Below are 113,123 nucleotides of genomic sequence, written 5' to 3' on the forward strand. Positions count from 1 at the left end.
CTTCCGCGGTCGAGGCTTCCGGTGGCCCGAAGGTCGACAAGCGTCGCGTGGAGCTGGGCTCCCCGATCAAGACCCTCGGTTCGTACCAGGTCTCCGTGCGTCTGCACGCCGAGGTCGTCGCGAACGTGGGCATCGAGGTCGTCGCCGCCTAAGGGCAGCGCGTGAAGGGCCGCACCCTCCGGGGTGCGGCCCTTCGTCGTTCCCGCATGCCCCGGGGGATGTTTCACGTGAAACATCCCCCGTCACCGGGTTGCTCTCCCGGCCGTGGTCACCGAGTGGCTCCCGCGACCAGCCATCGGCCGGAGCGGGCGCGGAGCTGGAGGGTGGCCATCCTGACGAGCATCATCAGCGTCATGGCCCACCAGAGCGCCGTCAGCCCGCCGCCCAGGGCGGGGACCAGGAGCGCGGCCGGGGCGAAGACGGCCAGGGTCAGCAGCATCGCCCAGGCGAGGTAGCGGCCGTCGCCGGCCCCCATCAGCACGCCGTCCAGGACGAAGACGACCCCGCAGACCGGCTGGGCCAGGGCCACGACCAGCAGGGCGGGCAGCAGTGCGTCCTCGACCACGGGGTCGCCGGTGAACAGCGGGATGAACGCCGGACGCGCCAGGACGACCAGCAGGCCCAGGACGACTCCCGAGACCACACCCCACGTCAGCATCCGCCGGCAGACGGTCCTGGCCCCCTCGGTGTCGCCGGCTCCCAGGTAGCGGCCGATGATGGCCTGCCCGGCGATGGCGATCGCGTCCAGGGCGAAGGCGAGCAGGCTCCAGAGGGACAACAGGATCTGGTGGGCCGCGATGTCGGCGTCCCCCAGCCGGGCCGCCACGGCTGTCGCGATCATCAGGATGGCGCGCAGGGACAGGGTGCGGACCAGGAGCGGCACACCGGCCTGGGCGCAGGCGCGGATGCCGGCCGCGTCGGGCCGCAGGGAGGCGCCGTGGCGCCGGGCGCCGCGGACGACCACGAAGAGGTAGGCACCGGCCATGGCGCACTGGGCGATGACCGTGCCCCAGGCCGACCCCGCGATGCCGAGGCCGGCGCCGTAGACCAGGGCCACGTTGAGGGCGCCGTTGAGGACGAAGCCGCCGATGGCCACGTAGAGCGGGGTACGGGTGTCCTGGAGGCCGCGTATGACGCCGGTGGCCGCCAGGACCACGAGCATGGCGGGGATGCCGAGCGCGGATATTCGAAGATACGTTTCTGCGTAAGGGGCGGCGGTCTCCGAGGCCCCGAAGAGGGAGACCAGGCCGGACGCGCCGAGCAGGACCCCGACGAGGACCGCGGTGCCGAGCAGGAGGGCGAGCCAGATGCCGTCCATGCCCTGCCGGATGGCGGCCTGGAGGTCGTCCGCGCCGACGCGCCGGGCCACCGCCGCAGTGGTGGCGTAGGCGAGGAAGACGAAGACGCTGACCGCGGTGGTCAGGAGCGCCGCCGCCACGCCGAGGCCGGCCAGCTGGGGGGTGCCGAGGTGTCCCACGATGGCGCTGTCGGCCATCACGAAGAGCGGCTCGGCCACGAGGGCGCCGAACGCCGGCACGGCGAGTGCGAGGATCTCGCGGTCGTGCCGTCTCGCGGGCGGCTTCGCGGTGGTGGGGGCCTGTGTCATGCGCTCAATCTAATCTTCCACAGGTAATGGATGCAAGGCTATTTGGATCCTTACCAAGCCTCTGACTTGGGCGTTCTTTCCGGCTCGTTCGGAGCGATCTTGAGACAGTGGCCAAGAATTTTCTCCACGGCCGCTCGCGGATGGGGAAACCGCAGGTCAGGTGGGGTGTGCGGAGGGGGTGGGTGATTTTGTCCACAGCGTCGTCCCCCGGTCTGTGCACAGCTTCGGGCGACTTACCCACAGCATTGGCTCCGTCGTCCACATCTCATCCACACAGCCTGTGGATAACAAGATTGGCTGACGTCGCTCGCGGGCCTACCGTTGTGCGTTGCCCGACGCGCCCAGAGCCGTTTCGGGTGTCCCAAATGTCAGAGCCGTGTCGTAGAAAGATTGCCACGGCGAGGTCCGCGTTGCGGACGGGAGGAGGTGGCCCGGTGAGCATGCCCGAGCCCATGGACGACCCCTGGGCCGACAGCGGTCCCAGTGACCGTCTGCCCGCCCGCTCGCGCCGGGGCGGCGACGGCCGCGGCCGCGGGGACGACCAGCAGGACCGGGGCCGCGAGGGCGGCTCCTGGGACGGCGGAGGGGGCGGCTTCGAGCGCGTCCCGCCGCAGGACCTGGACGCCGAGCAGTCGGTGCTCGGCGGCATGCTGCTGTCCAAGGACGCCATCGCCGACGTGGTCGAGGTCCTCAAGGGCCACGACTTCTACCGGCCCTCGCACGAGACGATCTACCAGGCCATCCTCGACCTGTACGCGAAGGGCGAGCCGGCCGACCCGATCACGGTCGGCGCCGAGCTGACCCGCCGCGGCGAGATCGGCAAGGTCGGCGGCGCCTCGTACCTGCACACCCTGGTGCAGTCCGTGCCGACCGCCGCGAACGCCGAGTACTACGCGGAGATCGTCCACGAGCGGGCCGTCCTCCGTCGCCTCGTCGCGGCCGGTACGAAGATCACACAGATGGGCTACGCGGCGGACGGCGACGTCGACGAGATCGTCAACAGCGCCCAGGCCGAGATCTACGCCGTCACCGAGCAGCGGACCTCCGAGGACTACCTGCCGCTGGGCGACATCATGGAGGGCGCGCTCGACGAGATCGAGGCGATCGGCTCGCGCTCCGGCCAGATGTCCGGCGTGCCGACCGGCTTCACCGACCTCGACTCCCTGACCAACGGCCTGCACCCGGGACAGATGATCGTCATCGCCGCCCGCCCCGCCATGGGCAAGTCGACGCTCGCGCTGGACTTCGCCCGCGCCTGCTCCATCAAGAGCAACCTGCCGAGCGTCATCTTCTCCCTCGAAATGGGCCGCAACGAGATCGCCATGCGCCTCCTCTCGGCGGAGGCCCGGGTGGCGCTGCACCACATGCGCTCGGGCACCATGACCGACGACGACTGGACCCGGCTCGCCCGCCGGATGCCGGACGTCTCGGCCGCCCCGCTGTACATCGACGACTCCCCCAACCTGTCGATGATGGAGATCCGGGCCAAGTGCCGCCGGCTCAAGCAGCGCAACGACCTCTCCCTCGTCGTCATCGACTACCTCCAGCTGATGCAGTCGGGCGGCTCGCGCCGTCCCGAGAGCCGCCAGCAGGAGGTCTCGGACATGTCCCGAAACCTCAAGCTGCTGGCCAAGGAGCTCGAGGTTCCCGTGATCGCGCTCTCCCAGCTGAACCGTGGCCCCGAGCAGCGCACCGACAAGAAGCCGATGGTCTCCGACCTGCGTGAATCCGGCTCGATCGAGCAGGACGCCGACATGGTGATCCTGCTGCACCGCGAGGACGCGTACGAGAAGGAGTCGCCCCGCGCGGGTGAGGCGGACCTGATCGTCGCCAAGCACCGAAACGGTCCGACGGCCACCATCACCGTGGCCTTCCAGGGCCACTATTCGCGGTTCGTGGACATGGCCAACACGTAGCATCCGATCATGGACGCGCTCTCTGAAGACCTGGAACTGCTTCCCGCCACCCGGCGTGCCCTGCGGCACCGGGTCGCCGTCGCCCAGCGCGAGGGCCGGTCCCCCTCGCTGGTGGCGGCCGTCGTACGCGGCGGGGAGGTGGTCTGGGAGGGCTCCCGGACCTGCGTGGAGGGTCACGGGCCGGACGGGAACGTGCAGTACCGGATCGGCTCGATCACCAAGACCTTCACCGCCGTCCTGGTGATGCGTCTGCGGGACGAGGGCCTGCTGGACCTGTCGGACCCGCTGGGCAAGCACCTGCCCGGGAGCGGTGCGGACGAGGTGACCATCGCCCAGCTGCTGGCCCACACCTCGGGTCTCGCGGCGGAGACGCCGGGCGAGTGGTGGGAACGCTCGCCGGCGGCGCTGCGGCCTGAACTGGCGGACGTGCTCGGCCAGGAGCCGTTCAAGCACGTGCCGGGAACCCGGTTCCACTACTCCAACCCCGGTTACACGCTGCTGGGTTCGCTCGTGGAGGCGCTGCGCGGCAAGCCGTGGGAGGAAGTGCTGCGCGCCGAGGTGCTGGAGCCGCTGGGGCTCGGCCGGACGAGCGGTCTGCCGCAGGCTCCGCACGCGGGCGGCTGGGCGGTACACCCGTGGGCGGACGTGATGATGCCCGAGCCGTCCGAGGACCTGGGGCTGATGGCGGCGGCCGGTCAGCTCTGGTCCACCACCGGCGACCTGGCCCGCTTCGCGCGGCTGTTGATGCGGGGCGACGACCGGGTGCTGAGTGCCGAGAGCGTACGGGAGATGCGTACGTCGGTCGCGCCCCCGGCGCCCGGCTCTGCCGACCTCGGCTACGGTCTGGGACTCCAGCTGGCGGAACAGGGCGGCCGCAGGCTCGTCGGGCACGGCGGTTCGCTGCCCGGGTTCGTCGCGGGTCTCTGGTTCAGCGAGGCGGACGACGTGGCGGCGGTCGTCCTGGCCAACTGCACCTCGGGCCTGCCCGCCTCCACGGTGGCGGCCGACCTCGTCGCGATCGTCTCGGAGGCAGAGCCGCGCATCCCCGAGCCCTGGCGTCCGTTCAAGGAGGACGACCGGGTGCCGCTGGAGCTGTGCGGTCCCTGGTACTGGGGCACTTCGGCCCAGGTCCTGCGGCTGAACCAGGACGGCTCGCTGGAGCTGAGCCCGGTCGGCGCCACCGGTCGGCCGGCCCGGTTCCGCGCCGAACCGGACGGCACCTGGACCGGTCTGACGGGCTACTACGCGGGCGAGACGCTGCGGGCGGTCCGGCGCGAGGACGGCTCCCTGAGCCACCTCGACCTCGCGTCGTTCGTCTTCACGCGCGAGCCCTACGACCCGGCGGCCCCGGTGCCCGGCGGGACGGACCCGCAGGGCTGGCGCGGCATCGGCTGACGCCCGGCGGGGATGCGCCCCGCTCAGGCGACGAGTTCGCGCTCCAGAGGGGTGCGGAAGCGGGGCGTGATGCGGGCGTCGCCCACCCACTCCGCGAGCCTCTCCGCCTCTGCGGCGACCGCCTCCTCGGCGGCCCGGCCGGGATCGCCCAGCAGCCGCCAGACGACCTGCCCGTCGGAGCGCTGGGCCCAGCCCCCGACGATCTCGCCGTTCCACCAGACGGTCGGCCCGATGTTGCCCGCGTAGTCGAACAGGGCGGGACGGTGGGCGGGGTCGAGGTGGAAGCCCCGGTCCGCCCAGCCCATGGCGCTGGGGTCGAGACCGGGCAGCAGCGCGGCCCAGGGTTCCGGGGCCGGCTCGGGCCCGGTGTCGCCGGGGCAGACGAGCCCGGTGCCGCCGTCGTCGAGGCGTACCTGCTCGGGGCCCACGGCGGCCAGGGCCTTGCGCACGTCGGTGAGGCTCCAGCCGGTCCACCACTTGAGGTCGGCCTCGGTCGCCGGGCCGTACGCGTGGAGCCAGCGGCGGGCGAGTTCGGCACGGGCCTCGGCGGCGGGTACGGCGGACCACGGCTGCGTGTGCACCCACCGGAACTGGCTGGACGTCCATGACCCGCGCGGCCGGTCCCGTCGGATGCGGCCGTCGGCGGCCAGCAGGCGGATGACACGGGTGGCCACACCGGTCTCGGCCTCGTACTTCTTGCCCCGGCCGATGGTGATCTTCTGCCGCAGGGCGGGTACCGCCGCGGAGAGCCGGCTGCCGGTCGCGCTGCCCAGGGCGTCGAGCGTCTCGAGGACGGCTGCCTCGGCCTGCTCCAGCCAGTCGGCGTCGAGCCCCTGGCCGTCGTCCGCGAGGTGCTTGAGGAGGGTCCGGCGTTCCTTGGCGGCGATGCCGCGGGCGGTGGAGGAGTCCACGTACGGGGCCAGTTTCGTGGAGACGGCGAAGAGGGTGTTGCGCATGCTGAGCATGCGGACGAGGCTGACGTCCCCGTACAGGGCCTGCTCGACCGTGGCGGGCCCGCCGTCGGACAGCCGGGCGCGGAGGGAGAGGAAGACGGTCGCGGCGTCCGTGGCGTGCAGGGCGACGACCGCGTCCGCGGCCCGGTCCGGGGTGGCGGCGCGGACGGAGGGGGCCAGGCGGTGCCGCCGGCCCAGCCGATGACGGCGCTCGGCGGTGGTGATGACGGGGAGGCCGGTGCTCATCCTCCCGATCGTAGGCCGGGCCGCCGACAGCGGCCCGGCCCTTGCCGGGACCGCTCAGAGCTGGAGCTTGAACCCCACGTGGGAGGCGGTGAAACCGAGCCGCTCGTAGAACCGGTGGGCGTCCGTGCGGGTGACGTCCGAGGTGAGCTGGACCAGGGCGCAGCCCTCCTGCCGGGACCGCTCGACGGCCCACTCGACGAAGCGGGTCCCGAGGCCGCTGCCGCGCTCGTCGGCGTGGACCCGGACGCCTTCGATGATGGACCGGGTGGTGCCCTTGCGGGACAGGCCGGGGACGATCGTGAGCTGGAGGGTGCCCACGACGCGCTCGGCGCGTACCGCGACGACGACGTGCTGGTGGGGGTCGTCGGTCAGCCGCTTCAGGGCCGCGGCGTAGGGGGCCAGGTCGTCCGGGGACTCGCGGGTGGCGCCGAGCGGGTCGTCGGCGAGCATGGCGACGATGTCGGGCAGGTCGGCCTGGGTGGCGGGCCGGATGGTGAGCTCGGGGGCTCCGGTCATGGGGATCTCCTTGTTTCAGCCGGCGGCGACGGTGAGCGGGGCCCAGCGGCGGGACCAGTCGCCGGGGAGGCCCCCGGGGACGTCCCTGGTCATGACGGCGTTGAAGGCCACGGACCCCAGCCCGCGCTCCTTGAGCCACGCGAGGAGTCCCTCGTGGCGCACGTCCACGTCGGTGCGCAGGTCCCGTCCGGTGCCGGCGGCCAGAGCGGACACCAGGGCCTTGGCGGTGGCGGTGTCCCGGGCGATCAGGGGGCCGACGACATGGGTGTCCATGTTGGGCCAGATCGAGGCGTAGCCGATGAGTGTCCCGGAGCGGTCCTCGGCGACGAGCAGCCTGTCGCTGAAGGCCGGGAGCCGGGTGATGAGGTGGGTCCGGTCGGTGCCGAACACCTCGGCGTCCAGCCGGACGATCCCCCGGAGGTCCTCGGCGGTGGCCGGGCGGACGTGGACGCCGGCGGGGACGGCGGCGAAGCCGTCCGGGTCGGGGAGGAAGGCGCCCCGGAGCATCTCGGCGCGGCCGGTGGTGTCGAAGCCGAGCTCCTCGTAGAGCGGGCGGCCGTACGGGGTGGCGTGCAGGGTGAGCGGGACACCGGCGAGCACCTCGTCGCACACGTGCTTCATGAGGTGTCGGCCCAGGCCCTGGCGGGCGTACCGGTCAGCGACGAGGACCATCCCGATGGCGGCGAGGACGGGCTTCCCCCCGGGGTCTCCGTACCGGGTGACGACGCAGGCGGCGGCGAGTCCCCGGCCGTCGGGCGCGTCGATCCCGTAGCCGTCGCCGGCGGCGAGGAGCAGCCCCCACTTGTGGTCCTCGCGCGGCCAGCCGCGGTCTTCGGACAGGTCGGCGCAGTGACGGAGGTCTTCCGTGGTCAGTGCGCGGATCGGCAGGTCGGTGAGCGGTGGTGGTGTCACCGGCCCAGAGTGGATCATCGGCTCGGGGGGAGTCCAGGGAATTGAGGGATCCGGGAAGCCGACGTTTCACGTGAAACATCGGCTGTTTCACGTGAAACATCGGCGTCGTCCGACGGAGCGGATAGCCTCGGCAGCTATGACTTCGCTGCACCTGTTCGACCTCGACGGCACCCTGATGTACGGCTCGGCGGCACCGGTGGAGATCTCCCGGCAGCTCGGGGTGGACGCTGAGATCGCCGAGCTGGAGCGGGCCTTCGGCGCCCGGGAGATCGGCCCGCACGCGTTCTCGGTCGCGGCCCGGGAGCTGTGGTCGGAGCTGACGCCCGCGCACGTCCGGGCGGCCTTCGACGGATCGCCCTGGCTGGCGGGCATCCAGGAGGTCTGGACGGAGATCCGGGAGCGCGGCGACTACTGTGCGGTGATCTCCCTGTCCCCCTCGTTCTTCGTGGAGCTGCTGCTGGAGTGGGGGGCGCACGCCGCGCACGGCTCGGTCTTCCCTGCGGTGCCCTTCACGGCGCCCGTCGACGTGGCCGGGATCCTGACGCCGGAGCGCAAGGTGGAGGTCGCGGACTCGCTGTGCGCGCGCTTCGGAGTGGGCCGGGCCGACTGTGTCGCGTACGGGGATTCGATGACGGACGCGATGCTCTTCGAGGTGGTGCCCCGCTCGGTCGCGGTGAACGCGCGCCCTTACCTGGCTGCCCGGGCCACGCACGTCTACCAGGGCCGTGACCTCCGCCAGGCATACCAGCTCCTGGGCGCGGCGCGCCCGGGAGTCGAGGCATCTTAAGGGGAAAAGGGGTTTCGAAACCCCGTTTCTTCCATTCCTCCGCCGCGCTCTCGGTCGGCTGGCACGCTGTGAAACCCGGAACCACGGATTCGGGGCCGTGGCGTGTGAGACCCGACCGAGATGCTCGAAGCGAGGCACCGCATGGACGCTCCGCCCACCAGATCGGCCAGACCGACGGGACGGATACCCTCCGGGGGCGGTGCCCTCGAGCCCTCGCCGGACGCCGTGCTCATCCGCCGGACCCTCGCGGAGATCGCACCCATCGCGGACAAGGTGACCTCCTACTTCTACGCCCTCGTCTTCACGGGGCACCCCGAGGTCCGGGAGATGTTCCCGGCGGCCATGGACGTCCAGCGCGACCGGCTGCTGAAGGCCCTGTTGACCGCCGCCGAGCACATCGACGACCCCGCCGTGCTGACCCCGTACCTGCGCCGGCTCGGCGCGGGCCACCGCAAGTACGGCACCGTCTCCGCCCACTACCCGGCCGTCGGCGAGGCGCTGATCGGCGCGCTGGCCCGTTACGCGGAGCTCACCTGGGGGCCGGAGACCGAGGCGGCGTGGGTGCGCGCGTACACCGCCATCTCGCAGACGATGATCGACGCGGCGGCGGAGGACGAGGCCAGGGCGCCGGCCTGGTGGCACGCCGAGGTGGTCTCGCACGACCTGCGCACCTCGGACATCGCCGTACTGACGGTCCGCCCCGACCAGCCGTACCCCTTCCTCGCAGGCCAGTACACGAGCCTGGAGACCCCCTGGTGGCCGCGGGTCTGGCGGCACTACTCGTTCGCGTCGGCGCCCCGCCCGGACGGGCTGCTGTCCTTCCACGTCAAGGCCGTCCCGGCGGGCTGGGTCTCCAACGCCCTGGTGCGGCACGCCCGGCCGGGCGACGTCCTGCGGCTGGGACCGCCGGCCGGTTCGATGGTGGTGGACCACAGCACCGACAACGGGATGCTGTGCCTGGGCGGCGGCACCGGCATCGCCCCGATCAAGGCGCTGATCGAGGACGTCGCCGAGCACGGCGAGCGGCGCCCGGTGGAGGTCTTCTTCGGCGCGCGCAGCGATCACGACCTGTACGACAAGGACACCCTGCTCGGGTTGCAGCGCTCCCACCCGTGGCTGTCGGTCCGCCCGGTGATCGGGGAGGGGCTGGCGGGACAGCTGCCGCAGGCGGTCGGAGAGAACGGGCCCTGGAGCTCGTACGACGCGTTCATCTCGGGGCCGCCGGCGATGGTCCGCAGCGGTGTGGACGCCCTCAAGCGGATCGGGATCCCCGGGGAGCGGATCCGCTTCGACGCCCTGGAGGAGCTGGCGGGCGTGGCCGGCTGAGCACGGCTCGGCCCGCCGGCCCTCCCGGTGCCGTCAGCCCAGGTCGGGGGCGTGCATGGCGCGCACCCCCTCGATGTTGCCGTCGAGGTAGTGGCGCAGCGAGAGCGGGACCAGGTGCACGGCGGCGATGCCCACCCGGCTGAAGGGCACGCGGACGATCTCGTACTCGCCCTCAGGCTCGTCGACCTCGGGCCCGTGGCGCAGGCCGGGGTCCATGGACACGAGCCGGCAGACGAAGAAGTGCTGCACCTTCACCCCGGTCACGCCTCCGGAGGCGATGTGCTCGACGGTGTCGACGAAACAGGGCACCACGTCGGTGATCTTGGCTCCGAGCTCTTCGTCGAGCTCGCGGTGGAGGGCGTCGACGACGGTGCTGTCAGTGGCTTCCACACCGCCGCCGGGAGTGAGCCAGTACGGATCGACGCCTGGCTTGGTGCGCTTGATGAGGATCAGGTCGTCACCGTCGAGCAGGATCGCGCGGGCGGTGCGTTTGACCACAGGACGTTCGGTCATGGGAGAAGAGTGGCCCAGCTCCGCCCTTCCGAAACGCGCCGTCGTCCGGAACCCGAGGCACTCACCAGTGCACCGCGGCACGCAGCAGGCGTTCGTGGGCCCGCGCGAGGTGGGCGAGCGCCAGGCTGCCCGCCCGTACGACGAGGAACCAGGTGCGCAGCGGAGGTACGGCGGGTTCCAGCAGGGAGACGACCTCACCGCGGTCCAGGGCCTCCTGGCACAGGTAGCGGGGCAGGACGGCCAGTCCGGCGCCGGCCCGGACGCATCCCAGTACGGCCCGCAGGTCCGGAGCCACGACGGTGGCGGCGGAGTCGGGTACGGAGTCGAAGACGGCGGCCCAGTAGCGGGTGACCAGGGGCAGGCTCTCGTGGACCTCGACGACCGGGATCCCGTCGAGTGCCGCGGGGCCGGCCGTGCTCAGTGCGGCGGGGTCGGCCAGGGCGGCCCAGTAGGGAGCGGCGACCAGGACCTGTTCCTCGTCGCAGAGGACGGTCGTGGTGAAGGGGCCGCCGCGCGGCCGGCCGGTGGTGACGACCAGGTCGTGCTGCCCGGCGGCCAGACCGGTGAGGTTCTCCTCGGTGCCGGGCGCGAGGACGGTCCGCAGGGTCTGGCCCTGGCCGACCAGGGGGGCGAGGGCGGGCAGTACGCGCAGGCAGAGGAACTCAGGCGGCCCGGCGAGGTGCAGGGTCCGCAGGGCCCCGCCGGCCTGCCGCTCGCTCTCGGCGATCCGGAGCAGCGCGTCGAGGTGCGGGGCGGCCTTGTGGGCCAGTTCGTCCCCGACGGCCGTGGGGGTGACGCCCCGGGCGCGCCGGTGGAACAGGGGCCGGCCCAGCTGCCGCTCCAGGGTGCGGATCTGGGAGGTGACGGCGGGCTGTGACAGCCCGAGGAGCGCGGCGGCCCGGGTGAACGAGCCGGCCCGGTGCACGGCGACGAAGGTGCGCAGCAGGGCCAGGTCCATGGCGGCCCCTCTCGGTGGGGGCCTTCAACTATAAATATGCCGATAGGCCCCTGTCGTTACCGTGATTGGACTCTGACGCTGAGTCAACTAGCCTTGTCGGCGTGGTTCTTCTCTCGGGGAACCCGGGGCGGTCCGAGCCACCAGGGGGGAGGCTCGGACCGCCCTGATGCTCCCCGGGCCGGTCAGGCGTCGGCGGCCGCGGAATCGAGGGCCCGGAGCACGTCGGCGACCAGGTCCTCGGGGTCCTCGGCCCCGGCGGAGAACCGGATGAAGCCGTCCGGCACGTCGTCGCCGCCCCAGCGGCCGCGCCGCTCCGCGGTGGAGCGGACTCCGCCGAAGCTGGTGGCGTCCTCGACCAGGTGCAGGGCGGTCATGAAGCGCTCGGCGTGTGCGCGGTCGGGGAGGGTGAAGGAGACCACGGAGCCGAAGCCGCGCATCTGGCGGGCGGCCGTCTTGTGGGAGGGGTCCGAGGGGAGACCCGGGTAGCGCAGTCCGGTGACCTCGGGCCGGTCGGCCAGCGCCTCGGCCACCGCCAGCGCGTTGCCCCACTGGCGCCCGGCCCGCAGCTGGAGGGTGGCCAGGGAGCGGTGGGCCAGCCAGGCCTCCATGGGACCCGGGATCGCTCCGACGATCTTGCGCCAGCGGCGGACGGCCGCGGCGAGCTCCGGGTCGCGGCAGACGACGTAGCCGAGCAGCAGGTCCCCGTGGCCGGTCAGCCCCTTGGTGCCGCTGGCGACGGAGAAGTCCGCGCCCAGCTCCAGGGGCCGCTGCCCGAGCGGGGTGGCGAGGGTGTTGTCGACGGCGACCAGGGCGCCCGCCGCGTGCGCGGCCGCCACGAGGCGGCGTACGTCGCAGACGTCGAGCCCCGGGTTGGACGGGGTCTCGATCCACAGCAGCCGGGCCCCGTCGAGGGCGGCGAGCTGCGCCTCCCCGCCGGTCGGGGCGGTGCGCACGCGGACTCCGTACGCTTCGAGCTGCTCGCGGACCAGGGGCAGCGCCTGGTAGCCGTCGGAGGGCAGGACGACGGTGTCGCCGGTGCGGGCCTGGGAGAGCAGGACGGCGGAGACGGCCGCCATGCCGGAGGCGAAGACCACGGTCTCCACCCCCTCCCCGCCGGGTGCCTCCAGTTCCCCGACGGCCCGTTCCAGCAGGGTCCACGTGGGGTTCGTGTCGCGGCCGTAGGTGTACGGCCCCGCGACCTCGCCGGGGAGGTGGAAGTGCGCGGCGAAGACGGGTCCGGGCAGCGGGGGTTCGTTCTTGGCGGGCTCGGGGAGCCCGGCGCGTACGGCGCGCGTGCCGTCGCCGTACCGGTCGGCCGGAGCCGGCGGCGGGGTCGTGGCGGGCCCGCCGGGGGTGTGCTCGTTCACGGGGTGTGCTCCTTCACGGCGGTGCGTACGGCGGCCAGCAGGCCGGTGCTCGCCGCCTCGACCAGGGCCAGGCACTCCTCGAACCCCTCGACCGGGCCGTAGTACGGATCGGGCACGTCCGCCGCGTCCGGTACGCCGGCCGGGGCCGGCGGGTCGTAGGAGCGCAGCAGCCGGACCTTGGCGGCGGCCTGCGGGGTGGGCGCGAGTGCGTGCAGGGCCCGGAGGTGGCCGGCGTCGAGGGCGACGACGAGGTCGAGGCGGTCGAACCACGAGGCCCGGAACTGCCGGGCCCGGTGGTCCTGCTCGTACCCGGCGGCCTCCAGCACGGCGACGGTGCGCGGGTCGGCGCCGTCGCCCTCGTGCCAGCCGCCGGTGCCGGCGCTGTCCACCTCGACCAGCCCGTCGAGGCCGGCCTCGACGACGCGGGCGCGGAAGACCGACTCCGCCATGGGGGAGCGGCATATGTTGCCGGTGCAGACGAAGCACACGCGGTACATGGGCGGTCCGCTCAGTTCTTGTCGGGCAGGGCCAGGTTCACGGCCCAGGAGACGATGGAGATGATCAGGCCGCCGAGGACGGCGGTCCAGAAGCCGTCCACGTGGAAACTGAGGTCGAACTTCCCGGCCAGCCAGGAGGTCAGCATCAGCATCAGGGCGTTCACGACGAGGGTGAACAGGCCCAGGGTGAGGATGAACAGCGGGATGGACAGCAGCTTCACCACCGGCTTGACGATGAGGTTGACCAGCCCGAAGACCAGCGCGACCAGGATCAGCGTCAGCGCGCGGCGGCCCGTGCTGCTGCCGTCGTCGAGGGTGATGCCGGAGACCAGCCAGATGGCGACGGCCAGGGCCGCCGCGTTGGCGAGCGTCTTGACTACGAAATTCGTCATGTGTCTGATCGTGGCAGAGAAGATCCGGGGCGGGCATCGGCAGATCAGCGGATCCCGGGGTACCACGGGCGAAGAGCGAGGGGCACAGCGAAGATGAAGGCCTTCCGGCTGGACGAGCTCGAAGCGGAGCGCGCCGCCAACAGCGGCGCCTACCTGCAGTTCCTGCGGGAGCGGAACATGTCGGTCGGGCTGTACGCCCTCGATGCCGGGCAGAGCGACCCGCAGCAGCCGCACCGCCAGGACGAGGTGTACTTCGTGGTGAGCGGGCGGGCGTCCATCACGGTCGGGGAGGAGACGACGGTGGTGGCCAACGGCAGCGTCGTCTACGTTCCGGCGGGGGTGCCGCACAAGTTCCACCACATCACCGAACCCCTGAAGGTGCTGGTGGTGTTCTCCCCGCCGGAGGGCTGATCAGCGGGGGTCTGAGGGTCGTTCCCCTGATCCCCCTAAGGGGCGGGTCAGGGGGTTCCGAGGGCTCGCGGACCCCCGCGGGGGTCCGCGGCCTCCTAGCATCGAGAGCGAGGGAAGAAACGGACCCGATGACTCGCGACATCACGACATCACGGGGTCACTGACGAGGAAGAGGTAGGAACATGGACGGGATCCGAGCGATGTTCGCGGGCATGCCCTGGTGGGTCAAGTGGGTCGCCGTCCCGCTGCTGGCGATCTTCGTCTTCGGTGGAGTGATCACTTCCATCCTCGGCGCGCTGATCTCGTTCGTCTTCAAGGCGCTGCTCTTCGTCGCCCTCGTCGGTGGTCTGGTCTTCGTGGTCAAGAAGTTCAGCGGTGGCGGCAGCGGAGCGAAGACCTCCTCCGGCGAGTGGTAGGCCCCGCGCCGCACGCTTCCCCCAACGGGTAAGGGGATTGACCCAGCCGGGGGAACGGGACCGGCCGAACCGCACACACGGCGGGAACCGGCCGATAGGGTGGCAATCCGCGCCGTTCCCTGGGGGCGGCCCCCGCAGAGCGGGCCACCCCGAGGCCCGCCGCCACCCCTGGGGGTGAGCTTTGCCTTCGGTTCACAATCCCGGTGTCCCGACCCTGATCGGTTCGGTGCAGCGGGCGTTGCGGCTCCTCGAAGCGGCGGGGTCCCACAGCGGGGGAGCCCCGGCCAAACAGCTGGCGCGCGAAGCCGGGCTCCCGCTCCCCACTGCGTACCACCTGCTGCGCACCCTGACGCACGAGGGTTATCTGCGACGCGAGGGCGGGGTGTTCGTACTCGGCGCCGCGGCCGGCCGGCTGGCGGGCGGCGGACTTCAGCAGAAACGTCGCAGCATGATCCTCGACTCGCTCGCGCACTTCCGCGACGCGGTGGGGGCCCCCGTCTACTTCGCGGTCTACCGCGAGGGTGAGATCGAGGTCGTGGGCGTCTCGGACACCCCGGCCAACCCGGCCTGCCAGGAGTGGGCCGACTTCCGCGCGACCGGCCACGCCCACGCCATCGGCCAGTGCCTGCTGGGCCAGCTCGACGAGAAGACGCGCAGGGACTACTACGACCGGCACCCGGTCGAGAGCATCACGCCCTACACGGTCCGGGACATGCACGCCCTGGAGCAGCGGATCGGCTCTCTGGAACGGATGCAGCCGGTTACGGAGCGTCAGGAGTACGCCCTCGGGACGGTGTGCGCGGCCATCCCCATCACGGCCGGCGATGCCGCCGCGACCATGGCGGTTTCCCTTCCTGTGCACCAACAAGACCGGTTGCTCTATGTGGTCGATCGGCTACGGAGTGAAGTAGGCGCGCTGTTGAGTACCCTCTCCTTCTCTATCAGTATCTGAAAACTCACTCCTTGTGATCTGCTGGCGCTTCCACCACCCTTGTCAAGACGGCCCTGGGGGATCATTCCTGGCCACTTCCACTACAGCGGGGTAGGCAATGCGCGAGTCGGTACAGGCAGAGGTCATGATGAGCTTCCTCGTTTCCGAGGAGCTCGCGTTCCGGATCCCGGTGGAGCTGCGGTACGAGGCCCGTGACCCGTACGCGGTACGCCTGACCTTCCACCTTCCCGGAGACGCGCCCGTGACCTGGGCGTTCGGCCGGGAGCTGCTTCTCGACGGCATCAACAAGCCGAGCGGTGACGGCGACGTGCACATCGCGCCCACCGATCCGGACGAACTGTCCGACGTCCACATCCGGCTCCAGGTCGGGGGCGAGCGGGCCCTGTTCCGGGCCGGCGCGGGCCCGCTCGTCGCGTTCCTCGACCGGACCGACCGGCTTGTTCCGCTCGGTCAGGAGCGCAACCTCGGTGACTTCGAGGAGAGCCTCGACCAGGCGCTCGGCAAGATCCTCGCCGAGTCGCAGCACGACGAGCGCAAGGCGGGCTGAGGCGGGGGCCGGGAGGTCCCGGCCCCCGCCCCGTCCGTCAGCGCTTGCGCCGGCGCCGTCCCCGGCCGCCGCGGGCCGGCGCGGCCGGACCGGCCGCCGGGCTTCCGGACGCTCCGGCCCCGGGTTCCGGCCGGTCGGCGGAGACCACCAGCGCCGCGAGCGCCGTGGTGACCGGCACCGAGGCCACGAGCCCGATGGAGCCCACGAGGGTCCGTACGATCTCCTCCGCGACCAGCTCGCTGTTGGCCACCGTGCCCATGCTGCTGTTGGCGATCGAGAACAGCAGCAGGAGCGGCAGGGCTGCGCCGGCGTACGCCAGCACGAGGGTGTTCACCACCGAGGCGATGTGGTCACGGCCGATCCGGATGGCGGCCCGGTACAGGGCGCGCGGACCCATGGCCGGGTCCGCCTGGTGGAGTTCCCAGACGGCCGAGGTCTGAGTGACCGTCACGTCGTCGAGCACGCCAAGGGATCCGATGATCACGCCTGCCAGCAGCAAGCCACTCATGTCGATGTTCGGGTAGAGCCCGTGGATCAGCCCGGTGTTGTCGTCCGTGTTGCCGCTGAGGAACGCCTGGCTGATGAACTGCGAGCCCAGCAGCCCGATCAGCAGGAGCGAGACCAGCGTGCCGAGGACGGCGACCGAGGTCCGCGCCGTCAGCCCGTGGCACATGTACAGCGCGATCAGCATGATCGCGCTGGCGCCGATGATCGCGACGAGCAGCGGGTTCGATCCCTGCAGGATCGCAGGGAGGATGAAGAGCGTCAGGACGCCGAAGCTGACGCCGAGTGCGATGAGGGCGAAGAGACCGCGCATCCGGCCCACCACGACGACCGCGACGGCGAAGATGCCGGCCAGCAGTGCCAGCGGGAACTTCCGGTTCAGGTCGATCACCGAGTACTGGAGGTCCCGGGGCGCGTCCGGCGCGTACGCCACCACCACCTCCTGGCCCTTCTCCAACTGCCGGGGCGCGCCGGGCTGGACGATCTCGAAGAAGGCCCGGCCCTGATCCGGTCCGGTGGTCACCTCGACGGTGGCCTTCTTGCACTCGCCGGTCTGGGCGGCCTGCGCCTCACGGCCCTCGGGGGTGGAGGTGTCGCCCGTGGGAGGGACCTGGGAGGCGTTCACCGATTTGCAGTCGACGTTCGCGAGGGCGACGACCTTGCCCTGTTGGGTCTGGCGGTCGAAGCCCACCCCGGTCCGTTCGTGCGCGGGGGCGCCGCCGGGCCAGAGCAGGGCCATGCCGACGAAGACGGCGGCGGCGAACGGGATCAGTACGGCGGCGATCACCTTCCGCAGGTGCTTGGAGACCGGGGCAGCCGGCCCGTGGCCGTGGCTGTGTCCGTGTCCGTGGCCGTGGGAATGCCCGTGCGCGGAGTCCGCGGCATCCCCGCGGGACGCATGTTCGTGGCCGGTGTGGCCCGTGGGCTCGGTGGGCGTGGGGGGAGGCTGCGGCGAGGACGTCACCGGCAGATCATCGCAAGAGATGAGGGGGCCCACTGTTCAGCACGCCACACCCGACGCTAACGTGGGGGCTACTTTGCACAACGCGGGAGCTCGGAGCACCGGGCTGAGAGGGCGCTGATCACCGTACGCGCATGAGAATGCGTACGGGAGGAGGCTGCGTCGACCGCCGAACCTGTTACCGGGTAATGCCGGCGTAGGGAGATTAGGTCTCATGACCATTCAGGACGCACGCACGCCTGCCGTCAGCCAGAACGCCGACGGCCAGACCGAGCGCCAGCCGGGCTGGCACAAGGGCTACGTGGCGGGCTCCCGCCCCGACATCCGGGTGCCGGTCCGCCAGGTCCACCTCACCAACGGCAAGGACGTGACGCTCTACGACACGTCCGGTCCGTACACCGACCCGCAGATCGAGACCGACGTCCGCCGCGGCCTCGCGCCGCTGCGCGAGAACTGGATCATCGGCCGTGGCGACACGGAGGAGTACGCGGGACGCCCCGTCCGCCCCGAGGACGACGGCATCAAGCACACCTCGCCGCGCGGGGGTCTCAAGAACCTCGACGCGGTCTTCCCGGGCCGCCCGCGCCAGCCCCGCCGGGGCCGTGGCGGCGCCGCCGTCACCCAGCTCGCGTACGCCCGCCGGGGCGAGGTCACCCCGGAGATGGAGTACGTCGCGATCCGCGAGAACGTCTCCCCCGAGGTCGTCCGCGAGGAGATCGCCGCAGGCCGCGCGGTGCTTCCGGCCAACGTGAACCACCCGGAGATCGAGCCGATGATCATCGGCAAGAAGTTCCTGGTCAAGGTCAACGCCAACATCGGCAACTCCGCCGTCACCTCCTCGATCGAGGAGGAGGTGGAGAAGATGACCTGGGCGACCCGCTGGGGCGCCGACACGGTCATGGACCTCTCCACCGGCCGCAACATCCACACCACCCGCGAGTGGGTGCTGCGCAACTCCCCCGTCCCGATCGGCACCGTGCCGCTGTACCAGGCCCTGGAGAAGGTCGACGGCAAGGCCGAGGACCTGACCTGGGAGATCTACAAGGACACGGTCATCGAGCAGGCCGAGCAGGGCGTCGACTACATGACGGTCCACGCCGGCGTACTGCTGCCGTACGTGCCGCTGACCGCCCGTCGCAAGACCGGCATCGTCTCCCGCGGTGGTTCGATCATGGCCGCCTGGTGCCTCGCGCACCACAAGGAGAACTTCCTCTACACGAACTTCGAGGAGCTGTGCGACATCCTCGCGACGTACGACGTCACGTACTCGCTGGGTGACGGCCTGCGGCCGGGCTCCATCGCGGACGCCAACGACGCGGCGCAGTTCGCGGAGCTGAAGACGCTGGGCGAGCTGAACACCATCGCCAAGCGGCACAACGTCCAGACGATGATCGAGGGCCCGGGCCACGTCCCGATGCACAAGATCAAGGAGAACATCGACCTCCAGCAGGAGATCTGCGAGGAGGCGCCGTTCTACACGCTCGGCCCGCTGACCACCGACGTCGCGCCCGCGTACGACCACATCACCTCGGGCATCGGCGCCGCGATGATCGCCTGGTGGGGCACCGCGATGCTCTGCTACGTGACGCCCAAGGAGCACCTGGGCCTGCCCAACCGGGACGACGTGAAGACCGGCGTCATCACCTACAAGATCTCCGCGCACGCGGCGGACCTGGCCAAGGGCCACCCGGGCGCCCAGGAGTGGGACGACGCCCTGTCGGACGCGCGGTTCGAGTTCCGCTGGGAGGACCAGTTCAACCTGGCCCTGGACCCGGACACGGCCCGTGAGTTCCACGACGAGACCCTCCCGGCCGAGCCGGCCAAGACCGCGCACTTCTGCTCCATGTGCGGTCCGAAGTTCTGCTCCATGAAGATCTCGCAGGACATCCGCCGTGAGCACGGCGGTGACCTGAAGGCCGATGAGATCGAGGCGGGCATGGCGGAGAAGTCCGCCGAGTTCGCGGCCTCGGGCAACAGGGTCTACCTGCCGCTGGCCGACTGACGGGTGCACAGGGGGTCGGCCGACGGTATTCCGGGGGGAGTCGTCGGCCGGCCTTCGCCGTTCCCGGCCGAGCCCGTGGCGGCGGATGTTTCACGTGAAACACGGCCGGCCGGGCAGCGGTGGCCGGGGTCCTGCTCGGGGACCCACTCCGGTCCTACTCGGGGTCCTGGTCCGGTCCGCCGAAGTCCGGGCTGGTGAAGTCCGGCGAGCTGAAGCCGGGTCGGGAGCCCGGGGAGTTCGGGCCCGGGCTGGTGAAGTCCGGGCGCGTGTAGCCCAGGCTGGGGATCCGCCCGGCCCCCGGCGTGCGAGGCACCGGGTAGCCCGGTCCGGCGGTCGGGTCCGCCAGGGCGTCACGCAGGAAGGGCACGATGCCCCGCTCCAGCAACGCGTTCCGCCAGGCCTCCCGGGCACGGGAGAGTTCGTCGGGTATCGGCACGCTCTCTTCCGCCGTGACCTCCGTGGAGCTGTTGCGCAGGGCCGTCACGAGCAGCCCGACCACCGCGAACAGCAGGGCGGCCACGGTGAGCCCGCCGAAGAGCCAGCCCGCCGTCAGCATGGTCTCGGCGAAGGCAGGGACCGGGTCGATCATCTTGAGGCAGTACCCCACCAGCAGGAAGATCAGCATGGCGGTGCCCGCCAGGACCGGTGCGAGGACGCCGACCACGGCGCTCACACCGGCCCCGTCGTCCTGGTCCTCGCCGCCGTCCTCGGCGTTCGTCCCGAAGACCGAGAGGGCCCCGTCGCGCAGCTCCTCCCGCACCTTCACGTAGTGGTCGTACTCGGCGGCCGCCGCGGCGGTCAGGAGTGTGATGGCGGCCAGGGCCATGGTGCGCAGTTGTTCGGCGTTCAGCCGTTCGCCCAGGGTGGCGAGTTCGGGTCGTTCGTCCGCGGTGCGCAGTGCCTCGTCGAGGAGCCGGTCGAACTCCGGTCGGTCTTCGGTGAGCAGGTGCGGAGCGCTGGTCATGTGCATCCCCCGATGCCCCGTACATGCCGGTATGCCCGCGTAGATACGGGGCTCCGGCACAAACGGAGGAGAGCCTGCTACGGATAGAGCGATGGTAGAGCGCCCCTGCCACGCGGTGACAGGGGCTTTGCTGAAATACCCCGCTCCGAGAACGCTCAGTCGCGCAGAGGTAGTTGAACGACGAGCAGCTTGCCCGCCATCGTCACTCCGCCGTCCATCGCGATGGCCAGCCCGTCGGCGTACACGTGGGGCCCGTCCACGGCCTCCGGGCCGTGGGATTCGTCGCCGTCCTCGGTGCCCACCTCGCCGAGCAGGTACGGGATGGGGCTGTGGCCGTGGACGACGCGGCCGCCGCCGTAGGTGGCCAGGAGTTCCCGTACGGCCTGGGGGCCGGTCTCCTCGTCGCGGAAGGCGAACCGCTTGGTGAACTTGCGGAAGAGGTCCCAGGTGATGTCGGCGTCGTTGCGGTTGAGAAGCTCGTGGATGGTGTCGTTGACGTCCTCGATGGAGTCGCCGTAGTCCAGGTACGCGGTGGTGTCCGAGTGCAGCAGCAGGTGGCCGTCCTGCAGCGTCGCCGCGTCGAGGCGGGACATCCACTGGAGGTGCACGTCCTCCAGGCGCTCCATGTCGGTGCGCTGGCCGCCGTTGAGCAGCCAGGCGGCCTGGAAGGTGGCGGTGCCGGCGCCGGAGGACACGGGGGTGTCGCCGAAGCGCTTGGCGCCGATCAGGAGCAGTTCGTGGTTGCCCATCAGGGCCTTGCAGTAGCCGCCGGCGGCGGCGGCCTCGGCGGAGAGCCGCATGACGAGGTCGATGACGCCGATGCCGTCGGGGCCGCGGTCGGTGAAGTCGCCGAGGAACCAGAGCCGGGCGTTGCCGGCGGACCAGCGGCATTCGGCGTCGATGAGGTGCTGGGCCTGGAGTTCCCGGATGAGCTCGTCCAGGTAGCCGTGCACGTCGCCCACGACGTAGAGCGGGCCGGGGCCGGAGCCGGGGTTCTCCTGGGGGACGTACTGGACCTGCACGGTGTCCCCGGGGCCGCCGGCCGAGCCGCGGACGATGATGGGCAGGTCGCGCTGCGTGGGCGTGTAGCCGTCGTCACCGGCGTCGTCGTACTCGCCGTCGCCCGCCGTGCGCTGCTGCGGGACGGCCTCCGGGCCCGGGTGGGCGGGAGGAGCCGCGGCGGGCCCGTCGGGAGCGTAGGCGGGCCGCGGGGGCACCGGGGTGCTCTCGTCGTAGTACGCGGGGTACTCGCCGTACACGGGGGGCTCGCCGGGCAGTGCGGCGGCCGCGGTGTACGGCGCGGGTTCGACGACCGGCACCCGGAAGTCCCGCAGCGTGTCCGTCCGCATCGCGGGTCCCTGACCGGCCCCCTGAGTCATCGACCCCTCCACCACCGTCGCGCTGCCGTACACCTGCGGACCCTGCTCACCTCCGGGGTGGAGGGTCCGTGATGTCGTGCGCCCATCATAGGAATGCGGCTCGCGCTCTGTGACGCACCAGGGGTGGTGAATCCTTGCCGGAACCTCTCCTTCCTGCCCTTTTGTTCCGGTTTCGGCGTTGTGGAAATCCTCGGCGGGGCCATCGGCCCCGCCCCTGTGACGGTGTGGCGGTCAGTCCTGGGCCGGCGAGCGCGGCGGGCTGACGGTCGTGCGGGGTGTCCTGCGCTGCGAGGAGGTGCGGATGATCAGCTCGGTCGGCACGACCTGTTCGACGGGGCGTCCGGTGTCCACTCCCTCGATCGCGTCGATCAGCAGCTGTACGACGGCGGTGCCGATGCGGCGGGGCTTGAGGGAGAGCGTGGTGATGGGCGGTTCGGTGTTGGCGTAGACGGTGGACTCGCTGCAGCAGACGAGGAGCAGGTCCTCGGGGACCCGCAGCCCGTAGCGCCGGGCGGCGGCGAGGAGGTCGGTGCCGTTGGGGTCGAAGAGGCCGTACACGGCGTCCGGCCGGTCGGGGCGGGCGAGGAGCCGGTCGGCGGCGACGGCGCCGGCGCACGGGTCGTGGGCGGGGTAGGACTCGTAGACCGGGTCCTGGCCGACGCGCTCGCACCAGTTGAGGTACGCCGTCGTGGAGAGCCGGGTGTAGGTGTCGGTGGTGGTGCCGGTCAGCAGCCCGATGCGGCGGGCTCCGGCGGCGGCGAGGTGGTCGAGGAGGCCCAGCACGGCGGCCTCGTGGTCGTTGTCCACCCAGGCGGTGACGGGCAGGGTGCCCGCCGGCCGGCCGTCGGAGACCACGGGCAGTCCCTGGCGGACCAGTTCGCTGACGACCGGGTCGTGGTCGGAGGGGTCGATGACGACGGTGCCGTCGAGGGCCACGTTGGACCAGACGTCGTGTCGTGAGGTGGCGGGCAGGATGACGAGGGCGTAGCCGCGGGCGAGCGCGGCGGAGGTGGCGGCCCGTGCCATCTCGGCGAAGTACGCGAATTCGGTGAAGGTGAAAGGTTCATCCCCGTACGTCGTCACGGTCAGGCCGATGAGGCCCGACTTGCCGGTACGGAGGGTGCGGGCCGCGGCGGAGGGGCGGTACCCCAGCCGGTCGGCGACCTCGCGGACGTGGCGGCGGGTGGCGTCCGGCAGCCTCCCCTTGCCATTGAGCGCGTCGGAGACGGTTGTGATGGACACGCCCGCCGCGGCGGCCACGTCCCTGATGCCGGCCCGGCCCTGTCGGCCGCCGACCCGCCGGGTGGTCTCGGTCCGGCTCACCTGGTGCTTCCCTGCTGCTGTCATGGCGAGCCGATAGTAGGGCGCGGAGGGCAGGGTGGTTCGGGTGCATATGCACGCGTTGACAGGCACGATTCTGCATGGTTCGCCACCCCCAATGACCTTGGAATTGAAGGTATTTGTCGTCCTGGTCTGAGAGTGAGGCTTGTCGACGGGTACGAACATGCCAAAACGGAGCCGCCTCCGGCCGCCCTCAACTCACCTGCACGAGGGACGCGCGCCACGGCGCAGGCCATCGGCGCACGCATATATGCGCGCGCTCCCCCTGTGTTCCTGGCGCCCGCCATTCTCGTATCGGCGGAATCCTCATAAGGTGAGCAGTATTGAGTCGACGGAGACGTCGACGGGACGGTCGAGGAGGACCTGCGGTGAGCGAGAAGAGCCCGAAGCTGCGCGCCGAGCTGGACGGCATCCCCACCTACAAGCCCGGCAAGCCCGCCGCCGCGGGCGGGGCCGTCGCGTTCAAGCTGTCCTCGAACGAGAACCCGTACCCGCCGCTCCCGGGGGTCCTGGAGAGCGCCGTGGCCGCGGCCGGCCGGTTCAACCGCTACCCGGACATGGCGTGCACCGGCCTGGTGAACGAGCTGGCGGAGCGTTTCGGCGTGCCGGTCGAGCACATCGCCACGGGCACCGGCTCGGTGGGTGTGGCCCAGTCGCTGATCCAGTCCACGGCCGGCCCGGGCGACGAGGTCATCTACGCCTGGCGCTCCTTCGAGGCGTACCCGATCATCACCCAGATCTCCGGCGCGACCTCGGTGCAGGTGCCGCTGACCGACGGTGACGTGCACGACCTGGACGCGATGGCCGCCGCGATCACCGACCGGACCCGCCTGATCTTCGTCTGCAACCCCAACAACCCCACCGGCACCGCCGTGCGCCGCGCCGAGCTGGAGCGGTTCCTGGACCGGGTTCCCTCGGACGTCCTGGTGGTGCTGGACGAGGCCTACCGGGAGTTCGTGCGCGACACCGACGTCCCGGACGGCATCGAGCTCTACCGCGACCGCCCGAACGTGGCCGTGCTGCGCACGTTCTCCAAGGCGTACGGGCTGGCCGGCCTGCGCGTCGGCTTCGCAGTGGCACACGAGCCGGTGGCCGCGGCGCTGCGCAAGACGGCCGTGCCCTTCGGCGTGAGCCAGCTCGCCCAGGACGCGGCGGTCGCCTCGCTGCGGGCCGAGGACGAGCTGATGGGCCGGGTCGGGGCGCTGGTGTGCGAGCGCAACCGGGTCCACGAGACGCTGCTCGCGCAGGGCTGGACGGTTCCGGACACCCAGGCCAACTTCGTGTGGATGCGGCTGGGGGAGCGCACCGCCGACTTCGCGGCGGCCTGCGAGAAGGCCGGTGTGGTGGTCCGGCCCTTCGCGGGCGAGGGCCTGCGGGTCACGATCGGTGAGACCGAGGCGAACGACCTCTTCCTGCACACGGCGGAGGCGTTCTTCAAGGAGCTGTAGGCAAGGCCGTGGGCGCGGAGCCGTAGGCAGGGAGCCGCGGCCGCGTGCCGCAGCCGGGAGCTGGGGTCAGACCAGTTCCACGCGGATGGGGTCGCCGTCGCGGACGGTGGCCAGGAGGCGGGGGTCGCCGTCGAACGAGCCGAGCACGTTGCACGGGCTCGCCAGGCGGCTCTCGCCACCGCGCGAGATGGGCGTGGGGCCGTAGGGCAGGGCGAGTGCGTCGCCCTCGGTCCAGAAGGCGACCGTGCCGGGGTCGACGACCTGCTGGGCGTCGTCTTCCAGGGCCACCGAGACCCCGGTGTCGAAGTAGACCTCCTCGCCCCAGGTGTTCGCGGAGGCGGAGATCGGAAGGGCCGCCGCCAGCGCCTTGCTGGTCGGGGTCTCGTCGAGGGTCGCGGTGAGCAGGCCGGCAGGCCAGGAGATTCGAATCTGCATGGCCACATTCAACAATCTGTTGAAATCCTTGGCTAGTGGCCGATAAGGGGGACCCCGGCTGATTCGAGCCGGAAGTGGTAGGACATAATGCTTGTGAATGTGAACGCGTTCACAAGCGTGTCCTGCTTCCTCCCGTTATGGGGAGGAACCCGCCAGGCAGACTGCCCGCTGTGACCACGGCGACGACAAGGAGAAGACGACGTGGACCTAGCTTTGGCGCCTGAGACATTGGCGCGCTGGCAGTTCGGCATCACCACCGTCTACCACTTCCTCTTCGTTCCGCTCACGATCTCGCTCGCCGCGCTGACCGCCGGCCTGCAGACCGCGTGGGTCCGCACGGAGAAGGAGAAGTACCTCAGGGCCACGAAGTTCTGGGGCAAGCTTTTCTTGATCAATATCGCGATGGGTGTCGTCACCGGCATCGTCCAGGAGTTCCAGTTCGGCATGAACTGGTCCGACTACTCGCGATTCGTGGGCGACATCTTCGGCGCCCCGCTGGCGTTCGAGGCATTGATCGCCTTCTTCTTCGAGTCGACCTTCATCGGCTTGTGGATCTTCGGCTGGGACAAGCTGCCCAAGAAGATCCACCTCGCCTGCATCTGGATGGTCTCCCTCGGCACCGTCCTGTCCGCCTACTTCATCCTGGCGGCCAACTCCTGGATGCAGCACCCGGTCGGCTACCGCATCAACGAGGAGCGGGGCCGGGCCGAGCTCACCGACTTCTGGGCGGTCCTCACCCAGGACACCGCCCTCACCCAGTTCTTCCACACCATCACGGCCGCGTTCCTCGTCGGCGGTGCGTTCATGGTCGGCATCGCCGCCTTCCACCTCGCGCGCAAGAAGCACGTCCCGGTGATGCGCAGCTCGCTGCGGCTCGGCCTGGTCGTCATGATCATCGCCGGAATGGGCACCGCGATCAGCGGTGACCTGCTCGGCAAGGTGATGTTCAAGCAGCAGCCGATGAAGATGGCCGCCGCCGAAGCGCTCTGGGACGGCGAGGCGCCGGCCCCCTTCTCGGTCTTCGCCTACGGAGACGTCGAGAAGGGCCACAACAAGGTGGCCATCGAGATTCCCGGCCTCCTGTCCTTCCTCGCCAACGACGACTTCAGCTCCTTCGTCCCCGGCATCAACGACGTCAACAAGGCCGAGCAGGAGAAGTTCGGCCCCGGCGACTACCGGCCCAACATCCCCGTCGCCTACTGGGGCTTCCGCTGGATGATCGGCTTCGGCATGGCCTCCCTGGGGATCGGCATGCTCGGGCTGTGGCTGACCCGCAAGCGGTTCATGCTGCCGCCGGCGCTGCGCACCGGTGAGGACGAGGTCCCCCATCTCGTCCTCTTCAAGGAGGCGCTCAGCCCCCGGTTCGCCCGGCTGTACTGGATCGCCGCGCTCTGGACCATGCTCTTCCCGCTGATCGCCAACTCCTGGGGCTGGATCTTCACCGAGATGGGCCGTCAGCCCTGGGTGGTCTACGGAGTGCTGCGCACCAGGGACGCGGTCTCGCCGGGCGTCTCGCAGGGCGAGGTGCTCACCTCGATGATCGGCTTCACTCTGCTCTACGCCGTGCTCGCGGTGATCGAGGTCAGGCTGCTCGTGAAGTACGTCAAGGCCGGCCCGCCCGAGCTCACCGAGGCCGACCTCAACCCGCCCACCAGGATCGGCGGGGACGACAAGAACCCCGACCGGCCGATGGCCTTCTCGTACTGAGGCTGAGGAGACCACACCATGGAACTTCACGACGTCTGGTTCGTACTGATCGCCGTCCTGTGGACCGGCTACTTCTTCCTGGAGGGCTTCGACTTCGGGATCGGTGTCCTGACCAAGCTCCTCGCCCGGGACCGCACCGAGAAGCGGGTCCTGATCAACACCATCGGACCCGTCTGGGACGGCAACGAGGTGTGGCTGCTCACGGCCGGCGGCGCCACCTTCGCCGCCTTCCCCGAGTGGTACGCGACCCTCTTCTCCGGCTTCTACCTGCCGCTGCTGGTCATCCTGGGCTGCCTCATCGTCCGCGGAGTCGCCTTCGAGTACCGCCACAAGCGGTCCGAGGAGCGGTGGCAGACCAACTGGGAACACGCGATCTTCTGGACCTCGCTGATCCCGGCCTTCCTGTGGGGTGTGGCCTTCGCCAACATCGCGCGCGGCGTGAAGATCGACCAGGACATGGAGTACGTCGGGAACGTCCTCGACCTGCTCAACGTCTACTCGGTCCTCGGCGGCCTGGTCACCCTCACCCTGTTCACCTTCCACGGTGCCGTCTTCGCCGCTCTGAAGACCGTCGGGGACATCCGGGACCGTGCGCGTGCGCTCGCCACCCGGCTGGGGGTGGTGACGGCCGTCCTGGCCCTGGTCTTCCTGATCTGGACCCAGGCCTCGCGCGGTGACGTCTGGAGCCTGGCGGCGATGGCCGTCGCCGTAGTGGCACTGGTCGGGGCCCTCGGGTTCAACCTCGCGGGCCGGGAGGGCTGGGCGTTCGCCCTGTCCGGGATCACCATCGCGGCGGCCGTCGCGATGCTCTTCCTGACGCTGTTCCCGAACGTCATGCCGTCCTCGCTGGACGCGGCCTGGAGCCTCACGGTCACCAACGCCTCGTCCACCCCGTACACCCTGAAGATCATGACCTGGTGCGCCGCCGTGGCCACTCCCCTGGTCCTGCTCTACCAGGGCTGGACGTACTGGGTCTTCCGCAAGCGGATCGGTACGCAGCACATCGTCGACGCGCACTGAGCCGCGCGCGTCACTCCTGCCCGACCCTGCCGAGGGGATGTTTCACGTGAAACCGATCGACCCGCGCCTGCTGCGGTACGCCCGTTCCACCCGTCTGTTCCTGGGGGCAGTGGTGGCCCTCGGGCTCGCCGGGGCGGGGCTGGTCGTCGGTCAGGCGATGCTCATCGCCGAGATCGTGGTCGGAGCCTTCGAACGGGGACTCGACGGCGCCGCGCTCCGGACGCCGCTGCTGCTGCTCGCGGCGGTGGCCCTGGGGCGCGGCCTCGTCGCCTGGCTCACGGAGCTGGCCGCGCACCGGGCGAGCGCGGCGGTCAAGTCCGAACTCCGGGGCCGGCTGCTGGACCGTGCCGCCGCCCTCGGGCCCGGCCGGCTCAGCGGACAGCGCACGGGGTCCCTGGTGTCCCTGGCCACCCGGGGCGTGGACGCGCTCGACGACTACTTCTCCCGCTACCTGCCCCAGCTGGGGCTCGCGGTGGTGGTCCCGGGGGCGGTGCTCGCCCGGATCGTCACCGAGGACTGGGTGTCGGCGGCCATCATCGTGGTCACCCTGCCGCTGATCCCGCTGTTCATGATCCTCATCGGCATGGCCACCCAGAGCAGGATGGACCGCCAGTGGCGGCTGCTCTCGCGGCTGTCGGGGCACTTCCTCGACGTGGTGGTGGGCCTGCCCACGCTGAAGGTGTTCGGGCGGGCCAAGGCACAGGCCGAGTCCATCCGGAAGATCACCGACGACTACCGCCAGGCCACCATGCGCACCCTGCGCATCGCCTTCCTCTCCTCCTTCGCCCTTGAGCTCCTGGCGACGCTGTCCGTGGCGCTCGTCGCGGTCACCATCGGGATGCGGCTCGTCCACGGGGAGCTGGACCTGTACACCGGGCTGGTCATCCTGATCCTGGCGCCGGAGGCCTACCTGCCGCTGCGCCAGGTCGGCGCGCAGTACCACGCGGCCGCCGAAGGACTGGCCGCCGCGGAAGAGATCTTCGAGGTCCTGGAGACCCCGGCCCCCGCACCGGGTGGCGGCGCCGACGTGCCGGCCACGGGACTGCGGATCGCGCTCGACGGGGTCGAGGTGCGGTACGAGGGGCGCGGCGCGAGCTCTCCGGGACCCGTCTCGCTCGTCGTCGGACCGGGCGAGTGCGTGGCCCTCACCGGCCCGAGCGGGGCCGGGAAGTCCACTCTGCTGAACGTGCTGCTGGGCTTCGTCACCCCGGCGGCGGGACGGGTCCGGGTCGGGGACGCGGACCTGGCGGAGCTCTCCCTGGAACAGTGGCGGGAGCGCATCGCATGGGTCCCGCAGCGGCCCCACCTGTTCGCCGGGACCATCGCCGAGAACGTCCGCCTGGCCCGGCCCGGGGCCGAGGACGAAGCCGTGGAGGCGGCCCTGCGCGAGGCCGGGGCGTGGGAGTTCGTCTCCGCCCTGCCGCACGGGGTGCGGACCCTGCTCGGTGAGGGCGGGACCGGACTGTCCGCCGGGCAGCGCCAGCGCCTCGCCCTGGCCAGGGCGTTCCTCGCGGACCGGCCGGTGCTGCTGCTGGACGAACCGACGGCGGCCCTGGACGGGGAGACCGAGGCCGCGGTCGTGGACGCCGTACGCCGCCTCGCGGTCGGGCGGACCGTGCTGCTCGTGGTGCACCGGCCGGCGCTGCTGGCGGTGGCCGACCGCGTCGTGGCGGTGGGCGAGGGCGCCGCGGGCCGGCCGGCCGGGGCCCTCGCGGCCGCAGCCGGTACGGCCTCGGCGGCCATCGCCGGTACGGCCTCCGCTGCGGGAGGGGGCACGGCTTCGCACGGGTCCGCGGTGGTCTCGGGCCCCGGCGAGTGGATCCTCGGGCACGGACCCGAGCGGAACGGACGCGGCTCGGCCGGCGGGGGCACCGAGGGCGCGGGAGCGGCCGGTGATCCGCTGCGCCGGGTGCGCGCCGTGGCCGCGGCCTGGCAGGGCCGGTTCCAGCTCGGGCTGCTGCTCGGGGCGCTGGCCGTCGGGAGCAGCGTCGGGCTGATGGCCGTCTCGGGATGGCTGATCTCCCGGGCCTCCGAGCAGCCGCCGGTGCTGTACCTGATGGTTGCCGTCACCGCGACGCGGGCCTTCGGGATCGGGCGGGCCGTCTTCCGCTACGCCGAGCGGCTCGTGTCGCACGACGCCGTCCTGCGGATGCTCGCCGACCTGCGGGTCGCGGTGTACCGCCGGCTGGAGCGGATCGCCCCCGCCGGGCTGCGCGAGCAGCGGCGCGGGGACCTACTCTCCCGGCTGGTGGCCGACGCCGACGCGCTCCAGGACTACTGGCTGCGCTGGCTCCTGCCCGTGGGCACGGCGGTGCTCGTCGGCACCGGGTCGGTGGCGTTCACCGCCTGGATGCTGCCCGGGGCGGGGGCCGCGCTCGCGGCGGGGCTGCTCGCCGCGGGGGTGGGGGTGCCGCTGCTCAGCGGGGCTTGCGCGCGGCGTGCCGAGCGGCGGCTGGCGCCCGCCCGGGGCGAACTCGCCACCCGGGTGGCCGATCTGCTGACGGGTACCGCCGAACTGACGGTGGCCGGGGCGCTGGCCGGCCGCAAGGAGCGGGCGCGGGAGAGCGACGGCGTGCTGACCCGGATCGCCTCGCGCGGGGCCGCGGCCACCGGGCTGGGCGGCGGGCTTTCCGCCCTGGTGTGCGGACTCACTGTGGTGTGCGCCGCGTTTGCCGGTGCGGAGGCCGTCGCGGACGGCCGGCTGTCCGGGGTGGCCATGGCGGTGGTGGTGCTGACCCCGCTCGCCGCCTTCGAAGCCGTCAGCGGGCTCCCGCTGGCCGTCCAGTACCGCCAGCGGGTGCGGCGCAGCGCCGAGCGGGTGTACGAGGTCATCGACGCCCCGGTGCCCGTCGCCGAGCCGGCCGAGCCCCGGGCGCTGCCGGACTCGCCCTTCCCGCTGCGGCTGACGGGCCTCGCCGCCCGGCACGGCGGGCAGGAGCGGGACGCGCTGCACGGGCTGGACCTGACCCTGGAGGCGGGCCGGCGCATCGCGGTCGTCGGGCCGTCGGGTTCGGGCAAGACCACCCTGGCGCAGGTCCTGCTGCGCTTCCTCGACCCGCGCGAAGGCGCGTACACCCTGGGCGGGATGGACGTCCGGGGCCTCGACGGCGACGACGTACGCCGGATCGTGGGCCTGTGCGCCCAGGACGCGCACCTCTTCGACAGCTCGGTGCGCGAGAACCTGCGGCTGGCCCGGACCGGGGCGAGCGAGGAGCAGCTGCGCGAGGCCCTTGCCGCGGCCCGGCTGCTGGAGTGGGCCGACGGGCTTCCGGACGGGCTGGACACCCTGGTCGGGGAGCACGGGGAGCGGATCTCCGGCGGGCAGCGCCAGCGGCTGGCCCTGGCGCGGGCGCTGCTGGCGGACTTCCCCGTCCTCGTCCTGGACGAGCCGGCCGAGCACCTGGACCTGGCGACCGCGGACGCCCTGACGGCGGATCTGCTGGCGGCCACGGAGGGCCGGACCACCGTACTGATCACGCATCGGCTCGCCGGGCTGGCGGCGGTGGACGAGGTGCTCGTACTGGACGAGGGAGCGGTCGTGCAGCGGGGCGCCTATGCGGAGCTGGCGGAGGCCGAGGGGCCGCTGCGGAGCCTTCTGGAGCGTGAGCGGGAGGCCGATCGGGCCCTGGTCGGCACCCGGGGCTGACTTTCCCTCCTATACGGGACTAACTACGCTCGAGGGCATGTCAGTGCAGGAGTCGCAGGAATCACCGGAGTCGCCGGAATCCCGTGGGGGCGCACCGGATCCGCTGGAGGCCGCCACCCAGGCCACCCGGAGCCTGCACGGGCTGTCCACGGAGCTGACGGCCCGCGTCCCACAGCTGCTGGAGGCCATGCGTTCGGTCGGCACCGGCCTCGAACTGCACTCCACGCTCGACCGCATCTGCGAGACCGCCGCCGAGCTCGCCGACGCCCGCTACGCGGCGATCGGGGTCGTGGACACGGACGGCCCGGGGCTCTCGGACTTCGTCACCTTCGGCGTCAGCGCACAGCTGGCGCGGCGGATCGGGCACCGGCCGGACGGGAAGCGCGGCCTGCTCGGGGCGCTCATCTCCCACCCGGACACCGTCCGGCTCGCCGATCTGACGAAGGACCCCCGGTCGGCGGGGTTCCCCGCGCACCACCCGCCCATGAAGACCTTCCTGGGCGTCCCGATCCGGGTGCAGGGCGAGATCTTCGGGAACCTCTACCTCGCCGAGAAGAACGGCGGCGGCGAGTTCAACGACTACGACGTCCACATGGTCCGGGTGCTGGCCACCGAGGCGGGCATCGCCATCGGCAACGCCCGGCTCTACGAGGCCGCCACCCAGCGCGAGCGCTGGATCGACGGCTCGGTGGCGGTCACCACGGCCCTGCTGTCCGGCGGCGACGCGGACGACGCCCTGTCGGTGGTGGCCGAACAGGCCCGACGGCTGGCCGACTCCGCCGCCGGGATCGTGATGCTGCCGGCGGAGGAGGGCGGCATGGAGATCGTCGCGGTCTCCGCGGACAACCCCGCCACCTCGCTCGGCGTGGTCATTCCCGCCGAGAGCCCGGTGGCGGACAAGCTGCTGCGGGGCGAGCCGGTGTTCGTGGACGACGCCGCCTCCGACCCCCGCATGATCAGTAGGCTGACCAGCCAGTACGGGCCCTGCATGATGCTGCCGCTGCACAGCGGCGGGCGGGTGCTGGGTGCGCTGGTCACCCCGCGGGCCCGTGGAAAGCGGCCCTTCACGGAGGCGGAGCGGACCCTGGCCACGCAGTTCGCCTCCCAGGCCGCCCTCGCGCTGATGATGGCCGAGGCCCAGCGGGACCGGGAGCGGCTCGCGGTGTTCGAGGACCGCGACCGGATCGCCCGGGACCTGCACGACCTGGTCATCCAGCGGCTGTTCGCCACCGGGATGATGCTGGAGGGCGCGCAGCGCAGGTCCATCGTCCCCGAGGTCCGCGACGGCGTGGGCAAGGCCGTGGACGAGCTGGACGTGACCATCCAGGAGATCCGCACCGCGATCTTCGCGCTCCAGCAGGGTCCGGCGGAGGCCCCGTCGGGGCTGCGCACCCGTGTGCTGCGGGAGATCAACATGGCGGCCGTACCGCTGGGCTTCAAGCCCGCGCACCGTTTCGTCGGGCCGGTCGACACCGTCGTCGGGGAGCTGGTCGGCAAGAACCTGATCGCGGCCCTCCGCGAGGCCCTGTCCAACGCCTTCCGGCACGCGGCCGCGTCCCGCATCGAGGTGCTGGTCGACTCCACCGCCAGCCTGCCCGACGGCCGGCCGGGGGTACGGCTGGAAGTCGCCGACGACGGGGTGGGCATGCCGGAAGGCGGCCGGCGCAGCGGCCTGCGGAACCTGCGCCGCAGGGCGGAGTCGCTCGGCGGCTCCAGCTGGTACGGATCCGGCATCGGGGAGGACGACGGCGGGACCACCCTGGTCTGGGAGGCCCCGCTGTGATCGGTCGCGCCCACCCGGGCGGGGAGACCCCTTAGCCGCGTGCGGTGCGCTCGGCCAGGATCCGTTCGATCACCACGGCGACCCCGTCCTCGTTGTTGGCCACCGTACGGCCGGAGGCGGCCGCGATCACGTCCGGGTGGGCGTTGCCCATCGCGTACGAGGTGCCGGCCCAGCGGAGCATCTCCACGTCGTTCGGCATGTCCCCGAAGGCGACGACCTCCGCGGGCGAGATCCCGCGTTCGGCACAGCACAGCTCCAGGGTGCTGGCCTTGGACACCCCGAGCCCGCTGATCTCCAGCAGTGCGGTCGGGCTGGAGCGGGTGATGGAGGCGTAGGCGCCGGCGGCGGACCGGGCCAGGGCGAGGAAGTCGTCCGGGGCCATCTCGGGATGGTGCGCGAGCAGCTTCAGCACCGGAGCCGCATGGTCGTCGTGCTCCTCGTGGAGCAGCTTCTCGGCCGTGGCGACCGTGGCCCCCGGGTCCTGGAAGAACGGCGGGTAGGCCGGTTCGTAGTTGATGCCGGTGGTCATCTCGACCGCGAAGGAGGTGCCGGGGGCTGCCGTGCGCAGGGCGTTGACGACGGTGAGGGCCGTGGCCCGGGGCAGCGCCCTGACCTCTACGAACTCCCGTCCTGCGTGGAGGTCGACGACGGCGGCGCCGTTCGCGCAGATCGCCAGGCCGTGGCCGTGGACGTGGTCGCTGACCACGTCCATCCAGCGGGCCGGACGGCCGGTGACGAAGAAGACCTCGATCCCGGCCTCCTCGGCAGCGGCGAGCGCGGCGACCGTGCGGAGCGAGACGGACTTGTCGTCGCGCAGCAGGGTGCCGTCGAGATCGGTGGCGATGAGCCGGGGGGCGGGGGTCGGCCCGTCGGGGCGCTGAGAAGCCGAGGTCACCGCTCCATCTTCGCCCATGGGCCCCGGCTGCCGGACCGTGATCGTCCAGACATTTTCCCCGCTCCGGCCGCGGGGCAGCCCCGCCGAAGGCTTCGCGCCGACGCATGTTTCACGTGAAACATGCGCCAGACCGGACGAGCCGGGCCCTGAGGGACGCGGTGTGGTTGGTGTACGAGACACGGACCGCCGTACGCTCGACGGCATGACTTTGCGCCTGAGCACCGTGATCCTGCCGGTACGTCCGTGGCACGAGGGGGGCCGCGACCAGTGGGAGCGGGCCGAGCGCCTCGGGTTCCACACCGCCTACACCTACGACCACCTGAGCTGGCGGAGTTTCCGCGACCAGACCTGGTACGGCGCGGTGCCCACCCTGACCGCCGCGGCGGCCGTCACCGAGCGGATCCGCCTGGGGACCCTGGTCACCTCGCCGAACTTCCGGCACCCGGTGACCCTGGCCAAGGAGCTGATGTCCCTGGACGACATCTCGGGCGGTCGCATCACCCTCGGCATCGGCGCGGGCGGCAACGGCTTCGACGCGACCGCGCTGGGGCAGGACGAGTGGAGCCCGCGCGAGCGGGCGGACCGCTTCGCGGAGTTCGTGCCGCTGCTCGACCGGCTGCTCACCGAGCCGGCGGTCACCCACCACGGCACGTTCTACTCCGCCGACGAGGCGCGCAACATCCCCGGTTGCGTCCAGCGTCCCCGCCTGCCGTTCGCCGTCGCGGCGACCGGCCCTCGCGGTGTGAAGCTCGCGGCGCGCCACGGCCAGGCCTGGGTGACCGCGGGCGACCCGAAGCACGCCGAGGGCACGCCCGAGGAATCGCTGGCGGCCCTGCGCGTCCAGCACGAGCGCCTGGAGAAGGCCCTGGCGGAGATCGGCCGGGATTCCGACTCCATCGAGAAGGTGCTGCTGACCGGCTTCACCCCCGAGCGCGGCGCCATCCTGGAGTCCGTGGACGCGTTCGTGGACTTCGCGGGCCGCCACCGCGAGCTGGGCTTCACCGAGCTGGTCATCCACGCGCCGATCCCGGACTCCGACTTCGCCGCCGACGAGGCGGTCTTCGAGCGGATCGCCACAGAGGCGCTCGCCCAGCTGGAGAGCTGAACCTCTCCCGACGGCTCCGGCAGGGTCCCGTCGCACGACGGAACCCGGCCGGAGCCGGCAGGGGCCGGCCGGGCGCTCAGGAGCTCAGCCGGTCACACGCTCAGAACCTCAGGCCGTCAGGTTCGTGATGATCCGTCGCGCCTGAGGGACCACCCACTCGGGAGCCGTGCCCTCGGGGAGTGACTCGACCTCCTCCAGCAGCGCCGACACCCTGGCCGCGCCCGCATCCGGGCGGCCCAGCTCGTGATCGGTCCACGCCGCGTTGTTCACGCACTGGAAGCGGTCCTGGAGGTGTTCCGGCCCCAGCCCCGCGTACAGCTCGGCCGCGCGCTCCCACAGCCGGATCTCCTCCAGCCTCAGGTCCTCGACGGCGGCGGCGCTCAGGACGACCCCGTCCTGGGACTGGCCGGCCCCCTCCGGGGCCCGGGAGCTCACCAGCCGGTCCAGCACCTGGGCCAGCTGGTGCCAGGTCTGTGCCAGTTCGGAGAGCAGCTCCGGGTCCTCGGCGTCACCGGCCTTCAGGGCCGCATCCAGGACGCCGGCAGCCTCGTCCATCAGGACCCGGGCCGCTGCCACGGTCTCCTCGGTGACCTCCTCGCGCATCCCCAGCCAGGCCAGCGAACGAAGGATCCTGACCTCGGAGACCACCGCGTCACCGGTCAGCCGGCGCAGCTCCAGAGCGCGCCGGTAGGCGGCGACCGCCTCATCGGCGTGGCCGGCGTCGGAGAGGCAGTCGGCGGCCGCCTGCGCGAAGCCCGCCTGCGGCCGGGGGTCCTCCCAGTCCTTGACCAGGTCGGCGGCGAGCAGGAACTGCTCCGCGGCGCCCCGGGACTCGCGCAGGTCGCGCAGCAGGTTCCCCAGGAAGTCCCGCGCCGACACGGCCTGCCCCTCGCCGTGCTCCAGCAGGTCCGGCAGCGCCGACTGCAGCACCTCCGCGGCGTCGGCGGTGCGGCCGTCCCGGGCGTAGGCCTGGGCCAGCATCAGCCGGGCCTGGGCCCCGCCGTCGGCGGCCAGCCCCGCCTGGTCGAACCAGTGCGCCGCCGCGAGGGCGTGCTCGGCGGCCTCCGCCACCGCGCCCCGCCCGCGGAGCAGGACGTCCGCGAGGGTGAGGCGTACGAGGCCCTGCTCCTCGGGGTCGGTCACCTCGGCGGAGTGCTCCAGACCGGACCGTGCGGCCGCCTCGGCCTCCTCGGGCCGTCCCAGCGAGAGCAGCACCCCGGCCCGCAGGACGAGGGGGTCCGCCGCCTGCCACGGCCGGCCCGCCTGGACCGCGCGGTCGGCGGCGGAGGCCAGCAGCTCCAGGGCCGATTCGGTGTCGCCCTGGGAGAGGGCCAGCCGGCCCAGCAGCTCCTCGGCCTCGGACGCCAGGTCCGGGAGGGCCTGCCCGTAGGAGGAGACGAAGGAGGAGAGCTCGGCCACCAGCAGCCCGTGGTCGTGCTCGTGGTCATGGCCGTGACCGTGCTCGTTCTCGTCGGCGTGGTCCCGCGCGGCCTCCGCCGAGCGCAGGTACGGCTCCAGCCGCAGCGCGGACAGCTCCGCGACGGCGATCCGGCGGGCCCGCAGCGGCTCCGCCGCGTCCAGCGCCTCGGCGGCGCGCAGCCCCGCCGCCAGCAGCGCGCGGACCTCCTCCGGCGCGGCCCCGGCCTGCGCGGCCGCGCTCGCCAGCCGCAGCTCGGCCAGGGCGGCGCGCTCGGCCCGCCCCAGCGCCCGGTAGCCGTCGCGGACGGCGGTCAGCAGCTCCGCCGCGTCCGGGGCGCCGGCCCGCGCGGCCGTCAGGGCCCGGTGGTCGGCGACCTCGGCGAGCAGCAGCGGGTGCACCTCCGGTTCCGGCAGCACGGAGACCCGTACGGCGACCTCCGCCCAGAGCCGGTCCGCGGCCGGGTGGCCCGTCTCGCGGGCGTCGCGGGCCTGCTCCACGAGCACGCTGAACTCGGCGGCGCCGACGGGCACGGGCGCGGGTGCCGCCGCCGGGGCCGTCCCGGCCGGCTGCGGCAGCGCGGCGCTGCGCACGCCGAGCGGCAGCGTGTCGGCCAGCGGGGCCCGCAAGAGCCGCTCCGTCAGCCGCTCGGAGACCCGGGTGGTGCCGTTGCGCATGTCGAACCGCCGGGCGATGTCCAGGACCTCGGCGCGCAGCACGCCGTGCAGCTCCTCGACGGTGTGCGCGGAGCCCTCGTACGGCACCGTCGGGTCGCCGCCGTGGCCGAGCTCGATCAGCCGGCGGAGCAGGACCAGGACCCCGGCGAAGAAGTCCAGCTGCGTCTTGACGTCCACGAGCGGCCGCAGGTGCGCCCCGTGCTCGGCGAGGATCTCCACCCCGCGCGCCTCGTTGCCGGTGAGTGCGCAGAACTCGATGTGCTGGCCGATCGCCCGCAGCAGGCTCTCCTTGCCCCGGGCCATCCGGTAGCCGCGCAGGTGGTGGGAGCGGGCCTCGTCGGTGCGGCCGAGGCGCAGCAGGGGGAGCAGCGACCGGGCGAGCACCCGGTGCGGTTCCTCCATGCAGGTCTGCTCGCCGGTCAGCACGGGCTCCCAGACCTCGATGGCCTTGGCGTCCTCGCCCTTGGTCGCCCAGAAGACGCCCTGGGAGTTGGTCTCGCAGGCGTGGCAGTCGCTCATCTCGTCGCGGTCGGCCGCGCGCCACTGCGCCATGGCCCGCTCGGCGCGCTCGTCGTCTCCGACGGCGTCGGCGAGGAAGTACTCGGACTGGCGTACCGCCCGCTCGCTGTAGCCGGCGATCCGGTAGCGCTTCTCCATGTCGTCGAGGTAACCGGTGACGGAGGAGATCGGCACGTCGGGGGAGCTGATGATCTGGCCCGACACCCACTTGAAGCGCCAGAAGAGGGAGTGGGCGTCACCCGGGCCGAACGCCGACGGGTCGCGGTCGTACTCCTGGAGCAGGCGGGCGAAGGGGACCACCATGCGGCTCCGCTCGGCGCTGTACTCGTAGGAGTCGATCTGGTTGATCAGGGCCGCCCGGTACACGCCGGTGTCACCGCAGACCTCGGCGGCGGCGGTCAGCGCCTCGGCCTGGGCGTTGCGCGCGGCGCCGTGGGGCAGGTCCCGGTTCTCGTGCAGGGCGCGCCGGATCTCGTCGGGGGTCAGGGTGCTCACTTCTCGTCCTCCTCGGAGGTGGCGGTCGGGGTGTCCGAGCTGTTGACGGGATGGGTCGCCCATTCCAGGAGCCCGAGGAAGGCCCGGTTGAGCAGGGCAGAATCGGCAGGGCGCAGCGGCCGCTGGGACATCAGCAGCGCCTGGCCGTACAGCGATTCGACGGCGGTGCCGGCGAGCGTCGGGTCGGGGAGGCCCGCGATCCGCCGGATCAGCGGGTTGTTGTGGTTGAGGACGAGGCGGGCGCGCGGGCCGGAGCCGCGCAGGGAGCCGAGGATGCCGCTCCACAGGGAGTCGGCGGATTCGAGTGCGGCGGTCCGGTCCCGCTCCTGGCGGGCCTGGCGGTCGTCGAGGTAGAGCGCGGGGACGGCCACGGGCTGGAAGGCGCGCAGCACCACGTCGCAGCTCTGGGGCTCCAGCCGGGTGCGGGCGGTGGAGAGGAACGCGGCGAGGGAGAGTTCGACGGCGGTGGGGACCGGGTCGAGGCGGTCGGTGACGGCTCCCGCGTCCAGCTCGGTGACCTTCAGGTCGGGGCGTACGGAGGGCAGCAGGGCCAGCAGGTCGGCGTCGTAGGTGTAGCCGGCGTTGACGACGCCGAGGCCGTGGGCCGCCGCGATCGGGGCGATCTGCCGGAACTCCTCGACGGTGCGCGTGAAGTGGATCTCGGCGTGGGCCGCCGTGAACTCCTCCAGGTTCATCGATCCGTCGCTGGTTTCGAACGGCAGCCACGGCAGCATCAGGCCGAGCAGTTCCGCGTCGTGCCGGGCGAGGGACTTCACGCCGAGGTGGTGGACGCTCAGGAACGCGGCCAGACGGTCCGGTTCGCTTGCCGCGAGCTCCGCCAGCCAGGACCGGATGCGGGCGCCGAGGGCTTCGCGTACGGCGGCGAGCGTCTCGTCGTCGTACAGGTTCTCGCGGGAGGCGGTGGGCCGCAGGGTGTCGGTGTCGAGCACGGCGCGGACGAAGAAGGCCCAGTCCGGCAGCAGGTTGTCGGCCTGGTCGGTGAGCAGCATGCCCTTGAGGTGGACGCGGTGGCCGGCCCGGTGGGCGGGGCTGGTGGGTTCGGGAAGTACGTACGCGACTCCGCGCACCCCGGCCACCGGCAGGTCGAGGTCGATGCTGTCGAGCGGGGTGAAGCCGAAGAGCTGCGCGCAGTGTCCGGCGAGCGCGACGCGCCGGGCGGCCGGGGTGGGGTGGGGCCGGTCCCATACGGCGGGCCGGTCGGTGACGGGCCGGGGAGGGCCGCCGAGGCCGTCGTCGAAGGTGATCGGGTAGGGGAGCAGGGAGCCGTAGTCGCGGGCGAGGCGCTCGACGCGGGCGGGCTCGGTCCACTCCTCGGCGCCGGGGCGGGCTTCGAGGTGGACGGTGGTGCCGGGCTCGGGACGGGCGTCGTGGGGCAGTTCGCGCACGGTGTACGAGCCGTCGTCCGTGGCCAGCCACTCGACGGGTGCGGCCTGGGGGTCGCGGGAGGACCGGGTGACGACCCTGATCTGCCGGGCGACGACGAAGCAGGCGAGCAGCCCGATGCCGAACTGGCCGAGGAACTGCTGACGGGTGTTCTCCAGGCCCTGGAGTTCGGCGGCGGAGGCGCCTTCGCCGCGGCGCTTGGAGCTGCGGCCGATGGTGGCGAGGAGGGAGTGGGCCTCGGCGGCCGTCAGGCCGATGCCGGAGTCCTCGATGGTGATGCGGCCGGCGGTCGCGGACAGGCGGATGCGCACCTCCGCGCCGGGTTCGTGCGCGTGACGGGCGGTCACGGCGTCCACGGCGTTCTGGAGGAGTTCGCGCACGTAGACGCGGGGGCTGGAATAGAGGTGGTGGGAGAGCAGGTCGACCAGGCCGCGCAGATCGACCTGGAAGTTGTTGACCGCGCCGTCGGCCGCGGATTCGACGGGGAATTCGGACGGGGACGGGGACACGGATGTCATCAGGCATCAGCTCGCTTGCTCGCGTGGTCGGTCGGCATCGCGAGGTACCCCCCTCACTGATCCCGGAACGAGGAACAGAGTAGGTGGACGATCCGACAATCACTCCGTGAATTCCGTCCCGGCCGGCGTTCCCGGCCGGGGCCTTCCGACGGTCACCGGAAGCGGAGGAATTGCGGCGGTACGGCGTCCGCCAGCCACACCCCGTTGGCGCTGACCCGGAACACGTGCCCGGCCGCGCGCATCGCCGCCGCGTCCACGGCGAGGACCACCGGCCGGCCCCGGCGCGCGCCGACCCGGGTCGCCGTCTCGCGGTCCGGCGACAGGTGTACGTGGTGGCGGGCCATGGGGCGCAGGCCCTCGATGCGGATCGCGTCGAGGGCCGCGGCCACGGTGCCGTGGTAGAGGTACGCGGGCGGTTCGGCCTCCGGAAGGCCCAGGTCCACGGCGACGGTGTGGCCCTGGCTGGCCCGGATGCGGGTGCCGTCGACGGCGAACCGCTGTTTGTCGTTGGCGGCGACCACGTGGTCGAGTTCGGCCCTGCTGAACGGGAATCCATGGTCCGCGGCGGCCCGCAGGAGATCGTCGATCTCCACCCAGCCCTGGGGGTCGAGCACCAGTCCGATCCGTTCCGGCTGGTGCCGGAGGTGTTTCGAGACGTATTTGGACACCTTCACGGTGCGTCGGTCATCCATGTGCCCAGCTTGACGGCTCGCGGGGGGCCGCGGCAGCGATTTTCCGCCCCTCGGACGGACGCGACACCCCTCTATCGTTTTTCCAATATACGGAATACATTTTCCGCATCACGACTTATCAGAGGGAGAAACTATGACAAATAAGGCTTCACTGCTTCGGCGTGTGGCTGCCGAGCTCATCGGCACCGCAGGCCTGCTCGTGGTGGTGATCGGCTCGGGCATCCAGGCCGCGAACCTCAGCCGCGACACCGGTGTCGCCCTCGTCGCCAATTCGCTCGCCTCCGCGATCGGCCTCGGCCTGATCATCACCCTGTTCGGCCCTCTCTCCGGGGCCCACCTCAACCCGGTCGTCACCCTCACCGCCTGGTGGGCCCGGCGCACCGGCGGCGAGGGACTCGACGCGCGCGAGGCCTTCGCGTACGCCGCCGCCCAGACCACCGGCGCCATCGGCGGCGCCGTACTGGCGGAGACGATGTTCGGCCGCACCCCGGGAACCTTCTCCACCCAGGTTCGCGACGGGGGCCACCTGCTGATCGGCGAGATCGTCGCCACCGCCGGACTGGTCCTGGTCATCCAGGGCCTCGGCCGTATCGGCCGGCCCAGGCTGGTCCCGGCCGCGGTGGCCGCGTACATCGCCGCCGCGATCTGGTTCACCTCGTCGGGGTCCTTCGCCAACCCCGCCGGCACCATCGGGCGGGCCTTCAGCGACTCCTTCACCGGCATCGCACCGCAGTCACTGCCCGGGTTCGTCGCGGCGCAACTGCTCGGCGGCGTCCTCGGACTCGCCCTGGCCGTCCTCCTCTACGGCCGCGAGCGCCGTGCCGACGGCACGACCGCACCGCGCTCCGGACAGCAGGGGACCGAGGCAGCGGTGGCCGATATCCCCCGCACCGGCTCGACGTTCGAAGCCATCGTCTAGCCGGTAACCCGTGTTGCCCACAGGCGGACGGGAGTTGTCCACAGCCGTTTCGGAGGGTTTCGGCGACATCTGAGCGATTCGCCCCGGGGACCCCCTGTGGACTACCGATCGAGCATTACCGGCCGCGCCGGCTCGCCAGATCGTTCATCGTCCGGGCCTGGAGCTCCCGCTCCGTCGCGGCCCGGACGAACTCCGCCACGTGCTCCGGCCCCACCAGCTCCTGCACCGCCCGTACCGTCCCGGCGGGCAGGGCCACCGGGGCGGGGCCCGCCGGCTGCGCCGCACCGGGCGCGCCCAGATGCCGCTGGAGGTGCCGGGTCGCGAACAGCCGCATCGCCCGGGCCAGCTCGGCGTCCACCGTCTGCTGGGCCAGCGGGCGCAGCCTGCGCACCATCGTCGCCGCCTCGGCCGCGTCCGAATCGGTCGGCGGCACCTGCCCGAGGTAGCGGGCGAAGACGTGCTCGGTGGTGAACTCCAGGAAGCGCGAGGCGATGTGCTCCACCTGCCCGCGCAGCTCGCGCAGGTGCCCCGTGATCGCCCCCAGCGGAACCCCCGCCGCGTACAGCTCGGCCGCGACGGCCAGCTCCTGCGGCGAGGGCACGAGGAACTCGTCCGGGCGGCCGGGGATCCGTTCCAGCACCCCCAGCTCACAGGCCTCGTCCACCGCGTCGTCGTCGGGCAGGCCGCCGAACCGCGCGTTGAGGTCCTCCCGGCTGATCCGGTCGGCCTCCTCGTCGGTCCAGGGCCCGTGCACCTCGGCCACCAGACCGAGTACGCCGCCCAGTCCGCGCCCCGCGTCCCAGGCCTCCAACAGCTCCTTGATAGAGGCCAGGGTGTAGCCGCGGTCCAGGAGGTCCGCGATCTGGCGCAGGCGCGCCAGGTGCGTCTCCCGGTAGACGTTGGACCGGCCCCGCCGCTCCGGCTTCGGCAGCAGGCCGCGGTCCTGGTACGCGCGGATCGTGCGCACCGTCGCCCCGCTGTGGTGGGCCAGATCCTCGATCCTGTACTCGGCTACCGCCTGATCGGACAATCCCGGCTCCCTACGACATGGCGGCTCGGCCGACCGCGCCCGCCGCGGTCCGGGCGGCAGGAGACGCCGCCAGGTACTCGACCGCCTCGAGCAGCGAGCCCTCCTGCGAGGGATGGTACGACCGCGGGCAGGAGCCGGGTATGGCCGTGCCGCGCACACCGTCGCACGGCATCACAGCCGGGGCTCCAGCCGCGCGATCCGTCGCAGGGCGTTCGGCGCGTAGCGGGACATCCACAGGGCGGCCTTGGACTCGGGCGTCACCGGGACCACCGCCCGGTTCTTCACCACGGCCAGCAGGATCGCGTCCGCCACCTTCTCCGGGGGGAAGTTGCGCAGCCCGTACAACCGCGAGGAGCGCTCCTGGCGGCGCTTCTCCTCGGCCGCGTCCACCCCGGCGAACCGCGAGGTGGCCGTGATGTTGGTGTTGACGATGCCCGGGCAGATCGCCGAGACCCCGATCGACTTGGACGCCAGCTCCGCGCGCAGGCACTCGCTCAGCATCAGCACCGCTGCCTTCGAGGTGCTGTACGCGGGCAGCGTCCGGGAGGGCAGGTAGGCGGCCGCGGAGGCGGTGTTGACGATGTGGCCGCCCTGCCCGCGCTCGGCCATCTGCCTCCCGAAGACCCGGCAGCCGTGGACGACTCCCCACAGGTTGACGTCCAGGACCTTCTTCCAGTCCTCGGATCCGGTCTCCAGGAAGGACCCCGACAGGCCGATCCCGGCGTTGTTGACCAGTACGTCGACGATCCCGTACTCGGCGGCGACCTTCGCCGCGAGCTTCTCCATCGCCGGCTCGTCACTGACGTCGACGCACTCGCCCCAGGCCTCCGGGGCGCCGACGAGCCGCGCCATCTCGGCCGTGCGCGCCGCGCCCTCGCCGTCCCGGTCCACCGCCACGACCCGCGCCCCCGCCTCGGCGAACGCGAAGGCCGTGGCCCGCCCGATCCCGCTGGCGGCGCCGGTGACCAGCACCAGCTGGCCCCCGAACCGGTCCGCGTACTTGCCCGGGGCGCGCTGCTCCGGCGCCCGCGCGGCAGGCTCCTCACGGGCCGTGACGAAGTCGGCGATCCACGCCGCCACCTGGTCCGGCCGGGTCCTGGGGATCCAGTGCTTCGCGGGCAGGGTCCGCCGCACCAGTCCCGGCGCCCAGCGCTCCACGTCGTCGTAGAGCCGCTCGGACAGGAAGACGTCCCCGGTCGGGACGATCAGCTGTACCGGCACGTGCGCGTACGCGTCGGGACGGGGCCGACTCAGCCGGGCCCGCACGTTGTCCCGGTAGAGCCAGGCGCCGTGCGCGGCGTCGGAGGGCAGTGAGGCCGTCGGGTACCCGCCGACCGGGATCCCCTCGCTGCGCTCCATGAGCTTGGGCCAGCGCTTGCCGAGCGGGCCGCGCCAGGCCAGCTCCGGCAGCACGGGAGTGTGCAGCATCCCCACGTACCAGGACCGGACGCCCTGGCCCAGCAACTGGGCGGCCCGGCGCGGGGAGGGCCGCCTCATCCGCTGCTTGATCCAGTGCCCGAAGTGGTCGAGGGACGGCCCCGACATGGAGGTGAAGGAGGCGATCCGCCCCTCGGTGCGGGCCACCGTCGCGAACTCCCAGCCCTGCACGGAGCCCCAGTCGTGGCCCACCAGGTGCACCGGACGGTCCGGGCTGACCGCGTCCGCCACGGCCAGGAAGTCGTCGGTCAGCTTCTCCAGGGTGAAGCCCCCGCGCAGCGGCACCGGAGCCGAGGAGCGCCCGTGGCCGCGTACGTCGTAGAGGACCACGTGGAACCGGTCCGCGAGCCGCTGGGCGACCTCCGACCAGACCTCCTTGCTGTCCGGGTACCCGTGCACCAGCAGTACGGTCGGCCGGCCCGTCTCGCCGAGCTCGACGACGCACAGCTCGATCCCGCCGGTGCTCACCCGGCGTTCGCGCGCGCCCTGCAGACCCGTGCCGCTCATCCCGCTCATGCCGCCTTCTCCTCAGCCCAGCGCCGCACGTGCGGCAGGTCGTCGTCCAGCCAGAACGCGCTCTCCTCGGGGTCCCGGGAGTCGGTGACGACCAGGATCTCCTCGAACTTCGCGCCGGTGCCCCGGAAGCCCAGGTGCGGCTCCACCGCCCACAGACCGGGCTGCGGCGGATGGTCGGAGAAGTGGTACGGACTCCACAGCGGAGACCAGCCCTCCCGGTGCCCGTGCAGGGCGTCGGAGGCCAGCCCCTTGAGGGACTGGGTGCCGAAGCCGAACGCGGTCGGGGACCAGCGGCGCTCCTTGACCCGGTCTATCTTGTGCGCGATGACGCCGAAGGGGTAGGCCCGGTGCCGGTTGGCGTACCCCTGGCGGGTCATCAGCCGCTCGACGTTCTCGTAGATCTCCCGCAGCGGCCGGCGCTCGCGCACCTGCTCCAGGATCAGCTCGCGGTGCGGCCGGAGGTCCGACATCAGCCGGTCCTGCACCGGGTTGAGCCCGAGGCTGCCGGAGTAGCCGATGTCGGCCGCGTAGCCCCGGTACACCGGCGCCATGTCGAGGATGAACGGCATCCCCGGCTCCAGCCGCCGCGAGGTCGGGAAGAACTGGAGGGGGATCTTGAAGTTCGCGAAGGCGGTACGGTCCCCGAACCACGCGAAGGGCAGGTGGAACCAGTCCCGCACCCCGCGCTCGCGCAGCCAGTCGCGCTGCATCCGCGCCGCCTCGCGTTCGGTCACTCCCGGGCGCAGCTGCGCCGCCACGGTCTCCGCGCACTCGTACGCGAGCCGCTGGACCTCCCTGAACCCGCGCAGCCCGGCGGAAAGCTGCCCGGAGTCGTGCGCGGTGCGCTGCTTGGTGTCCCCAGTCATGCCGGCCGTCCGTCCCTGTCGCCCAACGCTCCCGAAACCTGCCACTGATGAATGTGACAATGGCCGGAGATCACGTCAAGGCCCCTGCACAGACCTGTGGACAAACTTCGGCGGCATCAGCCTTCCGTCAGGGTCCGTAGTCCTCAAGGCGGATACACGATCCCGCTCCAGGTCTGACGATCGGCCGCCCCCTCGGCACTAACGTCGAAGCCGTGACTGTCATCGCGACCGAAAGCCTGAGCAAGCGGTACCCCCGAGTGACCGCCCTCGACCGGCTCTCCCTGGACATCGGGCCCGGCGTGACCGGCCTCGTGGGCGCCAACGGAGCCGGCAAGTCCACGCTGATCAAGATCCTGCTCGGACTGTCCCCCGCCACCGAGGGGCGTGCCGCCGTGCTCGGACTGGACGTCGCCACGCATGGCAGCGCCATCCGCGAACGGGTCGGCTACATGCCCGAACACGACGCCCTGCCACCCGACGTCTCGGCCACCGAGTTCGTCGTCCACATGGCGCGGATGTCCGGCCTCCCGCCGACCGCCGCCCGCGAGCGCACCGCCGACACCCTGCGCCACGTCGGCCTGTACGAGGAGCGCTACCGCCCCATCGGCGGCTACTCCACCGGCATGAAGCAGCGGGTCAAGCTCGCCCAGGCGCTGGTCCACGATCCGCAGCTGGTCCTCCTCGACGAGCCGACCAACGGCCTCGACCCGGTCGGCCGCGACGAGATGCTCGGCCTGATCCGCCGCGTCCACACCGACTTCGGCATCTCGGTCCTGGTCACCTCCCACCTCCTCGGAGAGCTGGAGCGGACCTGCGACCACGTGGTCGTCGTCGACGGCGGCAAGCTGCTGCGCTCCAGCTCCACCAGCGACTTCACCCAGACCACGACCACCCTCGCGGTCGAGGTCACCGACTCCGACGCGTACCCGGACGGCACCGCCGCCCTGCGCAAGGCGCTCACCGGTGCGGGCATCACCCTGCACGAGGGCGAGGAGCAGGGCCTGCCCGGCGCCGGCCACATCCTCCTCGTCGAGGCCACCGGCGAGGAGACCTACGACACCGTCCGCGACACCGTCGCCGGCCTCGGCCTCGGCCTGGTCCGCATGGAGCAGCGCCGCCACCATATCGCCGAGGTCTTCCGCGACAGCGACCGGCCCTCGTCGACCGCCCACCCGAAGGGAGCCGGCCCCGATGGCGCCTGAGACCTCGACCCAGATCCACAACATCGGCTACCGGTCCTACGACGGCCCCCGGCTCGGCCGCGGCTACGCCCGCACCTCGCTGTTCTCGCAGTCGCTGCGGGGTGCGTACGGGCTCGGCCGCTCCGCCAAGTCCAAGGTGCTGCCGATGATCCTCTTCGCGGTGATGTGCGTCCCCGCGCTGATCATCGTCGCGGTGGCCATCGCCGTCCCCGGCTCCAGCGACCTGCCGATCAAGTACACGACGTACGCCCTCACCACTCAGGTGATCATCGGCCTCTACCTCGCTTCGCAGGCGCCCCAGTCGGTCTCGCGCGACCTGCGCTTCAAGACCGTGCCGCTGTACTTCTCGCGGCCCATCGAGCGGGTCGACTACGTCCTGGCCAAGTACGCCGCCATGGCCTCGGCCCTCTTCATCCTCACCGCCACGCCGCTGCTGATCATGTGGATCGGCTCGCTGCTGGCCAAGTTCGACTTCGGTCACCAGACCAAGGGATTCGGGCAGGGACTGGTGTCGGTACTGCTGCTTTCGCTCCTCTTCGCAGGCCTCGGCCTCGTCATGGCCGCCCTCACCCCGCGCCGCGGCTTCGGCGTGGCGGCCGTCATCGCCCTGCTGCTCATCCCCTACGGAGCCGTCTCCACCATCCAGGCCGTCGCCTACTCCACCGGGAACACCGGGGCCATCGAGTGGATGGGCCTGTTCTCCCCGATCTCGCTGATCGACGGGGTGCAGACCGCCTTCCTCGGCGCCACCTCCGCCTTCCCGGGCGGCGAGGGCCCCTCCGCCGGCACCGGAGTGGTGTATCTGCTCGTCGTACTCGGCCTCATCGCCGGCTCCTACGCCGCCCTGATGGCCCGCTACCGGAAGGCCGGGCTGTGACCATCATCGACATCGACCACACCTCCCGCTGGTTCGGGAACGTCGTCGCCGTCAACGACGTGACCATGCGCATCGGTCCCGGCGTCACCGGACTCCTCGGCCCCAACGGCGCCGGCAAGTCCACCCTCATCAACATGATGGGCGGCTTCCTCGCCCCCTCCACGGGCACCGTCACCCTCGACGGCACGCCGATCTGGCGCAACGAGCAGGTCTACAAGCAGATCGGCGTCGTGCCCGAGCGCGAGGCCATGTACGACTTCCTCACCGGCCGGGAGTTCGTCGTGGCCAACGCCGAGCTCCACGGGCTCGACGACGCGGCGGCCCAGCGGGCGCTCGCCACGGTCGAGATGGAGTACGCCCAGGACCGCAAGATCGCCACGTACTCCAAGGGCATGCGCCAGCGCGTGAAGATGGCCTCCGCCCTGGTCCACGAGCCGTCCGTGCTCCTCCTCGACGAGCCGTTCAACGGCATGGACCCGCGCCAGCGCATGCAGCTCATGGACCTGCTGCGGCGGATGGGCGACGAGGGCCGCACCGTCCTGTTCTCCTCCCACATCCTGGAGGAGGTCGAACAGCTCGCCTCCCACATCGAGGTGGTCGTCGCCGGCCGGCACGCGGCGTCCGGCGACTTCCGCAAGATCCGCCGCCTGATGACGGACCGCCCGCACCGTTACCTGGTCCGCTCCTCCGACGACCGGGCCCTCGCCGCGGCCCTGATCGCCGACCCTTCCACGGCAGGCATCGAGGTCGACCTCCAGGAAGGCGCGCTGCGCATCCAGGCCGTCGACTTCGGGCGTTTCACGGAGCTGCTGCCGCGCGTCGCCCGCGACCACGGCATCCGGCTGCTGACGGTCTCCCCCTCCGACGAGTCCCTCGAGTCGGTCTTCTCCTACCTCGTCGCGGCCTGAAGGAGCTGGCACCCATGTACAACCCCACCGTCGCCCGGCTCACCTACCGGGCCCTGCTCGGCAGGCGCCGCGCGCTGATCCTCTTCGCGCTCCCCGCCCTGCTGATCGTCATCGCCCTCGCCGTCCGCTTCTTCACCGGCGTGGACGACAAGGTGGCGGCCGACCTCCTCGGCGGCTTCGCCCTCGCGACGATGGTCCCGCTGATCGGCGTCATCGCCGGCACCGGCGCCATCGGACCCGAGATCGACGACGGCTCGATCGTCTACCTGCTCTCCAAGCCCGTGAAGCGTCCGACGATCATCATGACCAAGCTGATCGTCGCGATCGCGGTCACGATGGCCTTCTCCGCGATCCCCACCCTGATCGCGGGCTTCATCCTCAACGGCAACGGCCAGCAGATCGCCGTCGCCTACACCGTGGCCGCCCTCGTCGCCTCGATCGCCTACAGCGCCCTGTTCCTGCTGCTGGGCACGGTCAGCCGGCACGCGGTCGTCTTCGGGCTGGTCTACGCTCTCATCTGGGAGTCCCTCTTCGGCAGCCTGGTCTCCGGAGCCAAGACGCTCAGCGTCCAGCAGTGGGCCCTGGCCCTGGCCGAGAAGGTCGCCGGCCAGGGGTACGTCGACGCCAGCGTCGGCCTGCCCACCGCCGTGGCCCTGCTCATCGCGGTCACCGTCGGCGCCACCGTGTACGCGGGCCAGAAGCTGCGCCGCCTCACCCTCGCCGGCGAGGAGTAGGACCCCGGCGCCGGCATCCGCGACCGTGCCCCGCCCGGCCCATCGGCCAGGCGGGGCACAGCTTTGCGGGGCATCATCGGTGCATGATCCAGCATCCCGAGCCTGAGCCGTCCAGGCCCTTGCGGTCCTGGATACGCTCCTCGCCCGGCACGCACATATGGCTGCTGATCGTCGCCGTCACCAGCCTCGTCGTCGCGATCTCCCCGGACCGGCTCGACCACGTGCTGCTCCACCGCAACAGCAGCAACATCCACCAGCTGGTCAAGTACCCCGTCCGGGCCTTGCTCAGCAGTGCCTTCTGGATCGAGAACCCCGCCTCGCTCGCCCTGTACGCCGTGCTCTTCGAGTTCTTCCACGCCCCCGTGGAGCGTTGGCTCGGCACCCTGCGCTGGCTCCTGATCGTCGCGACCGCGCATGTCGGCGCCACCCTCCTGAGCCAGAAGGTGCTCCTCATGGCCATCCAGGACAACCGTGCGCCGCACAGCATGACCCACGTCGTCGACATCGGCGTCAGTTACGGGCTGGCGGCCTCCATCGGAGTACTGACCTACCGGCTCCCGAACCCCTGGAGATGGTTCTACCTCCTTGGCGCGGTCGCCTTCTTCGGGCTGCCGCTGCTCACCGGCGGCACCTTCACCGACCTCGGCCACGCCGTCTCGCTCGCCGTCGGACTCCTCGCCTGGCCGCTCACCCTCCATCCGCACGGACACGGGCCGACGGCTGATGTTTCACGTGAAACACGCGCCTGACCCCCTTGTCACGCGGGTCGGCAGCAGCCCGGGGCTCCGCGGCTGACCGGCGGAAATTCGCTGGTACCGCCCGTGCGGCCGGGGCACAGTGAGTGGTGCGGGGAGTAACAAAAGGTCCGGGACGGCCACTTCGAGCGCGCCTCACGGCGCGGGCCGTCCCGGACCTCTCGTACGTCCGGTCCCGGGACGCCGACGCGTCCCGGTGCGCTACATGGCGCCGAGCAGGCGCTCCAGGACCACCGCGATGCCGTCCTCCTGGTTGGAGGTCGTCACCTCGTCGGCCACCGCCTTCAGCTCCGCGTGGGCGTTGGCCATGGCGACGCCGTGCGCGGCCCAGCCGAACATGGGGATGTCGTTGGGCATGTCGCCGAAGGCGATCGTCTCCGCGGCCTTGACCTTCAGCCTGCGCGCGGCGAGTGAGAGGCCGGTGGCCTTGCTCAGACCCAGCGGGAGGATCTCCACTATCCCCGGGCCCGCCATGACGATGTCGACCAGGTTGCCGACGAGCTGCCGGGCGACCTTGACGAGCTCGTCCTCGCCCATCCCCGGGTGCTGGATGTAGAGCTTGTTCAGCGGGGCGGTCCAGACCTGGGCGGTGTCCTCCAGGTAGAGCGCCGGCAGGCCCTCCTGCACCTGGTAGCCCGGGCCGAAGAGGACCTCGCCGTCCACCCCGTCACGGCTGGCGGCGAGCGCCAGCGGACCCACCTCGGCCTCGAGCTTCGACAGGGCCAGGCCGGCGAGCTGCCGGTCCAGCGTCACCGAGGTCAGCAGCCGGTGCGCTCCCGCGTCGTAGAGCTGGGCGCCCTGCCCGCACACCGCGATCCCCCGGTAGCCGAGGTCGTCCAGCACGTGCCGGGTCCAGGGCACGGCACGGCCGGTGACGACGATGTGCGCCGCGCCCGCCGCGGTGGCCGCGGCGAGGGCTTCACGGGTGCGCTCCGAGACGGTGTCGTCGTCACGCAGCAGCGTGCCGTCGAGGTCCGTCGCGACGAGCTTGTACGGGAACGGAGCGGGGCTCACTTGGCGATCGGCTCCAGGACCTCGCGGCCGCCCAGGTAGGGGCGGAGCACCGGGGGGACCCGCACGGAGCCGTCGGCCTGCTGGTGGTTCTCCAGGATCGCGACGATGGTGCGCGGGACGGCGCACAGGGTGCCGTTCAGCGTGGAGAGCGGAGCGGTCTTCTTGCCGTCGCGGTAGCGGATCGCCAGGCGGCGGGCCTGGAAGCCGTCACAGTTCGAGGCCGAGGTCAGCTCGCGGTACTTGCCCTGGGTCGGGATCCAGGCCTCGCAGTCGAACTTGCGGGAGGCGGAGGCGCCCAGGTCGCCGGTCGCGACGTCGATGACCTGGAACGGCAGCTCCAGGCTGGTCAGCCACTGCTTCTCCCATTCCAGGAGCCGCTTGTGCTCGGCCTCGGCGTCCTCCGGCGCGACGTACGAGAACATCTCGACCTTGTCGAACTGGTGGACGCGGAAGATGCCGCGGGTGTCCTTGCCGTACGTGCCGGCCTCGCGGCGGAAGCACGGGGAGAAGCCGGCGTACCGCAGGGGCAGCTTCTCGGCGTCGATGATCTCGTCCATGTGGTACGCGGCGAGCGGGACCTCGGAGGTGCCGACCAGGTAGTAGTCGTCCTTCTCCAGGTGGTAGACGTTCTCCGCGGCCTGGCCGAGGAAGCCGGTGCCCTCCATGGCGCGCGGGCGGACCAGCGCGGGGGTCAGCATCGGGATGAAGCCGGCCTCGGTGGCCTGCGCGATCGCCGCGTTGACCAGGGCGAGCTCCAGCAGGGCGCCGACACCGGTGAGGTAGTAGAACCGCGAGCCGGACACCTTCGCGCCGCGCTCCACGTCGATGGCGCCCAGCGACTCGCCGAGCTCCAGGTGGTCCTTGGGCGCGAAGCCCTCGGCGCCGAAGTCGCGGATCGTGCCGTGCGTCTCCAGGACGGTGAAGTCCTCCTCGCCGCCGACGGGCACGTCCTCGTGGACGATGTTGCCGAGCTTGAGCAGGAGCTGCTTGGCAGCCTCGTCCGCCTCGTTCTGCTCGGCCTCGGCCGCCTTGACGTCCTGCTTGAGCTGCTCGGCCTTGGTCAGCAGCTCGGCCCGTTCCTCCGGGGAGGCCTTGGGGATGAGCTTGCCGAGCGACTTCTGCTCGTTGCGCAGTTCGTCGAAGCGCATGCCGGAAGACCTGCGGCGCTCGTCAGCGGAGAGCAGCGCGTCGACGAGCTCGACGTCCTCTCCACGGGCGCGCTGCGAGGCGCGGACACGGTCAGGGTCTTCACGGAGCAGCCGAAGGTCAATCACCCCTCCAGGCTACCGGGCTGGGCTTCCCGGGCTGACACCGATATCACGCTGCGTGTCGCTATGTCCCAATTCGTGCGAATGGAATTGGCTGGGGCCGGGCTTGTCCCCGGCCCGCCGGACGGCTGGATCCAGCCGCTGGGGACCAGGTCGATAAAATCGGCCCCTTTCTCCGAAAAGGGGCACAACGTCGATCGGCGTGCGGGGTCTGAGCAGGGCCGGAGGGCCGGAGGGGGTCGACCCTTGTCCACAGGAATTCCCCGAGAGGCCCTCTTATCCACAGGCTGTGCGCCGGATCTGTGGACATCGAATTAGATCAATGGGCATCCGCGGCCGGCCCTGGCCGATCAGGGTTCAAACCGCCCCCACACACACTCATTCGGGTGGGAATGGCTCGCTCCAAAGAGTTGATCGGCGATACGGGGGTGACGCCGTTCACCTCTCGCTCCCCAGCGCGAAACCTGAGCCCCCCGACCGATATGTCGACCTTGCCGTGCCGCTCTGTCGACTTGTCCCCAGGTCGCCACGCGGCCCTGTGGATAACTCTGTGGACAGTGGGCGGAGGACTACGCCCGGCCGTCGAGGCAGCGCGCCAGCCAGTCGGAGGCCTCGGTGAAGTCGCCGTCGGAGGTTCCCGGCCGCGCGGCCCGCACCTCACTGAGCGCGACACCGGCACGCGGATAGGAACCGAGGAAGCGTACCTGGGGACAGGTCCGCTTCAGACCCATCAGCGCCTCGCTGACCCGGCGGTCGGAGATGTGTCCCTCCGCGTCCACGGCGAAGCAGTAGTTGCCGATGCCCTCGCCGGTCGGGCGGGACTGGATCAGCATCAGGTTCACCCCGCGGACGGCGAACTCCTGGAGCAGCTCCAGCAGCGCACCCGGGTGGTCGTCGCCGAGCCACAGCACGACGGAGGTCTTGTCGGCGCCGGTGGGCGCGGCCGGCCGGGCGGGCCGTCCGACGAGCACGAATCGGGTCTCGGCGTTCTGGGCGTCGTGGATCTCGGTGACCAGCGCCTCCAGCCCGTACGTGGCGGCGGCGAACTCGCCCGCGAAGGCGGCGTCGAAGCGGCCCTCCTGCACCAGCCGGGCACCGTCGGCGTTGGAGGCCGCCGACTCCCACACCGCGTCGGGCAGGTGCGTCCGCAGCCAGTTGCGCACTTGCGGCTGGGCGACCGGATGGCCGGTGACCGTCTTGATGTCCGACAGCTTGGTGCCGGGCCGCACCAGCAGCGCGAACGCGATGGGCAGCAGGACCTCGCGGTAGATCATCAGCGGCTCGCCGGACGCCAGCTCGTCGAGCGTGGCGGTGACCCCGCCCTCCACCGAGTTCTCGATCGGAACCAGCGCCGCCGCGGCCTCGCCGTTGCGCACGGCGTCCAGGGCGGCCGGGACCGACACCATCGGGACGAGCTCCCGGGTGGCTGCTTCCGGCAGAGTGCGCAGGGCGGCTTCGGTGAAAGTGCCCTCGGGACCGAGATACGTGAAGCGGGTGGCCGACATGCGGTCAGCCTAATGCCGGGCCACCCGCCGAGGCGGTGCTGTTCACCCTTCGAGCAGGCGCTGCCCCACGTACTCCCCGTCGCCCGGACCGGGCGGGACCGCGTACAGCCCGCTGGACTCGTGGCGGATGAACTCCGACAGGGCGTCGCCCCGGTCGAGCTTGCGCTGGACCGGGACGAACCCGCGCAGCGGGTCGGCCTGCCAGCAGATGAACAGCAGGCCGGCGTCGGGGGTGCCGTCGGGGCCGATGCCGTCGTGGTACGAGAAGGGCCGCCGGAGCATGGCGGCGCCGCCGTTCTGCGCCGGCGCGGAGATGCGCGCGTGGGCGTTGGACGGGATGACCGGCTTTCCGTCGGGGCCGAGCTTGTCCAGAGCCAGCGGGGTTTTCTCGTCGCCGCCGGTCAGCGGCGCACCGGTGGCCTTGGTCCGGCCGATGACCTGCTCCTGCTGGGCGAGGGACTGCTTGTCCCAGTCGTCGAGCAGCATCCGGATCCGGCGGACTACGGCGTACGAGCCCCCTGCCATCCAGGAGTGCTCGGCGGGTCCTGGGCCGGCGCCCGGCACGAAGATCCGCTTGTCGAAGTCGGGGTCCTTGGGCCGCGGATTCCCGGTGCCGTCCACCTGGCCCATCAGGTTCCGGGCGGTCATGGGCGAGGCCGTCGCGCCGGGAGACCTGTTGAAGCCGTTCATCTGCCAGCGGACCCGGGCGGCTTCCCCGGCGTCCTTCTGCACGGCGCGCAGGGCGTGGAAGGCGACGAGCGCGTCGTCGGCACCGATCTGGACCCACAGGTCGCCGTTGCTGCGCTGGGGGTCGAGCCGGTCCGAGGAGAAGTCGGGCAGTGGGTCGAGGGCCACCGGGCGCCGGGCGGTGAGGCCGGTGCGGTCGAAGAAGGAGTGGCCGAAGCCGAAGGTGAGGGTGAGGGAGGAGGGGCCCGCGTCCAGGGCGATCCCGCTGTCCGCGGTCGGCGCCGGCTCGCCCGCCATGAGCCGCCGGGCGGTGTCGGACCAGCGGCGCAGCAGCGCTGCGGCTTCCTTGCGCCCAGCGCCGGGCGCGAGGTCGAAGGCGAGGACGTGCCCCTTGGCCTGGAGCGGGTCGGTGATCCCGGCCTGGCGCCGGCCGTGGAAGGCGACCTGGGTCGCGCCGAGGGAGGCGAGGGACCCGGCGGCTCCGGGGGAGCCGGCCGGGGAGTCCGAGAGCGCTGACTGCACGAGCGCGCCGCCCGTGGCGCCGAGCGCGAGGCCCGTGGCGCCCGCGGCGCCGACGGTGCCCAGCAGTCGGCGCCGGGAGATCTCGATGTCGGGGGTGCTACCGGTGCTGTCGGTCACGCTGTTCAGCCGATCTTCACGTTCTTCTGGACGGTCGTCTGGTCGATGTCGGAGGTGCGTACGGTCACGTCGATGCGCCATTCGCCCGCGAGCGGCAGCTGGACCCCGGACGCGGTCCAGTGTCCGGCCGCGGCGCGGTCGGGGGCGAGCGGCAGCGGGCCGATCTCCTTGGCGGGCAGGGTGAAGGAGATCTTGACCTCGGGGAGGTCGAGGGGCTTGCCGTCGGGGCCGTCCGCCCACAGGTGGAGGGTGTTGGCGCCGACCCGGCCGGGGTCGAGCTCCAGCCGTACGTTGCCCTTGCCGTTCTGGCCGCCGGTGTCGAAGGGCAGGGTGATCTTGACCGGGCGGTTGGGCACGGCGGGAGCGGACGCTCCGCCGCGGCCCGTCTCCTTCTCCACCGCGCGTCCGGGTTCGGTGCTGGTCAAGACGGTGGTGACGGCCAGGAGCACGACGGCCACGCCGGCCTCGGCGAGCACCGAGCGGCGCAGGCCGGCACGGCCGGGATCCGCATCGCGGACGCGGGTTTCGCGGGCCTTCTCGCGGGCCGCGCGCTGCCGGGCGAGCTGGGCGGCCCGCTTCGGGTCGGTGCCGGCGGCGTCCGCCGGAGCGTCGGCTTCGGTGCTCGCGTCGGTGGCGGCGGCATCGCCCGAGGCGCTCCCGGCCGATGTTTCACGTGAAACATCGGCTCCGGCGAGCACCTTCTCCGGCTCTTCGGCCCGGACCTCCCCGAGCCGGGAGGTCCACTTCCGGGAGAGGTAGGCGATGCCGACCAGGACGGCGACGAGCGTGATCTTGATGAGCAGCAGCCGGCCGTAGCTGGTGCCGGTGAGGGCGGACCAGCTGCCGACTTGGCGCCAGGACTGGTAGACGCCGGTGACGGCCAGGACCAGGACGCTGATGAAGGCGACCCGGGAGAAGCGCCGGACGGCTTCCCGTTCGATGTCCGGCACCTTGCGCAGCGCGACCAGCAGGGCGGTGAGCCCGCCGAGCCAGGCGGCCACGGCCAGCAGGTGCAGGATGTCGGCCGGCATCGCGACCGCGGGCTGGATGCCGGTGGAGGCGTGCTCGGCGAGGGCCCAGGTGGCGGCGATGCCGCCGGCCACGACCGTGCCGCCGACGCCGAGCCCGAAGGCGAGGTCGCTCGTCTCCTTCTTCTCCTCGGCGCGGACCCCCTCGTCCACGGCCCCCGTCGCGTCCGTGGCGGCGGCCTTCTGACGGCGGGCGTAGGCACCGAAGAGCACGGCGATGAACAGCGCGGCCGCGCCGAGCAGCAGCAGCCGTGAGAGGAAGGCGGCACCGGTCTTGGTGTCCAGGACCGCCTTGAGGCCATCGAGGTCGAAGGCGTCGGCGAACTCCCCCGAGCCGGTGTACGGGGTGCGCAGCACCAGCATCGCCAGGGTGGCGGCCGTCAGGGTGACCCAGCCACGCACCACCAGCTTCTGCAGCGGGCGCTCAGCGGCGCCGCGGCGCCAGCACAGCAGGATGAAGGCGGCGCCGCCGACGAGGACGGTGAACCCGGCGTAGGCGGCGTAACGGGCGATGCCGTACGCGATGCCGACGGGGCCGCCGCCCACCTTCCGGTCGGGCAGGGTGACGCTGGTAGCCGAGGGGGCGCCGACGGAGAAGGTGAAGGCGCCGGAGATCGGGTGGCTGTCGGCGGAGACGGCCTGCCAGGCGACGGTGTACGTGCCGTTGGGCAGGCCCGGGTGCAGGGCGGTGCCGTAGCGGACGGTCGATCCGCTGCACATGTCCCTCAGCTCGCCGGTGTCGACGCGCTTGCCCTGCGGGTCCATGACGCGGATGGAGTCGTCGCCCATGGCGACCTGCTCCGAGAAGGAGAGGGTGACCTGGGCGGGCGCCGTGGCGACCACCGCCCCGTCCTGGGGGTCGCTCGCCGTGAGGGCCGCGTGTGCCGTGGCCGGGGCGGCCGCGGTGAACAGGGTGGCCAGCAGGGCTGCGATGACCAGCGCGAGGCGGGGCAGGAGTGCCGTGGCGCGGACGCGGGCCGAAGGAGGAGCGGGGGCGATGGCCGTCATGGCGTGTCAGTTCCTCGGTCCGTCAGTGGGCGGTGGAGTTCTGCGCGTTGAACGTCCGTTCCTTGACGTCCAGCTCGACCTTGACCGGGTCGGCCTTCTCGAAACGCAGCTCGATGGTGATCTTGTCGCCGACCTTCGGCTGGTTCTTGAGCCCCATGAACATGATGTGGTTGCCACCGCGCTGGAGCCGGAGCTCACCGCCCGCGGGCACGTCCATCGACTGGACCTGCTGCATCTTCTGGTCCTTGGTCTCGTGGATCTGGAGATCGTCCGAGAGCGGGCTGGTGGCGGAGAGCAACTTGTCGGCGGTCTTCGAGTCGTTCTTGATGACCATGAAAGCGCCGGCCATCTTGTCGTTGACCGGTTCGGGCATGTACCCGCCGCTGACCGTCAGGACGGGCTTGCCCGCCTCCGGGGCGCCGGACGTGCCGGCGGCCTTCGTGTCGGCCGACGAGCCGGAAGCGGAGTCCGAGCCGGAGGAGGAGCAGCCGGATATGGCGAGCGCTGCCGTCAGGGAGAGGGCGGCGGCGATGGTGCGGATGGTGCGGGCGTTCACGGGTTCTCTCCCTTGATGATCTTCGGCAGGTCCTTGGTGTAGTCGTCGACGGTCGTGCCCTCGCCGTAGAGGACGTAGCCCTCGTCGGTCTTGGGAGAGAACGCGATGACCTGGGCCCCGTGCATGGAGACGACGGTGCCGTCGGCCTCCTTCTTGGGGGCCTCGATACCGATGCCGAGAGATCGGGCTGCGGCCTGGATGGTGGCGAAGTCCCCGGTCAGTCCGGTGAAGGACGGGTCCTGGGCCCTGAGCCACGCGCCGAGGGAGTCGGGGGTGTCCCGCTCCGGGTCAGTGGTGACGAAGACGACCTGGAGCTTGTCCTGGTCGGCTTTGGGGAGTGCCTTCTTGGCGACGGCGACGTTGCTCATCGTCAGGGGGCACACGTCGGGGCAGTTGGTGTAGCCGAAGTAGATCAGCGTCGGCCGCCCCTTGGTCTGCTCGCGCAGGTTCCACGGCTTGCCGGTGGTGTCCGTGAGGACGAGCTCCGGCTTGTCGAAGGGGCGGTCGAGTACGGTCGCGGATCCGGCCTTCTTCTGACCGGTGATCTGCGTGACCGAACCGGTGTTCTTGGCCGTCTCACTGCCGCAGGCGGTGAGGGCGAGCGCGGTCGCCACCGCGAGGGCGGCGACCGTCACACGTGTGGTGCGCATGAGGAAATGTCCCTGGGAATCGGGGATGGTGCGGATGTCGTGCGTACGACGGCGGAGCGGCGGGCCGGGGGCCCGCCGCCTCAGTTGGCGGCGCGGCGGCGCGAGGTGATGCCGAAGGCGACGCCGGCGAGACCGACGACGATGCCCACGATGCCGAGCGTGCGGGCGGTCGTGTCGGAGGCGCTCTTGGCCGCCTCGTCGTGCCCGCCCTTCTCCTCGCCCTTGTCGTTCTTGTCGCCGCTCTTGGCCCCGTCGGCGGCCGGCTTGGCGGCGGCGCCGTGGTCGTCCGCGCCCTTGGCGGCGGCCAGCTTCAGCACGGGCGCCGGGGTCTGCGGCTCCGGGGCGCCTTCCTTGGGCTCCTCGATCCAGCGGACGACCTCGTTGTTGTCGTACGTCTGGATCGCCTTGAAGACCATCTTGTCGGCGTTCTCGGGCAGCTTGCCCACGGAGACCGGGAACTGCTGGAACTTGCCGGGCTCGATCTTGCCGCCGGTCCAGGTCACCTTGGTGACGACCTCGTTGATCTGCTTGCCGTGCACGGTCAGGGGCTTGTCGAGCTTGGTCTTCTCGACGGTGGACGTCCAGCCGGGGAGCTCCTGCGGCATGACGGACGTGAGCGGCTGGTCCGCCGGGAAGCTGACCTCGATCTGGGTGGTCGAGGCGTTGTCCCGCTCGTTGGGGACCTTGAAGTTGATCGTCGCGTAGCCGCCCTTGGCGGCCTCACCGGCCGGCTGCACGCTGACGTGCGCGAAAGCGGTACCGGACAGGGCGAGGACGGTGCCGGCGGCGAGGGCGGCGGCGAAGGAGACGCGAGAGGTCTTCACGGCAGGAACACTCCATGGAAGCAGTGGTGACGTCGGCTCCGCACGCGGGCGCGCGCGGAGGTCGCGGCACCGGTGCTCTCGCCGGGTGTTCCGGGGAGTGGGGTGCCGCGTCAGGCTGCGAGGACGAGCGTCGCCGTCGGCGGCCCGCGCCGGACCACGGTGTGCTGCAGGGCGTCCCGGCCCGTCGAGACGGCGGGTGCGGCGGCGCTCCGGCGGGCCCGGGGGCCGCGCGCGGGCGCGCCGGGGAGCCCGGCCGTGAGGGCGCGTACGAAGGCCAGCGCGGCGCGCAGCGGACGTACGGGGTCGGCTTCGCCGGACAGCCGGGACAGCTCGACGAGCCGGAACAGCGCGGCATCGCCCCGGGCCAGCAGCCAGCCGGCCGCGAGCGCGGCCAGCAGGTGGCCGATCAGCATGGCGGGGCTGAACAGGCCGGTCGCCGGTGCCGCGGCGCCCCCCGCCAGGTGGGCGTGGGCCATGTGGCCCTGAGCGGCGGCCTGGGCGGCCACGGCGGCCGGGTCCAGTCCGGCGGCCTCCAGGATCTGCCGGGCGTCGGCCGCGCTCAGCGGTACGGAGTTGCCCCCGCAGACCAGCTGGGCGGCGAGCGCCGCCAGCGAGGTGTCGGTCCCGCCGGCCGGTGCCTGGGCGGCGGTGGCGCCGTGCTGGCCGAGGCCGAACAGGGTGTGCAGCCCGAGCTGGCCGACGGCCAGTCCGGCGGCGATACCGGGCAGCGGGCGCCGGCGACCCGCGAGGGGGGCGGCGACCGCGAAGACGGCGATGAAGGCCAGGGCCAGGGCCCACCACGGCACGGTCGCGCAGGAGGCCACCGCGTGGCCTGCCGCGGACAGCACGACACAGACCGCGGTGAACACCGCGGCCCGGGTCATCCGGAGGCCTGCTCCGGCGCGTGTCGTGTGGGATCCAGTCATGGCCGGGCAATCATCGCACTGGGCCCGGGCCCTGCCTACGGCAGGTGCTGGAGGGACCCTTGGGTTCCGGTCGGCGGCCGGCGGCCCCGTCCGTACCGGGTCAGCCCGAAGTCAGCTCCGCACCCCGTGCCGACCGGCCCCTGCCGGCGGCCCCGCGGGACCGTGCCGGTGCCCCGGCCAGGGGCGGAGCCCCGGCTCCGGCCGCAGTGACCGGTGCCGCCGCGCCCCCGCATACACCGCGGTCCGGGAAACGCACATCGGCCGAATGAGGGCTGTGCCGGCCGCCGGGGGCTTACGGGCCGGTGCGGGCGGCAATAGGTACCCGTATGAGCATCTGGTGGTCTCTCCACTTGAGGCGCGAAGCCGCGAGCGTGCCGCTCGCCCGGCGGCTGCTGCTGGGGACGATGGAGACCGCGGGGGTGGACCCGGAGATCTGCCACGACCTGTCGGTCGCGCTGAGCGAGGCCTGCGCGAACGCGGTCGAGCACGGCGGCCGCGCCGGCCGTCCCGGCGAAGGCCCCGGCGGGAGCCCCGCCGGCGGCGCCGCGGACGGGACCGAGGCGTACCGCGTCACGGCCTATCTGGACGGGGACCGCTGCCGCATCGAGGTGGCCGACTCGGGTCCGGGATTCCCGCCCTCGACGGTTGCCCGTCCCAGACCCGCCGGCTCCTGCCTCGCCGAGAACGGCCGGGGGCTGCACCTCATCGAGCAGCTCTCCGACCACGTCCGCTTCCGCAACCGGCCGGGCCGCGGTGCCGTGGTGAGCTTCGACAAGATGCTGAAGTGGCGCGACGGCGCGCTCCTGAAGGCCTCCTAGGACGAGGGGCGTCCCCGTACGGCGACGGCGGGAGAAGACGGCGGGATAAGACGGCGGGATACGGCGCCGGGATACGGCGGTGGGCGGGAACCGCATCCGGTTCCCGCCCACCCGTACGTCCGTGCGCCGGCGTCAGCCCTTCAGCCGCGCCATCCACGCCTCGACCTCGACCGAGGTGCGGGGCAGCCCGGCCGACAGGTTCCGGTTGCCGTCCTCGGTGACGAGGATGTCGTCCTCGATCCGGACGCCGATGCCGCGGTACTCCTCCGGCACGGTCAGGTCGTCGGCCTGGAAGTACAGACCGGGCTCGACGGTCAGGCACATGCCCGGCTCCAGGGTGCCGTCGACGTACGCCTCCGTGCGGGCGGCGGCGCAGTCGTGCACGTCCATGCCGAGCATGTGACCGGTGCCGTGCAGGGTCCAGCGGCGCTGCAGCCCGAGCTCCAGGACGCGCTCGACCGGGCCCTCCAGCAGGCCCCACTCGACGAGCTTCTCCGCCAGGACGTGCTGGGCGGCGTCGTGGAAGTCGCGGAACTTGGCGCCCGGCTTGACGGCGGCGATGCCGGCTTCCTGGGCCTCGTACACGGCGTCGTAGACCTTGCGCTGGATGTCCGTGTAGGTGCCGTTGACCGGCAGCGTGCGCGTGACGTCGGCGGTGTAGAGGGAGCGGGTCTCCACGCCGGCGTCGAGCAGCAGCAGGTCGCCGGAGCGGACCGCGCCGTCGTTGCGGACCCAGTGCAGGGTGCAGGCGTGGGCACCGGCGGCGGCGATGGTGCCGTAGCCGATGTCGTTGCCCTCGACGCGGGCGCGCAGGAAGAAGGTGCCCTCGATGTAGCGCTCGGAGGTGGCCTGGGCCTTGTCGAGGACCTTCACGACGTCCTCGAACCCGCGGACGGTGGAGTCGACGGCGTTCTGCAGCTCGCCGATCTCGAAGGCGTCCTTCACCGCGCGGGCCTCGGAGAGGTAGACGCGCAGTTCCTCGTCGCGCTCCTTGGTCACCTTGTCGGTGAGGGCGGACTCGATGACGGAGTCGTGGGCGCGGACGACGCGGACCGGGCCGGTGGCCTCGGCGAGGGCCTCGGGGAGCTCGCGGACGTCCTTGGCCGGGATGCCCAGGAGCTGTTCGGCCTCGGCGAGGGAGTGCCGGCGGCCGACCCAGAGCTCGCCCTGGCCGGACAGCCAGAACTCGCCGTTCTCGCGGTCGGAGCGGGGCAGCAGGTAGATGGTGGCCTGGTGGCCGGCCTCGCCGGTGGGCTCCAGGACCAGGACGCCGTTCTCGGTCTGGTCGCCGGTGAGGTACGCGTACTCGGTGGAGGCGCGGAAGGGGTACTCGGTGTCGTTCGAGCGGGTCTTCAGCCGGCCCGCGGGGACGACCAGGCGCTCGCCGGGGAAGCGCGCGGACAGCGCGGCACGGCGGTCGGCGGTGTGGCCGGCCTGGGCGATGGGCTCCAGGCCGTGCAGCTCGGTGTCGGCCCAGCCGCTGCGCATGTTCTCCGCGAGTTCGTCGCTGACGCCCGGGTACAGCCCGTTCTTGCGCTGCTTGTGCTTCTTCTGGGGCTGCTCTTCTTCCGGGGTCTCCGGGGTGAGCTCGTCAGCCACGTCTTCTCCTCAGCTGCTACGACATGCAAGGACCGGGTGCGGACCCCGTCCATCGTATGTGCGAGGGGAAGGCTCCCGGCTCGACCTGTGACATATCAGTCAAACCGGGCGCACATCGCGGGCGGCGCCGGGCCTCAGTCGAACCGGGCCGCGAGCAGTACGACGTCCTCGGAGTCCTCGGCCGTGCCGGGCCCCTCCTCTGGGAGCACCGTCTTCAGAATGTGCTCGCAGATGGCCGCCGGGTCCTCCCGCGCGCTCCGCGGAACCCCCGCGGCCGCCGCGTGCAGCCGCGCGTAGGCCCGGTCCATGGCGTCGCCGGTACGGCGCAGGAGCCCGTCGGTGTAGAGAAGCACCGTTTCTCCGCGCGCGGGCTCGATCTCCACGCTCGGCGCCTCCCAGCACGCCAGCATCCCGAGCGGAGCGGAGAGGGAGGTCTCCACGTACTCGGTCCGGCGCTCGCCGATGAGCAGCGGCGGGGTGTGCCCCGCGCCCGCAAGAATGATCTTGCGGGCGGCGGGCTCGCAGTACGCGAACAGCGCGGTCGCCGAGCGCGCGGGCTCGGTCAGGCGCAGCAGCAGCTCCAGGTCGGACAGGACCGCGACGGGGTCCTCCCCCTCCATCACGGCGTACGCGCGCAGCGAGGCCCGCAGCCGCCCCATCGCGGCGACGGCGCTCGGGCCGGAGCCGGTGACCGACCCGACGGCCAGCCCCAGGGCGCCCTCGGGCAGCGGCAGCGCGTCGTACCAGTCGCCGCCGCCGCGCGGCCCCGTGCGGTGCCGGGCCGCGAGCTGGACCCCGGGGATCCGGGGCAGCCGGCTGGGCAGCAGCTCCTCGGCGATGGTGGCCAGCCGGTCGCGCGAGCGCGTGACCTCCACCATCCGGGCCAGGTGCTCGGCGGCGTGCCGGACGTACAGCCCGACCAGGTCGCGCTGGCGGTCGCTGGGCTCGGCCTGCTCGTCGTACAGCCACACCGCGGCGCCGAGCCGGCCCGTGGCGTCGGCGGTCACCGGGAGCGCGTAGCTCGCGGTGTAACCGAGCCGGGCCGCTACCTCCCGGTGCCGGGGGTCGACCGGGGGCTCGTGGCCGCCCGCCGCGGCCTGGCCCGGCTCGGGCAGCACCTCGGATCCGCCGTGGGCGTCGGGGAGTCCGTCGAGGATGCGGCCGTACGGGGTGGCGCTGCGCGGCACCGTCTCGATGTGCCCGAGGTCGGCGCGGCCGAGACCCAGGCCGATGGTCGTGGCGGGGCCGAGGCCGTCGGAGGGCTCCAGGGCCACCAGTCCGCGGCGGGCGCCGACGAGGGCGGCTCCGGCGCGCAGGAACTCCTGGAGGGAGGAGTTGAGGTCACCGGCGCGCGCGAGGCGCTCGGTGAGTTCGTGGAGGGTGGTGAGGTCGGAGACCATGCCCGCCAGCCGGTCCTGGATGACGCTGCTCGCCGCGGGCGGAGCGCCCGGGGCGGGGGCGGTCCGGGCGGAGCCGGCGGAGGAGCCCGGCGCGGTCGTGGACGTGGACGCCGTGGAAGTGGAGCCTGGCGCGGGCGCCGCAGTGTGCGGTGACGCTGTAACCGCTGGATCGATTCCAGCCACTTTCGGCAGATGCGGGGCGCTCATGGCGTCCGCCTTTCCACCTGGTGCGATTCGCCATATAGCATCGCAAACCCCCAGATCGTGCTGCGCCGCCATCAATGGCTCCACATCTACACGCACACGAGGATCGATGTCCAGCATTGCCCAAGCGGGAATACTGGTGTCCGTGGGACAGCAACTCACTGTCCAGCCGGGGCTAAAACTTGGCCGGAAAAAGCGCCATGCAGACGGTTTTTGCGATCGACTGGACAGGCGCTCCAAGGGCTCCGGGTACGTAATCGATGGTGCCCGGGGTCAGTTGACGCCCTCCCGCGCACCGCCGGGGAACCACCCGGCGCGGGGAGCCGTCCTTAGCGGCGGCAGCCGGTTTCGAGACCGGCGCGGGTCGCCCGGACCGCTCGCTCCGGGTCCCCGCCGGACGTTTGACGGACCCGTAAGAAAACTGCACGAACCGTGTGAACCTGCTTCTGGCGGACAGTGACGCGAAACGTGTACGTGTGGTGAAACACCGGATACATGGTGTGATGTGGCCCTTCGGCGTTCAACGGAAAGGAACGAGCGCTCATGCGCGAGATCCTCGGAAGGCGTCTCCAGCGGCTCCGCGATCGGTTGAAATTCCCGCGGGCCGCCTCCCGCCCGACCCCGGCCGGTGAGGACGGCGCGGCGGCCGACTCCCTCCTCGACGGGGCTCTGACCTGCGCCGGCGTCTGGAACTGGCCCGTACTCCCGGGCGTCGGCCGGGCCGGCGCCGACAGTGCGCGGTGCGCCTGCCCCGACCCCGACTGCGTGGTGCCCGGCGCGCATCCCTTCGACCCGGGGCTGCTCGCCGCGACGACCGACGCCCGGATGGTGACCTGGTGGTGGGCCCGGCGGCCCGCCGCCCCGGTGCTGCTGGCCACCGGCGGGAAGGCGCCGTGCGCGGTGAGCCTGCCGGCCGGTGCGGCCGCGCGGGCCGTCGGGCGCCTGGAGGCGCAGGGCATGCGGCTGGGCCCGGTCGTCGCCACTCCCACCCGCTGGTCCCTGCTGGTGGCCCCCTACTCGCTGGAGCGGCTCGGCGAACTCCTCTACGCCAAGGACCACGTGCCCTCCTCGCTGCGTTTCCACGGCGAGGGCGGCTACCTCCTGCTGCCGCCGTCCACGGCCAGCGGCGGCGGGCAGGTCCGGTGGGAGCGGGAACCCGCTGCGGTGCCCGGCCCCGGCGGGCTGTGGCTGCCGGAGGTCGAGTCGGTCGTGGACGCGCTCGTCGAGGCGAGCAGTGACGCCCCGGGCGGCGGCAGTCGCCTCGCCTACTGAACGTCAGGCGGAGTCCTCGGGCGCCCGCATCACTCGTACGGGTGCCAGCGCGACGGGATTCCAGGGGAATTGGGCGCGGGGATCTCCGCGCCCCTTTCCCGCGTCGCTATCTTCGGCGAATGAATCTCCGCCTGATCGGTATCGGCGCCGGTGTGTTGATCATCTTGTCGCTTCCCCTGGCCGGAGCGATCGCCGGGCCGGATTTCGCCGGTCAGGGTGACGGAAAAGGCGGGGGGCTGCTCTCCTCGCTGGGTCTGTCCCACGCTTCCGGAGCGCCCGACGGGGCGCGGCCCGCCGGGCGGCCGGCCCGGCCGGGCCCGGCCGAACAGCCGCGCACCGACTCGCGGTGCGGGCCCGAACTCTCCGCTCCGCAAGGGCTGGAGGCGCAGACCTGCGTCCTGGAGAGCGCGGGGCAGACCTGGGGCCGCAGCTACTACCGCAACACCAGCGGGCGCGCGCTGGACGCCGTACTGACCGTGATGGGTCCGGCCGGCCGGACGGTGCAGATCCGCTGCGCGGTGGGCACGGGCGACGAGCCGGGGCTGTGCGAGACCCCCCGGGCTGACTCGGCGGGGGCACCGGAGGACTACTCGGCCGTAGCGGAGTTTGCAGTTCCGGATGAGGAAGGGCGGCTGCTGCTGAGGTCCGGGAGCAACTCACCGGGCCCGGGCGAAGGTTGAGCGCCACCGGAAAGACAAGGGCCCGGTCGCTGGCGACGGGGGATGCACCAGCGACCGGGCTACAAGAACGGTAACAAGAGATCGGCTGTTCGCAAATTCGATCTCTGATATTCAGACATCGATTTGCAGGCGATTAGCGGGAGTTGTGACCCCAGTCACCGGACCCGTGCGTGTCCGGCCGTCAGCTGAGCGTGATCTGGCGGTTGGTGAGCCCGCCGCGCGCCCGGCGCTCCTCGGCGGTCAGCGGGGCGTCGGAAGACAGGGCCGCGGCCAGCCGCTCCGCGAACTCCGCGGCGGGCTTCTCCACGTCCTCCGCCGAGACCCCGGTCGGCAGGTCCCAGACCGGGACCACGAGGCCGTGGGCGCGGAAGGAGCCGACGAGCTTGGTGCCTTCACCGAGGGAGGAGGTGCCGGCCGCGTGCAGCCGCGCGAGGGCGTCGAGCAGCTTCTCCTCGGCGTGCGGCATGACCCAGCGCAGGTGGTTCTTGTCCGGGGTCTCGCACCAGTAGGCCGCGTCCACACCCGTCAGCTTGACGGTCGGGATGGCGGCGGCGTTGGCGCGTTCCAGCGAGGCGGCGATCTCCGGGGAGGCGTTCTGGGCGTTTTCCGCCTCCGGAATCCAGAATTCGAAGCCCGTGTGCACAACCGGCTCGAAAACGCCGTCCAGGTCGAGGAGATCCTGAAGTCGGGGACCCTCGGCCGGCACGCGGCGGGCCGGGACCGGGGTGCCGGGCTCGGCGACGAGCGCGCGCTCCAGGGTGTCGGCCATGTCGCGGGCCAGGTCGCCGGTGGTCGAGTCGTTCTGGAGGGCGAGCAGGACCGAGCCGTCCTCGCGCCGCAGGGCCGGCCAGGCCATGGGGAGTACGGTCACCAGCGTGACGGACGGGACGCCCTCGGGCAGGCCGCCCTTGAGGGTGAGCGGGATGGTGGCCGCGGGGACGAGCTCGCGCAGCGCCACCCAGTCGCACTCGCCCGGCAGTCCCTCGAACGGGCGCTGCACGTGCTCGGTCGCGGCGTGCGAGGCGGCCGCGCCGTGACATGCCTTGTAGCGGCGCCCGGAACCGCAGGGGCAGGGCTCGCGCGCGCCGACGACCGGGATCTCCCCGTTCTCGAGCTGGGGCTTCGCGGTCTTCGCGGCGGGGCGCTTCTTGGCCATCGTGGGTGTCTCCCGGTTGCGGCGGTACGGCGGTGTCTCTGGGCGCGAGCCTAGCCGTTCGTACCGCCGGAACCGGTGGGGTGCGGCCGGGAGCACGGTCGGCGTGCGCTCCCGGACGGCCGCCTGTGCGGATGGCCGGTGCTACTGGTCGTGCGGGCGGGCCCGCTTCAGTGATCCAGGTCGTCGAAGGCGGATGCGAAGTCCATCGCCGGGGCAGTGACGCGCGTAGCGAAATCCTCGTGCCGGGGCCCCCGGGCGACGATCACCCAGACGGTGACCTCACCCGCCGCTCCGTCCCGGACACCCCAGTCCTGGGCCAGGGCGCTGATGATGTTCAGCCCCCGGCCGCCGTGCGCGGTGACCGAAGGCGTGGCCGGGATCGGGCGGGTGGGGCCGCCGCCGTCCGTGACCTCGACCGTCAGCCGCCCCGCGGCGTCGACGCGCCACGCGGCGCGTATCTCCCCGTCTCCGATCTCGTGCCGGCCCAGCGGCCGGCCGTGCCGGCAGGCATTGCTGAGCAGTTCGGAAAGGATCAGTACGGCATCGTCCACGACCGATTCGGACAGGCCGCTCATGCGCAGCTGTTCGCGCATCCGGCGCCTCGCCTCGCCCACGCCCGCAGGACCATGGCGTATGTCCATGCACGACGACGTGGGCACTTCCTGTGCCATCACCAACGCCACCCCCGGAACCTCCTTAGCCCCACGCCAAGGTCTGGATGCCCCACTGGCCTGGACCGGAAACCGCCCTGACGAGGCCCTCTGGCACCGTCCTGACGCATTCATGACCGTCGGATGCGGAGCGGATGCGCCGGTGCACTCCCTGTCACGCACGGGACGGACGTGACGGGTGGGCAAATGGGGACGTCAGCGTCCGAGTTGTGACAGAACCTGACGTGGCCTGTTCGTGATGATCGCTTCTACACCCAGATCAGCGCATAGCTGAACATCTTCGGGAGCGTTCACCGTCCATACGTGCACGGAGTGGCCGGCGGCCTGGAGCCTGCGGATGAAGCCGGGGTGGTTGCGCACGATCCGCATCGCCGGGCCGGCGATGCGCACGCCCGCGGGCAGCCGCCCGTCGCGCATCCGGGGGGAGACGAACTGCATCAGGTACACGGTCGGGACCGTCGGCGCGGCCGCCCGGACGCGGTGCAGGGAGCGGGCGGAGAAGCTCATGACCCGGACCGGGTGCGGCCCGGCGGCGGGCGGGGCGTCCAGCCCGAACCGCTTGAGGAGGAAGAGGAGGCGTTCCTCCACCTGTCCGGCCCAGCGGGTGGGGTGCTTCGTCTCGATGGCCAGCTGGACGGGACGGCCGGCGTCGGACACCAGCTCCAGCAGCCGTTCCAGGGTGAGGACGGAGGTGCGCTCGGGGTCCGCGTCCCAGTCGGGGGACTCCTCGCGGTCCTTCCAGGAGCCGAAGTCGAGGGCGGCGAGGTCGGCGAGTTCCAGGGCGGACACCGCGCCGCGGCCGTTCGAGGTGCGGTTCACGCGGCGGTCGTGGACCAGCACCAGGTGTCCGTCCGCGGTCAGCCGGATGTCGCATTCGAGGGCGTCGGCGCCGTCCTCGATGGCCTTCCGGTACGCGGCCAGGGTGTGCTCGGGGGCGTCCTCCGAGGCGCCGCGGTGGGCGACGACCTGGATGGGGCTCGGCGATGCGTGGGTCACCCGGTCATGGTGCCATCGAGGAGACCTCGCGCGTCGGGGTGAGTCCTGTGGGCGCATCTGATATGTCGGATATAAAGAATGGGGGGAGATGCACAGGTCCGGCTTACAGTGCCCTGACGGGCCATGGGAAAGGCTTCGTCCTGGAACTTGTACGGCACCTCGAACGTTCAGTCGGACCGATGCCAGGTGAGTGTCGGGACGGTTTCGCCTGATATGCCCAGTAGCTGAGACACCCAGAGCCTGTGCAGCCGTGTAAGCCTGTAAGCCGTGTGTGACGAGGAGAGAGCGCTGTGAGCACCGAGAACGAGGGCACCGCGGCCCCGACGCCCCCCGCGGCCCCGTCCGTACCCCCCGCGCCGGCCGCCTCCACCCCTGACCTGACGAAGGCCCCGGCCGCGCCCGCCGCGGCCCCGGCGGAGCAGGGGTACGCGCCCGGCGAGCCGGAAGCCCCGGCCGCGCCGGCCCAGGCCCCGGCCCCCGCGGTGGGTGCCGACCAGACCCAGCAGCTGCCCCCCGCCCCGGCGGCCCCGCCCGCCGCGCCCCCGGCCTACGGCTACGACCAGACGCAGGCCCACGCACAGAACCCGGCGCAGCCCCCGGCTCCCGCCGCGCACACGGCGTACGGCGCCGAGGCGTGGCCCCCGCCGCCGCCCGCTGTCCCGGCGTACGGCGGCCAGGGCGGCCACGGCGGCGGTGCCTGGGGCGCCCCCCTCACCACCGACGGCACCCCGCCGCCCAAGCCGAAGGGCAAGGGCGCCATGGTCGCGGCCGTCCTGGTGGCGGCCCTGCTCGCGGGCGGCGTGGGCGGCGGCGTCGGCTACTGGGCGGCCGAGCGCAACAGCGGCGGCGGCTTCGGCTCCACCACCATCACCGCGGGCAACACCCCCAAGGACCTCAAGCGCGACGCCGGCTCCGTCGCGGGCCTCGCCGCGAACGCCCTGCCCAGCGTCGTCACCATCGAGGCCTCGGCCGGCGACGGCGAGGGCGGCACGGGCACCGGCTTCGTCTACGACCAAGAGGGCCACATCCTCACCAACAACCACGTGGTGGCCTCCGCCGCGAACGGCGGCAAGCTCTCCGCGACCTTCTCCGACGGCAAGAAGTACGAGGCCGAGGTGATGGGCCGGGCCCAGGGCTACGACGTCGCGGTGATCAAGCTGAAGAACCCGCCGACGGGCCTCAAGCCGCTGCCGCTGGGCGACTCCGACAAGGTCGCGGTCGGCGACCCGACCATCGCGATCGGCGCCCCCTTCGGCCTGTCCAACACGGTCACCACCGGCATCGTCAGCGCCAAGAACCGCCCGGTGGCCTCGGGAGACGGCTCCGGCGGCAAGAACTCGTACATGAGCGCCCTGCAGACGGACGCCTCCATCAACCCCGGCAACTCCGGCGGCCCGCTGATCGACGGCCGCGGCGCGGTCATCGGCATCAACTCCGCCATCCAGTCCGCGGGCGGTGGCGGCGGCTTCGGCGGTGGCGGCCAGGCCGGCTCCATCGGCCTCGGCTTCGCCATCCCGATCAACCAGGCCAAGAACGTCGCGGAGTCCCTGATCAAGACGGGCAAGCCGGTCTACCCGGTGATCTCCGTCTCCGTGGACCTCCAGGCCAAGGCGAACGGCGCCAAGATCTCCGAGCAGGGGGCCCCCGCCAACGAACTGGTCGACCCCAACGGCCCGGCCGGCAAGGCGGGCCTCAAGCCCGGCGACATCATCACCGAGTTCGGCGGCAAGCAGGTCGACAGCGGCCCGACCCTGATCAGCCTGATCTGGACGTACAAGCCGGGCGACACGGTGAAGCTGACCTACCTGCGCGGGGGCAAGCCGACCACCGTCGACATCACGCTCGGCTCGCGCGTCGGCGACAAGTAACCGCCGGCCGGCCCGCGGCCGGGAAGAGATGCGGGCCGCGGGCGCCGAGGTGAACAGGCGCTCGACAGTGGCTTGATGGGAGGGGCCGTGGGCGGGATTCCGCCTACGGCCCCTCCCAACATCTGCTTATGCTTCGCTCGTGTTCGATTCACGGCACATACGGACATTCCATGAAGTCGTCGCGGCGGGCTCCTACTCGGCGGCCGCCCGCGTCCTGGGCTACACCCAGCCGGCGATCACCCAGCAGATGAAGGCGCTCGAACGCGCGGTCGGCACCCCGCTGTTCACCCGCGTCGGCCGCCGCATGAAGCTGACCGAGGCCGGTGAGTCCCTGGCCCGGCACGCCGAGTCCATCCTCGGCAGCCTCTCCGCCGCCGAGGCCCAGCTCAAGGCGTACACGCGGCTGCGCACGGGGCGCGTACGGGTCTGCGGATTCCCCAGCGCCAATGTCACGCTCGTCCCGGAAGCCCTCAGCGGCCTGGCCAAGCAGCATCCCGGAGTCCAGGTCGAGCTGCTGGAGGGCGAGCCGCCGGAGTCCCTGCACAGGCTCCAGCGCGGCGAGTGCGACATCACCCTCGCCTTCACCTACCCGGGCCTGCACGAGGAGATCCCGGAGGAGGTCGCCGAGGTCAGGCTGCTGGAGGACCAGCTCACGGTGCTGCTGCCGACGGGTCATCCGCTGGCCCGGCGCCGGGCCGTGCACCTCGCCGACCTCGCCGAGGAGCGGTGGATCGCGGGCTGTCCGCGCTGCCGGGCCAATCTGCTGCACGAGTGCGCCGAACTGGGCTTCGTACCCGACATCCGCTTCGCGACCGACGACAACCTGGTGGTGCAGAGCCTGGTCGCACAGGGGCTGGGCGTGGCGATGATGCCCGCTCTGGTGCTGCCCTCGCTCTCCCTCAGCCGGGTCTGCGGGCGGGTGCTGGAGCCCGCCGCCCGCCGCCACATCGCCGCGTACGTCTACCGGGACCACCTGCGGATCCCGGCGACGGCGGTGGTGCTGGACGAGCTGAAGAGGGTCGCTTCGAACCGCGTCGGCTGCTGATCCGACGGCTCCAGCGGTCCTCAATCCATAAGCTCTGCTTGGGATTTCAGGTCATAACTGTCGTTGGACGTGATGGATGCGCCGTCCGACGCTGCTTGTATGACCACCACCACGCCGGCCCGTACGACCACGAGGATGGCCGCCCTCGTCACCGAGATCCGCTCCGTCGTGGACCGGGGACTTGCCCCCGACCTGACCTCCTACCTGGTCGGCGAACGGCTCGCCCCGCACCTGGGCGCGGCCGACCTGCTGACCGCCGAGCAGCAGGAGGGCGACCCGGAGCACTACCGGCAGCACATCCTTCACGCGGAGCCCGACGGCAGCTTCTCGGTCGTGGCCCTGGTCTGGATGCCCGGCCAGGAGACCTGCATCCACGACCACGTCTCGTGGTGCGTGGCGGGCGTGCACCAGGGCGAGGAGAGCGAGCGCCGCTACCGGCTCGCCCCGGGCCCCGACGCCGCCCGTCTGGTCGCCACCGAGGACGTGGTCAACGCCCAGGGCGAGGTCTGCGGCTTCGCACCGCCCGGGGACATCCACAAGGTGCGCAACTCCTGTACCGGCACGGCGATATCCATCCACGTCTACGGGGCCGACGTCTCCCGCCTGGGCACCAGCATCCGCCGCGTCTACACGCTCCCCGTCGACTGATGGCCCTCCTCCACCGCCCCCAGAGCGCGGCGGTCCGCCATGTTTCACGTGAAACACCCACTCCCTGGACCGGATTGGGCATGGCCGCCGCCGGCGCGCTGGTGGCGTGGGGCGTGCACCGGCTGGTGCCGGGCGTGCCGATGCTGACCGCCTCGGTGGTGCTCGGGATCGCCGTGGCCCACCTTCCCGGCGTACGGACCGTCGTGCGCGGGCCGGCCCGCCCGGGTCTGTCGCTGGCCGGGCGGCGGCTGATGCGCATCGGCATCGTCCTGCTGGGCCTCGGTTTGGGGCTGGACCAGGTGCTCCGCCTCGGCTGGGCGACGGTGGCGATGGTCTGCGCCGTGGTCGCCGCCACCTTCTTCGGCACGGTCTGGCTCGGCCGCCGCCTCGGCCTGCCGGGGGACCAGCCCCTGCTGATCGCCACCGGGTACTCGATCTGCGGTGCCTCGGCCATCGGCGCGGTGAGCGAGGTCTCCGGCAGCGACGAGGAGGACGTGGCCGCCTCGGTGGCACTGGTCACCCTGTGCGGAACGCTGGCCATCGCGGTACTGCCGCTCCTCCAGGGCCCGTTGGGGCTCTCGGGCCCGGCCTTCGGGCGGTGGGTGGGGGCGAGCGTCCACGATGTCGGCCAGGTGGTCGCGACGGCCCAGACCGCGGGCCCCGGCGCACTGGGCGAGGCGGTGCTGGTCAAGCTGATGCGGGTGGCACTGCTGGCCCCCCTGGTGGCGGCGGTGGCCTTCTCGATGCGGGCCCGGCGGCGCGGCGTACGCACCGCCTCGGGGCGGCGTCCGGCACCGGTGCCGCTGTTCGTCGCCGGGTTCCTGGCGGCGGCCGCGCTGCGCGCCACCGGTCTGCTGCCCGGGGCGGCCCTGGACTGGGCGCACACGGCCCAGGAGGCCCTGCTGGCGGCCGCCCTGTTCGGGCTGGGCAGCGCGGTCCACCTGCCGACCCTGGCCCGCACCGGAGGGCGCGCCGCACTGCTCGGGCTCGGAGCCTGGGTGGTGGTGGCGGGGGTTTCGTACGCCGGTGTCCTCGTGACCACATGACGGCGGGACCCGGGGCGAGTTGGCCATTTCCTGGCCGGAACCGACCGAACGTCCGGACCGCCCCCTGACATCTCCGGGCCCGCGTGCGACTCTGCCCCCGCAAGCCGAACAGCCGATCCGCACCGACAGCTCTTCACCCCCACCCCTGCCCGGGTCACTCCGGCCACGGGCACGGCAGAAGGAGTCCTGCGTGAATCGTCATCGCACGGCGTTGTCCGTCCTCCTGGCAGCGGGCGCCCTGCTCGCGGGGGCCCTGACGGCGGCCTCCCCTTCGGCGGCGGCCGAGCCGCCCTCCTCGTTCCGGCCCGGGCAGACCCCCGGCTTCTGGACCGCCGAGCGGATGCGTCAGGCCACCCCGCTCGACCTGGAGGCGGCTCCCGGCGGCGCGCGTACGGCGCCGGTGAAGGCGGCCCTCCCCACCCGGGTGCCCCCGACCTCCCCCTCGTCCGTCATGGCGTTCCCGCAGGCGGGCGGCGCCTGGACGGGCGGCGGGGCGGTGGTGAGGACCTCCGGCCGGGTGTTCTTCACCTTCCAGGGCCGTACGGCCTCCTGCTCGGGCGACTCGGTCACCAGCCAGAACGGCAGCACGGTCATCACGGCCGGCCACTGCGTGAAGTACCAGGGCGCCTGGCACACCAACTGGATCTTCGTGCCGGCGTACGCCAACGGCAACGCCCCGTACGGCCAGTGGTCGGCGGTCAAGACCTTCGCCACCGACCAGTGGGCGGCCAGCGAGGACATGAACATGGACGTGGGCCTCGCCGTCGTCGCCCCGCTGAACGGCCAGAAGCTCAGCCAGGCCGTCGGCGCGCAGGGGATCCTCTTCAACGGCGGTTACAACAAGCGCATGTACTCCTTCGGCTTCCCGGCGGCGGCTCCGTACGACGGCACCAAGCTCGTCTACTGCAGCGCCAACACGGGCAAGGACTTCCTGCTGACCAAGGACCACAGCATGGCCTGCAACATGACGGGCGGCTCCAGTGGCGGCCCCTGGTTCCAGGACTTCAACGAGTCCACGGGCCTGGGCACCCAGGTCTCGGTGAACAGCTTCGGCTACAACTTCCTGCCCAACACGATGTTCGGCCCGTACTTCGGCAACGAGGCCAAGGCCGCCTACGACAAGGCCCAGACCTCCTGACCCGCCCGACCGCAACTCCCACCCCACCCACCCCGACATCCCGGTACTCTGTACCGGCCAGGTGGGTTGCCCGAGCGGCCTAAGGGAACGGTCTTGAAAACCGTCGTGGCGCAAGTCACCGTGGGTTCAAATCCCACACCCACCGCCACACCTCAGCGCACGCGCTGACCCGAAGGGGCGCCCCGATCGCGGGGCGCCCCTTCTTCGTGTGTCCGGGGCGCCCGGCCGGTGTCCCCGGGGCCGGCGGCAAGGGGGCTGGGCCTTCCGGGTGGTGTTTGTCAGAAGATCGGCGCGCGTGGCGGGGGTCGTGCGGTTGCGGCCACATCATGACGAATGTATGCAGATCCGCCCGTCGGAACATCGCGAAATGAGGGGCTCGTCATGACCCACCGCAGCTTCACCTCGATCTGGACCAGCGTCCTCGCCGCGCTCGTGGCGCTCCTGGCCGCCCTCGGCCTCGGTGGGAAGGTGGCCCCGGCGGCCGCGGGTGAGGCGGTCGCCGCTCCGGTGGCGCCGGCGGTGCGCCGTCGTCCGGCCGTGGTGGCGCGGCGGACCTGGCGGGCGGTGATGCGGGGCGGTTCGCTCCCGCCGACGATCAAGCAGCGGATCCGGGCCGAGGCCCACGGCAAGGCCCCGTCCGTCCGGCGATCGACCACCGCCGCGGCCCTGGCCCCTGATGCGTTCGCCGCCCCTGATGCGTGCGTCGTCCCCGATGCGTTCGCCGTCCGCGACGGGCTCGCCGCCTCCGATGAGCTCCTCGCTCCTGCCGCGGCCCACGGTTCCGAGGCCGCCCGCGCCTCCCGTGCGGATCGGGGCCGGCTCGACCTCGCCGCTTAGCGGGGGCGCGACCAGCAGCGTCAGGAACGGAAGGATGCGGCGCAGGCGCGCCGCGCAGTGCCCCCGGGGATGGGGCACAGGGGGTCGCACCGGCGTTCGTCCGGGGCGCGCGGGGGGCGTGAAGCTTGGTACGGCAGGGCCGCAGGGCCGGGAGACGGTGGGGTTCCCGGACAGTGCGGCCCTTTTCGGCATGTCCGGGGCGGGCCGGTTTGACGGAACGATTCGCCTCTTGCGTGCGCGGGGTTCCGCGCGTTGCGGGTGCGCCGCGTGGGGCGGAAGGGGCGCGAACGGGGTTTATCCGTAGTTGGTCATGCTTGCGGGGGAATAGCAGGCTGCGGGGTGGTTCGCCGGGGATTCGGTGGGCAACTCTGGTCTCGCGACGTCGTCAGCAGCACGAACGACCGAGGCGGTCGGCCAACTGCCTTGGAGTACACCCGACTTCGGTTTCATGGAGGAAATTCAGACATGGCAAGCATCCGTACCGCCCGCGTCATCGCCGCCGTCGCCTCGCTCCCCCTCGCCGCCGCCTTCTTCGGAGGGGTGGCCGCGGCCGACAACGGCTCCTTCGCGAACGACGGATCGAATGCGAGCGTCGCGAGCATCGTGGGCAGCGGTGTGGGCGGCGGCAACAGCGGAAACTCCTCCACCTCGCAGCAGGTGGCCACCGGCTCCGGAGCGTCGAACCAGAACAACACCGCGCAGGTCAACGGCTCCGCGTACACGGCGATCCACCAGGCCAACTCCGCTGTCGCGGTGAACTTCTTCCCGTGGTGGTAGGCGGCCCTCCCGGAGCCGCTTGACCGCTGAGGGCGCCCGTACGACCGGACCGGCTGGGGTCCGGTCGCGCGGGCGCCCTTCCGCATGTCCGGCTGCCCTCCCTCCCGACCTTGACATCCACGGCGAATCTGACGGACAGTCAGTTTTATTCGTCCGCCGCGATGCCGGGAGGCCAGCGCCGTGCACCTCGCCCCGTCCGAAGGCCAGGCGCGACTGCGCGCCGAACTGCGCGAGTACTTCCGCGACCTGCTCCCCGACGGGGTACCCGAAGACCCGGACGCCCAGCGCGCCCTGCTGCGCCGGATCGGCGCCGACGGCCTGCTCGGCCTCGGCTGGCCCGTCGAGTACGGCGGCCAGGGCCGCGGCCCCGACGAACAGTTCGTCTTCTTCGACGAGGCCTACCGGGCCGGCGCCCCCGTCTCCATGGTCACCCTCAACACGGTCGGCCCCACCCTCATGAAGTACGGCACCCAGCACCAGAAGGACTGGTTCCTCCCCCGGATCCTCCGCGGCGAGATCGTCTTCGCCATCGGCTACTCGGAACCCGAAGCCGGAACCGACCTGGCCTCGCTGCGCACCAAGGCCGTCCGCGAGGGCGGCGACTGGGTGATCGACGGACAGAAGGTCTTCACCTCGAACGCCCAGAACGCCGACTGGATCTGGCTGGCCTGCCGCACCGACCCGGGGGCGCCCAAGCACGAGGGCATCTCGATCATCCTGGTGCCCACCGACAGCCCCGGCTTCGCCTGGACACCGATCGAAACCGTCGGGGGCCTCACCACCACCGCGACGTACTACGACTCCATCAGGGTCCCGGAGGGCAACCTCGTCGGCCCCGAACACGGCGGCTGGGGCCTGATCACCAACCAGCTCAACCACGAACGCGTCGCCCTCGCCGCCATCGGCATGCAGGCCGAGGACTTCTACGAGCGCGCCCTGCGCCACGCCCGCACCCCCGACCCCGCCACCGGCGACCGCCCCGCCGACCGCCCCTGGGTGCGCTCCCGGCTCGCCGAGGCCCACGCCCGGCTGGCCGCCGTACGCCTCCTCAACTGGCGCCTCGTCCAGGACGTGGGAGCGGGCACCCTGGCCCCCGGCGACGCCAGCGGAGTGAAGTTCCTCGGCACCGAATCCACCGTCGAGGTCTACCGGATCTGCCAGGAGGCGGTGGGCGAGGAGGCCCTCGTACGCGGTCCGGACGCCTTCGCCGGCGGCGAGCTGGAACGGATGAACCGGGCCGCCCAGATCAACACCTTCGGCGGCGGAGTCAGCGAGGTCCAACGCGAGATCGTCGCCATGATGCGGCTCGGAATGAAGGGGAGGAAGCGATGACCGCCGGGGAGAGCGACCCGTTCCACGAGAGGCTCAAGGCCTTCGAGGGGCGGCCCGCCGCCACCGAGGGCCGGGCCAAGGACGCGGTCAACGAGCCGATGATCCGCCACTGGTGCGAGGCGATGGGCGACACCAACCCCGCCTACACCGGACCCGACGCCATCGCCCCGCCCACCATGCTCCAGGCCTGGACGATGGGCGGCCTCTCCGGCCACACCGACCGCTCCTCCGCCTACGACGAGCTGTTCGAGCTCCTCGACGGCGCCGGCTGCACCTCCGTGGTCGCCACCGACTGCGAACAGGAGTACCTGCGCCCGCTGCGCCCGGGCGACGAAGTGAGCTTCGACGCCGTGATCGAGTCGGTCTCGCCGCGCAAGACGACCAAGCTGGGCACCGGCCACTTCGTCACCACCCGCATGGACGTCCGGGCGAACGGCGAACTCGCCGGGACCCACCGCTTCCGCATCCTCAAATACGCCCCCGCCGCCCGGCCCGAGAGCCGCCCGGCGGCCCCGCCCCGGCCGCGGCCCGTGATCAACCGCGACAACCAGGGCTTCTGGGACGGGGTCCGTGAGCACAGGCTGCTGATCCAGCGCTGTACCGCCTGCGCGACCCTGCGCTTTCCCTGGCTGCCCGGATGCAACGCCTGCTCCTGCCCCGACTGGGACACCGTCGAGGCGACCGGCGCCGGCACGGTCTTCTCGTACGTCGTCATGCACCACCCGTCCTTCCCCGCCTTCGACCCCCCGTACGCGGTGGCCCTGGTCGAGCTGGCCGAGGGCGTCCGGATCATCAGCAACATCACCGGGGTCCCCTACGACAAGGTCCGCATCGGCATGCCCGTCCGGCTGGAGTTCCTGCGCGTCGACGACACCCTCGAACTGCCCGTCTTCCGAGGGGAGGCGGGCTGAGGTGGACTTCCACCCCACCGAGGAACAGGCCGCCGCGGCCGGCCTCGCCGCGCGGATCTTCCGCGACCTCGCCACCCACGAACGGCTCGCCGCCGCCGGCACGGCGAGTGACGCCGAACTCTGGAAGGCCCTGACCTCCGCCGGACTGATCTCCGCCGTCGAGGACGTCGGCCTGCTCGGCCTGGTCCTGCTGCTGGAGGAGCAGGGCCGCACCACCGCGCAGGTCCCGTACGCCGCCACCTGCGCGTACGGCGTCCTGCCGGTGGCCGCGCACGGCAGCCCCGAGCAGCGGGGCCGGCTGCTGCCCGCCCTCGGCTCCGGCGAGGCCGTGGCCACCGGAGCCTTCCCCGAGCGCGGCCGGTTCACCGCCACCCCCGGCGGCCTCCTCACCGGCAACGCCCCCGCCGTGCCCTGGCTGCGCGACGCCACGCACGTGCTGCTCCCCGACACCGGCCGGACCCTGTGGCTCGTACGGACCGACGCGCCCGGGGCGACCGTCCGGCCGGTGGAGACCACCGCGCCCTGGGCGTCGGGGAGCCTCACCCTGGACGGGTCCAGGGGGGAGCGGCTCGGCGGCCCGGAGGCCTACGACCAGGTGCTCGGCGCCGCCCGCACCGCCTTCGCGGGACTCCAGGCGGGGGTCTGCGCGGGATCGCTGGCCCGGGCCGTGGAGCACACCTCGGCCCGCGAGCAGTTCGGCCGGCCGCTGTCCACGAACCAGGCCGTCATGCTCCGCGCGGCCGACGCGTACATGGACACGGAGGCGATCCGGGTCACCGCGTACGAGGCGGCCTGGCGCGTCGACGAAGGACTCCCGGCCCGCGAGCACGCGCTCACGGCGGCCTGGTGGGCCTCCGAGGCGGGCAAGCGGGTCGTCCACGCGGGCCAGCACCTGCACGGCGGGATGGGCGCCGACCTGGACCACCCCGTCCACCGGCACTTCCTGTGGGGCCGCCAGCTGGACGCCTACCTGGGCTGCGGCAGCGAGCTGCTGGCCGAGCTGGGCGCCCTCATATCCGAGGGGGAGGGCCCCGTGTCCGAAGGGGAAGACCTGATGTCCGAGGGGGAACACGCATGAACGTCGGCGACGCGCTGCCGCCGCTGGAGATCCCGGTCACCCGCACCCTGATCGTGGCGGGGGCCATCGCCTCCCGCGACTACCAGGACGTGCACCACGATGCGGAGCTCGCCCGCGCGAAGGGTTCCCCGGACGTCTTCATGAACATCCTGACCACCAACGGCCTGGTCGGCCGCTACATCACCGACCACCTGGGCCCGCGCGCGGTCCTGCGCAAGGTCGCGATCCGGCTCGGCGCCCCGAACTACCCGGGCGACACGATGACCCTCACGGGTAAGGTCACCGCCGTCGACGGGGACACCGCGCAGATCAGGGTCGTCGGGGCCAACAGCATCGGCCACCACGTCACGGGCACCGTGACCGTCACCCTGGGGGCCGCCGCATGAGCGTCCGCACCCGCGACGGACTGGGCGGCCGGGCCGCCATCGCCGGCATCGGCGCGACCGAGTTCTCCAAGGACTCCGGCCGCAGCGAGCTGAAGCTCGCCGTCGAGGCCGTGCACGCGGCCCTCGACGACGCCGGGCTCACCCCCGCCGACGTCGACGGCATGGTCACCTTCACCATGGACACCAGCCCCGAGATCACCGTCGCCCAGGCGGCCGGCATCGGGGAGCTGTCCTTCTTCTCCCGCATCCACTACGGCGGCGGCGCGGCCTGCGCCACCGTCCAGCAGGCCGCTCTCGCCGTCGCCACCGGGGTGGCCGAGGTCGTGGTCTGCTACCGCGCCTTCAACGAACGCTCCGGCCGCCGCTTCGGGTCCGGGGTGCAGCAGCGCGAAGCCTCCGCGGAGGGCGCCGCCCTCGGCTGGTCCCTGCCCTGGGGGCTGCTCACCCCCGCGTCCTGGGTGGCCATGGCCGCCCAGCGCTACCTGCACACCTACAACCTGACCCCGGAGGCCTTCGGCCACGTCGCCGTCACCGGCCGCAGGCACGCCGCGAACAACCCCGCCGCCTACTTCCACGGCAAGCCCATCACCCTCGCCGACCACGCGGCCTCGCGCTGGATCGTCGAGCCGCTGCGGCTGCTGGACTGCTGCCAGGAGACCGACGGCGGTCAGGCCCTCGTCGTCACCACCGCCGAGCGGGCCCGGGACCTGCGGCAGAAGCCCGCCGTGATCACCGCCGCCGCACAGGGCGCCGGCCGCCGCCAGGAGGGGATGACCTCCTTCTACCGGGACGACCTGACCGGCCTCCCCGAGATGGACGTGGTCGCCCGCCAGCTATGGCGCACCAGCGGACTGCGGCCCGCGGACATCGACGTGGGCATCCTCTACGACCACTTCACCCCCTTCGTCCTCATGCAGCTGGAGGCGTTCGGCTTCTGCGGCCCCGGGGAGGCCGCGGACTTCACGGCGGCCGGGACGCTCCCCCTCAACACCCACGGGGGACAGCTCGGGGAGGCCTACCTGCACGGCATGAACGGCATCGCCGAAGCCGTCCGCCAGGTGCGCGGCACCTCCGTCAACCAACTCCCCGGGGCGGAGAACATCCTGGTCACCGCCGGTACGGGGGTGCCGACCTCCGGCCTGGTCCTGGGAGCCGGGCTCTGACTGCGGTCCCGGTGGCCGGCCGCGTCCTCCACCTTCAGGAGGTGGGGCGCGGCCCGGCCGTACAACCTGAGAGGGACCCGGCTCCGGCACCTGGGGCCGATCCCAGGAAGGCGTCCCGCTTCTAGCGTGGAGCCATGACCACGCCTGTGTGCACGCTCGCCGCGAACCCGATGCAGTACCCGTCGTTCTCGACGTACGTACGGACCCGTGGCACCGTCCTCCTGCGTACCGCGCGCTCCCTGACCGCCAACCCCTGTGACGCGGAGGACCTGCTCCAGACGGCCCTGGCGAAGACCTACGTCGCCTGGGACCGGATCGAAGACCACCGCGCCCTCGACGGCTACGTCCGGCGGGCCCTGGTCAACACCCGCACCTCGCAGTGGCGCAAGCGCAAGGTCGACGAGTTCGTCTGCGACGAGATCCCGGAGGGCGAGACCCCGGCGGGAACGGACCCCGCGGAGGCGCAGGCGCTGCGTGACGCGATGTGGCGTGCGGTCACCCGGCTGCCCGACCGGCAGCGGGCCATGGTCGTCCTGCGCTACTACGAGGACATGAGCGAGGCGCAGACCGCCGAGCTGCTCGGAGTGTCGATCGGCACGGTCAAGAGCGCCGTCTCCCGGGCGCTGGTCAAGCTGCGCGAGGACCCCGAGCTCACCCCGGTGCGCTGAACGGCGACCGGTGCCGCTGCGGCCCCGCCCACGTGTTTCACGTGAAACATCGGCCACGGAACGGCCCCGGACAGTGATGGGCCAGCCTGTTTGTACTCCCGGGTAGTGACATGCCGACCGGTACGTGCGCAGAATCGGCAGCATCCGACAGCCGCCGCAGCGCCGCAGCGCTCACCGGGAGGACGCTTTGCTGAGCACCATGCAGGATGTACCGCTGCTGATCTCGCGGATCCTGGCCCACGGGTCGACGATCCACGGGACGTCCCAGGTCACCACCTGGACCGGCGCCGAGCCGCACCGGCGCAGCTTCGCCGAGATCGGCGTCCGCAGCGCCCAGCTCGCGCACGCGCTGCGCGACGAGCTCGGAGTCCAGCAGGACGAACGCGTCGCGACCCTCATGTGGAACAACGCCGAGCACGTCGAGGCGTACTTCGCGATCCCGTCCATGGGCGCGGTCCTGCACACGCTCAACCTGCGCCTGCCCCCGGAGCAGCTGGTCTTCATCGTCAACCACGCCGCGGACCGCGTCGTGCTGGTGAACGGCACCCTGCTGCCGCTGCTGGCCCCGCTGCTGCCGCACCTGCCGACGGTCGAGCACGTCGTGGTCGTGGGCATCGGCGACCGCTCCGCCCTCGACGGGCTGGCCGTCCGGGTCCACGAGTACGAGGAGCTCCTCGCGGGCCGTCCCGAGCGCTACGACTGGCCCGAGCTGGACGAACGCCAGGCCGCTGCCATGTGCTACACCTCCGGCACCACCGGGGACCCCAAGGGCGTGGTCTACTCCCACCGCTCCATCTACCTGCACTCCATGCAGGTCAACATGACCGAGTCGATGGGGCTCACCGACCACGACACCAGCCTGGTCGTGGTGCCCCAGTTCCACGTGAACGCCTGGGGCCTGCCGCACGCCACCTTCATGACCGGCATCAACATGCTGATGCCGGACCGCTTCCTCCAGCCGGGCCCGCTCGCCGAGATGATCGAGCAGGAGAAGCCCACGCACGCCGCGGCCGTCCCCACCATCTGGCAGGGGCTGCTCGCCGAAGTCACCGCGAAGCCGCGCGACCTCACCTCGATGAAGCAGGTCACCATCGGCGGCGCCGCCTGTCCGCCCTCCCTGATGGAGGCCTACGACAAGCTCGGCGTCCGCCTCTGCCACGCCTGGGGCATGACCGAGACCTCCCCGCTGGGCACCATGGCCCACCCGCCGGCCGGGCTGACCGCCCAGGAGGAGTGGCCGTACCGGGTCACCCAGGGCCGCTTCCCCGCAGGCGTCGAGGCCCGCCTCATCGGCCCGGCCGGCGACGTCCTGCCGTGGGACGGGGAGTCGGCCGGCGAGCTGGAGGTCCGCGGCAACTGGATCGCCGCCTCCTACTACAACGGCGTGTCCGGCGAAGCCCTGCGCCCCGATGACAAGTTCAGCGCGGACGGCTGGCTCAAGACCGGGGACGTCGGCGTGATCAGCGCCGACGGCTTCCTCACCCTCACCGACCGGGCCAAGGACGTCATCAAGTCCGGCGGCGAATGGATCTCCAGCGTCGAGCTGGAGAACGCCCTGATGGCCCACCCGGAGGTGGCCGAGGCGGCGGTCGTCGCCGTCCCGGACGAGAAGTGGGGCGAACGCCCCCTGGCCACCGTCGTCCTCAAGGAGGGCGCCACCGTGGACTACGACGGCCTGCGCACCTTCCTCGGCCGCTCCATCGCCAAGTGGCAGCTCCCCGAGCGCTGGACGGTCGTCGAGGCCGTGCCGAAGACCAGCGTCGGCAAGTTCGACAAGAAGGTGATCCGCAAGCAGTACGCGGACGGCGCCCTCGACGTCACCACCCTCGCCTAGGCGTACAGGCCCCGCCGACGTCAGCCGCGCGTGAGCCACGGCCGCAGCAGCCTGCTGACCGCCGGCATGGCCACGTAGGTCATCAAGGTGCTGAAGACGACCGCGAAGGCGGCCGTCCGCACCACGAAGTGCAGGTCCACCAGGTACGGCCCGAGCAGCGCGTTGCCCGCCAGCGAGATCGGGAAGATGGCCAGCCCCGAGCTGATCGCCATCTTCCAGCGCGGCGGCGCGGGCCGGGTCGTACCCGGCTTGGCGAACCAGGTCTCCATCCCGTGCAGTTCACGCCGGGCTATCTCGGTGTGGTGGTGGCCCAGGCAGTTCGAGAACCACTGGGCCCGCTCGGGGGAGTCCTGCCAGCGCTGGAAGGCCGCCTGGTCGCGGAAGCGGTGCACCAGGAACCACGGGCCGCCCTCGGTGGCGGGCCGGAACAGCCCGTACCCCAGGTGCCCGGGGAAGGCGGCGGCCGTTTCCAGGATCCCGTGGGCCCAGGCCTCGAAGGTCTCCTCGTGGCCGGGCTCCACCTGCCGGGCGATGAGGAGGTTGACCTCCCCGTTGTCGGCGGGAACGGTGCGCTCGGACGTGTCGGTGATGGCCATGGGCCCCAGGATCGCTAGTTGGTCCCGATCTTGGCCAGCAAGTCCACGATGCGGCCCTGCACATCGGCCGTGGTGGCCCGCTCGGCGAGGAACAGCACGCTCTCGCCCGACGCCAGCCGCGGCAGGTCGGCGGGAGCGATCCCGGCGGTCGTGTAGACGACCAGCGGCGTGTGGTTCAGCAGCCCGTTGGCACGCAGCCAGTCCACGATCCCGGCCCGCCGACGACGGACCTGCATCAGGTCCATGACCACCAGGTTGGGGCGCATCCGGCTCGCCAGCTCCACGGCGTCCGTGTCCGCGCCCGCCCGGCCGACCTGGAGGCCGCGCCGTTCCAGCGCGGCGGTCAGGGCGGTGGCGATCTCGTCGTGCTCCTCGATCAGCAGGACCCGGGACGGGTGCTGCTCGCTGTCGCGCGCCGCGAGAGCCTTGAGCAGGACGGCCGGATCGGCACCGTACGCCGCCTCGCGCGTGGCCTGCCCCAGCCCGGCCGTCACCAGTACGGGCACCTCGGCGGCCACCGCTGCCTGGCGCAGGGACTGCAGGGCGGTCCGGGTGATCGGTCCGGTCAGCGGGTCCACGAACAGCGCGGCGGGGAACGCGGCGATCTGCGCGTCCACCTCCTCGCGCGAGTGCACCACCACCGGGCGGTAGCCGCGGTCGCTCAGCGCCTGCTGCGTCTGCGCGTCGGGGGCCGGCCACACCAGGAGCCGGCGCGGGTTATCCAGCGGCTCCGGCGGCAGCTCGTCGTCCACGGGCTGCGGTACGGGCCGGTTGACGACCTCCACCGCTCCCCCCGGGCCGTCCAGCGGCTCCGGGCCCTCGGCGGCGCCCGCTTCGGGGGCCCCTATGGCGAAGGCCCGCCCCTGGGGCGCGGGTTCGGCGAGCCGACGGCGCCGGCCGGAACCGGAACCCTCCGCGCCCGCGGCGCCCGGGTCCACGGCGATGCCCTGGCCCAGGGTGCCCAGAGCGCGCACGCTGATCGGCTGCCCCGCACCCACCGGCGCCTCACCCGGCCGGCGGGCACCGGGTACGGAGGGCTGCCCGGGGGCCTCCCCGTCCTCGGGGGCGGTGCGCGCGGCGGGCACCGGCCATGCGGGGGTCGCGGGCAGCGCACGCCGCCGCCCGGTCGGGAGCGCGGGCTCCGCACCGTCGGCCGGCTGCTGCGGCTCGGGCTCCGCGGGCGCGCCGAGCACCCGCCGGCCACGGCGTCCGCCCGGGCCCTCGGCCTCGGACTCGGCGGAACCGGAACCCGCGGCGGGCCCGGCCGGCAGGGCGAAGCCGCCCTCGGGGGCGACGGGCCGCGGCGCGGCGGGCGCCGGGAGCCCGGCCGCCGGCACCGGGCCGGGGGGCTGCGCGGCCGCCCCGGCCTGCCCCAGCGCCCGGCGGCGGCCCGCCGGGTGCTCGGTCACCGGCACCGGGGGCACCGACGGCACGGGCGGCAGCGCGGGCATGGCGGTGCCCTGCGGCGGCACGGGCCGGTCGTGCGGGGCGTCGTCACCGTCGCGGCCCCGCCGTCGCCCGGTACCGAGCCCCGCCGGGTTCACCGGGGACTGGGCCAGCTCCGCCGGACCGGCCACGACGCCCTGCGCGGGGGCCTCGCCCTCCGCCCGGCGCCGCCCGGACGGCAGCGCCAGCGCGCCCCCGCCCTCACGTGCCTCGGGGTTCCTGGGCCCGGCGGTCTCGTCCTCCAGGAAGGCGTCCACCCCGCGCCGGCCCCGCCGGCCGCCGGAGACCGTCGCGGGGGCGGCCTCGGGCTCCGGCGCGGGCTGCTCCTCGGGCTCCGGCAGGGTCACCGTCCCGGCGCCCGAACCCAGCGGCAGCTCCAGCACGTACGCCCCGCCGGGCGCGCCGGGCACCTCCACCGTCTGCAGGACACCGCCGTGCGCGGTGACGATGCCCCGCACGATCGGCTCGTGCACCGGGTCGCCGCCCTCGTAGGGGCCGCGCACCTCGATCCGTACGACGTCGCCCCGCTGGGCCGCGGCCACCACGACGGTGGAGTCGCCGTACCCGCTGCCCTGGGCGGTCTTGCCGGTGGCGTCCACTCCGGCGACGTCCGCGATCAGGTGCGCGAGGGCGGCGGCGATCCGCCCCTCGTCCACCTCGGCCTCGATCGTCGGCGCGTGGACGGCGAACTGCACCCGCCCGGGGCCGACCAGCTCGACCGCGCCGTCGACACCCGCTGCGACGACGGTGTTGATCAGGGCGTTCTTCTTCTTGAGCTTCTCGCTGCCCGCGTCCAGGCGCTGGTACTCCAGCACGTTGTCCACGAGGGTGGTCATCCGCGAGTAGCCGGCGGCGAGATGGTGCAGCAGCTGGTTGGCCTCGGGCCACAGCTGGCCCCCGTCGTCGGCGGCCAGCGTGGCCAGCTCTCCGCGCAGTTCCTCCAGCGGGCCGCGCAGGGAGTCCCCGAGGACGGCCAGCAGCTGGGCGTGGCGCGCGGCGAGGGCGTCGTACTGGCGCCGGTCGGTGAAGGTCATCACCGCGCCGACGAGCAGGTCCCCGTCCCGTACGGGGGAGGTGGTCAGGTCGACGGAGACGGCCTGCCCGGCCTTGTTCCACAGCACCTGGCCGCGGACCCGGTGCTTGCGCCCGCTGCGCAGGGTGTCGGCGAGCGGGGACTCGTCGAAGGGGAAGGGCGACCCGTCGGCGCGCGAGTGCTGGATGAGCCCGTGCAGCTCGCGGTTGCCGAGGTCGGTGGCGCGGTATCCGAGGATCTGCGCGGCGGCCGGGTTGACGAGGACGACGCGGCCCTCGGTGTCCGTGCCGACGACGCCCTCGGCCGCGGCGCGCAGGATCATCTCGGTCTGCCGCTGGGAGCGGGCCAGCTCGGCCTCGGTGTCCACGGTCTCGGAGAGGTCCCGTACGACGAGCATCAGCAGTTCGTCGCCGGTGTACGGCTGGGGCTCGCGGTAGGCGTCACGGCCGTCGAGGTGGGCGCTGGTGACCTCGACGGGGAACTCGCTGCCGTCGGTGCGGCGCGCGGTCATCCGCTTCGGCTTGGAGCGGCCCTCCTCGCGGTCGCCGGGGCGGCGCATCGAGCCGGGGATCTGCTTGGAGTCGAACTCCGGCAGGAGGTCGAGCACCCCGCGGCCGACGAGCCCGGTACCGGGGCTCTCCATCACTTCGAGGGCGATCGAATTGGCGTTGACGACCGTGCCGTTGGCGTTGACGAGCAACAGCGCGTCCGGGAGCGCGTCGAGTATTGCTGCGAGGCGAGCAGCGCCTCGGGATGGCCTGCTGCTCACGACGAGCTTCCTCCCTGACCACGACTACCGGCATGTCACGGGAGGAGTCTAAGGGCACCGTCCCGCCGTGGGGTGGCGGATGAACGGGGGAAAACGTGCATCCGCCGCATCGTCCCAGGTCAGGAACGCTCCCCCGGAAGCACAGGTTCCAGGTTCTTCCACCGGGCGATGTCGCAGCCGTTCCTGCGCTGGAAGGTGGTGTCCACCTTCTGGCCGCGCCACGTTCCCGTGACGCGGGCGACGGCCGACCCGCCGTACTGGAAGGAGCAGTTCTTGGCGTCCGACTCGGCGAAGGGGTCCTTGCCCTGCCGGGCCAGCGTGTCGAGGCGGGCGCAGGCCTCCTCGGCGAAGGGGTGGTCACCGCCGGCGGGGTGGCACTCCAGCCGGTGCGTGCCGTCGACGAGGCGGTTGCCGCTCTTGGAGATCTCGATGGTGAGCCGGTCGGGTGAGGACAGCAGGCGCCCCAGGGGCAGGGGCGGCAGGGGTCCGGCGGCCGCGGCGGCGAGGGCGGAGGTGACGGCGAAGGCGGCGAGACGCAGCATGGGGCACTCCAGGTCGTCCGTACGTCGTACGCCTCACCAACGACCTTCCCGCTCGGACGTTGCGTGCTTAAGCCTTTGCTCTGCGGCCCTGGCTCCTTGTACCGTTGGGAGCGGATTGGTGAGCGGCCCCGCGGCTGTGTCATCATCTGCACGCACCTTCGTACGCGGGGGTGTGCTGGAGGCGTCGCCTAGTCCGGTCTATGGCGCCGCACTGCTAATGCGGTTTGGGGCTTACACCCCATCGAGGGTTCAAATCCCTCCGCCTCCGCACCTCACCGAAGCCCCGGTCCTGATGGACCGGGGCTTCGGTGCGTTCGGGCTGCCGGCGGGGGTGCGGACCGGGTGGACGGTGGGCCGGCGCGTTCAGGGCTTGGAGGGGTTTGGGACGGGCCCGTATGGGTACCCCGGCCGGCCCGGCGCTGCGGCGCGGATCCCTCCGGACGATCTTCTTCCAGGGCGTTTCCGCAGGTCAGAGGCGTTGCGGCTAATGGATTTCGCGTCCCGGCGAGGTCCATGTATTGTTGTTCTCGCAAGGCCAACGGGGCGAAAAAAACCCGGGAAGCCCAAGCACTCGTAGCTTAACGGATAGAGCATCTGACTACGGATCAGAAGGTTGCAGGTTCGAATCCTGCCGAGTGCACAGCCGAGAGGCCCTCAGGAGAAGTCCTGAGGGCCTCTTTCGTGTGTCCGGACGGTACTCAAGGCGGAGGGGTCCCCCGGGAGAGCTCAGGGACGGAATGGCTCCTGAGGGGGACGTGGACCACGCTGCCCCCCGGATACGGTTTTCGAAGATCGTTCGAACCTTGATGGGGGCTCTCATGGGACTCTTCGGAAACGCGCACACCGTCGACCCGTCGTCGGCGCAGCGGGACTACGCGCGCCTGCTGGGGAACGGCGAGCAGGTCCACGCGGCGTACCTGCTGGTGCGCGACACGATCCTGTTCACGGACCGGCGGCTGGTGTTCGTCGACAAGCAGGGGCTGACGGGCAAGAAGGTGGAGTACCACTCCATCCCGTACCGGAGCATCACGCACTTCTCGGTGGAGACGGCCGGGCACTTCGATCTCGACGCCGAGCTCAAGATATGGATATCCGGCAGCCCGGCGCCGATCGAGAAGACCTTCACCAAGGGGGTCGACATCTACGAGATGCAGGCGATCCTGACCCAGTTCGTCGCGCGCTAGGCGGGCACGGTCTCAGGGGCGGGCGGGCAGGACGCGCGGGAGGCCGGTCACCGAGAGCACCAGCGAGTAGAGCGAGGTGGTGGCGGTGATGAAGAGGCGGTTGTTCTTCGGGCCGCCGAAGGCGATGTTCGAGACGGGTTCCGGGACGCGCAGGCGGCCGATGAGGTCTCCGTCCGCCGCGTAGCAGTGCACGCCCGACGCCATCGCGGCCGCCCACAGCCGGCCCTCGTCGTCGAAGCGGATGTTGTCGACCGAGGGGCAGTCCGTGAAGACGCGGTCCCCGCTGAGGGTGCCGTCGTCGCCGACCTTGAAGGCGCGGATGTGACCGGCGCGGGTGTCGGCGGCGTACAGCTCGCTCTCGTCGGGGGAGAAGACCAGGCCGTTCGGCCCGAGGAAGCCGTCGGCGACGAGGCGGACCTCGCCGGTGGCCGGGTCGGCCCGGTAGAGGTTGCAGGCGCCGATCTCGCTCGGCGCCCGCCGGCCCTCGTAGTCGTTGGTGATCCCGAAGTCCGGGTCGGAGAACCAGACGGAGCCGTCCGAGCGGACCACCGCGTCGTTGGGGCTGTTGAGGCGCTTGCCGTCGAAGTGGTCGGCGATGACGGTGATGCTCCCGTCGGGTTCGGTGCGGGTGACGCGCCGGTTGCCCTGCTCACAGGTGATCAGGCGGCCCTCGCGGTCGAGGGTGTTGCCGTTGGAGTGGCCGGCCGGGGAGCGGAAGACGGAGACCGCGCCGGTCGCCTCGTCCCAGCGCAGCATCCGGTCGTTGGGGATGTCGCTCCACACGAGCTGGCGCCAGGCGGGCAGGTACAGGGGGCCTTCGGCCCAGCGGCAGTCGTCGTAGAGCCGTTCCAGGCGGGCGTCTCCGTTGGCGCAGCGCCCGGTACGGAAGCGTTCGTCCAGGATCTCGTACAAGGTGAGGTCAGCTATGCCCAACATGATTCCCCCAGATTGGTTAAGCGCCGAATGGTGTTCGGTGTGATGGTGAGATTGCAGGATCAGGTACCGTCTTCGCAAGAGCCGACGGGCTCGACCGGCCCAAGGGGCTCGACGGGCCGGCGGGCCCACGGGAGGAAGACGGCGTGGACGACATCGACCGGGCGCTCGTCCTGCGCCTCCAGCAGGACGCGGGACAGTCCTACGCGGCGCTCGGCGCGGCCGTGGGGCTCTCGGCCGGGGCCACCCACGAGCGCGTACGCAAACTGCGCGAGCGCGGGGTCATCCGGCGGACCACCGTCGACGTGGACCCGGCCGCCGTCGGAAGCGGGGTGCTGGCCTACGTGATGGTCGACTCCAACGCGTGGATGGGCGAGTCGGCGCAGGACTTCGCCGCCATCCCCGAGATCCAGGAGGCGCACATCATCGCCGGCAGCGCCTCGGTGCTGGTCAAGGTGCGCACGGCCACCACCGAGCAGCTCCAGGACGTCCTGCGGCGGCTCTACGCCATCGACGGGGTCAGCGGGACACAGGCCACCGTGGTCCTGGAGACCTTCTTCGAGCGGCCGCTCCCGCTGTGACCGCCCCCGCCTCGGGCTGGTGGTGCACCGGGATCCGGTGGAGCGCGGAGGGTCCCGCCATCGGGTGGTGCGGGCGCGGGGAGCGCGGCAGCCCGCTCACCCCGGGGCAGCGGCTGGCCTTCACCGCCCGTGGCGAGCGCCACTGCCTGGGCGTGTGGCGGGCCGGGAAGCGGACCCCGTGCCCGGTGGCGCGGCCGGTGCCGGGCCGGGCGGGAAACGCCCAGTGCGCCGAGTGCGCCCGGCTGGACCGGTCCTTCTCGGTGGCCGCGGACACCAACGCGGCCGACCCGCGGACCTACCGCGTCTACCTGGCGTGGTTCGGGCCCGGGATGGTCAAGGTCGGCATCACCGCCGAGGAGCGCGGCCCGGTCCGGCTGCTGGAGCAGGGGGCCGTCACCTGGGCCTGGCTGGGGCGAGGGCCGCTGATGGCGGCGCGCCGGACCGAGGAGCTGCTGCGGGCCGCCCTGGGGGTGCCCGACCGGATCGCGTACGCCCGCAAGCGTGCCGTACGGGCCCGGCTGCCGACGGAGCCCGAGCGCGCCCGGGAGGTCGCCGAGCTGCACGCGCGGGCCGCCGCGCTGCCCGGGTGGCCGGAGTCGCTGGAGCGGGTGGGGTGCGAGGTCATCGACCACGCCGGGGCGTTCGGGCTGGCCGGGCTGCCCGAACCGGCCCGGCTGGTCACGGAGCTGTTGCCCGGCGGGACGGTCGTCGGGCGGCTGGCGGGGGCCGCCGGACCCGACCTGCACTTCGCGGACGGGCTCGTGGTGGACACCCGGCTGCTGGCCGGATGGGAGCTGTCGGCCGTCCCCGAGGGGGCCCGCACCGACGTACCGCTGGCCGTCGTCGCGCCCGGGCCGCCCGAGGCCGAGCAGGGCGGACTGTTCTGACGCCGGTCAAGGTCAAAACTTGGATCCCTTTGGCCTCCCGGGGCCGATTCCGATGGACATGCCAAGGGCCTTCCGCCGAGGGTGGGGGCATGAGCATTCAGCCCGTTCCGGCGTTCGAACCGCCTTATGTGATGGCCGTATTCAGCAATGTCCGCACCTCCGACGAGAGCGGCTATCCGGAGACCAACGCCCGGATGAACGAGATCGTCACGGAGAACCCCGGGTTCCTCGGCTACGAATCCGCCCGCACCCCCGGCGGCCTGGGGATCACCGTCGCGTACTTCCGAGACCACGAGTCCCTGCGCGTCTGGCGGGAGGACCTGGAACACCAGGCCGCCATGAAGCAGGGCCGCGCCCACTGGTACGAGAGCTACACCCTGCACGTCGCGACCGTCGAGCGGAGCCACGGCTTTGCCCGCAACGGTTGAAGCGGTCCGCGCGTTCCGCGAGCGGCTCGGTCTGCCGGGACTGGTGGACGTCCACACCCACTTCATGCCGGAGCGGGTGCTCGCGAAGGTCTGGGACTACTTCGACGCGGTCGGTCCGCTGACCGGCGTCCCCTGGCCCATCACCTACCGGCTCGAGGAGGAGCGGCGGGTGGCGCTGCTGCGGGAGTTCGGGGTCCGCGCCTTCACCTCCATGCTCTACCCGCACAAGCCCGCCATGGCCGCCTGGCTCAACGCATGGGCCGCGGACTTCGCCGCCCGCACCCCCGACTGCCTGCACACCGCGACCTTCTTCCCCGAGGGAGACGTGGCGGCGTACACCGCGCAGGCCGTGGCAGACGGGGCCCGGGTCTTCAAGGCGCACCTCCGGGTCGGCGGCTACGACCCGAACGACGAGCGGCTCGACCCCGTCTGGGGCCTGCTGGCCGAGGCGGGGATCCCGACCGTCGTCCACTGCGGTTCGGGGCCCGCGCCGGGCAAGCACACCGGCCCCGGCCCGGTCGCCCGGCTGCTGGCCCGCCACCCCCGGCTGCCGCTGGTCATCGCCCACATGGGGATGCCCGAGTACACGGACTTCCTCGACCTCGCCGCCCGGTACCCCGAGGTGCGGCTCGACACGACCATCGCCTTCACCGACTTCTCCGAGCGCCTCGGCCCCTTCCCGCCCGGGGAGCTGGGGCGGCTCGCCGACCTCGGAGACCGGATCCTGCTGGGCACCGACTTCCCGAACATCCCCTACCCCTACGAGCACCAGCTGGAGGCACTGGAACGGCTCGGCCTCGGCGACGACTGGCTGCGCGCGGTATGCCACGACAACGCCGCCCGCCTGTTCGGCCTCCCCCTCCCCTGAGCACCCTTGCGGGGACCGCCCTTTCTCAGGAGATTCACAGGAAGGGGCAAGAACGCTCTCAGAGGCGGCCGCCAGCGTGGGGTCATGACCGCGACGACCACCTCCCACGCGTCCACGTCCACCGGCACCCCGACGGCCCTGCTGCGGCCCGACGGCGGACCCTGCCGGGTCCTCGTCGTCGACGACGAGGCCTCGCTCTCCGAGCTGCTCTCCATGGCCCTGCGCTACGAGGGCTGCGAGGTCCGCACCGCGGGTGACGGGGCGGGCGCCGTCCGGGCCGCGCGGGAGTTCCGGCCGGACGTGGTGGTCCTCGACATCATGCTCCCCGACATGGACGGGCTGGCCGTCCTGGGACGGCTGCGCCGGGAGATCCCGCAGGTCCCGGTGCTGTTCCTGACCGCCAAGGACTCCGTCGAAGACCGCATCGCGGGCCTGACGGCGGGCGGTGACGACTACGTCACCAAGCCGTTCAGCCTGGAGGAGGTCGTCGCCCGGCTGCGCGGGCTCGTGCGCCGCTCCGGAGCCGCGCAGGCCGCCCGCGGCGGCTCGGTCCTGACCGTCGGCGACCTGCGCCTCGACGAGGACAGCCACGAGGTGGTCCGGGGCGGGCAGGAGGTCCACCTGACCGCCACCGAGTTCGAGCTGCTGCGCTACCTGATGCGCAACCCGCGCCGGGTGCTCAGCAAGGCGCAGATCCTGGACCGGGTGTGGTCCTACGACTTCGGCGGCCAGGCCAACGTGGTGGAGCTCTACATCTCCTACCTGCGCCGGAAGCTGGAGGGCGGCACCGGTCTGCCCCCGATGATCCACACCCGGCGCGGCGCCGGCTACCTGATCAAGCCCGCCGACTAGTGGCCCTCCGGCGCCCGTGGTCGCTGAGGACGCGGCTGGTCGTCTCGGCGGTGGCGCTGATCGCCGTCGTGGGCGCGGCCATCGGCACCGTCACCACCCTGGCCATGCGCTCCCGCCTGGTCGGCGAGCTCGACAAGCAGCTGACGACCTCCGTCGAGATGGCCGTCCGGGGCCCCGGCGCGTCCAAGGCGGCCCGCGACGCTGGCCTCGGCTTCGTCTTCGCCCCCGGCTCCCCGATCGGTGCCGCCGGGATCCGCCTCGACGCGGCGCGCACGGTGATCGGCGGCGCCCGGATCGTCCCCGTGTCCGGCCAGAGCCCCGACCACCGCGAGCTGCTCACCGAAGCCCAGAGCGGCGCCCTCGCGGCGGTCGCCCGAAAGGCCGGTCCCGGCCGCACCGGACCCGTGGACACCGACCTGCCCGGCCTGGGCGCCTACCGGGCCGTCTCCGCCCCCGACGGAACCCTGGTGCTCGCCTTCCCGCTCCAGGGCGTCGACTCCACGGTGCGCACCCTGATCGCCGTCGAGGTCTGCGTCACCCTGGCCGGCCTGATCGCCGCCTCCCTCGCCGGACAGGCCCTGGTGGGGGTCGCCCTGCGTCCGCTGCGCCGGGTCGCCGCCACCGCCACCCGGGTCTCCGAACTCCCCCTGCACAGTGGCGAACCCGCCCTGCACGAGCGGGTCCCGGACGCCGAAGCCGACCCCCGCACCGAGGTGGGGCAGGTCGGTGCCGCCCTCAACCGGATGCTGGGGCACGTCTCTTCCGCGCTGACGGCACGCCAGCAGAGCGAGACGCAGGTCCGGCAGTTCGTGGCCGACGCCTCCCATGAGCTGCGCACCCCGCTCGCCTCCATCCGCGGCTACGCCGAACTCACCCGCCGGGGACGGGAGGAGCCCGGCCCCGACACCCGGCACGCCCTGGGCCGGATCGAGTCCGAGGCCACCCGGATGACCGGGCTGGTCGAGGACCTGCTGCTGCTGGCCCGGCTGGACGCAGGCCGCCCGCTGTCCTTCGCGGACACCGACCTGGCCCCGCTCGTCGTCGACGCCGTCAGCGACGCCCGTGCCGCGGGCCCGGGCCATCACTGGCGCCTCTCCCTCCCCGACGCGCCCGCACCCGTCCGCGCCGACGCGGCACGGATCCAGCAGGTCCTGGTGAACCTCCTCGCCAACGCCCGCACCCACACCCCGCCCGGCACCACCGTCACCGCCCATGTTTCACGTGAAACATCCGCCGTCCGGCTGCGGATCGAGGACGACGGCCCCGGGATCCCGCCCGAGCTGCTGCCCCACGTCTTCGAGCGCTTCGCCCGCGGCGACGCCTCACGGTCCCGCTCGGCGGGATCGACCGGGCTCGGCCTCGCCATCGTCGAGGCCGTGGTCGGCGCGCACGACGGACGGGTCGGGGTACGCAGCGAGCCGGGCCGGACCTGCTTCGAAGTGCTGCTCCCGCTGGCCGCCCACGACCCCGGCACGCACTCACAGACGGCGCACAGGCTCACCACACCGAGGTGACAGGTCGTGCGGCGAGGGTCGGAACATGCCAACCGACACCTCTCCCGGCGCCCTCCCGGCCCGGGCGCCGCTCGCGTCCGCGCCCGGCGAGCCCGTACTCGACGTGGTGATCCCGGTCTTCAACGAGGAGAAGGACCTCGGGCCCTGCGTACGCCGGCTCCACGCCCACCTCACGCGCACCTTCCCGTACGCCTTCCGCATCACCATCGCCGACAACGCCAGCACCGACCGCACCCCCGAGGTCGCGGCCGGGCTCGCCGCCTCGGTCGAGGGAGTACGCAGCTTCCGGCTGGAGGAGAAGGGCCGCGGACGGGCCCTGCGCACCGTATGGTCGCGCTCGGAGGCCCCCGTCCTCGCCTACATGGACGTGGACCTCTCCACCGACCTGAACGCGCTGCTGCCGCTGGTCGCCCCGCTCATCTCCGGCCACTCCGACCTGGCCATCGGCACCCGGCTGGCCCGCTCCTCCCGCGTCGTACGGGGAGCCAAGCGGGAGTTCGTCTCGCGTGCCTACAACCTGCTGCTCCGCTCCTCGCTCGCCGCCCGGTTCAGCGACGCCCAGTGCGGGTTCAAGGCCATCCGGCGCGAGGTGGCGGAGCGGCTGCTGCCGCTGGTGGAGGACACCGGCTGGTTCTTCGACACCGAGATGCTGGTACTGGCCGAGCGGGCCGGCCTGCGGATCCACGAGGTGCCGGTGGACTGGGTGGACGACCCGGACTCCACCGTCCACATCGTGAAGACCGCCACCGAGGACCTGAGGGGCGTCTGGCGGGTGGGCCGGGCGCTGGCCGTCGGAGCGCTCCCGCTCGACCGGCTCGCCCGCCCCTTCGGTGACGACCCGCGCGACCGCACGGCCCTGCCCGGGGTACCGCGCGGGCTCGCCCGCCAGCTCCTCGGCTTCTGCGTGGTCGGGGTGCTGTCCACCCTCTGCTACCTCGCCCTGTACTCCCTCTTCCGGCTCGGCGCCGGGCCGCAGACCGCCAACGCGGCCGCCCTGCTGCTGTCCGCCGTGGCCAACACCGCCGCCAACCGGCGGCTCACCTTCGGCGTCCGGGGCCGCGACCGGGCGGTCCGCCACCAGGCCCAGGGGCTCGTGGTGTTCGCCATCGGACTGGCCCTGACCAGCGGTTCGCTCGCCGCGCTCGACACGGCCGCCGCGAACCCCGCCCACAGCACCGAACTGGCCGTCCTGATCACCGCCAACCTCGCCGCCACCGTGCTGCGGTTCCTGCTCTTCCGCGCCTGGGTCTTCCCCGAGCGGCGCGCCACTCCCGTGAAGGACGACCACCGATGACCACCGCACCCGTCCCCCTCGACTCCCCCTTCCCCGAGCGGCCGCCCGCCGTGTCCGCGGGGGCCGCCGCGCACCGGGCCGGGGCCGTGCGGCCGCGCTGGGAGCGGCCCGCATACGTGGCGCTGCTGCTCGCCACCGCCGTGCTGCTGCTGTGGAACCTGGGAGCCTCCGGCTACGCCAACTCCTTCTACTCCGCCGCCGTACAGGCCGGTTCGGAGAGCTGGAAGGCCTTCTTCTTCGGCTCCTCCGACGCCGGGAACTCCATCACCGTGGACAAGCCCCCGGCCGCCCTGTGGCCGATGGCGCTGTCCGTCCGGCTGTTCGGACTCGGCTCCTGGCAGATCCTCGTGCCCCAGGCCCTGATGGGCGTCGGCACCACCGCCGTGCTGTACGCGGCCGTACGGCGCCAGTTCGGGGCCGGGGCCGCCCTGCTGAGCGGTGCCGCCTTCGCGCTCACGCCCGTGGCGGCGCTGATGTTCCGCTTCAACAACCCGGACGCGCTGCTGACGCTGCTGCTGACCGTCACGGTGTACTGCGTGCTCCGGGCCCTGGAGGGGGCGCGCACGGGGTGGCTGGTGGCGGCCGGCGCGGCGATCGGCCTGGGCTTCCTGACGAAGACCCTGCAGGCCTTCGTCATCCTGCCGCCGCTGGCCCTGCTGTACGCGGTCTGCGCGCCGACCCGGCTGCGCGGAAGGCTCGGGCAGTTGCTGCTCGCCGGGCTGGCGGCGGTGGTGTCCGGCGGCTGGTGGGTGGCCGTGGTGGAGCTGTGGCCCGCCTCCTCCCGCCCGTACGTCGGCGGCTCGCAGAACAACTCCTTCCTGGAACTCACCTTCGGCTACAACGGCCTCGGCCGGCTGAACGGCGACGAGACGGGCAGCGTCGGCGGCGGGCGCGCCGTGTCCGGTGCGGCCGGGGGCTACGGGATGCCCGAGGGCGGCCCGGGCCTCAGGGGCGGCGGCTGGGGGGAGACCGGCATCGACCGGCTGTTCTCGGGGAACGTGGGCGGCCAGATCTCCTGGCTGCTGCCGGCGGCCCTGGTGCTGCTGGTGGCCGGGCTGGTGGTCACCTGGCGGGCCCGCAGGGCCACCGATTCCCTGGAAGGCATGGCCCGCGCGGCGTTCCTCGCCTGGGGCGGCCCGCTGCTGATCACCGTGCTCGTCTTCAGCTACATGCAGGGCATCTTCCACGAGTACTACACCGTCGCGCTCGCCCCGTGCGTGGCCGCGCTGGTCGGGATGGGCACGGCGGTGCTCTGGGAGGAGCGGGGCGGGAAGGCCGCCGCGCTCACCCTGTCCGGGACGCTGGCGCTGACCGCCGTCTGGTCGTACATACTCCTCGGCCGTTCCTCCGGCTACCTGCCGTGGCTGCGCTGGGCGGTACTGGCCGGGGGCCTGCTGGCCGCCGCCCTGCTGCCGTTCGCGGCCCGCCTCGGGCGCCGGTTGCTGCTCGCGACGGCCGCGCTGGGACTGGGTGCGGCCCTGGCGGGCCCCCTCGCGTACTGCCTGACCACCGTCGCCACGGGCCACACCGGGTCCATTCCGACGGCCGGCCCGGCGGTGGCCGGCGGCCGGGGCGGTCCGGGCGGGATGCGCTTCGGCCCCGGCGCCGAGCAGTTCCGGGGCGGCCCGGGCGGGCCCGCGGGCCAGGGCGCGCCGGGCGGGTTCCCCGGGGGAGCGCCGCTGGGCGGCCCGATGGGCGGCGGTGCGATCCGGCCGAACGGAGGCGGTGCCCCGGGCGGGGGCCCCGGCGGCCAAGGCGTCCCCGGCGGCCAGGGCGTCCCCGGCGGCCAGGGCGTCCCCGGCGGCCAGGGCGTCCCCGGCGGCCAGGGCGTCCCCGGCGGCCAGGGCGTCCCCGGCGGCCAGGCCGGCCGTGAGCGCGTGGGCTTCGGGGGCGGCGGTCCCGGCGGGCTGCTGGGCGGTACCCGGGTCGGTGCGCAGGCCAAGGCCGCGCTGAGCAGCGGTGCCGGCCGCTACACCTGGGCGGCGGCCACCATCGGCTCCCAGAACGCGGCGAGTTACCAGCTGGCCTCCGGGGCGCCCGTGATGCCGGTCGGCGGCTTCAACGGCAGCGATCCCTCGCCCACGCTGGAGCAGTTCAAGGCGTACGTGAAGGCGGGGAGGATCCACTGGTTCATCGCCCAGGGCGGTGTCGACGACGCCCTCGGCGAGGGGGGTACGGGCACGAACCGGCCCGGCGGCACGGGAGGTCCCGGCGGGGCGGCGGGTTCCGCCATCGACAGCTGGGTGAAGGCGAACTTCAAGGCCACCACCATCGGCGGAGCCACCTTCTACGACCTGACGACCCCCTAGCATCAAGAGGGCGGACCGGGCATTCCGGGCCGATCCCCTTGTGGTGAGGAGGGTGCCTCCATGGCGACCGAGGCTGATCCGGGCGAGGCCAGGACCAGTGTGTGGCTGGGCGCCCGGGCCGGCGCCCCCAGCAGACGCCGCAGTGAGGCGCCCTCGGGCCTGGACCGGGACCGGATCACCGCCGCCACCGTGCGGCTGCTGGACGCGGAGGGGCTCGGCCGGTTCTCGATGCGCCGGCTGGCCGCCGAACTGGGGGTCACCGCGATGTCCCTGTACTGGTACGTGGACACCAAGCACGATCTGCTTGAGCTGGCCCTGGACAGCGCCCTGGGCCAGCAGCGGCTGCCGGCCGGCCCGCCCCCCGGGGAGGGCTGGCCGGCCCGGCTGCGGAGCCTGGCCGGCGGCTACCGGCAGCTGCTGGCGGAGCACCCGTGGGTGGCCCCGCTCAGCGTCGCCTACCCGAACATCGGCCCGCACGCGCGTGCCTTCGACGCGGCCCTGCACCGGCTGCTGGAGTCCACCGGCCTGGTGGACGCCGCCCGGACGGGCGCGCACCTGGCCGTCTCCCAGTTCCTCGGGGGCTGCGCCCTGAACGGCTGTGGCGGTGCGGTCCGGCGGGCGCCCGAGGCGGAGTTCGCCCTGGCCCTCGACGTCCTGATCGCCGGCATCGAGGCCAAGGCCGCGCACACGGCGAAGGCCCGGGCCCGGACCCCTTAGCGGGGTCCGGGCCCGGGCCGTTCACGGCGTGCTGCGGGCGGCTTCCGGTCAGGCCTTGGCCTGCGCGGCGGCCCCGGCGGACGCGGCGGCCTCGGCGGCCCCGGTCCCGGCCCCGGTGCCGCCCTCCGCCGCCGGCTCGTGCAGGGCCGGCTTCGACTTCAGCGCGACCTCCTTGATGAACAGCACCAGCAGCAGCGCGAGCAGCGCGCTCGGGGCGGCGTACAGGAAGACGTCGCCGACGCCGTGCCCGTACGCGGACTCGATGACGGTCCGGAACGGCGCGGGCAGCTTGTCGAGGTCGGGGATCCCGCCGCCGGCGGTGCCGCCGTGCCCCATGGCCGCGGCCTTCGGGCCGAGCGCGGCCAGGCCGTCCTGGACGTAGTGGGTGACCCGGTTGGCCATGACCGCGCCCAGCGCCGAGACGCCCATGGCACCGCCGAGGGAGCGGAAGAAGGTGACGACGGAGCTGGCGGCGCCGAGGTCCTCGGGGGCCACCTGGTTCTGCGTCGCGAGGACCAGGTTCTGCATCATCATGCCGAGGCCGAGCCCGGTGAGCGCCATGTAGATCGCGATGTGCCAGTACGGGGTGTCGTACCGCAGGGTGCCGAGCAGGCCGAGGCCGGTGGTCAGCAGCACGCCGCCGGAGACCAGCCAGGCCTTCCACTTGCCGGTCTTGGTGATGATCTGGCCGGAGACCGTGGAGGAGACGAAGAGCCCGCCGATCATCGGGATGGTGAGGAGGCCGGACATGGTGGGGGACTCGCCCCGGGCCAGCTGGAAGTACTGGCTGAAGAAGACCGTGCCCGAGAACATCGCGATGCCGACGAACAGCGAGGCGGCGGACGCCAGGCTGATGGTCTTGTTGCGGAACAGCCGCAGCGGGATGATCGGGTCGCTCGCGCGGGACTCGACGAGGAGGAAGAGCAGGCCGAGCACCACGGCACCGCCGGTCATCGCCAGGGTGGTCCAGGAGATCCAGTCGTAGGAGTCCCCGGCCTGGGTGACCCAGATCAGCAGGAGCGAGACGGCCCCGCTGATGAGGAAGGCGCCGAGCCAGTCGACCTTGACGTCGCGGCGGACCACGGGGAGCCGCAGGGTCTTCTGGAGCACGATCAGAGCGATGACCGCGAACGGCACGCCCACGTAGAAGCACCAGCGCCAGCCCAGCCAGTCGGTGTCGGTGATGACGCCGCCGAGCAGCGGACCGCCGACGGTGGCGACGGCGAAGACGGCGCCCAGGTAGCCGCTGTAGCGCCCGCGCTCGCGCGGGGAGATCATCGCGGCCATCACGATCTGGGCGAGGGCCGAGAGGCCGCCGACGCCGATGCCCTGGACCACGCGGCAGGCGATGAGCATCCCGGTGTTCTGCGACATGCCCGCGACGACGGAGCCGAGGACGTAGATCACCAGGGATATCTGGACGAGGAGCTTCTTGCTGAAGAGGTCGGACAGCTTGCCCCACAGCGGGGTCGCGGCCGTCATCGAGAGCAGCGCGGCGGTGACGACCCAGGTGTAGGAGGACTGGGTGCCGCCGAGGTCGCTGATGATCTGGGGCAGGGCGTTGGAGACGATCGTGGAGGACAGGATCGCCACGAACATGCCGAGCATGAGCCCGGACAGCGCCTTCATGATCTGCGGATGGGTCATGGGCGCGCCGTCGGACGTGGTCTCCGACCGGCCGCCTCCCCGCAGACCGCCGGGTGTGGTCGTAGCCATGTGTTTCCTTTGCCTAGAAGCTCGATCGGAGTCGGGCCAGCAGGGTGTTCAGTACGTCGATGTCCTCGGCCGACCAGTCGGCCAGGGCCTTCTCCAGCGCGTCGGTGTAGCGGGCGCCGAGCTCGGCGAGCATGGCGCGCCCGGCTTCGGTGAGGCGCAGGATCCGGCAGCGGCCGTCGCCGGGGTCGGTCTCCCGCTCGATCCAGCCGTGCTGCGCCACGTGGGCGACGTGCCGGCTGCTGACCGAGATGTCGACGGCCATGAATTCGGTGAGCCGGCTGAGCCGCATCTCGCCGTGCCGGTCGAGGACGGTGAGGACGGCGGCGGAGCCGGGCGGGCAGTGCGGGGGCAGCATCCGGGCCAGGTCGCGTTTGACCGCTCCGATTCCGGTGAGCTGGCGGGCCAGCTCCTCGTAGCGGGTGTGCTGGGCCGTCTGCGTGGTCACCGGGAACCGCCCCCATCTTGTTGCTTAGGGCAACCATAGAAGCGCATGGTTGCTACAGGCAAATGAATTCGGGGGGTGCGGCGGTAAAGGAATCGGAAAACCGGGACGGACGGGGCCGGGGGTCTCAGTTCCAGGCGGCGCTGACGTTCCGGGTCTCCACGTGCATGCCCAGCGGGACCCGCCAGGCCTCCACGCAGACCGTGTACGTCTGCGTCTTCGAGCTGCCGCCGGCGATGGGGGCGGGCAGGGGCTGGGTCGTGGTGACCGTGGCCCAGTCGACGCCCAGGGCGCCGATGACGTGCGTCGCGAAGCCGACCGTGCCGGAGCGGGCCGCCGTGGTGCCGGTGTTGGTGAAGGTCACCGTGACGCGTTCGCACCAGCGGGAGGACGCCGCCGCGCGGACCGGGGCGCCGAGCGTGAGCCGGGCCGGGGTGGCCGGCGGGGCGGGGGGCGTCGTACCCGGCTTGGGGGCGGGAGGGGCGGGCGGGGCGGGGGTGCCCGGAGCGCCGGGCGAGGTCGGCGGGGCGGGCGGGGCCGGGGTGCCGGGCGCGCCCGGGGTGGTGGCGCCCGTGCCCGCGCCCCCGGTGCCGCCGGGGGTGGCCGGGGTGCCCGGGTCCGGCGGGGTGCCGGGGGCGGGTGCGGAGCCGACCGGGGCGGTGGCCGTCCCTCCGCCCTCGCCGGAGCCGTCGCCCGGCCGGGACCCGGGCGCGCCGGTCGGCGTAGGACCGGGGGCGTCGGCGGAGGGGGCCGGTCCGCCGGATGCCAGCGGCTGGAACTCCACCTGGCCCCGGGGCGGCACGTTCTCTCCCGCGCTCCGCTCGGGGCCCGGGGCGGCGGCTCCCACGACGACGTATCCGTCCCGGTCCTGCCCGCAGCCGGCGAGGCCGGCCAGGGCGGTGCAGCAGACGACGAGGGCGAGGGCGGCGCGGGGTCCCGTTCGCATCGCGCCAGTGTTCCTGACGCGATGTCAAATGTGAACCCTGCCCGCGCCGCCGCTCGCCCCGCCCGCCACTCCGTGCCTCAGTCCCCGATCAGGCCCGTCCGCAGCTGGGCGAGCGTGCGGGTGAGCAGCCGGGAGACGTGCATCTGGGAGATGCCGACCTCCTCGCCGATCTGCGACTGGGTCATGTTCGCGAAGAACCGCAGCATGATGATCTGCCGTTCCCGGGGCGGGAGTTTGGCGAGAAGCGGCTTGAGCGACTCGCGGTACTCGACGCCCTCCAGCGCGCTGTCCTCGTACCCGAGGCGGTCCGCGAGCGAGCCCTCGCCGCCCTCGTCCTCCGGGGAGGGCGAGTCGAGCGAGGAGGCGGTGTAGGCGTTCCCGACGGCGAGGCCGTCGACGACCTCCTCCTCGGAGACGCCGAGCACGGCCGCCAGCTCGGGGACGGTCGGGGACCGGTCCAGCTTCTGGGCCAGTTCGTCGCTCGCCTTGGTCAGCGCGAGGCGCAGTTCCTGGAGCCTGCGCGGGACGCGGACGGACCAGGAAGTGTCTCGAAAGAATCGTTTGATCTCGCCCACGACGGTCGGCATCGCGAACGTCGGGAACTCCACGCCGCGTTCGCAGTCGAACCGGTCGATCGCCTTGATCAGGCCGATGGTGCCGACCTGGACGATGTCCTCCATCGGCTCGTTCCGGCTGCGGAACCGGGCCGCCGCGTAGCGCACCAGCGGCAGGTTCAGCTCGATCAGGGTGTCTCGTACGTACGCCCGTTCGGGGCTGTCCACGTCCAGGGCGGCGAGTCGCTGGAAGAGGGAGCGGGAGAGGGTGCGGGTGTCGATGGCTTCCGAGCGGTCGGCCACTGCCGGCAGCTCACGCGTGTCGAGCGTGAGCACCTTGGAGCTGCCCTGTTCTGCGGACATGCCACCCCCTTGAGGTCGCGGACGGTCGCGTCTCTGCGCCCGTCGGAGGAACGCAGCCTCCACCTGAATACCGGAGGCGGAGCTGCGGCAAACGCGGTTCCAGCAGAATGTCACATGTCGGCAACACGCTGTAGCGTCATGTCGACAAGTATCTCCAGCGACAGTCGACCGACCGAGCAGAATGAGCCGATTCTGTAGGGAAACGCTGGAACAGGTCCACCCGATCCGGTTAGGCCTCGATCCTGTTTGCGGATCTCAGACGGGCGAAGCTCCGGGCGAGCAGCCGGGAGACGTGCATCTGCGAGACGCCCAGCTCCGCGCTGATCTGCGACTGCGTCAGATTGTTGTAGTAGCGCAGGAGGAGGATCCGCTGCTCCCGTTCGGGCAGCTGGACCAGCAGGTGCCGCACGAGGTCACGGTGCTCGACGCCGGCCAGTTCGGGATCCTCGTAGCCGAGCCGGTCGAGCAGCCCGGGCATGCCGTCGCCCTCTTGCGCGGCCTCCAGCGAGGTCGCGTGGTAGCTGCGGCCCGCCTCGATGCAGGACAGCACCTCGTCCTCGCTGATCCGCAGCCGCTCGGCGATCTCGGGAGTGGTCGGGGTCCGGCCGTGGAGGGTGGTGAGGTCCTCGGTCGCGGCGTTCACCTGCACCCACAGCTCGTGGAGGCGGCGCGGGACGTGGACGGTGCGGACGTTGTCGCGGAAGTACCGTTTGATCTCGCCCACGACCGTCGGCATCGCGAAGGTGGGGAACTGGACCCCGCGCTCCGGGTCGAACCGGTCGATCGCGTTGATCAGGCCGATGGTGCCGACCTGGACCACGTCCTCCATCGGCTCGTTGCGGCTGCGGAAGCGGGCGGCGGCGTACCGGACGAGCGGGAGGTTGGCCTCGATCAGCGCCCCGCGCACCCGGAAGTGCTCGCTGGTGCCCGGCTCCAGGTTCTTCAGCTGGCCGAAGAGCACCTGGGTCAGTGCCCGGGTGTCGGCGCCCCGGCCCTGCGGCCTGGGCGGCGGCGGGGCCGCGTCCTGGGACGGCTCCCGGGACGCGTCCGGGGATGCGTCCTGCGGCTGCTCCTGCGACTGCTCCGCCGGCTGCTCCTGCGGCCCGGGCCCGGTTCGCGGCTCCCCCGCGCGCGGCTCCCCCGGAAGGGCGCCGCCCGGGCGGGGCTCGGCGCTACGGGGTTCGGCCGCGCGGGGCTCCGCCGTACGGGGTTCGGCCGCGCGGGGTTCGGCCGCGCGGGGCTCGGCCGTACGGGGCTCCGCCGGGCGCGGCTCCTGGTGGCGCGGTTCGTGCGGGCGGAGCTCTTGCTGGGGAGGCACCTGAGGCGCAGTACTGGCCGGCACGGTCACGCCACCCCTTCGATCAACTCATCGGTCAAAAGCGGTCATAGCATCACAAGAGATGTGCACTATGTGCAAGCACCGTATATAGCCGTGTTGAGGGCAAGTTGGGCATTTAGGGGTATTCCTTTTACCGGCTCCCCCCACCGTGAACGCGAAAGGTCCCCCACCCGTCGGAGTGGGGGACCCGGAAGTCCAAAAATCGCTTCGGCGTGCGGTTTCAGTTCACCAGTTCGGTGATGAACTCGCCGATGCCGGAGGCGGCATCCGATATGCCCTGGAAGCCTATTCCCACCATCTCCGCCGCCCGCTTGGGCTGGGTGATGATCACGAAGAGGACGAACACGGTGAGGACGCCCGTGATGAGTTTCTTGGTGTCCATGGACGGTGTCGGCCTCCCCAACCGGCGCTGCAAAGTCGGGTGAGTCTAACCGGTCAGGTTTGGTCACTCACCTGTCCTTTAAGGACCAATGACCCGGTGGTTGGGGCCCTTTGCCGCTGGGTTGCCCGGTCGGGGCGGGCGCAGGATGGAACACGAGCCCACCGGTTCTGGCAGGAAACCGGTGGGTGAGGGACAGGACCTCACTGCGGGGTCCGAGCCGCGGGCTTCCCCCCTGACTGCGGCTCGGGCTGGCAGGTTCCGTCCCCGTCGGGGGAAGTGGCTTGTCCCCCCGGTCGCCACTTCCCCCGTCCCCACCGTCGAAGGTCCCGACCCAGGTCGGGACCTTCTTCGCGTCCGGGGCGGGGGCGGGCGGGGAGGGGCCGGGTGCTACTGGATGGCGCCGGCGAGGCCCAGGACCGGCTGGACGGGCGCGATCACGGGGGAGAGCTGGTCGGGCAGGGTCATCAGCTGGTTGAGCTGGTTCGCGCCCTGGCTGAGCCGCCCGCCGATCTCGGGGACGGAGGGCTGGGCGCCGGCGGGCATGCCCGGGGCGGCGGCCGGGAGATCCGGGAGGCTGAGCGGGGCCGCGTCCAGGGGCGCGGCGGAGGCGGCGGGTGCGGCGAGGCCCGCGGCGGCCCCCGCGAGGGCGAAGGCGGCGAGCATGCGCTGGGTCTTGGTCATGCCGTGACAACGGCCGAGCGGGCGGCCGGTCACGGCGGGCACGCGCGAGAGCCCCGGTTCGTACGAACCGGGGCTCTCAGTGGCGGTGGTGGAGGGATTTGAACCCCCGATGGGTTGCCCCATACTCGCTTTCGAGGCGAGCTCCTTCGGCCACTCGGACACACCACCGAGAGAGATCCTAGCCCAAGGTGGGGAGTGCTTTGCAAATCCGCAGGACGTGGCCTGGCTCACCCCTCCCGGAAGGCTCCCGCGGGGGGCTCACAGATCCCGGAAGAAGTCCGTGAGCTGCCGTGCGCACTCCTGCTCCAGTACCCCGCGGATCACTTCGGGGCGGTGGTTGAGCCGGCGGTCGCGTACGAGGTCCCACAGTGACCCGGCCGCGCCCGCCTTCTCGTCCCCCGCGCCGTAGACGACCCGCGCCACGCGGGACTGCACCAGCGCGCCCGCACACATCACGCACGGCTCCAGGGTCACCACCAGGGTGCACCCGGTCAGCCGCCACTCCCCGAGCCGGGCGGCCGCCCGGCGCAGCGCCAGCAGCTCGGCGTGCGCCGTGGGATCTGCGGCGGCCTCCCGTTCGTTGTGCCCGGTGGAGAGGAGCTCCCCGCCGGGGCCGAGCACGACGGCACCGACCGGCACGTCGCCGGCCGGTACCGCCAGGGCGGCCTCCTCCAGCGCCAGGCGCATGGAGTCCCGCCAGGGATCCCGTACGGGATCGGGGCCGTACGTGAAGTGGTGCTCGGTGATCACTAGCGGACGGCCTCCAGCACGTCGGTGGCGCCGAGGGCGTCGGCGATCTCGGTGACGGCGTCTCCGTCGAGGGTCAGCAGTTCCTTGTGGCCGACCCCGAGGTCGTCCAGCAGCCGGGGGTCGCCGAGGGGACCGGCCGGCAGGGGCTCGGAGCCGGCGCGCGGCTCCTCGTCCGCGCCGTCCTCCTCGTCCGCGTAGGCGGCGACCGGCTCCTCCTCGCCGTCCTCGGTGCCGTCCAGGTCCAGTACGTCGAGGCCGTCGTCCTCCTCGTCGGTGCCCAGCAGCTCCTTCGTGAGCATCGATCCGTAGGAGCTGCGGTCGGCCACGGAGGCGTTCGACACGAAGTAGCGGGGGTCCTCCTCTCCGTCCACGCGGATGACGCCGAACCAGGCGTCCTCCTGCTCGATGAGGGCGACCACCGTGTCGTCGTCGACAGCGGCGGACCGTGCGAGATCGATCAGATCACTGAGGGACTCGACGTCGTCGAGTTCCATGTCGCTCGCTTCCCACCCGTCTTCGGTGCGCGCGAGCAGTGCGGCGAAATACACCGTGACTCTCCCACTGGTCATAGGCGTGCCGGTTGGAGATCCCCCCGGCCGGAGGTTGGGGTGTGCACGGCCGTGACGCTTGCCGTCCGCACCCCGCCCAATCGGCATCGTGGCAGAAACAGCGGCTTTGCGAGAGGTCTTCCGCGCGGCGGCCGTGTCGCGGCGCCGACGGCGCACCCGGCCTCGCGCCCGGTCAGGGGGCCGTCGGAGCGCACGCCGGTGGGCCGGGCCGCGCACCGCGTGGCACGCCCCGGCCCCGCCCGGTCGCCCGGTCACCAGCGGAAGGTGCGCATCCGCATCTGCTGCCGCATCCGGGCCGCTCGGGCGCGCCGGGGCTGGACCCGGTCGCGCAGCTCCCTGGCCTCGTTCAGATCGCGCAGGAACTGCGCGCGTCGCGCCCTGCGCTGCGCCGCCGTCTCCGGCGCCTCGTACGCCTCTCTCCCGTCGGTGTCGTTCGACTGCGTCTCGGGCATCGGCACCACCCCAGGCTGGTCCGGTCGTCCTCCTCCGCCGTCACGGAGCAGACCCCCCGGATCCCCCCTTCCCCCGGCCGGCGCGTTTGATGCCGAGGGCGCGCAGATCGCCCCAGTTCAGGGGTCAGTCCTCGGCGTCCGTGTCGGTGAGGGCGGGTACGACGGCCACCGGGCCGTGCGCGTGCTGGAGCACCGCGTGCGCGACCGACCCGATCAGCAGGGACCGTACGCGCGGGTGGTGGCGGCCCACCACGACCAGCGCGGCCGACCGGGACGCGTCCACCAGCCGCCCGGCCGCGTTCCCGGGTTCGGCGGCCTGCTCGACGGGCACGTCCGGGTACCGGCGGCGCACCGCCTCCAGCCGCCGGGTCTGGGCCCGCAGCATCTCCCGTTCGGCCGGCACGGAGTCCCCTTCGTCGGCGAGGGCCTCGGGCGGGATCACGGCGAAGGGGCCGCCGAGCAGGTTCGCCGGGCCGGGCGGGATCGCGTACGCCGAGACCACCTGGACGGTGGTCCCCCGTGCGGCGGCTTCCGCGAAGGCGAAGGAGAGCACGTCCTCGGGCGTCTCGGTGACGTGCAGCCCGAGCACCACCTTGCCGGCCGAGGCGCCCGCGGCCTCCCCGGAGGGCCCGGCGGCCGCGTCGCGGTCGGCGTGCGGGACCACCACGACGGGGCAGGAGGCGGTGGTGGCCACGGCCCTGCTGTTCGAGCCGAGCAGCAGCGTGGCGAACCCGCCGCGTCCTCGGGAGCCCATCACCAGCATCCGGGGCGCCCCCTCGGCGCTGATCACCCGCAGGGCCTCCGGGACCGAGCCCTCCAGGGCCTCGTAGCGGACCTCCGCGGGCCGCTCGGGGGAGGCCTCCAGGATGGCGCGCACGCGGTCGCCCACGGGGTCCGCGTACTCCTCGGGCTCGTTCGGGTCGTGCAGGGCCGAGCGGCGGCCGGCGTACAGCTGGGCGGCGTCGGGCAGCACGTGGGCGACCAGCAGGCCGGTGCCGTGCCGCAGGGCGGCCGTGCGGGCCCACTCCAGGGCGCGGAGGCTGTGCTCGGATCCGTCGACGGCCGCGATCACCAGTCCGTTGGTCACCAGTCCAGCGTGCTGGGCGCGGCGGCGGGCCGCATCTCAGGGCCCGCGGCGGACGCGCGGCGGTGCGCACAGCGCGTAGCCTTTTGCCAGTGGGTCGCGAACAGGCGGCCGTTTTCGCAGGTAGCAGGGTCTCGCAGTTCGCTGATCGCAGGTCGAAGCCCGGCTGAGTCTTGGAGGATGTTGTGCGTTTGCAGGTCGTCGATCACCCCTTGGTGGCGCACAAACTCACCACGCTGCGCGACAAGCGCACCGACTCCCCCACCTTCCGCCGGCTCGCCGACGAGCTGGTGACGCTGCTCGCGTACGAGGCCACCCGCGACGTGCGCACCGAGCAGTCCGACATCGAGACCCCGGTCGGCCCGACCACCGGCGTCAAGCTGTCGTACCCGCGCCCGCTGGTCGTCCCGATCCTGCGCGCCGGCCTCGGCATGCTGGACGGCATGGTGCGGCTGCTGCCGACCGCCGAGGTGGGCTTCCTGGGCATGGTCCGCAACGAGGAGACCCTGGAGGCCTCCACGTACGCGACGCGCATGCCCGAGGACCTCTCCGGCCGCCAGGTGTACGTGGTGGACCCGATGCTGGCCACCGGCGGCACGCTGGTCGCCGCGATCCAGGAGCTCATCAAGCGCGGCGCCGACGACGTGACCGCCGTGGTGCTGCTGGCCGCGCCGGAGGGCGTCGAGGTCATGGAGCGCGAGCTGGCGGGCACGCCGGTGACGGTGGTGACGGCCGCCGTGGACGAGCGGCTCAACGAGCACGGCTACATCGTCCCGGGCCTGGGCGACGCGGGCGACCGCATGTACGGCTCGGCCGAGTAGCAGTACTCCTGTCAGAGGACCCTCGAGAGGACCCTCAGGGGATCAGCACTTCGCGGAGGGCGCGGGCGTGGGCGCGGGGTTGGCCAGGACGGCCAGCGCCTTGTCCGCGTCCTCCTTCGTGCTGAGCTCCTTGAAGGAGTCGCCGAGGATCAGGTCGATGTCCGCGCCCTCGCGGGCGTCGGTCTGGGTGGTGACCCCGGCGAGCTGGGTGCCGAGGACGGAGTAGGCGGCCTTGTCCGTCCGCGGGGAGCCGAGCAGTATCCCGGCGCCGGGGACCTTCTTGTCGAAGTCGGCGGGGGCGTTGCCGACGTGGCCGACGGCGAAGCCGCGCTTCTTCAGTTCGTCGCCGACGGCCTTGGCCAGGCCGGCGCGCGGGGTCGCGTTGTAGACGTTGACGGTGATCTGGCCGGGCTGCGGAAGGGCGACCGCGGGGGCCTTGGAGACGGCGGGGCCCGCGTCCGGGGCGGTGGCGGGTTTCACGGCGTTCGCGGGTTTGGCGGAGGCCGTGGGGCAGTTCCCGTCGGACGCCGCCGTGTTGCGCTTGCCGCTGTCGTCGCCGCCGAACACGTCGATGAGCTGCAGCGCCCCGTAGCCCAGCAGGGCCAGGGCCAGGACGGATCCGAGCAGGGCGAGGACGATCTTCCGACGCCGCCGGGGACGGCTCATACGGGGGTAGGCAGCTCCCGTTACGCGGTACTTTCCGCCCATGCCGGGGGGAGTGAGCATGCTCATGGGCGCAGCGTAGTGCCGTACCGGAACGATGCCTACGAAATGATCTGTTGATCGGGTAAGGCAGACCCGAAAGGCGCAATCAGTCCAGTTCGAGGACGCGTGCGTGCAGGACCTGGCGCTGCTGGAGGGCCGCGCGCACGGCGCGGTGCAGCCCGTCCTCCAGGTAGAGGTCGCCCTGCCACTTCACGACGTGGGCGAAGAGGTCCCCGTAGAAGGTGGAGTCCTCCGCGAGCAGGGTCTCTAGGTCCAGCTGCCCCTTGGTCGTCACGAGCTGGTCGAGCCGTACCGGGCGCGGCGCGACGTCCGCCCACTGCCGGACGCTCTCCCGGCCGTGGTCGGGGTACGGCCGCCCGTTTCCGATGCGCTTGAAGATCACACGGAAAGCCTACCGGGCCGGTGCCTCCGGGCGCAGCCTCGCGCTGTCGGTGCAAAAGTGGCAGACAGGCCTATTCCGGGAGGGATGCATGAGCCAGAGCACCGGCCCGGCGGTTCCGGCCGACCCGTCCGAACCGTCCGGGGCGCCCGCCCCCGCCGTCGACGCGATCGCCGCCGGGTACGCCTTCACCGGCCCGGCGCTCGACCTCGGAGCGCTGCTCTGGGACGGGAAGTGCCTGCCCGAGCGGCAGATCCGGATCCCCCTCGCCATGCTCAACCGGCACGGGCTGGTGGCCGGGGCGACCGGCACCGGCAAGACCAAGACGCTCCAGCTGATCGCCGAGCAGCTGTCGGCGAACGGCGTGCCCGTCTTCCTGGCCGACATCAAGGGCGACGTCTCCGGCATCTCCGCGCCCGGCGCGGCGAACGAGCGGACCGCGGCCAGGGCCGGCGAGGTCGCGCAGGAGTGGGAGGCGACCGCGTACCCCGCCGAGTTCTACTCCCTCGGCGGGATCGGCCCCGGGATCCCGGTCCGCGCGAGCGTGACGGCCTTCGGGCCGGTGCTGATGTCGAAGGTGCTCCAGCTCAACCCGACGCAGGAGCAGTCCCTCGGCCTGATCTTCCACTACGCCGACTCCAAGGGCCTGGAGCTGATCGACCTCAAGGACCTGCGGGCGGTCGTCGCCTTCCTCGTGTCCGACGAGGGAAGGCCGGAGCTGAAGGGAATCGGCGGCCTCTCCACCGTGACCGCCGGGGTGATCCTGCGCGCTCTGACCGCATTCGAGCAGCAGGGCGCCGCGGAATTCTTCGGCGAGCCCGAATTCGACACCAGTGAATTGCTCCGGACGGCCGCCGACGGGCGCGGAGTGGTCTCCGTCCTGGAACTCCCGGCAGTACAGGACAAACCGCAGCTTTTCTCCACATTCCTGATGTGGCTGCTCGCCGACCTCTACGGAGGACTTCCCGAAGTCGGCGATCTGGAACAGCCCAAGCTGGTGTTCTTCTTCGACGAGGCGCACCTCCTCTTCAACGGCGCCTCGAAGGCGTTCTTGCAATCCATCACCCAGACCGTCCGGCTGATCCGCTCCAAGGGGATCGGCGTCTTCTTCGTCACCCAGACCCCCAAGGACGTGCCCGCGGACGTGCTCGCCCAGCTCGGCAACCGCGTCCAGCACGCCCTGCGCGCCTTCACCCCCGACGACGCGAAGGCCCTCAAGGCCACGGTGAAGACTTTCCCCAACTCCCCCTACGACCTGGAGGAGACGCTCACCGGGCTCGGCACCGGCGAGGCCGTCGTCACGGTGCTCAGCGAGAAGGGCGCCCCGACCCCGGTCGCCGCCACCCGGCTGCGCGCACCGCAGTCGCTGATGGGGCCGGTCGGCGCCGAGGCCCTGGACCGGGCGGTCACGTCCTCACCGCTGTACGCGCGCTACGCCGAGCCGGTCGACCGCGAGTCCGCGTACGAGAAGATCACCGCAGAACAGGCCGCCGCGGAGGCCGCGGCGGAGGCGGCCGCCGCGGCGGCGGAGGCCGAGAAGCAGGCCAAGGACGCGGCGAGGGCCGCCCGCTCCGCCCCGAAACCGGAACCCTCCCTGGCCGAACAGGTCGTGGGCAGCGGGCTGTTCCGTTCCCTGGCACGGTCGATCGGGACGCAGCTGGGACGGGAGATCTCCCGGTCGGTCTTCGGGACCGCGCGCCGCCGCCGCTGACCGGGGACGCCACGGTCGCCCTCAAGACGGAGTCGAGCGAACCGGCTGTCGGGCACCCGGCGGGCGCTGACAGACTCGGGGCATGCGGACCGAACTCACCGACACCACGTCCAGCAAGATCGGCCGGGCGCTGCTCGACGCCCGCCGGGCCGTTGGCAGCCAGACCATGGGGCTGGTGCTGACCCTCGTCATCGTCACCGACGAGGAGCACGCCTACGACGCCGTACGCGCGGCCTCCGAGGCCTCGCGGGAGCACCCGTGCCGGATCATCGCGGTGATCAAGCGGACCCACCGGGGCCCGGAACGGCGGCGCCGGACCCGGCTCGACGCCGAACTGCGCGTGGGATCGGACGCCGGGTCCGGGGAGACGGTGATCCTGCGCCTGCACGGCGAACTCACCACCCAGGCCGGCTCGGTGGTGCTCCCGCTGCTGGCGCCGGACGCGCCGGTGGTGGCGTGGTGGCCGGCCGAGGCGCCCGCCGATCCCGCCCGCGACGACCTGGGCGCGCTGGCCCAGCGGCGGATCACCGACGCGCAGGAGGCCCCGGACCCGCTCGGCGTGCTGGACGCGCGCGCGGCCTCGTACGCCCCCGGCGACACCGACCTCGCCTGGACCCGGCTCACGCCGTGGCGCTCCCTGCTGGCCTGCGCGTTCGACCAGAAGCCGCTTCCGGTGACCGGCGGCGCGGTGGAGAGCGAGCCCGACAACGCGAGCGCCGAGCTGCTGGCGCGCTGGCTGGAGGACCGCCTCGGCGTG

General features: G+C 72.3%; 104 protein-coding genes, 4 tRNA genes, 1 pseudogene and 1 riboswitch (2 of these 110 only partly in view). Of the genes and pseudogenes, 55 read left to right on the forward strand and 54 right to left on the reverse strand.

What is annotated here, in order from left to right; genetic code table 11:
- Window positions 1-152, forward strand: partial view of a 50S ribosomal protein L9 gene (gene rplI / locus D1J60_RS17660; RefSeq protein WP_125594108.1) — the 3' end only. It extends 295 nt beyond the left edge of the window; only the last 152 of its 447 coding nucleotides appear in the window; its start codon lies beyond the left edge, outside the window; the stop codon is at window positions 150-152.
- 116 nt (window positions 153-268) lie between these two features.
- Here the strand turns inward: rplI and D1J60_RS17665 are convergent, their stop codons facing one another.
- Window positions 269-1,606, reverse strand: coding sequence for an MATE family efflux transporter (locus tag D1J60_RS17665; RefSeq protein ID WP_125821735.1), 1,338 nt, complete (start codon window positions 1,604-1,606; stop codon window positions 269-271).
- Between the two features lie 452 nt (window positions 1,607-2,058).
- Here D1J60_RS17665 and dnaB point away from each other — a divergent pair, with 452 nt between their 5' ends.
- Both dnaB and D1J60_RS17675 read left to right on the forward strand, forming a co-directional pair.
- Window positions 2,059-3,522: a replicative DNA helicase gene (gene dnaB / locus D1J60_RS17670; RefSeq protein ID WP_125594118.1), complete on the forward strand. Its 1,464-nt coding sequence runs from the start codon at window positions 2,059-2,061 to the stop codon at window positions 3,520-3,522.
- Between the two features lie 9 nt (window positions 3,523-3,531).
- Window positions 3,532-4,917 carry a serine hydrolase domain-containing protein gene (locus tag D1J60_RS17675; RefSeq protein ID WP_125821736.1) on the forward strand — a complete coding sequence of 462 codons (1,386 nt, stop codon included), beginning with the start codon at window positions 3,532-3,534 and terminating at the stop codon, window positions 4,915-4,917.
- Window positions 4,918-4,940: 23 nt separating this feature from the next.
- Here D1J60_RS17675 and D1J60_RS17680 read toward each other — a convergent pair whose 3' ends face one another.
- Genes D1J60_RS17680 through D1J60_RS17690 form a run of 3 tightly spaced genes read right to left on the reverse strand, consistent with a single transcriptional unit; the run spans window position 4,941 to window position 7,544 of the window.
- A complete protein-coding gene (locus D1J60_RS17680) occupies window positions 4,941-6,116 on the reverse strand; it encodes a winged helix DNA-binding domain-containing protein (RefSeq protein ID WP_125821737.1) in 1,176 nt (391 codons plus the stop codon).
- A gap of 54 nt (window positions 6,117-6,170) precedes the next feature.
- Window positions 6,171-6,632 (reverse strand): GNAT family N-acetyltransferase, encoded by a 462-nt coding sequence (locus tag D1J60_RS17685; RefSeq protein ID WP_125821738.1) that lies wholly within the window; start codon window positions 6,630-6,632, stop codon window positions 6,171-6,173.
- 15 nt (window positions 6,633-6,647) lie between these two features.
- On the reverse strand, window positions 6,648-7,544 hold the full coding sequence (locus tag D1J60_RS17690) for a GNAT family N-acetyltransferase (protein ID WP_206436537.1): 897 nt from the start codon (window positions 7,542-7,544) through the stop codon (window positions 6,648-6,650).
- Between the two features lie 136 nt (window positions 7,545-7,680).
- Between D1J60_RS17690 and D1J60_RS17695 the strand changes: the two genes are divergently transcribed.
- Together D1J60_RS17695 and D1J60_RS17700 are read left to right on the forward strand one after the other, a co-directional pair.
- Window positions 7,681-8,331: a haloacid dehalogenase-like hydrolase gene (locus D1J60_RS17695; RefSeq protein WP_125821740.1), complete on the forward strand. Its 651-nt coding sequence runs from the start codon at window positions 7,681-7,683 to the stop codon at window positions 8,329-8,331.
- A 225-nt stretch (window positions 8,332-8,556) separates the two neighbouring features.
- Window positions 8,557-9,657, forward strand: coding sequence for a globin domain-containing protein (locus D1J60_RS17700; protein WP_241253305.1), 1,101 nt, complete (start codon window positions 8,557-8,559; stop codon window positions 9,655-9,657).
- A gap of 33 nt (window positions 9,658-9,690) precedes the next feature.
- Here the strand turns inward: D1J60_RS17700 and D1J60_RS17705 are convergent, their stop codons facing one another.
- The 5 genes from D1J60_RS17705 to D1J60_RS17725 form a co-directional block, all read right to left on the reverse strand.
- Window positions 9,691-10,170, reverse strand: a complete 480-nt coding sequence (locus D1J60_RS17705; protein WP_125594100.1) for an NUDIX hydrolase — start codon at window positions 10,168-10,170, stop codon at window positions 9,691-9,693.
- Between the two features lie 61 nt (window positions 10,171-10,231).
- The gene (locus tag D1J60_RS17710; RefSeq protein WP_125821742.1) at window positions 10,232-11,128 is read right to left on the reverse strand and encodes a LysR family transcriptional regulator; all 897 of its coding nucleotides are present in this window, start codon (window positions 11,126-11,128) and stop codon (window positions 10,232-10,234) included.
- Between the two features lie 182 nt (window positions 11,129-11,310).
- Window positions 11,311-12,495 (reverse strand): cystathionine gamma-lyase, encoded by a 1,185-nt coding sequence (locus D1J60_RS17715; protein WP_125821743.1) that lies wholly within the window; start codon window positions 12,493-12,495, stop codon window positions 11,311-11,313.
- Window positions 12,492-12,992, reverse strand: coding sequence for a low molecular weight protein-tyrosine-phosphatase (locus tag D1J60_RS17720; protein ID WP_125821744.1), 501 nt, complete (start codon window positions 12,990-12,992; stop codon window positions 12,492-12,494). Before D1J60_RS17720 ends, D1J60_RS17715 begins: the two co-directional genes overlap by 4 nt.
- An 11-nt stretch (window positions 12,993-13,003) precedes the next feature.
- Complete coding sequence (locus D1J60_RS17725) at window positions 13,004-13,384, reverse strand: phage holin family protein (protein WP_125821745.1); 381 nt, start codon at window positions 13,382-13,384, stop codon at window positions 13,004-13,006.
- A 93-nt stretch (window positions 13,385-13,477) separates the two neighbouring features.
- On the opposite strand from D1J60_RS17725, the gene D1J60_RS17730 reads away from it, so the two are divergent.
- The 4 genes from D1J60_RS17730 (at window position 13,478) to D1J60_RS17745 (ending at window position 15,710) form a co-directional block, all read left to right on the forward strand.
- A complete protein-coding gene (locus D1J60_RS17730; RefSeq protein ID WP_125821746.1) occupies window positions 13,478-13,795 on the forward strand; it encodes a cupin domain-containing protein in 318 nt (105 codons plus the stop codon).
- Window positions 13,796-13,977: 182 nt separating this feature from the next.
- Window positions 13,978-14,211, forward strand: a complete 234-nt coding sequence (locus D1J60_RS17735; RefSeq protein WP_206436538.1) for a DUF5326 family protein — start codon at window positions 13,978-13,980, stop codon at window positions 14,209-14,211.
- Window positions 14,212-14,392: 181 nt separating this feature from the next.
- The gene (locus tag D1J60_RS17740; RefSeq protein ID WP_185899118.1) at window positions 14,393-15,163 is read left to right on the forward strand and encodes a helix-turn-helix domain-containing protein; all 771 of its coding nucleotides are present in this window, start codon (window positions 14,393-14,395) and stop codon (window positions 15,161-15,163) included.
- A 97-nt stretch (window positions 15,164-15,260) separates the two neighbouring features.
- Window positions 15,261-15,710, forward strand: a complete 450-nt coding sequence (locus D1J60_RS17745; RefSeq protein ID WP_125594094.1) for an SsgA family sporulation/cell division regulator — start codon at window positions 15,261-15,263, stop codon at window positions 15,708-15,710.
- A gap of 37 nt (window positions 15,711-15,747) precedes the next feature.
- On the opposite strand, the gene D1J60_RS17750 is transcribed toward D1J60_RS17745, so the two are convergent.
- Window positions 15,748-17,178 carry a YibE/F family protein gene (locus D1J60_RS17750; RefSeq protein ID WP_241253306.1) on the reverse strand — a complete coding sequence of 477 codons (1,431 nt, stop codon included), beginning with the start codon at window positions 17,176-17,178 and terminating at the stop codon, window positions 15,748-15,750.
- Window positions 17,179-17,250: 72 nt separating this feature from the next.
- Window positions 17,251-17,395, forward strand: a riboswitch (TPP riboswitch).
- Between D1J60_RS17750 and thiC the strand changes: the two genes are divergently transcribed.
- On the forward strand, window positions 17,390-19,177 hold the full coding sequence (gene thiC, locus D1J60_RS17755) for a phosphomethylpyrimidine synthase ThiC (protein WP_125821748.1): 1,788 nt from the start codon (window positions 17,390-17,392) through the stop codon (window positions 19,175-19,177). Its footprint overlaps the riboswitch before it by 6 nt.
- A 154-nt stretch (window positions 19,178-19,331) precedes the next feature.
- Here the strand turns inward: thiC and D1J60_RS17760 are convergent, their stop codons facing one another.
- The 3 genes from D1J60_RS17760 to D1J60_RS17770 all read right to left on the reverse strand — a co-directional run bounded on the left by D1J60_RS17760 (window position 19,332) and on the right by D1J60_RS17770 (window position 22,867).
- Entirely contained in the window at window positions 19,332-20,147 is an 816-nt protein-coding gene (locus D1J60_RS17760) for a hypothetical protein (RefSeq protein WP_125821749.1), read from the reverse strand.
- Between the two features lie 149 nt (window positions 20,148-20,296).
- Window positions 20,297-21,535, reverse strand: coding sequence for a metallophosphoesterase (locus D1J60_RS17765; protein WP_125824075.1), 1,239 nt, complete (start codon window positions 21,533-21,535; stop codon window positions 20,297-20,299).
- Window positions 21,536-21,751: 216 nt separating this feature from the next.
- Window positions 21,752-22,867: a LacI family DNA-binding transcriptional regulator gene (locus D1J60_RS17770; protein ID WP_007265278.1), complete on the reverse strand. Its 1,116-nt coding sequence runs from the start codon at window positions 22,865-22,867 to the stop codon at window positions 21,752-21,754.
- A gap of 362 nt (window positions 22,868-23,229) precedes the next feature.
- On the opposite strand from D1J60_RS17770, the gene hisC reads away from it, so the two are divergent.
- A complete protein-coding gene (gene hisC, locus D1J60_RS17775; RefSeq protein ID WP_125821750.1) occupies window positions 23,230-24,309 on the forward strand; it encodes a histidinol-phosphate transaminase in 1,080 nt (359 codons plus the stop codon).
- A 66-nt stretch (window positions 24,310-24,375) separates the two neighbouring features.
- Here hisC and D1J60_RS17780 read toward each other — a convergent pair whose 3' ends face one another.
- Window positions 24,376-24,744, reverse strand: a complete 369-nt coding sequence (locus D1J60_RS17780; protein ID WP_125594089.1) for a cyclophilin-like fold protein — start codon at window positions 24,742-24,744, stop codon at window positions 24,376-24,378.
- Between the two features lie 201 nt (window positions 24,745-24,945).
- Between D1J60_RS17780 and D1J60_RS17785 the strand changes: the two genes are divergently transcribed.
- Genes D1J60_RS17785 through D1J60_RS17800 form a run of 4 tightly spaced genes read left to right on the forward strand, consistent with a single transcriptional unit; the run spans window position 24,946 to window position 32,900 of the window.
- Window positions 24,946-26,451, forward strand: coding sequence for a cytochrome ubiquinol oxidase subunit I (locus D1J60_RS17785; RefSeq protein WP_125821751.1), 1,506 nt, complete (start codon window positions 24,946-24,948; stop codon window positions 26,449-26,451).
- An 18-nt stretch (window positions 26,452-26,469) separates the two neighbouring features.
- Entirely contained in the window at window positions 26,470-27,471 is a 1,002-nt protein-coding gene (cydB, locus tag D1J60_RS17790; protein ID WP_125821752.1) for a cytochrome d ubiquinol oxidase subunit II, read from the forward strand.
- 46 nt (window positions 27,472-27,517) lie between these two features.
- Entirely contained in the window at window positions 27,518-31,117 is a 3,600-nt protein-coding gene (gene cydD / locus D1J60_RS17795; RefSeq protein WP_125821753.1) for a thiol reductant ABC exporter subunit CydD, read from the forward strand.
- A 37-nt stretch (window positions 31,118-31,154) separates the two neighbouring features.
- The gene (locus D1J60_RS17800; protein WP_125821754.1) at window positions 31,155-32,900 is read left to right on the forward strand and encodes a GAF domain-containing protein; all 1,746 of its coding nucleotides are present in this window, start codon (window positions 31,155-31,157) and stop codon (window positions 32,898-32,900) included.
- Between the two features lie 31 nt (window positions 32,901-32,931).
- Here D1J60_RS17800 and D1J60_RS17805 read toward each other — a convergent pair whose 3' ends face one another.
- Complete coding sequence (locus D1J60_RS17805; RefSeq protein WP_206436539.1) at window positions 32,932-33,813, reverse strand: Cof-type HAD-IIB family hydrolase; 882 nt, start codon at window positions 33,811-33,813, stop codon at window positions 32,932-32,934.
- Window positions 33,814-33,997: 184 nt separating this feature from the next.
- Between D1J60_RS17805 and D1J60_RS17810 the strand changes: the two genes are divergently transcribed.
- Window positions 33,998-34,900, forward strand: a complete 903-nt coding sequence (locus D1J60_RS17810) for an LLM class flavin-dependent oxidoreductase (RefSeq protein ID WP_125821756.1) — start codon at window positions 33,998-34,000, stop codon at window positions 34,898-34,900.
- A 108-nt stretch (window positions 34,901-35,008) separates the two neighbouring features.
- On the opposite strand, the gene D1J60_RS17815 is transcribed toward D1J60_RS17810, so the two are convergent.
- The 3 genes from D1J60_RS17815 to D1J60_RS17825 form a co-directional block, all read right to left on the reverse strand.
- On the reverse strand, window positions 35,009-38,008 hold the full coding sequence (locus D1J60_RS17815; protein WP_125821757.1) for a tetratricopeptide repeat protein: 3,000 nt from the start codon (window positions 38,006-38,008) through the stop codon (window positions 35,009-35,011).
- Window positions 38,005-39,930: an HSP90 family protein gene (locus D1J60_RS17820; RefSeq protein WP_125821758.1), complete on the reverse strand. Its 1,926-nt coding sequence runs from the start codon at window positions 39,928-39,930 to the stop codon at window positions 38,005-38,007. The genes D1J60_RS17815 and D1J60_RS17820 overlap by 4 nt, the downstream gene beginning before the upstream one ends.
- 152 nt (window positions 39,931-40,082) lie before the next feature.
- Window positions 40,083-40,622 (reverse strand): RNA 2'-phosphotransferase, encoded by a 540-nt coding sequence (locus D1J60_RS17825; protein ID WP_125821759.1) that lies wholly within the window; start codon window positions 40,620-40,622, stop codon window positions 40,083-40,085.
- 133 nt (window positions 40,623-40,755) lie between these two features.
- Between D1J60_RS17825 and D1J60_RS17830 the strand changes: the two genes are divergently transcribed.
- Complete coding sequence (locus D1J60_RS17830; RefSeq protein WP_125594079.1) at window positions 40,756-41,541, forward strand: aquaporin; 786 nt, start codon at window positions 40,756-40,758, stop codon at window positions 41,539-41,541.
- A gap of 115 nt (window positions 41,542-41,656) precedes the next feature.
- On the opposite strand, the gene D1J60_RS17835 is transcribed toward D1J60_RS17830, so the two are convergent.
- The 4 genes and pseudogenes from D1J60_RS17835 to D1J60_RS17845 all read right to left on the reverse strand — a co-directional run bounded on the left by D1J60_RS17835 (window position 41,657) and on the right by D1J60_RS17845 (window position 45,390).
- Window positions 41,657-42,571: a MerR family transcriptional regulator gene (locus D1J60_RS17835; RefSeq protein WP_125821760.1), complete on the reverse strand. Its 915-nt coding sequence runs from the start codon at window positions 42,569-42,571 to the stop codon at window positions 41,657-41,659.
- A gap of 10 nt (window positions 42,572-42,581) precedes the next feature.
- Window positions 42,582-42,695: pseudogene (locus D1J60_RS38855) on the reverse strand (metal-dependent hydrolase); the annotation flags it as partial.
- A gap of 47 nt (window positions 42,696-42,742) precedes the next feature.
- Window positions 42,743-44,515 (reverse strand): SDR family oxidoreductase, encoded by a 1,773-nt coding sequence (locus D1J60_RS17840; RefSeq protein WP_125594114.1) that lies wholly within the window; start codon window positions 44,513-44,515, stop codon window positions 42,743-42,745.
- A 5-nt stretch (window positions 44,516-44,520) separates the two neighbouring features.
- A complete protein-coding gene (locus tag D1J60_RS17845; protein ID WP_125821761.1) occupies window positions 44,521-45,390 on the reverse strand; it encodes a M24 family metallopeptidase in 870 nt (289 codons plus the stop codon).
- A gap of 212 nt (window positions 45,391-45,602) precedes the next feature.
- Here D1J60_RS17845 and D1J60_RS17850 point away from each other — a divergent pair, with 212 nt between their 5' ends.
- The 5 genes from D1J60_RS17850 (at window position 45,603) to D1J60_RS17870 (ending at window position 49,860) form a co-directional block, all read left to right on the forward strand.
- Window positions 45,603-46,592 carry an ABC transporter ATP-binding protein gene (locus tag D1J60_RS17850; protein WP_125594076.1) on the forward strand — a complete coding sequence of 330 codons (990 nt, stop codon included), beginning with the start codon at window positions 45,603-45,605 and terminating at the stop codon, window positions 46,590-46,592.
- Entirely contained in the window at window positions 46,582-47,469 is an 888-nt protein-coding gene (locus D1J60_RS17855; protein ID WP_125594075.1) for an ABC transporter permease subunit, read from the forward strand. The genes D1J60_RS17850 and D1J60_RS17855 overlap by 11 nt, the downstream gene beginning before the upstream one ends.
- Complete coding sequence (locus D1J60_RS17860; RefSeq protein ID WP_125594074.1) at window positions 47,466-48,377, forward strand: ABC transporter ATP-binding protein; 912 nt, start codon at window positions 47,466-47,468, stop codon at window positions 48,375-48,377. Before D1J60_RS17855 ends, D1J60_RS17860 begins: the two co-directional genes overlap by 4 nt.
- Window positions 48,378-48,391: 14 nt before the next feature.
- A complete protein-coding gene (locus tag D1J60_RS17865) occupies window positions 48,392-49,111 on the forward strand; it encodes an ABC transporter permease subunit (protein ID WP_125594073.1) in 720 nt (239 codons plus the stop codon).
- An 83-nt stretch (window positions 49,112-49,194) separates the two neighbouring features.
- Entirely contained in the window at window positions 49,195-49,860 is a 666-nt protein-coding gene (locus D1J60_RS17870; protein WP_125821762.1) for a rhomboid-like protein, read from the forward strand.
- Window positions 49,861-50,067: 207 nt separating this feature from the next.
- Here D1J60_RS17870 and D1J60_RS17875 read toward each other — a convergent pair whose 3' ends face one another.
- From D1J60_RS17875 to D1J60_RS17915, 9 genes are all read right to left on the reverse strand, one after another.
- Window positions 50,068-50,880 carry an HAD family hydrolase gene (locus D1J60_RS17875; RefSeq protein WP_125594071.1) on the reverse strand — a complete coding sequence of 271 codons (813 nt, stop codon included), beginning with the start codon at window positions 50,878-50,880 and terminating at the stop codon, window positions 50,068-50,070.
- Entirely contained in the window at window positions 50,877-52,154 is a 1,278-nt protein-coding gene (serS, locus tag D1J60_RS17880) for a serine--tRNA ligase (protein ID WP_125821763.1), read from the reverse strand. Before serS ends, D1J60_RS17875 begins: the two co-directional genes overlap by 4 nt.
- A 563-nt stretch (window positions 52,155-52,717) precedes the next feature.
- Complete coding sequence (pheA, locus tag D1J60_RS17885) at window positions 52,718-53,653, reverse strand: prephenate dehydratase (RefSeq protein WP_125594069.1); 936 nt, start codon at window positions 53,651-53,653, stop codon at window positions 52,718-52,720.
- Window positions 53,654-53,695: 42 nt separating this feature from the next.
- Window positions 53,696-54,979: an iron uptake transporter deferrochelatase/peroxidase subunit gene (gene efeB, locus D1J60_RS17890; RefSeq protein WP_125821764.1), complete on the reverse strand. Its 1,284-nt coding sequence runs from the start codon at window positions 54,977-54,979 to the stop codon at window positions 53,696-53,698.
- Window positions 54,980-54,984: 5 nt separating this feature from the next.
- Window positions 54,985-57,015 (reverse strand): copper resistance protein CopC, encoded by a 2,031-nt coding sequence (locus tag D1J60_RS17895; RefSeq protein ID WP_125821765.1) that lies wholly within the window; start codon window positions 57,013-57,015, stop codon window positions 54,985-54,987.
- Between the two features lie 22 nt (window positions 57,016-57,037).
- Window positions 57,038-57,571, reverse strand: a complete 534-nt coding sequence (locus D1J60_RS17900) for a copper chaperone PCu(A)C (protein ID WP_125821766.1) — start codon at window positions 57,569-57,571, stop codon at window positions 57,038-57,040.
- Window positions 57,568-58,221: an SCO family protein gene (locus D1J60_RS17905; protein WP_125594065.1), complete on the reverse strand. Its 654-nt coding sequence runs from the start codon at window positions 58,219-58,221 to the stop codon at window positions 57,568-57,570. The genes D1J60_RS17900 and D1J60_RS17905 overlap by 4 nt, the downstream gene beginning before the upstream one ends.
- 80 nt (window positions 58,222-58,301) lie before the next feature.
- Window positions 58,302-59,045 carry a YcnI family protein gene (locus D1J60_RS17910; protein WP_125821767.1) on the reverse strand — a complete coding sequence of 248 codons (744 nt, stop codon included), beginning with the start codon at window positions 59,043-59,045 and terminating at the stop codon, window positions 58,302-58,304.
- A 110-nt stretch (window positions 59,046-59,155) separates the two neighbouring features.
- Window positions 59,156-59,971, reverse strand: a complete 816-nt coding sequence (locus tag D1J60_RS17915) for a hypothetical protein (RefSeq protein ID WP_125821768.1) — start codon at window positions 59,969-59,971, stop codon at window positions 59,156-59,158.
- A gap of 326 nt (window positions 59,972-60,297) precedes the next feature.
- Here D1J60_RS17915 and D1J60_RS17920 point away from each other — a divergent pair, with 326 nt between their 5' ends.
- Window positions 60,298-60,789 (forward strand): ATP-binding protein, encoded by a 492-nt coding sequence (locus D1J60_RS17920; RefSeq protein WP_125594062.1) that lies wholly within the window; start codon window positions 60,298-60,300, stop codon window positions 60,787-60,789.
- A gap of 132 nt (window positions 60,790-60,921) precedes the next feature.
- On the opposite strand, the gene D1J60_RS17925 is transcribed toward D1J60_RS17920, so the two are convergent.
- A complete protein-coding gene (locus D1J60_RS17925; RefSeq protein ID WP_125821769.1) occupies window positions 60,922-62,388 on the reverse strand; it encodes an aminopeptidase P family protein in 1,467 nt (488 codons plus the stop codon).
- 134 nt (window positions 62,389-62,522) lie between these two features.
- Window positions 62,523-63,995, reverse strand: coding sequence for a PP2C family protein-serine/threonine phosphatase (locus D1J60_RS17930; protein ID WP_125824076.1), 1,473 nt, complete (start codon window positions 63,993-63,995; stop codon window positions 62,523-62,525).
- Window positions 63,996-64,535: 540 nt separating this feature from the next.
- Here D1J60_RS17930 and D1J60_RS17935 point away from each other — a divergent pair.
- Entirely contained in the window at window positions 64,536-65,264 is a 729-nt protein-coding gene (locus tag D1J60_RS17935; protein ID WP_125821770.1) for a bifunctional DNA primase/polymerase, read from the forward strand.
- Between the two features lie 119 nt (window positions 65,265-65,383).
- The gene (locus D1J60_RS17940; RefSeq protein ID WP_164720917.1) at window positions 65,384-65,944 is read left to right on the forward strand and encodes a hypothetical protein; all 561 of its coding nucleotides are present in this window, start codon (window positions 65,384-65,386) and stop codon (window positions 65,942-65,944) included.
- A 181-nt stretch (window positions 65,945-66,125) separates the two neighbouring features.
- Here D1J60_RS17940 and D1J60_RS17945 read toward each other — a convergent pair whose 3' ends face one another.
- From D1J60_RS17945 to D1J60_RS17955, 3 genes are all read right to left on the reverse strand, one after another.
- The gene (locus tag D1J60_RS17945; RefSeq protein WP_125821772.1) at window positions 66,126-67,100 is read right to left on the reverse strand and encodes a DUF5926 family protein; all 975 of its coding nucleotides are present in this window, start codon (window positions 67,098-67,100) and stop codon (window positions 66,126-66,128) included.
- Window positions 67,101-67,267: 167 nt separating this feature from the next.
- Window positions 67,268-67,885 (reverse strand): ATP-binding protein, encoded by a 618-nt coding sequence (locus D1J60_RS17950; protein ID WP_125824077.1) that lies wholly within the window; start codon window positions 67,883-67,885, stop codon window positions 67,268-67,270.
- Between the two features lie 81 nt (window positions 67,886-67,966).
- Window positions 67,967-68,824, reverse strand: coding sequence for a glycerophosphodiester phosphodiesterase (locus tag D1J60_RS17955; RefSeq protein WP_241253307.1), 858 nt, complete (start codon window positions 68,822-68,824; stop codon window positions 67,967-67,969).
- 233 nt (window positions 68,825-69,057) lie between these two features.
- Between D1J60_RS17955 and D1J60_RS17960 the strand changes: the two genes are divergently transcribed.
- The 15 genes from D1J60_RS17960 to D1J60_RS18030 all read left to right on the forward strand — a co-directional run bounded on the left by D1J60_RS17960 (window position 69,058) and on the right by D1J60_RS18030 (window position 83,498).
- On the forward strand, window positions 69,058-70,635 hold the full coding sequence (locus D1J60_RS17960; protein WP_125821773.1) for a trypsin-like peptidase domain-containing protein: 1,578 nt from the start codon (window positions 69,058-69,060) through the stop codon (window positions 70,633-70,635).
- Between the two features lie 139 nt (window positions 70,636-70,774).
- Entirely contained in the window at window positions 70,775-71,680 is a 906-nt protein-coding gene (locus tag D1J60_RS17965) for a LysR family transcriptional regulator (RefSeq protein ID WP_125604217.1), read from the forward strand.
- A gap of 99 nt (window positions 71,681-71,779) precedes the next feature.
- Window positions 71,780-72,328, forward strand: coding sequence for a cysteine dioxygenase family protein (locus D1J60_RS17970; protein ID WP_125604218.1), 549 nt, complete (start codon window positions 71,780-71,782; stop codon window positions 72,326-72,328).
- A complete protein-coding gene (locus D1J60_RS17975) occupies window positions 72,328-73,374 on the forward strand; it encodes a putative sulfate exporter family transporter (RefSeq protein ID WP_125821774.1) in 1,047 nt (348 codons plus the stop codon). The genes D1J60_RS17970 and D1J60_RS17975 overlap by 1 nt, the downstream gene beginning before the upstream one ends.
- A gap of 190 nt (window positions 73,375-73,564) precedes the next feature.
- On the forward strand, window positions 73,565-74,512 hold the full coding sequence (locus D1J60_RS17980) for a peptidase (RefSeq protein WP_125821775.1): 948 nt from the start codon (window positions 73,565-73,567) through the stop codon (window positions 74,510-74,512).
- A gap of 60 nt (window positions 74,513-74,572) precedes the next feature.
- Window positions 74,573-74,660 (forward strand) — tRNA-Ser (locus D1J60_RS17985).
- Between the two features lie 233 nt (window positions 74,661-74,893).
- Entirely contained in the window at window positions 74,894-75,349 is a 456-nt protein-coding gene (locus D1J60_RS17990; protein ID WP_241253308.1) for a DUF6344 domain-containing protein, read from the forward strand.
- 465 nt (window positions 75,350-75,814) lie between these two features.
- On the forward strand, window positions 75,815-76,126 hold the full coding sequence (locus D1J60_RS17995; RefSeq protein WP_125821777.1) for a hypothetical protein: 312 nt from the start codon (window positions 75,815-75,817) through the stop codon (window positions 76,124-76,126).
- Window positions 76,127-76,306: 180 nt separating this feature from the next.
- A complete protein-coding gene (locus tag D1J60_RS18000) occupies window positions 76,307-77,458 on the forward strand; it encodes an acyl-CoA dehydrogenase family protein (protein WP_125821778.1) in 1,152 nt (383 codons plus the stop codon).
- Window positions 77,455-78,369 carry a bifunctional MaoC family dehydratase N-terminal/OB-fold nucleic acid binding domain-containing protein gene (locus tag D1J60_RS18005; RefSeq protein WP_125821779.1) on the forward strand — a complete coding sequence of 305 codons (915 nt, stop codon included), beginning with the start codon at window positions 77,455-77,457 and terminating at the stop codon, window positions 78,367-78,369. Before D1J60_RS18000 ends, D1J60_RS18005 begins: the two co-directional genes overlap by 4 nt.
- 1 nt (window position 78,370) lies before the next feature.
- A complete protein-coding gene (locus D1J60_RS18010) occupies window positions 78,371-79,447 on the forward strand; it encodes an acyl-CoA dehydrogenase family protein (protein ID WP_125821780.1) in 1,077 nt (358 codons plus the stop codon).
- On the forward strand, window positions 79,444-79,833 hold the full coding sequence (locus D1J60_RS18015; RefSeq protein WP_125821781.1) for a MaoC family dehydratase: 390 nt from the start codon (window positions 79,444-79,446) through the stop codon (window positions 79,831-79,833). The genes D1J60_RS18010 and D1J60_RS18015 overlap by 4 nt, the downstream gene beginning before the upstream one ends.
- On the forward strand, window positions 79,830-80,996 hold the full coding sequence (locus tag D1J60_RS18020) for a lipid-transfer protein (RefSeq protein WP_125821782.1): 1,167 nt from the start codon (window positions 79,830-79,832) through the stop codon (window positions 80,994-80,996). Before D1J60_RS18015 ends, D1J60_RS18020 begins: the two co-directional genes overlap by 4 nt.
- A gap of 134 nt (window positions 80,997-81,130) precedes the next feature.
- Window positions 81,131-81,664 carry a SigE family RNA polymerase sigma factor gene (locus D1J60_RS18025; RefSeq protein ID WP_125821783.1) on the forward strand — a complete coding sequence of 178 codons (534 nt, stop codon included), beginning with the start codon at window positions 81,131-81,133 and terminating at the stop codon, window positions 81,662-81,664.
- A gap of 187 nt (window positions 81,665-81,851) precedes the next feature.
- Window positions 81,852-83,498 carry a long-chain fatty acid--CoA ligase gene (locus tag D1J60_RS18030; RefSeq protein ID WP_125821784.1) on the forward strand — a complete coding sequence of 549 codons (1,647 nt, stop codon included), beginning with the start codon at window positions 81,852-81,854 and terminating at the stop codon, window positions 83,496-83,498.
- A gap of 20 nt (window positions 83,499-83,518) precedes the next feature.
- Here the strand turns inward: D1J60_RS18030 and D1J60_RS18035 are convergent, their stop codons facing one another.
- The 3 genes from D1J60_RS18035 to D1J60_RS18045 form a co-directional block, all read right to left on the reverse strand.
- A complete protein-coding gene (locus D1J60_RS18035) occupies window positions 83,519-84,094 on the reverse strand; it encodes an antibiotic biosynthesis monooxygenase (RefSeq protein WP_125595095.1) in 576 nt (191 codons plus the stop codon).
- A 14-nt stretch (window positions 84,095-84,108) separates the two neighbouring features.
- On the reverse strand, window positions 84,109-87,342 hold the full coding sequence (locus tag D1J60_RS18040; RefSeq protein WP_125821785.1) for a PAS domain-containing protein: 3,234 nt from the start codon (window positions 87,340-87,342) through the stop codon (window positions 84,109-84,111).
- Window positions 87,343-87,461: 119 nt separating this feature from the next.
- Complete coding sequence (locus tag D1J60_RS18045; protein ID WP_125595097.1) at window positions 87,462-87,884, reverse strand: SSI family serine proteinase inhibitor; 423 nt, start codon at window positions 87,882-87,884, stop codon at window positions 87,462-87,464.
- Window positions 87,885-88,061: 177 nt separating this feature from the next.
- On the opposite strand from D1J60_RS18045, the gene D1J60_RS18050 reads away from it, so the two are divergent.
- The 3 genes from D1J60_RS18050 to D1J60_RS18060 all read left to right on the forward strand — a co-directional run bounded on the left by D1J60_RS18050 (window position 88,062) and on the right by D1J60_RS18060 (window position 89,068).
- Window positions 88,062-88,152, forward strand: a tRNA-Ser gene (locus tag D1J60_RS18050).
- Window positions 88,153-88,451: 299 nt separating this feature from the next.
- Window positions 88,452-88,524: transfer RNA gene (locus tag D1J60_RS18055), tRNA-Arg, on the forward strand.
- Between the two features lie 178 nt (window positions 88,525-88,702).
- A complete protein-coding gene (locus D1J60_RS18060) occupies window positions 88,703-89,068 on the forward strand; it encodes a PH domain-containing protein (protein ID WP_164720918.1) in 366 nt (121 codons plus the stop codon).
- A gap of 12 nt (window positions 89,069-89,080) precedes the next feature.
- On the opposite strand, the gene D1J60_RS18065 is transcribed toward D1J60_RS18060, so the two are convergent.
- On the reverse strand, window positions 89,081-90,004 hold the full coding sequence (locus tag D1J60_RS18065; protein ID WP_125821787.1) for an SMP-30/gluconolactonase/LRE family protein: 924 nt from the start codon (window positions 90,002-90,004) through the stop codon (window positions 89,081-89,083).
- Between the two features lie 143 nt (window positions 90,005-90,147).
- Here D1J60_RS18065 and D1J60_RS18070 point away from each other — a divergent pair, with 143 nt between their 5' ends.
- The 9 genes from D1J60_RS18070 to D1J60_RS18110 all read left to right on the forward strand — a co-directional run bounded on the left by D1J60_RS18070 (window position 90,148) and on the right by D1J60_RS18110 (window position 99,451).
- Window positions 90,148-90,582 (forward strand): Lrp/AsnC family transcriptional regulator, encoded by a 435-nt coding sequence (locus D1J60_RS18070; RefSeq protein ID WP_125595100.1) that lies wholly within the window; start codon window positions 90,148-90,150, stop codon window positions 90,580-90,582.
- Complete coding sequence (locus D1J60_RS18075) at window positions 90,579-91,469, forward strand: DUF2797 domain-containing protein (RefSeq protein ID WP_125821788.1); 891 nt, start codon at window positions 90,579-90,581, stop codon at window positions 91,467-91,469. Before D1J60_RS18070 ends, D1J60_RS18075 begins: the two co-directional genes overlap by 4 nt.
- A gap of 89 nt (window positions 91,470-91,558) precedes the next feature.
- The gene (locus tag D1J60_RS18080) at window positions 91,559-91,897 is read left to right on the forward strand and encodes an antibiotic biosynthesis monooxygenase (protein WP_125595102.1); all 339 of its coding nucleotides are present in this window, start codon (window positions 91,559-91,561) and stop codon (window positions 91,895-91,897) included.
- Window positions 91,881-92,765, forward strand: a complete 885-nt coding sequence (locus tag D1J60_RS18085; protein WP_125821790.1) for an amidohydrolase family protein — start codon at window positions 91,881-91,883, stop codon at window positions 92,763-92,765. The genes D1J60_RS18080 and D1J60_RS18085 overlap by 17 nt, the downstream gene beginning before the upstream one ends.
- 84 nt (window positions 92,766-92,849) lie before the next feature.
- A complete protein-coding gene (locus D1J60_RS18090) occupies window positions 92,850-93,617 on the forward strand; it encodes a response regulator transcription factor (RefSeq protein ID WP_125595104.1) in 768 nt (255 codons plus the stop codon).
- On the forward strand, window positions 93,617-95,131 hold the full coding sequence (locus D1J60_RS18095; RefSeq protein WP_125821791.1) for a HAMP domain-containing sensor histidine kinase: 1,515 nt from the start codon (window positions 93,617-93,619) through the stop codon (window positions 95,129-95,131). The genes D1J60_RS18090 and D1J60_RS18095 overlap by 1 nt, the downstream gene beginning before the upstream one ends.
- 25 nt (window positions 95,132-95,156) lie before the next feature.
- Window positions 95,157-96,425 (forward strand): bifunctional glycosyltransferase family 2/GtrA family protein, encoded by a 1,269-nt coding sequence (locus tag D1J60_RS18100; protein ID WP_125821792.1) that lies wholly within the window; start codon window positions 95,157-95,159, stop codon window positions 96,423-96,425.
- Window positions 96,422-98,734, forward strand: a complete 2,313-nt coding sequence (locus D1J60_RS18105; RefSeq protein WP_125821793.1) for a glycosyltransferase family 39 protein — start codon at window positions 96,422-96,424, stop codon at window positions 98,732-98,734. The genes D1J60_RS18100 and D1J60_RS18105 overlap by 4 nt, the downstream gene beginning before the upstream one ends.
- A 60-nt stretch (window positions 98,735-98,794) precedes the next feature.
- Window positions 98,795-99,451, forward strand: coding sequence for a TetR/AcrR family transcriptional regulator C-terminal domain-containing protein (locus tag D1J60_RS18110; RefSeq protein ID WP_125821794.1), 657 nt, complete (start codon window positions 98,795-98,797; stop codon window positions 99,449-99,451).
- Window positions 99,452-99,499: 48 nt separating this feature from the next.
- Here D1J60_RS18110 and D1J60_RS18115 read toward each other — a convergent pair whose 3' ends face one another.
- The 12 genes from D1J60_RS18115 to D1J60_RS18165 form a co-directional block, all read right to left on the reverse strand.
- A complete protein-coding gene (locus tag D1J60_RS18115) occupies window positions 99,500-101,167 on the reverse strand; it encodes an MDR family MFS transporter (RefSeq protein ID WP_125821795.1) in 1,668 nt (555 codons plus the stop codon).
- A 13-nt stretch (window positions 101,168-101,180) separates the two neighbouring features.
- Window positions 101,181-101,612: a MarR family winged helix-turn-helix transcriptional regulator gene (locus D1J60_RS18120; protein ID WP_125595109.1), complete on the reverse strand. Its 432-nt coding sequence runs from the start codon at window positions 101,610-101,612 to the stop codon at window positions 101,181-101,183.
- A gap of 124 nt (window positions 101,613-101,736) precedes the next feature.
- The gene (locus D1J60_RS37710) at window positions 101,737-102,555 is read right to left on the reverse strand and encodes a hypothetical protein (RefSeq protein WP_241253309.1); all 819 of its coding nucleotides are present in this window, start codon (window positions 102,553-102,555) and stop codon (window positions 101,737-101,739) included.
- 77 nt (window positions 102,556-102,632) lie between these two features.
- Window positions 102,633-103,472, reverse strand: a complete 840-nt coding sequence (locus tag D1J60_RS18130; RefSeq protein ID WP_125605148.1) for an RNA polymerase sigma factor SigF — start codon at window positions 103,470-103,472, stop codon at window positions 102,633-102,635.
- Window positions 103,473-103,701: 229 nt separating this feature from the next.
- Complete coding sequence (locus tag D1J60_RS18135) at window positions 103,702-104,790, reverse strand: RNA polymerase sigma factor SigF (RefSeq protein ID WP_125821796.1); 1,089 nt, start codon at window positions 104,788-104,790, stop codon at window positions 103,702-103,704.
- Window positions 104,791-105,031: 241 nt separating this feature from the next.
- Window positions 105,032-105,193 carry a hypothetical protein gene (locus tag D1J60_RS37310; RefSeq protein ID WP_164720920.1) on the reverse strand — a complete coding sequence of 54 codons (162 nt, stop codon included), beginning with the start codon at window positions 105,191-105,193 and terminating at the stop codon, window positions 105,032-105,034.
- A gap of 387 nt (window positions 105,194-105,580) precedes the next feature.
- On the reverse strand, window positions 105,581-105,874 hold the full coding sequence (locus D1J60_RS18140) for a hypothetical protein (RefSeq protein WP_125601171.1): 294 nt from the start codon (window positions 105,872-105,874) through the stop codon (window positions 105,581-105,583).
- An 80-nt stretch (window positions 105,875-105,954) separates the two neighbouring features.
- Window positions 105,955-106,042, reverse strand: a tRNA-Ser gene (locus D1J60_RS18145).
- 90 nt (window positions 106,043-106,132) lie between these two features.
- Window positions 106,133-106,561, reverse strand: a complete 429-nt coding sequence (tadA, locus tag D1J60_RS18150) for a tRNA adenosine(34) deaminase TadA (RefSeq protein WP_241253572.1) — start codon at window positions 106,559-106,561, stop codon at window positions 106,133-106,135.
- Window positions 106,562-106,623: 62 nt separating this feature from the next.
- Window positions 106,624-107,172 (reverse strand): hypothetical protein, encoded by a 549-nt coding sequence (locus D1J60_RS18155; RefSeq protein WP_125824079.1) that lies wholly within the window; start codon window positions 107,170-107,172, stop codon window positions 106,624-106,626.
- 272 nt (window positions 107,173-107,444) lie between these two features.
- Window positions 107,445-107,645 (reverse strand): hypothetical protein, encoded by a 201-nt coding sequence (locus D1J60_RS18160; RefSeq protein WP_185899574.1) that lies wholly within the window; start codon window positions 107,643-107,645, stop codon window positions 107,445-107,447.
- Window positions 107,646-107,769: 124 nt separating this feature from the next.
- Entirely contained in the window at window positions 107,770-108,732 is a 963-nt protein-coding gene (locus tag D1J60_RS18165) for a universal stress protein (protein ID WP_241253310.1), read from the reverse strand.
- Window positions 108,733-108,914: 182 nt separating this feature from the next.
- On the opposite strand from D1J60_RS18165, the gene upp reads away from it, so the two are divergent.
- A complete protein-coding gene (gene upp / locus D1J60_RS18170; protein WP_007265356.1) occupies window positions 108,915-109,550 on the forward strand; it encodes a uracil phosphoribosyltransferase in 636 nt (211 codons plus the stop codon).
- Between the two features lie 42 nt (window positions 109,551-109,592).
- Here upp and D1J60_RS18175 read toward each other — a convergent pair whose 3' ends face one another.
- Both D1J60_RS18175 and D1J60_RS18180 read right to left on the reverse strand, forming a co-directional pair.
- The gene (locus D1J60_RS18175) at window positions 109,593-110,258 is read right to left on the reverse strand and encodes a LytR C-terminal domain-containing protein (RefSeq protein ID WP_185899576.1); all 666 of its coding nucleotides are present in this window, start codon (window positions 110,256-110,258) and stop codon (window positions 109,593-109,595) included.
- Between the two features lie 103 nt (window positions 110,259-110,361).
- Window positions 110,362-110,658 (reverse strand): type II toxin-antitoxin system VapB family antitoxin, encoded by a 297-nt coding sequence (locus D1J60_RS18180; protein WP_125601156.1) that lies wholly within the window; start codon window positions 110,656-110,658, stop codon window positions 110,362-110,364.
- 88 nt (window positions 110,659-110,746) lie between these two features.
- On the opposite strand from D1J60_RS18180, the gene D1J60_RS18185 reads away from it, so the two are divergent.
- The gene (locus tag D1J60_RS18185; protein ID WP_241253311.1) at window positions 110,747-112,366 is read left to right on the forward strand and encodes a helicase HerA-like domain-containing protein; all 1,620 of its coding nucleotides are present in this window, start codon (window positions 110,747-110,749) and stop codon (window positions 112,364-112,366) included.
- 82 nt (window positions 112,367-112,448) lie between these two features.
- A protein-coding gene (opcA, locus tag D1J60_RS18190) for a glucose-6-phosphate dehydrogenase assembly protein OpcA (protein WP_125821797.1) crosses the window boundary here: on the forward strand, window positions 112,449-113,123 show its 5' portion. Its footprint extends 258 nt past the window's final position; only the first 675 of its 933 coding nucleotides appear in the window; it begins with the start codon at window positions 112,449-112,451; the stop codon falls past the right edge of the window.

The sequence above is a fragment of the Streptomyces sp. W1SF4 genome (assembly GCF_003950035.1).
Lineage (GTDB): Bacteria > Actinomycetota > Actinomycetes > Streptomycetales > Streptomycetaceae > Streptomyces > Streptomyces racemochromogenes.

Bases quoted from the DNA above. Each gene is read 5' to 3' on its own strand.
- D1J60_RS17665 (WP_125821735.1), bottom strand. From the start codon at position 1,606: ATGACACAGGCCCCCACCACCGCGAAGCCGCCCGCGAGACGGCACGAC.
- dnaB (WP_125594118.1), top strand. From the start codon at position 2,059: ATGGACGACCCCTGGGCCGACAGCGGTCCCAGTGACCGTCTGCCCGCC.
- D1J60_RS17675 (WP_125821736.1), top strand. From the start codon at position 3,532: ATGGACGCGCTCTCTGAAGACCTGGAACTGCTTCCCGCCACCCGGCGT.
- D1J60_RS17680 (WP_125821737.1), bottom strand. From the start codon at position 6,116: ATGAGCACCGGCCTCCCCGTCATCACCACCGCCGAGCGCCGTCATCGG.
- D1J60_RS17685 (WP_125821738.1), bottom strand. From the start codon at position 6,632: ATGACCGGAGCCCCCGAGCTCACCATCCGGCCCGCCACCCAGGCCGAC.
- D1J60_RS17695 (WP_125821740.1), top strand. From the start codon at position 7,681: ATGACTTCGCTGCACCTGTTCGACCTCGACGGCACCCTGATGTACGGC.
- D1J60_RS17705 (WP_125594100.1), bottom strand. From the start codon at position 10,170: ATGACCGAACGTCCTGTGGTCAAACGCACCGCCCGCGCGATCCTGCTC.
- D1J60_RS17710 (WP_125821742.1), bottom strand. From the start codon at position 11,128: ATGGACCTGGCCCTGCTGCGCACCTTCGTCGCCGTGCACCGGGCCGGC.
- D1J60_RS17720 (WP_125821744.1), bottom strand. From the start codon at position 12,992: ATGTACCGCGTGTGCTTCGTCTGCACCGGCAACATATGCCGCTCCCCC.
- D1J60_RS17725 (WP_125821745.1), bottom strand. From the start codon at position 13,384: ATGACGAATTTCGTAGTCAAGACGCTCGCCAACGCGGCGGCCCTGGCC.
- D1J60_RS17730 (WP_125821746.1), top strand. From the start codon at position 13,478: ATGAAGGCCTTCCGGCTGGACGAGCTCGAAGCGGAGCGCGCCGCCAAC.
- D1J60_RS17735 (WP_206436538.1), top strand. From the start codon at position 13,978: ATGGACGGGATCCGAGCGATGTTCGCGGGCATGCCCTGGTGGGTCAAG.
- D1J60_RS17745 (WP_125594094.1), top strand. From the start codon at position 15,261: ATGCGCGAGTCGGTACAGGCAGAGGTCATGATGAGCTTCCTCGTTTCC.
- thiC (WP_125821748.1), top strand. From the start codon at position 17,390: ATGACCATTCAGGACGCACGCACGCCTGCCGTCAGCCAGAACGCCGAC.
- D1J60_RS17760 (WP_125821749.1), bottom strand. From the start codon at position 20,147: ATGCACATGACCAGCGCTCCGCACCTGCTCACCGAAGACCGACCGGAG.
- D1J60_RS17770 (WP_007265278.1), bottom strand. From the start codon at position 22,867: ATGACAGCAGCAGGGAAGCACCAGGTGAGCCGGACCGAGACCACCCGG.
- D1J60_RS17780 (WP_125594089.1), bottom strand. From the start codon at position 24,744: ATGCAGATTCGAATCTCCTGGCCTGCCGGCCTGCTCACCGCGACCCTC.
- cydB (WP_125821752.1), top strand. From the start codon at position 26,470: ATGGAACTTCACGACGTCTGGTTCGTACTGATCGCCGTCCTGTGGACC.
- D1J60_RS17800 (WP_125821754.1), top strand. From the start codon at position 31,155: ATGTCAGTGCAGGAGTCGCAGGAATCACCGGAGTCGCCGGAATCCCGT.
- D1J60_RS17805 (WP_206436539.1), bottom strand. From the start codon at position 33,813: ATGGGCGAAGATGGAGCGGTGACCTCGGCTTCTCAGCGCCCCGACGGG.
- D1J60_RS17810 (WP_125821756.1), top strand. From the start codon at position 33,998: ATGACTTTGCGCCTGAGCACCGTGATCCTGCCGGTACGTCCGTGGCAC.
- D1J60_RS17820 (WP_125821758.1), bottom strand. From the start codon at position 39,930: ATGACATCCGTGTCCCCGTCCCCGTCCGAATTCCCCGTCGAATCCGCG.
- D1J60_RS17825 (WP_125821759.1), bottom strand. From the start codon at position 40,622: ATGGATGACCGACGCACCGTGAAGGTGTCCAAATACGTCTCGAAACAC.
- D1J60_RS17830 (WP_125594079.1), top strand. From the start codon at position 40,756: ATGACAAATAAGGCTTCACTGCTTCGGCGTGTGGCTGCCGAGCTCATC.
- D1J60_RS17840 (WP_125594114.1), bottom strand. From the start codon at position 44,515: ATGAGCGGCACGGGTCTGCAGGGCGCGCGCGAACGCCGGGTGAGCACC.
- D1J60_RS17845 (WP_125821761.1), bottom strand. From the start codon at position 45,390: ATGACTGGGGACACCAAGCAGCGCACCGCGCACGACTCCGGGCAGCTT.
- D1J60_RS17855 (WP_125594075.1), top strand. From the start codon at position 46,582: ATGGCGCCTGAGACCTCGACCCAGATCCACAACATCGGCTACCGGTCC.
- D1J60_RS17865 (WP_125594073.1), top strand. From the start codon at position 48,392: ATGTACAACCCCACCGTCGCCCGGCTCACCTACCGGGCCCTGCTCGGC.
- D1J60_RS17870 (WP_125821762.1), top strand. From the start codon at position 49,195: ATGATCCAGCATCCCGAGCCTGAGCCGTCCAGGCCCTTGCGGTCCTGG.
- pheA (WP_125594069.1), bottom strand. From the start codon at position 53,653: ATGTCGGCCACCCGCTTCACGTATCTCGGTCCCGAGGGCACTTTCACC.
- D1J60_RS17895 (WP_125821765.1), bottom strand. From the start codon at position 57,015: ATGACGGCCATCGCCCCCGCTCCTCCTTCGGCCCGCGTCCGCGCCACG.
- D1J60_RS17905 (WP_125594065.1), bottom strand. From the start codon at position 58,221: ATGCGCACCACACGTGTGACGGTCGCCGCCCTCGCGGTGGCGACCGCG.
- D1J60_RS17915 (WP_125821768.1), bottom strand. From the start codon at position 59,971: ATGACTGGATCCCACACGACACGCGCCGGAGCAGGCCTCCGGATGACC.
- D1J60_RS17920 (WP_125594062.1), top strand. From the start codon at position 60,298: ATGAGCATCTGGTGGTCTCTCCACTTGAGGCGCGAAGCCGCGAGCGTG.
- D1J60_RS17930 (WP_125824076.1), bottom strand. From the start codon at position 63,995: ATGAGCGCCCCGCATCTGCCGAAAGTGGCTGGAATCGATCCAGCGGTT.
- D1J60_RS17935 (WP_125821770.1), top strand. From the start codon at position 64,536: ATGCGCGAGATCCTCGGAAGGCGTCTCCAGCGGCTCCGCGATCGGTTG.
- D1J60_RS17940 (WP_164720917.1), top strand. From the start codon at position 65,384: ATGAATCTCCGCCTGATCGGTATCGGCGCCGGTGTGTTGATCATCTTG.
- D1J60_RS17945 (WP_125821772.1), bottom strand. From the start codon at position 67,100: ATGGCCAAGAAGCGCCCCGCCGCGAAGACCGCGAAGCCCCAGCTCGAG.
- D1J60_RS17950 (WP_125824077.1), bottom strand. From the start codon at position 67,885: ATGAATGCGTCAGGACGGTGCCAGAGGGCCTCGTCAGGGCGGTTTCCG.
- D1J60_RS17955 (WP_241253307.1), bottom strand. From the start codon at position 68,824: ATGCGCCCACAGGACTCACCCCGACGCGCGAGGTCTCCTCGATGGCAC.
- D1J60_RS17970 (WP_125604218.1), top strand. From the start codon at position 71,780: ATGACCACCACCACGCCGGCCCGTACGACCACGAGGATGGCCGCCCTC.
- D1J60_RS17975 (WP_125821774.1), top strand. From the start codon at position 72,328: ATGGCCCTCCTCCACCGCCCCCAGAGCGCGGCGGTCCGCCATGTTTCA.
- D1J60_RS17990 (WP_241253308.1), top strand. From the start codon at position 74,894: ATGACCCACCGCAGCTTCACCTCGATCTGGACCAGCGTCCTCGCCGCG.
- D1J60_RS17995 (WP_125821777.1), top strand. From the start codon at position 75,815: ATGGCAAGCATCCGTACCGCCCGCGTCATCGCCGCCGTCGCCTCGCTC.
- D1J60_RS18005 (WP_125821779.1), top strand. From the start codon at position 77,455: ATGACCGCCGGGGAGAGCGACCCGTTCCACGAGAGGCTCAAGGCCTTC.
- D1J60_RS18015 (WP_125821781.1), top strand. From the start codon at position 79,444: ATGAACGTCGGCGACGCGCTGCCGCCGCTGGAGATCCCGGTCACCCGC.
- D1J60_RS18020 (WP_125821782.1), top strand. From the start codon at position 79,830: ATGAGCGTCCGCACCCGCGACGGACTGGGCGGCCGGGCCGCCATCGCC.
- D1J60_RS18025 (WP_125821783.1), top strand. From the start codon at position 81,131: ATGACCACGCCTGTGTGCACGCTCGCCGCGAACCCGATGCAGTACCCG.
- D1J60_RS18035 (WP_125595095.1), bottom strand. From the start codon at position 84,094: ATGGCCATCACCGACACGTCCGAGCGCACCGTTCCCGCCGACAACGGG.
- D1J60_RS18045 (WP_125595097.1), bottom strand. From the start codon at position 87,884: ATGCTGCGTCTCGCCGCCTTCGCCGTCACCTCCGCCCTCGCCGCCGCG.
- D1J60_RS18060 (WP_164720918.1), top strand. From the start codon at position 88,703: ATGGGACTCTTCGGAAACGCGCACACCGTCGACCCGTCGTCGGCGCAG.
- D1J60_RS18065 (WP_125821787.1), bottom strand. From the start codon at position 90,004: ATGTTGGGCATAGCTGACCTCACCTTGTACGAGATCCTGGACGAACGC.
- D1J60_RS18080 (WP_125595102.1), top strand. From the start codon at position 91,559: ATGAGCATTCAGCCCGTTCCGGCGTTCGAACCGCCTTATGTGATGGCC.
- D1J60_RS18090 (WP_125595104.1), top strand. From the start codon at position 92,850: ATGACCGCGACGACCACCTCCCACGCGTCCACGTCCACCGGCACCCCG.
- D1J60_RS18100 (WP_125821792.1), top strand. From the start codon at position 95,157: ATGCCAACCGACACCTCTCCCGGCGCCCTCCCGGCCCGGGCGCCGCTC.
- D1J60_RS18105 (WP_125821793.1), top strand. From the start codon at position 96,422: ATGACCACCGCACCCGTCCCCCTCGACTCCCCCTTCCCCGAGCGGCCG.
- D1J60_RS18110 (WP_125821794.1), top strand. From the start codon at position 98,795: ATGGCGACCGAGGCTGATCCGGGCGAGGCCAGGACCAGTGTGTGGCTG.
- D1J60_RS18115 (WP_125821795.1), bottom strand. From the start codon at position 101,167: ATGGCTACGACCACACCCGGCGGTCTGCGGGGAGGCGGCCGGTCGGAG.
- D1J60_RS37710 (WP_241253309.1), bottom strand. From the start codon at position 102,555: ATGCGAACGGGACCCCGCGCCGCCCTCGCCCTCGTCGTCTGCTGCACC.
- D1J60_RS18130 (WP_125605148.1), bottom strand. From the start codon at position 103,472: ATGTCCGCAGAACAGGGCAGCTCCAAGGTGCTCACGCTCGACACGCGT.
- D1J60_RS37310 (WP_164720920.1), bottom strand. From the start codon at position 105,193: ATGGACACCAAGAAACTCATCACGGGCGTCCTCACCGTGTTCGTCCTC.
- D1J60_RS18140 (WP_125601171.1), bottom strand. From the start codon at position 105,874: ATGACCAAGACCCAGCGCATGCTCGCCGCCTTCGCCCTCGCGGGGGCC.
- tadA (WP_241253572.1), bottom strand. From the start codon at position 106,561: ATGCGCCTGGCGCTGGAGGAGGCCGCCCTGGCGGTACCGGCCGGCGAC.
- D1J60_RS18160 (WP_185899574.1), bottom strand. From the start codon at position 107,645: ATGCCCGAGACGCAGTCGAACGACACCGACGGGAGAGAGGCGTACGAG.
- D1J60_RS18175 (WP_185899576.1), bottom strand. From the start codon at position 110,258: ATGGGCGGAAAGTACCGCGTAACGGGAGCTGCCTACCCCCGTATGAGC.
- D1J60_RS18185 (WP_241253311.1), top strand. From the start codon at position 110,747: ATGAGCCAGAGCACCGGCCCGGCGGTTCCGGCCGACCCGTCCGAACCG.